This window comes from Ramlibacter sp. MAHUQ-53, from assembly GCF_052600055.1.
In genome coordinates this window covers 1-107875 of the sequence record NZ_JBQWTS010000011.1, presented here as the reverse complement: position 1 = coordinate 107875, position 107875 = coordinate 1, and the positions used below count along the sequence as shown (strand labels likewise).

112 protein-coding genes and 3 tRNA genes (1 of these 115 cut by a window edge) are annotated in these 107875 nt (G+C 70.9%); 51 read left to right on the top strand and 64 right to left on the bottom strand.

What is annotated here, in order from left to right; translation table 11 throughout:
* The 6 genes in view from ACT80S_RS16400 to ACT80S_RS16375 are tightly spaced (at most 52 nt apart) and all read left to right on the top strand, a layout consistent with a single transcriptional unit that may run on beyond the window.
* Window positions 1-479 carry the 3' portion of a ketopantoate reductase family protein gene (locus ACT80S_RS16400; protein WP_377417773.1) on the top strand. The gene continues 466 nt to the left of window position 1, outside the view, so the window shows 479 of its 945 coding nt (coding positions 467-945); its start codon lies off the left edge, out of view; it ends in the stop codon at window positions 477-479.
* Complete coding sequence (locus ACT80S_RS16395) at window positions 476-874, top strand: VOC family protein (protein WP_377417771.1); 399 nt, start codon at window positions 476-478, stop codon at window positions 872-874. The genes ACT80S_RS16400 and ACT80S_RS16395 overlap by 4 nt, the downstream gene beginning before the upstream one ends.
* Window positions 875-898: 24 nt before the next feature.
* Window positions 899-1381 (top strand): MaoC family dehydratase, encoded by a 483-nt coding sequence (locus ACT80S_RS16390; protein WP_377417769.1) that lies wholly within the window; start codon window positions 899-901, stop codon window positions 1379-1381.
* 8 nt (window positions 1382-1389) lie between these two features.
* Window positions 1390-2622 (top strand): CaiB/BaiF CoA transferase family protein, encoded by a 1233-nt coding sequence (locus ACT80S_RS16385; RefSeq protein ID WP_377417866.1) that lies wholly within the window; start codon window positions 1390-1392, stop codon window positions 2620-2622.
* A complete protein-coding gene (gene aroE, locus ACT80S_RS16380) occupies window positions 2619-3452 on the top strand; it encodes a shikimate dehydrogenase (protein WP_377417767.1) in 834 nt (277 codons plus the stop codon). Before ACT80S_RS16385 ends, aroE begins: the two co-directional genes overlap by 4 nt.
* Before the next feature lie 52 nt (window positions 3453-3504).
* Window positions 3505-4503, top strand: coding sequence for a TRAP transporter substrate-binding protein (locus ACT80S_RS16375; RefSeq protein WP_377417765.1), 999 nt, complete (start codon window positions 3505-3507; stop codon window positions 4501-4503).
* A 69-nt stretch (window positions 4504-4572) separates the two neighbouring features.
* On the opposite strand, the gene ACT80S_RS16370 is transcribed toward ACT80S_RS16375, so the two are convergent.
* From ACT80S_RS16370 to ACT80S_RS16335, 8 genes are all read right to left on the bottom strand, one after another.
* Complete coding sequence (locus ACT80S_RS16370; protein WP_377417763.1) at window positions 4573-5355, bottom strand: enoyl-CoA hydratase-related protein; 783 nt, start codon at window positions 5353-5355, stop codon at window positions 4573-4575.
* Window positions 5356-5357: 2 nt separating this feature from the next.
* Window positions 5358-6497 (bottom strand): ABC transporter substrate-binding protein, encoded by a 1140-nt coding sequence (locus ACT80S_RS16365; RefSeq protein ID WP_377417761.1) that lies wholly within the window; start codon window positions 6495-6497, stop codon window positions 5358-5360.
* Between the two features lie 145 nt (window positions 6498-6642).
* Window positions 6643-8076, bottom strand: a complete 1434-nt coding sequence (locus ACT80S_RS16360) for an aldehyde dehydrogenase (NADP(+)) (RefSeq protein WP_377417759.1) — start codon at window positions 8074-8076, stop codon at window positions 6643-6645.
* An 18-nt stretch (window positions 8077-8094) separates the two neighbouring features.
* Window positions 8095-9420: a glucarate dehydratase gene (gene gudD, locus ACT80S_RS16355; protein WP_377417757.1), complete on the bottom strand. Its 1326-nt coding sequence runs from the start codon at window positions 9418-9420 to the stop codon at window positions 8095-8097.
* Window positions 9421-9437: 17 nt separating this feature from the next.
* Window positions 9438-10403, bottom strand: a complete 966-nt coding sequence (locus ACT80S_RS16350) for a Bug family tripartite tricarboxylate transporter substrate binding protein (protein ID WP_377417755.1) — start codon at window positions 10401-10403, stop codon at window positions 9438-9440.
* Window positions 10404-10440: 37 nt separating this feature from the next.
* Window positions 10441-11352, bottom strand: a complete 912-nt coding sequence (gene kdgD / locus ACT80S_RS16345; RefSeq protein ID WP_377417753.1) for a 5-dehydro-4-deoxyglucarate dehydratase — start codon at window positions 11350-11352, stop codon at window positions 10441-10443.
* A gap of 88 nt (window positions 11353-11440) precedes the next feature.
* Window positions 11441-12169 (bottom strand): FadR/GntR family transcriptional regulator, encoded by a 729-nt coding sequence (locus tag ACT80S_RS16340; protein ID WP_377417751.1) that lies wholly within the window; start codon window positions 12167-12169, stop codon window positions 11441-11443.
* Window positions 12170-12234: 65 nt separating this feature from the next.
* Window positions 12235-13137 carry a helix-turn-helix domain-containing protein gene (locus ACT80S_RS16335; RefSeq protein ID WP_377417749.1) on the bottom strand — a complete coding sequence of 301 codons (903 nt, stop codon included), beginning with the start codon at window positions 13135-13137 and terminating at the stop codon, window positions 12235-12237.
* Between the two features lie 185 nt (window positions 13138-13322).
* Here ACT80S_RS16335 and ACT80S_RS16330 point away from each other — a divergent pair, with 185 nt between their 5' ends.
* The 9 genes from ACT80S_RS16330 to ACT80S_RS16290 all read left to right on the top strand — a co-directional run bounded on the left by ACT80S_RS16330 (window position 13323) and on the right by ACT80S_RS16290 (window position 21601).
* The gene (locus ACT80S_RS16330) at window positions 13323-14186 is read left to right on the top strand and encodes an SDR family NAD(P)-dependent oxidoreductase (RefSeq protein WP_377417747.1); all 864 of its coding nucleotides are present in this window, start codon (window positions 13323-13325) and stop codon (window positions 14184-14186) included.
* Window positions 14167-15888 (top strand): FAD-dependent oxidoreductase, encoded by a 1722-nt coding sequence (locus tag ACT80S_RS16325; protein WP_377417745.1) that lies wholly within the window; start codon window positions 14167-14169, stop codon window positions 15886-15888. The genes ACT80S_RS16330 and ACT80S_RS16325 overlap by 20 nt, the downstream gene beginning before the upstream one ends.
* A 67-nt stretch (window positions 15889-15955) precedes the next feature.
* On the top strand, window positions 15956-16237 hold the full coding sequence (locus ACT80S_RS16320; protein ID WP_377417864.1) for an NIPSNAP family protein: 282 nt from the start codon (window positions 15956-15958) through the stop codon (window positions 16235-16237).
* Window positions 16234-16992 (top strand): SDR family NAD(P)-dependent oxidoreductase, encoded by a 759-nt coding sequence (locus tag ACT80S_RS16315; protein ID WP_377417743.1) that lies wholly within the window; start codon window positions 16234-16236, stop codon window positions 16990-16992. Before ACT80S_RS16320 ends, ACT80S_RS16315 begins: the two co-directional genes overlap by 4 nt.
* A gap of 39 nt (window positions 16993-17031) precedes the next feature.
* Window positions 17032-17880 (top strand): branched-chain amino acid ABC transporter permease, encoded by an 849-nt coding sequence (locus ACT80S_RS16310; protein WP_377417741.1) that lies wholly within the window; start codon window positions 17032-17034, stop codon window positions 17878-17880.
* Window positions 17881-17913: 33 nt separating this feature from the next.
* Entirely contained in the window at window positions 17914-18909 is a 996-nt protein-coding gene (locus ACT80S_RS16305; RefSeq protein ID WP_377417739.1) for a branched-chain amino acid ABC transporter permease, read from the top strand.
* A gap of 20 nt (window positions 18910-18929) precedes the next feature.
* On the top strand, window positions 18930-19649 hold the full coding sequence (locus ACT80S_RS16300) for an ABC transporter ATP-binding protein (RefSeq protein ID WP_377417737.1): 720 nt from the start codon (window positions 18930-18932) through the stop codon (window positions 19647-19649).
* Window positions 19646-20344, top strand: a complete 699-nt coding sequence (locus ACT80S_RS16295) for an ABC transporter ATP-binding protein (RefSeq protein ID WP_377417735.1) — start codon at window positions 19646-19648, stop codon at window positions 20342-20344. Before ACT80S_RS16300 ends, ACT80S_RS16295 begins: the two co-directional genes overlap by 4 nt.
* A 66-nt stretch (window positions 20345-20410) precedes the next feature.
* A complete protein-coding gene (locus tag ACT80S_RS16290) occupies window positions 20411-21601 on the top strand; it encodes an ABC transporter substrate-binding protein (protein ID WP_377417733.1) in 1191 nt (396 codons plus the stop codon).
* A gap of 63 nt (window positions 21602-21664) precedes the next feature.
* Here the strand turns inward: ACT80S_RS16290 and infA are convergent, their stop codons facing one another.
* Window positions 21665-21934 carry a translation initiation factor IF-1 gene (infA, locus tag ACT80S_RS16285; RefSeq protein WP_377417731.1) on the bottom strand — a complete coding sequence of 90 codons (270 nt, stop codon included), beginning with the start codon at window positions 21932-21934 and terminating at the stop codon, window positions 21665-21667.
* A 249-nt stretch (window positions 21935-22183) separates the two neighbouring features.
* Between infA and ACT80S_RS16280 the strand changes: the two genes are divergently transcribed.
* Entirely contained in the window at window positions 22184-22501 is a 318-nt protein-coding gene (locus ACT80S_RS16280; protein WP_377417729.1) for an ATPase with chaperone activity, read from the top strand.
* A 32-nt stretch (window positions 22502-22533) separates the two neighbouring features.
* On the opposite strand, the gene ACT80S_RS16275 is transcribed toward ACT80S_RS16280, so the two are convergent.
* From ACT80S_RS16275 to ACT80S_RS16260, 4 genes are read right to left on the bottom strand one after another with little or no spacing between them, the layout of a single operon-like run.
* A complete protein-coding gene (locus ACT80S_RS16275; RefSeq protein ID WP_377417727.1) occupies window positions 22534-23562 on the bottom strand; it encodes a TRAP transporter substrate-binding protein in 1029 nt (342 codons plus the stop codon).
* Window positions 23563-23599: 37 nt separating this feature from the next.
* Entirely contained in the window at window positions 23600-24892 is a 1293-nt protein-coding gene (locus ACT80S_RS16270; RefSeq protein WP_377417725.1) for a TRAP transporter large permease, read from the bottom strand.
* A 4-nt stretch (window positions 24893-24896) separates the two neighbouring features.
* Window positions 24897-25403: a TRAP transporter small permease gene (locus ACT80S_RS16265; protein WP_377417723.1), complete on the bottom strand. Its 507-nt coding sequence runs from the start codon at window positions 25401-25403 to the stop codon at window positions 24897-24899.
* Window positions 25400-25903, bottom strand: coding sequence for a gluconokinase (locus tag ACT80S_RS16260; protein ID WP_377417721.1), 504 nt, complete (start codon window positions 25901-25903; stop codon window positions 25400-25402). Before ACT80S_RS16260 ends, ACT80S_RS16265 begins: the two co-directional genes overlap by 4 nt.
* 182 nt (window positions 25904-26085) lie before the next feature.
* Here ACT80S_RS16260 and ACT80S_RS16255 point away from each other — a divergent pair, with 182 nt between their 5' ends.
* Window positions 26086-27111: a LacI family DNA-binding transcriptional regulator gene (locus ACT80S_RS16255; RefSeq protein ID WP_377417719.1), complete on the top strand. Its 1026-nt coding sequence runs from the start codon at window positions 26086-26088 to the stop codon at window positions 27109-27111.
* A gap of 52 nt (window positions 27112-27163) precedes the next feature.
* Here the strand turns inward: ACT80S_RS16255 and ACT80S_RS16250 are convergent, their stop codons facing one another.
* The 5 genes from ACT80S_RS16250 to ACT80S_RS16230 form a co-directional block, all read right to left on the bottom strand.
* Window positions 27164-28081, bottom strand: a complete 918-nt coding sequence (locus tag ACT80S_RS16250; RefSeq protein ID WP_377417717.1) for an aldo/keto reductase — start codon at window positions 28079-28081, stop codon at window positions 27164-27166.
* A complete protein-coding gene (locus ACT80S_RS16245) occupies window positions 28078-29163 on the bottom strand; it encodes a tartrate dehydrogenase (RefSeq protein ID WP_377417715.1) in 1086 nt (361 codons plus the stop codon). Before ACT80S_RS16245 ends, ACT80S_RS16250 begins: the two co-directional genes overlap by 4 nt.
* A 46-nt stretch (window positions 29164-29209) precedes the next feature.
* Complete coding sequence (locus ACT80S_RS16240) at window positions 29210-30220, bottom strand: aldo/keto reductase (protein ID WP_377417713.1); 1011 nt, start codon at window positions 30218-30220, stop codon at window positions 29210-29212.
* A gap of 8 nt (window positions 30221-30228) precedes the next feature.
* Window positions 30229-31200 (bottom strand): tripartite tricarboxylate transporter substrate binding protein, encoded by a 972-nt coding sequence (locus ACT80S_RS16235; protein ID WP_377417711.1) that lies wholly within the window; start codon window positions 31198-31200, stop codon window positions 30229-30231.
* 112 nt (window positions 31201-31312) lie between these two features.
* Window positions 31313-32446 carry a mandelate racemase/muconate lactonizing enzyme family protein gene (locus ACT80S_RS16230; RefSeq protein WP_377417709.1) on the bottom strand — a complete coding sequence of 378 codons (1134 nt, stop codon included), beginning with the start codon at window positions 32444-32446 and terminating at the stop codon, window positions 31313-31315.
* A 167-nt stretch (window positions 32447-32613) separates the two neighbouring features.
* On the opposite strand from ACT80S_RS16230, the gene ACT80S_RS16225 reads away from it, so the two are divergent.
* Complete coding sequence (locus tag ACT80S_RS16225; protein ID WP_377417707.1) at window positions 32614-33681, top strand: tartrate dehydrogenase; 1068 nt, start codon at window positions 32614-32616, stop codon at window positions 33679-33681.
* Window positions 33682-33736: 55 nt separating this feature from the next.
* Here ACT80S_RS16225 and ACT80S_RS16220 read toward each other — a convergent pair whose 3' ends face one another.
* Window positions 33737-33952: a hypothetical protein gene (locus ACT80S_RS16220; RefSeq protein ID WP_377417705.1), complete on the bottom strand. Its 216-nt coding sequence runs from the start codon at window positions 33950-33952 to the stop codon at window positions 33737-33739.
* Window positions 33953-34399: 447 nt separating this feature from the next.
* Between ACT80S_RS16220 and ACT80S_RS16215 the strand changes: the two genes are divergently transcribed.
* The gene (locus tag ACT80S_RS16215; protein ID WP_377417703.1) at window positions 34400-35653 is read left to right on the top strand and encodes an FG-GAP repeat domain-containing protein; all 1254 of its coding nucleotides are present in this window, start codon (window positions 34400-34402) and stop codon (window positions 35651-35653) included.
* A 305-nt stretch (window positions 35654-35958) separates the two neighbouring features.
* Here the strand turns inward: ACT80S_RS16215 and ACT80S_RS16210 are convergent.
* The 3 genes from ACT80S_RS16210 to hrcA form a co-directional block, all read right to left on the bottom strand.
* Window positions 35959-36035 (bottom strand) — tRNA-Ile (locus ACT80S_RS16210).
* Between the two features lie 12 nt (window positions 36036-36047).
* Window positions 36048-37502 carry a diguanylate cyclase domain-containing protein gene (locus tag ACT80S_RS16205; protein ID WP_377417701.1) on the bottom strand — a complete coding sequence of 485 codons (1455 nt, stop codon included), beginning with the start codon at window positions 37500-37502 and terminating at the stop codon, window positions 36048-36050.
* Between the two features lie 41 nt (window positions 37503-37543).
* On the bottom strand, window positions 37544-38557 hold the full coding sequence (gene hrcA, locus ACT80S_RS16200; RefSeq protein WP_377417862.1) for a heat-inducible transcriptional repressor HrcA: 1014 nt from the start codon (window positions 38555-38557) through the stop codon (window positions 37544-37546).
* 41 nt (window positions 38558-38598) lie between these two features.
* On the opposite strand from hrcA, the gene ACT80S_RS16195 reads away from it, so the two are divergent.
* Genes ACT80S_RS16195 through rapZ form a run of 3 tightly spaced genes read left to right on the top strand, consistent with a single transcriptional unit; the run spans window position 38599 to window position 42033 of the window.
* Window positions 38599-39495, top strand: a complete 897-nt coding sequence (locus tag ACT80S_RS16195) for an NAD kinase (RefSeq protein WP_377417699.1) — start codon at window positions 38599-38601, stop codon at window positions 39493-39495.
* On the top strand, window positions 39492-41147 hold the full coding sequence (gene recN / locus ACT80S_RS16190) for a DNA repair protein RecN (RefSeq protein WP_377417697.1): 1656 nt from the start codon (window positions 39492-39494) through the stop codon (window positions 41145-41147). Before ACT80S_RS16195 ends, recN begins: the two co-directional genes overlap by 4 nt.
* Window positions 41148-41163: 16 nt before the next feature.
* The gene (rapZ, locus tag ACT80S_RS16185) at window positions 41164-42033 is read left to right on the top strand and encodes an RNase adapter RapZ (RefSeq protein WP_377417695.1); all 870 of its coding nucleotides are present in this window, start codon (window positions 41164-41166) and stop codon (window positions 42031-42033) included.
* A gap of 42 nt (window positions 42034-42075) precedes the next feature.
* Here the strand turns inward: rapZ and mutY are convergent, their stop codons facing one another.
* The 3 genes from mutY to mutM all read right to left on the bottom strand — a co-directional run bounded on the left by mutY (window position 42076) and on the right by mutM (window position 45967).
* The gene (gene mutY, locus ACT80S_RS16180) at window positions 42076-43110 is read right to left on the bottom strand and encodes an A/G-specific adenine glycosylase (protein WP_377417693.1); all 1035 of its coding nucleotides are present in this window, start codon (window positions 43108-43110) and stop codon (window positions 42076-42078) included.
* Window positions 43107-45062: a dynamin family protein gene (locus ACT80S_RS16175; protein ID WP_377417691.1), complete on the bottom strand. Its 1956-nt coding sequence runs from the start codon at window positions 45060-45062 to the stop codon at window positions 43107-43109. Before ACT80S_RS16175 ends, mutY begins: the two co-directional genes overlap by 4 nt.
* Window positions 45063-45154: 92 nt before the next feature.
* Window positions 45155-45967, bottom strand: a complete 813-nt coding sequence (gene mutM / locus ACT80S_RS16170) for a bifunctional DNA-formamidopyrimidine glycosylase/DNA-(apurinic or apyrimidinic site) lyase (RefSeq protein WP_377417860.1) — start codon at window positions 45965-45967, stop codon at window positions 45155-45157.
* Between the two features lie 34 nt (window positions 45968-46001).
* Here mutM and ACT80S_RS16165 point away from each other — a divergent pair, with 34 nt between their 5' ends.
* The 7 genes from ACT80S_RS16165 to pth all read left to right on the top strand — a co-directional run bounded on the left by ACT80S_RS16165 (window position 46002) and on the right by pth (window position 51752).
* Window positions 46002-47792, top strand: coding sequence for a tetratricopeptide repeat protein (locus tag ACT80S_RS16165; protein ID WP_445323091.1), 1791 nt, complete (start codon window positions 46002-46004; stop codon window positions 47790-47792).
* A complete protein-coding gene (locus ACT80S_RS16160) occupies window positions 47789-48292 on the top strand; it encodes a lipoprotein insertase outer membrane protein LolB (RefSeq protein ID WP_377417687.1) in 504 nt (167 codons plus the stop codon). Before ACT80S_RS16165 ends, ACT80S_RS16160 begins: the two co-directional genes overlap by 4 nt.
* A complete protein-coding gene (gene ispE, locus ACT80S_RS16155) occupies window positions 48289-49134 on the top strand; it encodes a 4-(cytidine 5'-diphospho)-2-C-methyl-D-erythritol kinase (RefSeq protein WP_377417685.1) in 846 nt (281 codons plus the stop codon). Before ACT80S_RS16160 ends, ispE begins: the two co-directional genes overlap by 4 nt.
* Window positions 49135-49167: 33 nt before the next feature.
* Window positions 49168-49244, top strand: a tRNA-Gln gene (locus ACT80S_RS16150).
* Between the two features lie 78 nt (window positions 49245-49322).
* Window positions 49323-50285, top strand: a complete 963-nt coding sequence (locus ACT80S_RS16145; RefSeq protein WP_377417683.1) for a ribose-phosphate pyrophosphokinase — start codon at window positions 49323-49325, stop codon at window positions 50283-50285.
* A gap of 94 nt (window positions 50286-50379) precedes the next feature.
* Window positions 50380-51006, top strand: a complete 627-nt coding sequence (locus tag ACT80S_RS16140) for a 50S ribosomal protein L25/general stress protein Ctc (RefSeq protein ID WP_377417681.1) — start codon at window positions 50380-50382, stop codon at window positions 51004-51006.
* A 98-nt stretch (window positions 51007-51104) separates the two neighbouring features.
* The gene (gene pth, locus ACT80S_RS16135; RefSeq protein ID WP_377417679.1) at window positions 51105-51752 is read left to right on the top strand and encodes an aminoacyl-tRNA hydrolase; all 648 of its coding nucleotides are present in this window, start codon (window positions 51105-51107) and stop codon (window positions 51750-51752) included.
* On the opposite strand, the gene ACT80S_RS16130 is transcribed toward pth, so the two are convergent.
* From ACT80S_RS16130 to ACT80S_RS16110, 5 genes are all read right to left on the bottom strand, one after another.
* Entirely contained in the window at window positions 51744-52028 is a 285-nt protein-coding gene (locus tag ACT80S_RS16130; RefSeq protein ID WP_377417677.1) for a YfhL family 4Fe-4S dicluster ferredoxin, read from the bottom strand. The genes pth and ACT80S_RS16130 overlap by 9 nt on opposite strands.
* A 100-nt stretch (window positions 52029-52128) precedes the next feature.
* Window positions 52129-52626 (bottom strand): pantetheine-phosphate adenylyltransferase, encoded by a 498-nt coding sequence (gene coaD, locus ACT80S_RS16125; RefSeq protein WP_377417675.1) that lies wholly within the window; start codon window positions 52624-52626, stop codon window positions 52129-52131.
* A gap of 26 nt (window positions 52627-52652) precedes the next feature.
* Entirely contained in the window at window positions 52653-53255 is a 603-nt protein-coding gene (rsmD, locus tag ACT80S_RS16120) for a 16S rRNA (guanine(966)-N(2))-methyltransferase RsmD (RefSeq protein ID WP_377417673.1), read from the bottom strand.
* Between the two features lie 211 nt (window positions 53256-53466).
* A complete protein-coding gene (locus tag ACT80S_RS16115) occupies window positions 53467-54861 on the bottom strand; it encodes a M16 family metallopeptidase (protein WP_377417858.1) in 1395 nt (464 codons plus the stop codon).
* A gap of 29 nt (window positions 54862-54890) precedes the next feature.
* Window positions 54891-56309, bottom strand: a complete 1419-nt coding sequence (locus ACT80S_RS16110) for a M16 family metallopeptidase (RefSeq protein WP_377417671.1) — start codon at window positions 56307-56309, stop codon at window positions 54891-54893.
* Between the two features lie 29 nt (window positions 56310-56338).
* On the opposite strand from ACT80S_RS16110, the gene ftsY reads away from it, so the two are divergent.
* On the top strand, window positions 56339-57631 hold the full coding sequence (gene ftsY, locus ACT80S_RS16105) for a signal recognition particle-docking protein FtsY (RefSeq protein WP_377417669.1): 1293 nt from the start codon (window positions 56339-56341) through the stop codon (window positions 57629-57631).
* Between the two features lie 94 nt (window positions 57632-57725).
* Here ftsY and phnE read toward each other — a convergent pair whose 3' ends face one another.
* Genes phnE through ACT80S_RS16085 form a run of 4 tightly spaced genes read right to left on the bottom strand, consistent with a single transcriptional unit; the run spans window position 57726 to window position 61158 of the window.
* Window positions 57726-58571, bottom strand: coding sequence for a phosphonate ABC transporter, permease protein PhnE (gene phnE, locus ACT80S_RS16100; RefSeq protein WP_377417667.1), 846 nt, complete (start codon window positions 58569-58571; stop codon window positions 57726-57728).
* Entirely contained in the window at window positions 58568-59446 is an 879-nt protein-coding gene (locus ACT80S_RS16095; RefSeq protein ID WP_377417665.1) for a PhnE/PtxC family ABC transporter permease, read from the bottom strand. Before ACT80S_RS16095 ends, phnE begins: the two co-directional genes overlap by 4 nt.
* Before the next feature lie 4 nt (window positions 59447-59450).
* Window positions 59451-60284 carry a phosphonate ABC transporter ATP-binding protein gene (locus ACT80S_RS16090; RefSeq protein WP_377417663.1) on the bottom strand — a complete coding sequence of 278 codons (834 nt, stop codon included), beginning with the start codon at window positions 60282-60284 and terminating at the stop codon, window positions 59451-59453.
* Window positions 60285-60291: 7 nt separating this feature from the next.
* Entirely contained in the window at window positions 60292-61158 is an 867-nt protein-coding gene (locus ACT80S_RS16085) for a putative selenate ABC transporter substrate-binding protein (protein WP_377417661.1), read from the bottom strand.
* Between the two features lie 186 nt (window positions 61159-61344).
* On the opposite strand from ACT80S_RS16085, the gene senB reads away from it, so the two are divergent.
* Together senB and selD are read left to right on the top strand one after the other, a co-directional pair.
* Window positions 61345-62334 carry a selenoneine biosynthesis selenosugar synthase SenB gene (gene senB / locus ACT80S_RS16080; RefSeq protein ID WP_377417659.1) on the top strand — a complete coding sequence of 330 codons (990 nt, stop codon included), beginning with the start codon at window positions 61345-61347 and terminating at the stop codon, window positions 62332-62334.
* Window positions 62331-63395 carry a selenide, water dikinase SelD gene (gene selD, locus ACT80S_RS16075; RefSeq protein ID WP_377417657.1) on the top strand — a complete coding sequence of 355 codons (1065 nt, stop codon included), beginning with the start codon at window positions 62331-62333 and terminating at the stop codon, window positions 63393-63395. The genes senB and selD overlap by 4 nt, the downstream gene beginning before the upstream one ends.
* On the opposite strand, the gene cutA is transcribed toward selD, so the two are convergent.
* Window positions 63355-63711, bottom strand: a complete 357-nt coding sequence (gene cutA / locus ACT80S_RS16070) for a divalent-cation tolerance protein CutA (RefSeq protein ID WP_377417655.1) — start codon at window positions 63709-63711, stop codon at window positions 63355-63357. The genes selD and cutA overlap by 41 nt on opposite strands.
* An 80-nt stretch (window positions 63712-63791) precedes the next feature.
* Here cutA and rpoH point away from each other — a divergent pair, with 80 nt between their 5' ends.
* From rpoH to ACT80S_RS16055, 3 genes are all read left to right on the top strand, one after another.
* Window positions 63792-64724, top strand: a complete 933-nt coding sequence (rpoH, locus tag ACT80S_RS16065) for an RNA polymerase sigma factor RpoH (RefSeq protein ID WP_377417653.1) — start codon at window positions 63792-63794, stop codon at window positions 64722-64724.
* Between the two features lie 85 nt (window positions 64725-64809).
* Window positions 64810-66063: a 7TM diverse intracellular signaling domain-containing protein gene (locus ACT80S_RS16060; protein WP_377417651.1), complete on the top strand. Its 1254-nt coding sequence runs from the start codon at window positions 64810-64812 to the stop codon at window positions 66061-66063.
* Window positions 66064-66104: 41 nt separating this feature from the next.
* Window positions 66105-67133 (top strand): Bug family tripartite tricarboxylate transporter substrate binding protein, encoded by a 1029-nt coding sequence (locus ACT80S_RS16055; protein ID WP_377417649.1) that lies wholly within the window; start codon window positions 66105-66107, stop codon window positions 67131-67133.
* Window positions 67134-67199: 66 nt separating this feature from the next.
* On the opposite strand, the gene ACT80S_RS16050 is transcribed toward ACT80S_RS16055, so the two are convergent.
* From ACT80S_RS16050 to ACT80S_RS16030, 5 genes are read right to left on the bottom strand one after another with little or no spacing between them, the layout of a single operon-like run.
* Window positions 67200-67784: an SCO family protein gene (locus tag ACT80S_RS16050; protein WP_377417647.1), complete on the bottom strand. Its 585-nt coding sequence runs from the start codon at window positions 67782-67784 to the stop codon at window positions 67200-67202.
* A gap of 13 nt (window positions 67785-67797) precedes the next feature.
* The gene (gene cyoE / locus ACT80S_RS16045; RefSeq protein ID WP_377417645.1) at window positions 67798-68667 is read right to left on the bottom strand and encodes a heme o synthase; all 870 of its coding nucleotides are present in this window, start codon (window positions 68665-68667) and stop codon (window positions 67798-67800) included.
* Window positions 68664-69767: a COX15/CtaA family protein gene (locus ACT80S_RS16040; RefSeq protein ID WP_377417856.1), complete on the bottom strand. Its 1104-nt coding sequence runs from the start codon at window positions 69765-69767 to the stop codon at window positions 68664-68666. The genes cyoE and ACT80S_RS16040 overlap by 4 nt, the downstream gene beginning before the upstream one ends.
* A 47-nt stretch (window positions 69768-69814) precedes the next feature.
* Complete coding sequence (locus ACT80S_RS16035) at window positions 69815-70558, bottom strand: SCO family protein (RefSeq protein ID WP_377417643.1); 744 nt, start codon at window positions 70556-70558, stop codon at window positions 69815-69817.
* Window positions 70512-71237 carry an SURF1 family protein gene (locus ACT80S_RS16030; protein WP_377417641.1) on the bottom strand — a complete coding sequence of 242 codons (726 nt, stop codon included), beginning with the start codon at window positions 71235-71237 and terminating at the stop codon, window positions 70512-70514. The genes ACT80S_RS16035 and ACT80S_RS16030 overlap by 47 nt, the downstream gene beginning before the upstream one ends.
* Before the next feature lie 15 nt (window positions 71238-71252).
* On the opposite strand from ACT80S_RS16030, the gene ACT80S_RS16025 reads away from it, so the two are divergent.
* Window positions 71253-71483 carry a twin transmembrane helix small protein gene (locus ACT80S_RS16025; protein WP_377417639.1) on the top strand — a complete coding sequence of 77 codons (231 nt, stop codon included), beginning with the start codon at window positions 71253-71255 and terminating at the stop codon, window positions 71481-71483.
* Between the two features lie 76 nt (window positions 71484-71559).
* Here the strand turns inward: ACT80S_RS16025 and ACT80S_RS16020 are convergent, their stop codons facing one another.
* The 8 genes from ACT80S_RS16020 to ACT80S_RS15985 form a co-directional block, all read right to left on the bottom strand.
* Entirely contained in the window at window positions 71560-72441 is an 882-nt protein-coding gene (locus ACT80S_RS16020; RefSeq protein WP_377417637.1) for a cytochrome c oxidase subunit 3, read from the bottom strand.
* A 50-nt stretch (window positions 72442-72491) separates the two neighbouring features.
* A complete protein-coding gene (locus ACT80S_RS16015; RefSeq protein ID WP_377417854.1) occupies window positions 72492-72698 on the bottom strand; it encodes a DUF2970 domain-containing protein in 207 nt (68 codons plus the stop codon).
* A gap of 14 nt (window positions 72699-72712) precedes the next feature.
* Window positions 72713-73300 (bottom strand): cytochrome c oxidase assembly protein, encoded by a 588-nt coding sequence (locus ACT80S_RS16010; protein WP_377417635.1) that lies wholly within the window; start codon window positions 73298-73300, stop codon window positions 72713-72715.
* 18 nt (window positions 73301-73318) lie between these two features.
* A complete protein-coding gene (locus ACT80S_RS16005; protein ID WP_377417633.1) occupies window positions 73319-73450 on the bottom strand; it encodes a cytochrome oxidase small assembly protein in 132 nt (43 codons plus the stop codon).
* Window positions 73451-73474: 24 nt separating this feature from the next.
* Window positions 73475-75109, bottom strand: coding sequence for a cytochrome c oxidase subunit I (gene ctaD / locus ACT80S_RS16000; protein ID WP_377417631.1), 1635 nt, complete (start codon window positions 75107-75109; stop codon window positions 73475-73477).
* A gap of 18 nt (window positions 75110-75127) precedes the next feature.
* Window positions 75128-76288 (bottom strand): cytochrome c oxidase subunit II, encoded by a 1161-nt coding sequence (gene coxB / locus ACT80S_RS15995; RefSeq protein ID WP_377417629.1) that lies wholly within the window; start codon window positions 76286-76288, stop codon window positions 75128-75130.
* 52 nt (window positions 76289-76340) lie between these two features.
* The gene (locus ACT80S_RS15990) at window positions 76341-76814 is read right to left on the bottom strand and encodes a DUF2244 domain-containing protein (protein ID WP_377417627.1); all 474 of its coding nucleotides are present in this window, start codon (window positions 76812-76814) and stop codon (window positions 76341-76343) included.
* Between the two features lie 162 nt (window positions 76815-76976).
* On the bottom strand, window positions 76977-77882 hold the full coding sequence (locus ACT80S_RS15985) for a biotin synthase (protein ID WP_377417625.1): 906 nt from the start codon (window positions 77880-77882) through the stop codon (window positions 76977-76979).
* A 27-nt stretch (window positions 77883-77909) separates the two neighbouring features.
* On the opposite strand from ACT80S_RS15985, the gene ACT80S_RS15980 reads away from it, so the two are divergent.
* The 3 genes from ACT80S_RS15980 (at window position 77910) to ACT80S_RS15970 (ending at window position 80059) form a co-directional block, all read left to right on the top strand.
* The gene (locus tag ACT80S_RS15980) at window positions 77910-78614 is read left to right on the top strand and encodes a ComF family protein (protein ID WP_377417623.1); all 705 of its coding nucleotides are present in this window, start codon (window positions 77910-77912) and stop codon (window positions 78612-78614) included.
* Window positions 78615-78670: 56 nt separating this feature from the next.
* On the top strand, window positions 78671-79180 hold the full coding sequence (locus ACT80S_RS15975) for a tRNA (cytidine(34)-2'-O)-methyltransferase (RefSeq protein WP_377417621.1): 510 nt from the start codon (window positions 78671-78673) through the stop codon (window positions 79178-79180).
* 78 nt (window positions 79181-79258) lie between these two features.
* A complete protein-coding gene (locus tag ACT80S_RS15970) occupies window positions 79259-80059 on the top strand; it encodes a response regulator (RefSeq protein ID WP_377417619.1) in 801 nt (266 codons plus the stop codon).
* A 64-nt stretch (window positions 80060-80123) separates the two neighbouring features.
* On the opposite strand, the gene ACT80S_RS15965 is transcribed toward ACT80S_RS15970, so the two are convergent.
* Complete coding sequence (locus ACT80S_RS15965; RefSeq protein ID WP_377417617.1) at window positions 80124-82805, bottom strand: bifunctional acetate--CoA ligase family protein/GNAT family N-acetyltransferase; 2682 nt, start codon at window positions 82803-82805, stop codon at window positions 80124-80126.
* Between the two features lie 123 nt (window positions 82806-82928).
* Here ACT80S_RS15965 and ACT80S_RS15960 point away from each other — a divergent pair, with 123 nt between their 5' ends.
* Window positions 82929-84449 carry a thymidine phosphorylase family protein gene (locus ACT80S_RS15960; protein WP_377417615.1) on the top strand — a complete coding sequence of 507 codons (1521 nt, stop codon included), beginning with the start codon at window positions 82929-82931 and terminating at the stop codon, window positions 84447-84449.
* Window positions 84442-85347 (top strand): ribose-phosphate pyrophosphokinase, encoded by a 906-nt coding sequence (locus ACT80S_RS15955; protein ID WP_377417613.1) that lies wholly within the window; start codon window positions 84442-84444, stop codon window positions 85345-85347. Before ACT80S_RS15960 ends, ACT80S_RS15955 begins: the two co-directional genes overlap by 8 nt.
* Before the next feature lie 46 nt (window positions 85348-85393).
* Here the strand turns inward: ACT80S_RS15955 and ACT80S_RS15950 are convergent, their stop codons facing one another.
* Window positions 85394-86140 (bottom strand): sulfite exporter TauE/SafE family protein, encoded by a 747-nt coding sequence (locus tag ACT80S_RS15950; RefSeq protein WP_377417611.1) that lies wholly within the window; start codon window positions 86138-86140, stop codon window positions 85394-85396.
* A 29-nt stretch (window positions 86141-86169) separates the two neighbouring features.
* On the opposite strand from ACT80S_RS15950, the gene ACT80S_RS15945 reads away from it, so the two are divergent.
* Window positions 86170-86604: a DUF1841 family protein gene (locus ACT80S_RS15945; RefSeq protein WP_377417609.1), complete on the top strand. Its 435-nt coding sequence runs from the start codon at window positions 86170-86172 to the stop codon at window positions 86602-86604.
* Between the two features lie 89 nt (window positions 86605-86693).
* Here ACT80S_RS15945 and ACT80S_RS15940 read toward each other — a convergent pair whose 3' ends face one another.
* The gene (locus ACT80S_RS15940; RefSeq protein WP_377417607.1) at window positions 86694-87365 is read right to left on the bottom strand and encodes a c-type cytochrome; all 672 of its coding nucleotides are present in this window, start codon (window positions 87363-87365) and stop codon (window positions 86694-86696) included.
* A 73-nt stretch (window positions 87366-87438) separates the two neighbouring features.
* Between ACT80S_RS15940 and ACT80S_RS15935 the strand changes: the two genes are divergently transcribed.
* The 4 genes from ACT80S_RS15935 to ACT80S_RS15920 are packed head-to-tail and all read left to right on the top strand — an operon-like array spanning window position 87439 to window position 90305.
* Window positions 87439-88281 (top strand): AAA family ATPase, encoded by an 843-nt coding sequence (locus ACT80S_RS15935; protein WP_377417605.1) that lies wholly within the window; start codon window positions 87439-87441, stop codon window positions 88279-88281.
* 13 nt (window positions 88282-88294) lie between these two features.
* Window positions 88295-88516: a hypothetical protein gene (locus ACT80S_RS15930; protein ID WP_377417603.1), complete on the top strand. Its 222-nt coding sequence runs from the start codon at window positions 88295-88297 to the stop codon at window positions 88514-88516.
* Window positions 88513-89121 (top strand): GNAT family N-acetyltransferase, encoded by a 609-nt coding sequence (locus ACT80S_RS15925; protein ID WP_377417601.1) that lies wholly within the window; start codon window positions 88513-88515, stop codon window positions 89119-89121. The genes ACT80S_RS15930 and ACT80S_RS15925 overlap by 4 nt, the downstream gene beginning before the upstream one ends.
* Entirely contained in the window at window positions 89115-90305 is a 1191-nt protein-coding gene (locus ACT80S_RS15920) for a vWA domain-containing protein (protein ID WP_377417599.1), read from the top strand. The genes ACT80S_RS15925 and ACT80S_RS15920 overlap by 7 nt, the downstream gene beginning before the upstream one ends.
* A 24-nt stretch (window positions 90306-90329) precedes the next feature.
* Here the strand turns inward: ACT80S_RS15920 and ACT80S_RS15915 are convergent, their stop codons facing one another.
* Together ACT80S_RS15915 and ACT80S_RS15910 are read right to left on the bottom strand one after the other, a co-directional pair.
* Window positions 90330-91505 carry a hypothetical protein gene (locus tag ACT80S_RS15915; protein WP_377417597.1) on the bottom strand — a complete coding sequence of 392 codons (1176 nt, stop codon included), beginning with the start codon at window positions 91503-91505 and terminating at the stop codon, window positions 90330-90332.
* An 11-nt stretch (window positions 91506-91516) separates the two neighbouring features.
* Entirely contained in the window at window positions 91517-92503 is a 987-nt protein-coding gene (locus tag ACT80S_RS15910) for a Bug family tripartite tricarboxylate transporter substrate binding protein (protein WP_377417595.1), read from the bottom strand.
* A gap of 110 nt (window positions 92504-92613) precedes the next feature.
* Here ACT80S_RS15910 and ACT80S_RS15905 point away from each other — a divergent pair, with 110 nt between their 5' ends.
* Together ACT80S_RS15905 and ACT80S_RS15900 are read left to right on the top strand one after the other, a co-directional pair.
* Window positions 92614-93375 (top strand): GntR family transcriptional regulator, encoded by a 762-nt coding sequence (locus ACT80S_RS15905; RefSeq protein WP_377417852.1) that lies wholly within the window; start codon window positions 92614-92616, stop codon window positions 93373-93375.
* Window positions 93338-93412 (top strand) — tRNA-Arg (locus ACT80S_RS15900). Before ACT80S_RS15905 ends, ACT80S_RS15900 begins: the two co-directional genes overlap by 38 nt.
* A 421-nt stretch (window positions 93413-93833) precedes the next feature.
* Here ACT80S_RS15900 and ACT80S_RS15895 read toward each other — a convergent pair.
* Together ACT80S_RS15895 and ACT80S_RS15890 are read right to left on the bottom strand one after the other, a co-directional pair.
* Window positions 93834-94808: a Bug family tripartite tricarboxylate transporter substrate binding protein gene (locus ACT80S_RS15895; protein ID WP_377417593.1), complete on the bottom strand. Its 975-nt coding sequence runs from the start codon at window positions 94806-94808 to the stop codon at window positions 93834-93836.
* 50 nt (window positions 94809-94858) lie between these two features.
* Window positions 94859-95638: a glutaredoxin domain-containing protein gene (locus tag ACT80S_RS15890; RefSeq protein ID WP_377417591.1), complete on the bottom strand. Its 780-nt coding sequence runs from the start codon at window positions 95636-95638 to the stop codon at window positions 94859-94861.
* A 129-nt stretch (window positions 95639-95767) separates the two neighbouring features.
* Here ACT80S_RS15890 and ACT80S_RS15885 point away from each other — a divergent pair, with 129 nt between their 5' ends.
* A complete protein-coding gene (locus tag ACT80S_RS15885; RefSeq protein ID WP_377417589.1) occupies window positions 95768-96682 on the top strand; it encodes a LysR family transcriptional regulator in 915 nt (304 codons plus the stop codon).
* Window positions 96683-96703: 21 nt separating this feature from the next.
* On the opposite strand, the gene ACT80S_RS15880 is transcribed toward ACT80S_RS15885, so the two are convergent.
* Genes ACT80S_RS15880 through ACT80S_RS15860 form a run of 5 tightly spaced genes read right to left on the bottom strand, consistent with a single transcriptional unit; the run spans window position 96704 to window position 100641 of the window.
* On the bottom strand, window positions 96704-97516 hold the full coding sequence (locus ACT80S_RS15880) for an IclR family transcriptional regulator (protein ID WP_377417587.1): 813 nt from the start codon (window positions 97514-97516) through the stop codon (window positions 96704-96706).
* A 50-nt stretch (window positions 97517-97566) separates the two neighbouring features.
* Window positions 97567-98496 (bottom strand): DUF6282 family protein, encoded by a 930-nt coding sequence (locus tag ACT80S_RS15875; protein WP_377417585.1) that lies wholly within the window; start codon window positions 98494-98496, stop codon window positions 97567-97569.
* Between the two features lie 24 nt (window positions 98497-98520).
* Window positions 98521-98889, bottom strand: a complete 369-nt coding sequence (locus ACT80S_RS15870; RefSeq protein ID WP_377417583.1) for a cupin domain-containing protein — start codon at window positions 98887-98889, stop codon at window positions 98521-98523.
* A gap of 14 nt (window positions 98890-98903) precedes the next feature.
* Window positions 98904-99671, bottom strand: coding sequence for an HpcH/HpaI aldolase family protein (locus ACT80S_RS15865; protein WP_377417581.1), 768 nt, complete (start codon window positions 99669-99671; stop codon window positions 98904-98906).
* Window positions 99664-100641 (bottom strand): Bug family tripartite tricarboxylate transporter substrate binding protein, encoded by a 978-nt coding sequence (locus tag ACT80S_RS15860; RefSeq protein WP_377417579.1) that lies wholly within the window; start codon window positions 100639-100641, stop codon window positions 99664-99666. Before ACT80S_RS15860 ends, ACT80S_RS15865 begins: the two co-directional genes overlap by 8 nt.
* Window positions 100642-100784: 143 nt before the next feature.
* Between ACT80S_RS15860 and ACT80S_RS15855 the strand changes: the two genes are divergently transcribed.
* Window positions 100785-101468: an HAD family hydrolase gene (locus ACT80S_RS15855; protein ID WP_377417577.1), complete on the top strand. Its 684-nt coding sequence runs from the start codon at window positions 100785-100787 to the stop codon at window positions 101466-101468.
* Window positions 101469-101644: 176 nt separating this feature from the next.
* Complete coding sequence (locus ACT80S_RS15850) at window positions 101645-102859, top strand: Fic family protein (RefSeq protein WP_377417575.1); 1215 nt, start codon at window positions 101645-101647, stop codon at window positions 102857-102859.
* 20 nt (window positions 102860-102879) lie between these two features.
* On the opposite strand, the gene zwf is transcribed toward ACT80S_RS15850, so the two are convergent.
* Genes zwf through ACT80S_RS15830 form a run of 4 tightly spaced genes read right to left on the bottom strand, consistent with a single transcriptional unit; the run spans window position 102880 to window position 107672 of the window.
* Window positions 102880-104355: a glucose-6-phosphate dehydrogenase gene (gene zwf, locus ACT80S_RS15845; protein ID WP_377417573.1), complete on the bottom strand. Its 1476-nt coding sequence runs from the start codon at window positions 104353-104355 to the stop codon at window positions 102880-102882.
* Window positions 104356-104378: 23 nt separating this feature from the next.
* Window positions 104379-105299 (bottom strand): PfkB family carbohydrate kinase, encoded by a 921-nt coding sequence (locus tag ACT80S_RS15840; RefSeq protein WP_377417571.1) that lies wholly within the window; start codon window positions 105297-105299, stop codon window positions 104379-104381.
* 49 nt (window positions 105300-105348) lie between these two features.
* The gene (locus ACT80S_RS15835; protein ID WP_377417569.1) at window positions 105349-106401 is read right to left on the bottom strand and encodes a LacI family DNA-binding transcriptional regulator; all 1053 of its coding nucleotides are present in this window, start codon (window positions 106399-106401) and stop codon (window positions 105349-105351) included.
* A gap of 41 nt (window positions 106402-106442) precedes the next feature.
* Window positions 106443-107672 carry a hypothetical protein gene (locus ACT80S_RS15830; protein WP_377417567.1) on the bottom strand — a complete coding sequence of 410 codons (1230 nt, stop codon included), beginning with the start codon at window positions 107670-107672 and terminating at the stop codon, window positions 106443-106445.
* Between the last annotated feature and the right edge of the window lie 203 nt (window positions 107673-107875).

Sequence of the window (107875 nt, the reverse complement as noted above, 5' to 3'; positions counted from 1 at the left end):
CGCCCCGCGTGCGGGCCATCGGCGAGGCCTTCAACGCTGCCGGCCTGGCCACCACGGTGAGCGACAACATCGTGGGCGTGATCTGGGACAAGCTGCTGGTCAACGTGGCCACCGGCGCGCTCTCGGGCATCACCCGCCTGACCTATGGCCCCCTCTACCAGCTGCCCGGCATCGAGGCCACCGCCATCGCCGCGGTGCAGGAGGCGATCGACGTCGCCCGCGCCTGCGGCGTGGGCCTGTCCACCGCCGACGCCCGGGCCCCGTGGATCCAGGCCGCCGAGGGCCTGCCCGCCGACTTCAAGACCTCGATGCTGCAAAGCCTCGAGAAGGGCTCGGTCACCGAGATCGACTTCATCAACGGCGCCGTCGTCCGCTGGGGCGAACGCTGCGGCGTCCCCACCCCCGTCAACCGCACGCTGGTGGCCTGCATCCAGGGCATCGAGCGCGCGATGGCACTGACCCAGGAGAACCGTCCATGACTTCCGTGAACCGCGCCTTCGTCGAGCATGTGGCGATCCGCGTGCGCGACATCCACTGGCACATCCGCTTCTTCCGCGAGGCGCTGGGCATGGAGATGCGCGAGGTCGACGGCCCCGCCGACAACCCCCGCCAGTACTGGACCCTGGGCGGGCTGCAGTTCATCGCGACGCCCGATTTCCAGGCGCCCCCCTGCAATGACGGCGGCTGGCTCGGCCACCTGGGCGTGATGGTGGACGACCTCGAAGCCGCCATCGCGGCGGTGAAGGCCGCCGGCGCCACCGAGATGCCCCAGGGTTTCAACTGGCTGCAGCTGCCCGACGGCCTCGCCCTGGAGTTGATCCAGGCCGTCCCCGGCAGCGTGGACCTGGCCCTGGCCGTGAAGATGCGCCCCTGATTTCCTGATCCCCGCGGAGCCCCCATGCTGAAGATCCCGAAGATCGAATTCCAGACCCCCGAACGCTACTGGGACGACGCCGCCGAAGGCGACGAGTGCACGAGCCCCACCTACACGGTGACCGAGGCGCGCATCAACGCCTATGCCGAACTCACCGGCGACTTCACCCCGGTCCACATCGACGAGGCCTACGCGAAGACCACGCCCTTCGGCACCCGCGTCGCCCACGGCCTGTTCGGCCTGTCGATCGCCGACGGCCTGAAGACGCAGAGCGAGTACCGCTTCCTGCCCGGCATGTCCCTGGGCTGGACCTGGGACTTCCTGCTGCCGATCAAGATCAATGACACGCTGCACGTGAAGTTCCGCGTGACCGGCCTGCGCGCCAGCAAGAGCCGCCCGGGCTGGGGCATCGTGATCCTGCCCTCGGAGTTGATCAACCAGCACGGCGAGGTGGTCCAGAAGGGCGAGCACCGCCTGATGATCCCGCGCCGCCCCGGAGCCTACTGATGCTGCCCCTGCAACAGCGCCCCCTGGAGGGCATCCGCGTCATCGACTACAGCCACTTCCTGGCCGGCCCCTACGTGGGCCGCTGCCTGGCCGCCCTGGGCGCCGAGGTGATCAAGGTGGAGCGCCCCGGCACCGGCGACGCCGGCCGCCAGCATGCCTGGTTCGTGGGCGACCACAGCGGCTACTTCCTGCAGTTGAACATGGGCAAGAAGGGCCTGTGCGTCAACACCAAGGACCCGCGCGGCCGGGACCTGATGCGCAAGTTGTGCGACAGCGCCGATGTCTTCGTCGAGAACTACCGCCCCGGCGCCCTGGACAAGCTGGGCCTGGGCTACGCCGAGCTGGCCGCGCGCAACCCCGGCCTGGTGTACTGCTCCATCTCGGCCTACGGCCACACCGGGCCCGACTCGCACCGCGCCGGCTTCGGCCTGATCGCCGAGGCCAAGAGCGGCATCATGCAGATGGTGGGCAACCCGGGCGAGACCCCGCCCCTGCTGCGGATCTCGCTGGGCGACATGTACACCGGCATCCATGCGGTGGCCGCGATCAACGCCGCCCTGCTCGGGCGCGTCAAGTCCGGCCGCGGCCAGCACATCGACATGGCGCTGTACGACACCCTGGTGTCCATGCACGAATACGCGATCCAGTGCTACACGCTCTCGGGCGGCAAGGAGGTGCCGGTGCAGACCGGGCACGACATGCCGACCTCCACCCTCTACGGCGTGTTCCGCGCCGCCGACGGCGACCTGGTGATCGCCGCCCAGGTGGACGACGCCTGGAAGCGCTTCGCGCAGCTGGTGGAGTCGCGCGGCGGCCCGGCCGGCTTCGCCGCCGACGCCCGCCTGCACACCACTGCCGGCCGCAACGCGAACCGGCTGGACATCCTGGCGGTGGTCAAGCCCTGGGTCGCTGCCCACCGGGTGGCCGACCTGCTCGCCTGGCTGGACGCGATCGACGTGCCCTGCGCCAAGGTGCAGCGCATCGACGAGGTGGTGGCCGACCCGCAGATCCGCGCGCGCGGCATGATCATCGAGCAGGACCACCCGGCCCTGGGCCGCATCGAGCTGCCGAACCTGCCGTTCCGCTTCTCCGGCTGCGACACCGGCATCGCCCAGGTCGCGCCCGACCTCGGCCAGCACAACGCCGAGATCGCCGCCAGCCTGGGCATCCCGGCCGAGGAGATCGAGGCCATGCAGCGCGATGGCGTGCTGTACTCGAAGGACCTGAAGGAAGCGGCATGACCGACCGCTACGCCGTGATCGGCAACCCGATCGACTTCAGCAAGTCCCCCTTCATCCACGGCGAGTTCGCCCGCTCGCTGGGGCATGACATCGAGTACACCAAGATCCTGGGCCCCCTGGGCGGCTTCAGGGAAACGGTGGACGCCTTCCGCGCCGCCGGCGGGCGCGGCATCAACATCACCGCGCCCTTCAAGCTCGACGCCTTCGCCTACGCCGACGAGCGCTCGCCCAGCGCCGAGCTGGCCGGCGCGGTCAACTGCCTCAAGCTCGACGGCCCGCGTATCCTGGGCGAGAACTTCGACGGCGTGGGCCTGGTGCGCGACGCGGTCCGCAACCTGGGCCAGCCCCTGGCCGGCCGCCGCGTGCTGCTGCTCGGGGCCGGCGGCGCCGCGCGCGGCGCGCTGCTGCCGTTCCTGGCCGAGGCGCCGGCCGCGCTCGTGATCGCCAACCGCGACACGGCCAAGGCCCAGGCCCTGGCCGCCATCGCCGCCCGGCACGCCCCGGCCGGCACCGAGGTGGCCGCCAGCGACTACCCCGGCCTGGAAGGCCAGCGTTTCGACCTGGTGTTCAACGCCACCTCCGCCAGCCTGCGCGCCGAGCTGCCGCCGGTGCCGGCCGGCGTGTTCGAGGGCTGCGCCCTCGCCTACGAGCTGGCCTATGCCAAGGGCCTGACCCCGTTCCTGCGCCTGGCGGCCAATGCCGGCGTGGCGCACTGCGCCGACGGCGTGGGCATGCTCGCCGAGCAGGCGGCCGAGGCCTTCGCCTGGTGGCGCGGCGTGCGGCCGGACACGGCCGCCGTCATCGAGCAACTGCGTGTACCCTTGGCGTGAGCGTCGCTGACGCCGCCGACCTGGCATCCCCACCAACAACCGGAGACATGACATGAAACGCATCTTCCTCAAGACCCTGGTCGCCGCCGCCGCACTAGCCGCCGCCGGCCTGGCCAGCGCCCAGGAGCGCACCCTCAAGATGGGCCTGAACGGCCCCGAGAACCACCCGGCCGCGGCGGGCATGAAGAAGTTCGCCGAGACCGTGGCGGCCAAGACCAACGGCCGCATCAAGGTGAACCTGTTCTTCAACGGCTCCCTGGGCAGCGACCAGGCGGTGGTCTCCTCCGTCAAGGGCGGCACCGTCGAACTGGCGGTGATGAACTCCGGCATCCTGGCCAGCGAGGCCAAGGAACTGGCGATCTTCGACTTCCCCTTCCTGTTCGCCAACGAGAAGGAATCCGACGCCATCGTCGACGGCCCGGTCGGCCGCAAGATGCACGCGCTGCTCGAGCCCAAGGGCATCGTCGGCCTGTCGTACTGGGAGCTGGGCTACCGCCAGATCACCAACAGTAAGCGGCCGATCAACAAGGTGGAGGACATCGAGGGCCTGAAGCTGCGCGTGATCCCCAACCCCATCAACCTCGACTGGGTCAAGGCCCTGGGCGCCAACCCCACGCCGCTGGCCTTCCCCGAGGTCTACGGCGCGCTGGAGCAGAGGGCCATCGACGGCCAGGAGAACCCGATCTCGGTGATCGCCGCCAACAAGTTCTGGGAGGTGCAGAAGCACGTGGCGCTGACCAACCACCAGTACAACCCGCAGTCGGTCATCATGAGCAAGAAGGTGTGGGACAGCCTGAGCCCCGCCGACCGCAAGATCATCGACGACGCGGCCGACGAGGCCACCAAGCTGCAGCGCGAGCAGGCCCGCGCCGCCGTCGCCGCCAACCTGGAGCTGCTGAAGAAAAACGGCATGACCGTGACCCAGCTGCCGCCGGCCGAAGTGGCCAAGCTGCGCGAGAAGCTCAAGCCCGTGATCGCCAAGTACAGCGCCAGCGTGGGCGAGGCCACGGTCAACGAGGTGCAGGCTGAACTGGCCAAGATGCGCCGTTGATCCAGGTGTGAAGCGCAGGCCGCCGAGGCGGCCGCTTCCAGAAGGCGTCCAGCGGGCTTCAGGCCCGCCTCAGCGCCCGCTCCATCGGGGCGGGCGTTTTTCCGCGAAGGCCCTCGGGCCTTCCACCGCATCCTCGCTCGCCAGCATGCGCTCGGCGGCCTCGTAGGTCGCCGCCATCGCGCTGGCCAGGTCCGGCTGGTCGAGGCTTTGCAGCATCACCTGCTTGGAGGCCTGCACCGCCAGCGGCGCGCAGGCCAGGATCTCGTCGGCCAGGGCGAAGGCCGCCTCCATCAGCTGCTCGTGCGGCACCACCTCGTTGACCAGGCTGATGCGCAGCGCCTCCTGGGCGGAGATGTTCGAACCGGTGAGGATCAGGCGCATCGCATCCTTCAGCGGCAGGTCGCGCGCCAGGCGCTGGAGCGCGCCGCCGCCCAGCGCCGCCAGGCCCACCCGCGGCTCGGGGAGGCCGAAGACCGCGCGGTCCGAGGCCACGGCCAGGTCACAGGCCGCGACGATCTCGGCGCCGCCGCCCAGGCACAGGCCGTTGACCGCGGCGATCACCGGCTTGTACAGGTCGGTGCGGGTGGTGATGCCGGCGAAGCCCCCGGGCGGCTTGCGGTGGTCGCCGGTGCGGGCGAGCTCCTTCAGGTCGGTGCCGACGCAGAAGGCGCGGTCGCCGCGCCCGGTGATGATGGCCACGTGCAGGCCGGGGTCGGCCGCATAGAGGTCGAACGCCCGCTGCAGCTCGAAGTGCGCCGCCGGGTGGAGCGCGTTGAGGACCTCGGGGCGGTCCAGCGTGACCGTGAGGACCGCCCCGCGCCGCGCCAGCGTGCAGTGCTCGAAGCCGTCCACGCTCAGCGCGCCGGCTTGAGGATCTCCACCACCTGCGGCTTGCCGTTCACCACCTTGACGATGAAGCTCTCGCGGTCCAGGTCGCCCTTCTGGTCGAACTTCACGTCGAACAGCACGCCGGGGTAGTCCTTCACCGAGATGCTGGCGCCGCGCAGGGCGGCGGCAAAGGCCTTCGGGTCGATCTTGCCGACCTTGTCGAAGACCGCCTTGGCCACGTGCATGCTGGTGTAGCCCTTCATCGCGTTGTGGTCGGCCTTGGCCTTGTACTCGGCGAGGTAGCGCTTGGCGAAGGCCTGCACCGGCGGGTTGGGCGCGTCGGGCGTGAGGCCGACGTGGGCCACCACGCCGTTGGCGGCGTCGCCGGCCAGCTCGATCACCTTGTCGTTGGCCAGTGTGGTCTCGCCAATCACCGGCTTGTTGTAGCCCTGCTTGCGCAGCTCCCGCAGGATGCGCGCCGACTCCTCCTCGTTGCTGTAGACGAACAGCGCATCGGCGTTGGACTGCTTGGCCCGGAGCACCGCCGCCGAGAAGTCGACCTGGGCCACCTCGGTGGAGATGTCGGCGACGACCTGGATGCCGGCGGCCTGCAGGCCCTTGAGGACCATGTCGCGGCCGCCCTTGCCGAAGTCGTTGTTCACGTAGATCACGGCGATGGTCTTGGCCTTCACGATCTCGTGGATGTAGCGCACCACCTTGGGCATGGCCGAGGCCTGGGTGAAGGAGGCGCGGAAGACGTAGGGGTTGCCCTGCTCGGTGATGGCGGCGGCCTCGCCCCCGATCATGTTGGGGATCTCGGCGCGGCGCGTCTCGGCCATGCTCACGAGGATGGAGCCGGAGTAGACCGGGCCCATCAGCAGCGGCACGCCTTCGTCGACGGCCTTGGCGGCGAGGGACTTGGCGACGCCGGGGTTGGTCTGCGTGTCCAGCGCGGTGTAGTTGACGCGCCGGCCCAGGATGCCGCCGGCCGCATTGATCTCGGCCACCGCCAGCTTGATGCCGTTGTTGTAGTTGGTGCCCGCCGTCGCGCCCGAGCCGGAAAGCTCCACGATGCCGGTGATGTTGAGGGCCTGCTGGGCGTGGGCCAGGCCCAGGGCGCCGGCCAGGGTGGCCGTGAGGGCGAACGTGCGCAGTGCGCTTTTCATGGGTTGTCTCCGTGGGATGTTCTCGTGGAGCCCCCCGCCTGGCAGGCGGAGGCGCAAGGAAGATGCTAGGAACACACAGCTACTCAGTAAATCAAGCCCTCGCAATAGCGGCTATTGCGAGGGCTGATAGTGGCCGGATCCGGCCTCAGCAGGGCCGGCCCTGGCGCGCCGCCAGCCAGGCCGGCGCGTCCTGCAGCGCCACGGGGCGCAGGAAGCGGTCCAGCGCGGCCCAGCCCACCGAGGTGGTGAAGGGCTCGGTGGACGAGGGGAAGGGACCGCCATGCTGCTGGCCCGCCGTGACCGCGACGCCGGTGGGGTAGCCCGCGAACAGCACCCGGCCGGCCACCTGCGCGGCGGCGCGCACCAGGGCCTGGTTGTCGGCGGTGGCCTCGTCGGCGCCCCAGATCGTCACGGTGAGCGAGCCGCCCACGGCCTCGAGCACCTCGATGGCCTGGGCCGTGCCGGACACGCGCACCACCAGGGCGGCGGGGCCGAAGACTTCCTCGTGCAGGTGCTCGTCGGCGATGAAGCCGGCGGCGTCGATTTGCGCCAGGAACGGGCGCGGCGGCTGGTCGGCGGCGTCCACTTCGGCCAGGAGCTTCTGCAGCTTGGCGTTGTTGGCCCAGGCGGCGCGGCCGGCCTCGAAGCCATCGCGCATCTGCGCGGTGAGCATGGCGTGGGTCTTGGCGGCCTTGAGCGATTCGACCAGGGCCTGAACGAAGGCGTCGCCGTCGGCGCCCGTGGGCACCACGATGACGCCCGGGCTGGTGCAGAACTGGCCGCAGCCCATGGTGATGGAGCCGGCGAGACCCGCGGCGAGCTCGGCGCCCTTGGCGGCCAGGGCCGAGGGCAGCGCGATCACCGGGTTGATCGAGCCCAGCTCGCCGTAGAACGGGATCGGGCGCTTGCGGGCGCGGGCCGCCTCCTGCAGCGCCAGGCCGCCGCGCACCGAGCCGGTGAAGGCGCCGGCGGCAATCGCCGGGTGCTGGATCAGGCTCACGCCGACTTCGGCGCCGCGGCCGTCGACCATGTCGAAGACGCCGGCGGGCAGGCCCTGGGCCTGGACCACCCCGCGGGCCAGGTCGGCCACGGCATGCGAGAGGCCGCGGTGGCCGCGGTGGGCCTTGACCACCACCGGGCAGCCGGCGGCCAGGGCCGCGGCGGTGTCACCACCCAGCACCGAGAAGGCGAAGGGGAAATTCGAGGCCGCGAACATGGCCACCGGGCCGACCGGCACGCGCACGCGGGCCAGGGCGGGGTGGCCCACCGGCGGGGCGCCGGCGACGGCGGGATCGTCAGTGAAGGCGAAGGCGGCGCCCTGCTCCACCTGCGTGGCGAAGCCGCGCAGCTGGAAGGCGGTGCGATCGAGCTCGCCGTTGAGGCGGCCGGGGCCCAGGTTCGTCTCGGCATCGGCGAGGGCGACGAGGCGCTCGCGGTTCGCTTCCAGCGCCTCGGCCAGGCCGCGCAGCAGCGCGGCGCGGGTGGCGGCGTCGGAGGCGCCGAAGGCGGCGAAGGCCGCTTGCGCGGCGCGGGCGGCGGCGTCGACGTCGGCCGCGGTGCTGTCAATGAAAGTGGTCATCTTGAATGGGGTGGGTGTTCAGCGCACGAGGCACGGGCGCTTGTTGTCGAATTTCCAGCCGGGGATCAGGTACTGCATGGCGATGGCGTCGTCGCGCGCGCCCAGGCCGTGCTGCAGGTAGAGGGCGTGGGCCTTCTCGACCTCGGCCAGGTCGATCTCGATGCCCAGGCCCGGCTTCTTCGGAACCTGCACGTAGCCGCCCTCGATCTTCAGCGGGTCCTTGGTGAGGCGCTGGCCGTCCTGCCAGATCCAGTGCGTGTCGATGGCAGTGACCTTGCCGGGGGCGGCGGCGCCCACGTGCGTGAACATGGCCAGCGAGATGTCGAAGTGGTTGTTGGAGTGCGAGCCCCAGGTCAGGCCCCAGTCGCGGCAGGTCTGGGCCACGCGCACCGAGCCGGCTAGGGTCCAGAAGTGCGGGTCGGCCAGCGGGATGTCGACCGACTGCAGCGCCAGCGAGTGCGCCAGCTGGCGCCAGTCGGTGGCGACCATGTTGGTCGCGGTGGGCAGGCCGGTGGCGCGGCGGAATTCGGCCATGACCTCGCGGCCGGAGAAGCCTTCTTCCGCGCCGCAGGGGTCCTCGGCGTAGGCGACGATGCCGCGCATCCTCTCGCCCAGGCGGATCGCGTCCTTCAGCAGCCAGCCGCCATTGGGATCGAGCGTCACGCGGGCCTGCGGGAATCGCTCGTGCAGCGCGGTCACCGCCTCGACTTCCTCGTCGCCGCGCAGCACGCCGCCCTTGAGCTTGAAGTCCTGGAAGCCGTAGCGGGCCTGGGCCGCCTCGGCCAGGCGCACCACCGCCTCGGGGGTCATGGCGGCCTCGTGGCGCAGGCGGAACCAGTCGTTGTCGGCGCCCGGCTCGCTGTGGTACGGCAGGTCGGTCCTGGTGCGGTCGCCGACGAAGAACAGGTAGCCGAGCATCTGCACGGCCTCGCGCTGCTGGCCCTCGCCGAGCAGCGCCGCCACCGGCACGCCCAGGTGCTGGCCCTGCAGGTCCAGCAGCGCCGATTCGACGGCGGTGACGGCATGGATGGTGGTGCGCAGGTCGAAGGTCTGCAGGCCGCGGCCGCCGGCGTCGCGGTCGGCGAAGCGGGCGCGCATCTCGTTCAGGATGGCCTGCAGGTCGCCGATGGGGCGGCCCTCGACGAGGGGACGCGCGTCCTCCAGCGTCTGGCGGATCTTCTCGCCGCCGGGCACCTCGCCCAGGCCGGTGTGGCCCGCGCTGTCGGTGACGATGACGATGTTGCGAGTGAAAAAGGGCGCATGCGCGCCCGAGAGGTTCAGCAGCATGCCGTCCCGTCCCGCGACGGGGACGACACGCATCTGCTTGACGATGGGAGAGGTCATGGGAATCTCGGCCGGGTTCAGTCGGCGGTGATCTTGCGGGCGGTGATCAGCTTCTGCCAGCGGGCGTATTCGGCGGCCTGGAAGGCGGCGAACTGCTCGGGCGTGTTCAGCACCATCTCGAAGCCCAGGTCCAGCAGGCGCTGGCGCAGGGCCGGCTCGCTGAAGGTAGCGACGATGGCGGCATGCACCCTGGCCTTGACGTCCGCAGGCAGGCCCCTGGGGCCGGCCACGGCCTGCCAGGACTGGACGTTGGCGTCCTTGACGCCCTGCTCCTCGAGCGTGGGCACGTTCGGCAGCAGGGGCGAGCGCTTGGCGCTGGTGATCACCAGCGGGCGCAGCTTGCCGGCCTGGATCTGCGGCATGGCGGTATTGATGTTCATGAACGAGGAATCGACCTGGTTGCCCAGGAGGTCGTTCATCACCGGCCCGCCGCCCTTGTACGGCACGTGGACGCCGGTGGTGCCGGTCTGCTGCCAGAACAGTTCGGCCGTGAGGTGGTCGCTGCTGCCGTTGCCGGAGGACGCGAACGTCATCTTGCCCGGGTTGGCCTTCAGGTGGGCCATCACGTCGGCCATGGACTTCAGCGGCGAGGCCGCGGGCACCACGAGCACGTTGGGCGCCTGGACGACGACCGAGATCGGGTCCAGGTCCTTCAGCGCGTCATAGGGCGCCTTGATCAGGTGCGGGGCGATCACGTAGGGCCCGAGCGAGGCGACCAGCAGGGTGTGGCCGTCGGCGGGCGAGCGGGCCACCTGCGCGGTGCCGATGGTGCCGGTGGCGCCGGCCTTGTTGTCCACGACGACGGTGCCGCCCAGGCGCTCCTGCAGCTTGGGCTGCAGGGTGCGGGCGATCATGTCGGTGGAGCCGCCGGGCGGGAACGGCACCACCAGGGTCACCGTCTTCGAGGGGAAGGCCTGCGCGAAGGCGCTGGCCGCCACACCCAGGCCGAGGGCCAGGGCGGTGAGGCGTTTCGTCAAGGTCATGGCATGTCTCCTGGGGGTGCTTGAGACGGCAGCCCGGTTACTGCGGGCCCAGCTTGGCGATCAGGGCGGCCAGCTGCTCGACTTCGGCGGGCTTGAGGTCCGACAGCGGCGCGCGCACCGGGCCGGCGCTCTTGCCGACGATGGTGGCGCCGGCCTTCACGATGGAGACGGCATAGCCCTCGCCCTTGTTGCGGATCTCCAGGTACGGCAGGAAAAAGTCGTCGATCAGGCGGCTCACGGTGGCCTGGTCGTTGTTCCAGTAGGCGTTGTAGAACGCCATCGCGGTCTTGGGGATGAAGTTGAAGACGGCCGAGGAGTAGGTGGGCACGCCCAGGGCCTTGTAGGCGTTGGCGTAGACCTCGTGCGTGGGCATGCCGCCGATGTAGACGAAGCGGTCGCCCAGGCGCTGGCGGATCTGGACGATGCGCTCGATGTCGCCCAGGCCGTCCTTGAAGCCGATCAGGTTGGGGCAGCGCTCGGCCAGCTTCTCCAGCGAGGAGGCGGTCAGCTTGCAGGCGGCGCGGTTGTAGACGATGACGCCAATGCTCACGCTCTTGCACACCGCTTCGATGTGGGCGACCAGGCCGTCCTGGGTGGCTTCGGTCAGGTAGTGCGGCAGCAGCAGGATGCCGGCCGCGCCATTGCGCTGGGCTTCCTGGGCGTACTTGATCGCCAGGGTGGTGCCGCCGCCGGCGCCGCCGACGATGGGGGTGTGCTGGCCGCAGGTCTCGGCCGCGACCTTGATCACCTGGGAGTACTCGCCCGGCTCCAGGGAGAAGAACTCGCCGGTGCCGCCGGCGGCGAACAGCACGGAGGCGCCATAGGGCATCAGCCACTCCAGGCGCTCCTGGTAGCCGCGGGGGTTGAACTGCAGCTGGGCGTCGAAGTCCGTCAGCGGGAAGGACAGCAGGCCGGAGGACAGGGCTTTCTTGAGTTCGATCGGGATCATGGTCGGGTTACACCGTTGGAAAGAGATAGGACATCGTATCTCTTGATCGCCAACAAGAAATGCGGGTAAACCCTTGATGAGGTTGGGATCAGCCGCCGGCGGCAGCGCGGCGACGGCGCTCGCGGCTGTTGGCCAGGTGCGTGCGCATGGCGGCGCGGGCGGCCTCGGCGTCCTGGCGGGCGATGGCCTCGTAGATGCTCTCGTGCTCGCCGTTGACGCGGCGCAGGTAGTCGCGGCGCTCGGGGGTGAGGGGCTGCTCGGACTCCAGCCGGGCGCGCGGGATCATGGTGCCGCCCAGGGTGGCCATGAGCTCCGCGAAGCGCGGGTTCTGGGTGGCGCGGGCGATCTCCAGGTGGAACTGGAAGTCGGGGCCGACGGCATCGCGCCCCTCCTCCACCGCGGCGGCGAAGGCATCCAGCGCGGAGCGCATGGCGGCCAGCTCGGCCTCGCTGCGGCGCTGCGCCGCCAGGCCGGCGCTCTCGCTCTCGACCGCGATGCGCAGCTCCAGCACCGCGATCACGTCATGCAGGGTGCCGACCTGCTCCGGCAAGATGCGGAAGGTGCTGGCGTCGCCCAGGCCCATGACGAAGGTGCCGATGCCGTGGCGGGTCTCCACCATGCCGGCGGCCTGCAGCCGGGACATGGCCTCGCGCACCACGGTGCGGCTCACGTTGAACTCGGCCATCAGGTCGGCCTCGCGCGGCAGCTTGGCGCCGGAGGCCAGGCGGCCATCGCGGATGCGGTCGCCGAGGGCCTGCACCAGGTCGGCGGTGAGGGAGCGGGGACGGCGGGCGGCGCTCGCGGCGGGGGCGGTCATGCGGCCATTATGTCGCAGGGGTCGTACGATGTCCGTCACGCTGGCGCCAGCCCGGGGCGCCCGCCTCAGTGCCCGGCCAGGTGCGCCCGCGCCATCTCGCGGAACTCGGTGGGCCGGCGCGCGGTGTGCTTCTTGAAGAAGCGGCCGAAGTAGGCCTCGTCGTCGAAGCCCAGTTCGGCGGCGACCTGCTTGATGCTCAGGGTGGAGTACACCAGCTCGCGCTCGGCCTCGTGCACCAGCCGCGCGTTGATCACGTCCAGCGGCGAGAGCCCCAGCGCGTCGCGGCACAGGCGGCCCAGGTGGCCTGCCGTCAACCCCATCTGCCGCGCGTAGTGGTCGACCGAGCGCTGCTGCCGGAACTGCTCGTTCACCAGCTGGCGGAACTGCTCGATCTGCGCCGCCTTGCGTGAGCGCGGGTCGCTGGGCGCGGCCGCCGCGCTCTCGCCGATGCGGGCCACCTGCACGAACAGCGCCGCGAGCAGCGACATGCTGGCCGCCACCTGCCCCGCCGCCGGGTAGCGCGCCTCGCGCTCCAGCGCGTCGAACAGCGGCATCAGCGCCTGCGTCCACGGGCTCTCCGGGTCCACCGGCAGCACGCGCGGCGCGCGCACATGCGCCAGCAACTGCGGCGCGATGGCGGTGGCCAGCGATTCCAGCGGGCGCTGCGGCGCGGTGATCACCGGGCCGTCGATGTCGTTGCGGAAGTGGAAGCCATGCACCGCCCCCGAGGGCACGACGATCAGGCACGGCGGCACGATGGGCCAGCGGCGCCCGTCGATCAGCGCCTCGCCGCCGGCGCTGCCGGTGACGATGTACAGCACCTGCAGCAGGCCCTCGTGCACATGCGGCTGGATCTCCCAGTTGTGCGCGCCGGAGCGCTCCGGGATGCGCTCCAGGTTGACCATCTCGGCCCAGGCCGGAGAGGCCTCGTCAGTGCCGTAGAGGGCGAATCGGGGGACTTTCGTCATGCACGAATTGTCCGGTCCTTCGCCGCGTTTGTCGATTGGCGCGCGGCGGCCCAGCGACGAACATTCGCCCCCACCACAGAGGAGACAGCAGGCATGCAAGCAGGCATCCGCCCCGGGAGCCCCGTCCCCGGCCTGGCCACCAACCACCCGGGTAAACCCGAAGCATCCGGTTCCTGGAGGCCGCAGTGAGCGCCGCCCACTCGCACTGGCTGGGCCTGGCCGGCCGCGCCATCGCGGTGACCGGTGCGGCCTCGGGCATCGGCCTGGCCGTGGCCGGCTCGCTGGCCGATGCCGGCGCCCGGGTGGCCCTGCTCGATCGCGACGCCGAGGGTGCGGAGCGCGCCGCGGCGGCCCTGCGGGCCCGCGGCGCCCAGGCCATCGCGGCGGCCTGCGACGTCGCCAGCGAAGCCGCGGTGGCCGCGGCCGCCGCCCGCGTGCGCCGCGAGTTCGGGCCGGTCACCGGCCTCGTGAACAACGCCGGCATGCTGCTGCCCGGCCCGCTGGAGTCGGTCTCGCTGGAAGACTGGAACCAGGTGCTGGCCGTCAACCTCACCGGCTACCTCCTGTGCAGCCGCGCGTTCGGCCAGGACATGCTGGCCGCCGGCCGCGGCAGCATCGTCCACATCGCCTCCATCTCGGCGCTGCACCCGCAGGCGCGCAGCGGCGCCTACAGCGCCAGCAAGGCCGGCGTGCTCCTGATGAACAAGCAGCTGGCTGCCGAGTGGGGCCCGCGCGGCGTGCGCAGCAACGCGCTCTGCCCCGGAATGATCCGCACCGCACTGTCGGCCGCCTTCTACGAGGTGCCGGGCTTCGAGGCGGCCCGCGCCGCCGTCACCGCCAGCCGCCGCGTGGGCGAGCCGGTGGACATCGCCGAACCCGCCGCCTTCCTCCTCAGCGACCGCGCCGCCTATGTGAACGGCACCGAGCTGGTGGTCGATGGCGGCCTCGACTGCATGTTGATGGACATGGTGCCGCGCCCGGGCTTCAACCAGACCACCCGCGCCGGCCAGCAACCCCAGGAGAAGACGAATGAAGCGACTCGAGTGTGATGTGCTGGTCGCCGGCTCCGGCGCCGGCGGCCTGTCGACGGCCGTGACCGCGCGCAAGGGCGGGCTGGACGTGATCGTGGTGGAGAAGGAGCCGGTCTTCGGCGGCTCCACCGCCTTCAGCGGCGGCGTGCTGTGGATCCCCGGCAACCCGCATTGCGAGGGCGCGAAGAAGGACTCCACCGCCGCCGCGCGCGAGTACCTGCTGAACGAGACCGGCGCCGGCTTCGACGCCCCCGCGGTCGACGCCTTCCTGGCGGCCGCGCCGAAGATGGTGGAATGGTTCGAGCGCGAGACCAGCGTGCAGTTCGTCCCCACCCTCTACCCCGACTACCACCCGAAGGTGCCGGGCGGCGTGGACGTGGGCCGCTCGATCCTGGCCAAGCCCTTCGACATCCGCGCGCTGGGCGAGGACATGAAGCGCCTGCGCCCGCCGCTCAAGACCATCACCTTCATCGGGATGATGTTCAACTCCTCGAACGCGGACCTGAAGCACTTCTTCAACGCCACCAAGTCGCTGACCTCGTTCGTCTACGTGGCCAAGCGCCTGGCGACCCACCTCAAGGAGCTGGCGCTCTATCGGCGCGGCGTCAACGTCACCAGCGGCAACGCGCTGGCAGCGCGCCTGGCCAAGTCGGCCCTGGAGCTGGGCGTCCCGATCTGGACCGACTCGCCGGTCCGCCGCCTCATCGTCGAGCAGGGCGTGGTGCGCGGCGCCGTGGTGCACAGGGACGGCGAGGATGTCCAGGTCTTCGCCCGCCAGGGCGTGGTGCTGGCCTGCGGCGGCTTCCCGCACGACGTGGCGCGCATCGGCCAGGCCTACCCGCACCTGCGGCGCGGCGGCGAGCACCTCTCGCCCGTGCCCACCGGCAACACCGGCGACGGCATCCGCATCGCCGAGGACGCCGGCGCGAAGTTCGAGCTGAAGTACCCCTCCACCTCGGCCTGGATGCCGGTTTCGCGCGTGCCCTACGGCGACGGAAAGTACGGCGTGTTCCCGCACCTGCTGGATCGCTACAAGCCCGGCATCATCGGCGTGACCCGCAAGGGCGTGCGCTTCTGCAACGAGTCCGAGTCGTACCACGACGTGGGCGCGGCCATGATCCAGGCCTGCGCCGCCGAGCGCGAGACCGCGATGTGGCTGGTGTGCGACGCGAAGGCGCTGGCCAAGTACGGGCTGGGCTTCGTCAAGCCCGCGCCGATGCCGGTGGGCCGGTTCCTGCGCAACGGCTACCTGGCCAAGGGCCGCACCCTCGGCGAGCTGGCGAGGAACTGCGGCATCGATGCCGCGGCGCTGGAGCGCACGGTGGCCGAGTACAACGAGGGCGCGGCGCAGGGCGAGGACCGCCAGTTCGGTCGCGGCACCACCGCCTTCAACCGCTACCTGGCCGACCCGGCCAACCAGCCCAATCCCTGCGTGGCGCCGATCACCCAGGGCCCGTTCTACGCGGTCAAGGTGATCATGGGCGACCTGGGCACCTTCGACGGGCTGCGCACCACGCCGCAGGGCGAGGTGCTGTCCACCCGCGGCACGGTGATCGACGGCCTCTACGCGGTGGGCAACGACCGCGCCAGCGTGATGGGGGGCAACTACCCCGCCGCCGGCATCACGCTGGGCCCCAACATGACCTTCGGCTGGATCACCGGCAACCACCTGGTGGCCCGGGCCCGGGGTGAACAGGGGGAGCAACGCCGTGCGGCCTGAACTCCTCCTGGCTGCCGGCGCCAAGCCGCTGGTGGACCACCGCGTCTACACCATCAAGCTGCGCAAGATGGGCGAGTTCATCGAGGTCTTCGACCGGCTCGCCATGCCGATCCTGCTGGAGACCCTGGGCACGCCCCTGGGCTTCTGGACCAGCCTGGTCGGTCCGCAGAATCAGTTCACCCACCTGTGGGGCTATGACAGCCTGGCCGACTACGAGGAGCGCTCGCGGCGCCGTGACGCGCACCCCGACTTCCCGAAATACCTCGCCGCCTCGGCCGACCTGATCCTCGCGCAGGAGACCCGCCTGATCCGCCGCGCCAGCCTGCCCAGCGTGGAGGCGCCGCGATGAGCGTCGCCCTGGTCACCGGCGCCGCCGACGGCATCGGCTGGGCCACCGCGCGCCGGCTGGCGCAGGACTTCGAGCGCGTGGCGCTGCTGGACCTGCGCGCCGACGCCGCGCAGGCCCGCGCCGCCGAGCTCGGCGCCCGGCACCTGGGCCTGGGCTGCGACGTGGCCGACGCCGCCAGCGTGCGGCAGGCCGTCGAGGCCGTGCTCGCGCAGTGCGGGCGCATCGACGCGGTCGTGAACAACGCCGGCATCGGCGAGCAGTCGGCCCCGACCGTGGACCAGGACGTGGCCGCGTTCGACCGCGTGCTCGACGTGCACCTGCGCGGCGCCTTCCTCGTGAGCCAGGCCGCCGCCCGCGTGATGCTGGCGCAGGGCCGCGGCGCCATCGTCAACATCGCCTCCATCGCCGGGCTGGCCGGCATCCCCGGGCGCAACGCCTACGGCGCGGCCAAGGCCGGCGTGGCCGCGATGACGCGCGCCATGGCCTGCGAATGGGCCCGCCGCGGCATCCGCGTCAACGCGGTCGCCCCGGGCTACGTGCGCACCGCGCTGGTGGACCGGCTGGTGAGCGAGGGCCTGCTCGACGCGGCGCGCATCGAGGCGCGCACGCCCCTGGGCCGCATGGCCCGGCCCGAGGAGATCGCCGAGGTGATCGGCTTCCTGGCCTCGGACAAGGCCAGCTTCGTCACCGGCGCCACCTTCACCGCCGACGGCGGCTGGCTGGCACTGGGCGCGGCCGAGGCGGGACCGGGCTGACCGGCCCGGCGACATGAGACAACGAAGGAGACAACCCCCATGTTCATCCACATCTTCAACGGCGTCGTCTACGGCGCGCTGCTGATCATCATGTGCTCGGGCCTGGCCCTGATCTACGGCCTGCGCCGCGTGGTGAATTTCGCCCACGGCTCGCTGTACATGATGGGTGCCTACATCGGCTACTCGGTGGCGATGAAGACCAACTTCTGGGGCGCCCTGGTCATCGCCCCGCTCGTGATGGCCGCCTTCGGCGTGGCCCTGGACCGCTGGGGCTTCCGCCTGCTGCAGGACCGCGACCCGCTGACCGTGGTCCTCGTGACCTTCGGCCTGCTCCTGATCCTGGAGGACTTCGTCCAGAGCTTCTGGGGCAAGGCCAACCTCTCGCTGCCCGCGCCGGCCGCCCTGTCCTCCTCGATCGAGCTGTTCGGCCACCCGGTGCCGGCCTACCGCGTCGCGGTGATCGTGGTGGGCGCGGCGGTGGCCCTGGGCCTGACGCTGTGGCTGCGCCACTCCCGCGCCGGCCTGTTCGTGCGGGCCGCGTCCACCGACCCCACCACCACCGCCATGCAGGGGGTGAACACCGACGCCCTCAGCGCCTTCGTGGTCGGCCTGGGCACCGCGCTGGCGGGCCTGGCCGGCGTGGTGGCCGCGCCCTTCCTGTCGCTGTCGCCCTCGATGAGCGCGGACGTGATCATCGACTCCTTCGTGGTGGTGGTGATCGGCGGCCTGGGCTCGCTGGCCGGCGCGTTCATCGCCGCCATGGTGCTGGGCCTGGTGCAGGCCCTGGGCGCGGTGTGGCTGCCCGACACCTCGGTGCTGCTGCCCTTCGTGCTGATGGTGGCCATCCTGCTGTGGAAGCCCAACGGCTTCGCCGGCAGCCGCACCTGACGACACGCAACGCCTTTCCCGGAGACATTTCCCATGACGACCCGCAACCTGCTCGCCTGCACGGTGGGCGCGCTGGCCATCGGCGCGGCCGCCGCCTTCGGCATCGGCTCCAACACGGTGCTGTCGCTGCTCACGCAGGCGACGATCTTCGCCATCTTCGCCCTCGGCGTCGGCCTGCTGCTCAAACAGAACGGCATGGTCAGCTTCGGCCATGCGCTGTACTACGGCTCGTCCGGCTACATCGTCTCGATCCTGCTGCAGGCCAAGGCGGTGCCCGCCGAGGCCGCCGTGCCGCTGGCCATCCTCGGGCTGACGGCGCTGGCCTTCGTGATCGGCCTGGTGATCGTGCGCGTGCCGGGCGTGGCCTTCGGCATGCTCACCCTCGCGGTGGGCCAGATGGCCTACCTCACCGCCTCGCGCGCCCGGGGCGTGACCGGCGGCGCCGACGGCATGAACGTGGAGTGGCCCGCCACGCTGTTCGGCCTGTCCCTGAACACGCTCACCCAACCCGGCCCGATGCTGATGGTCTGCTGGACGACCCTGGTGCTGCTGACGCTGGGCCTGGCGGTGCTGCTGCGCGCGCGCTTCGGCAGCATCACCGAGGCCGTGCGTGACAACGAGGAGCGCGCCCGCTTCATCAACATCAAGACCCTGGTGCCGCGCGCCGCGGTGTACGCGCTGTCCGCCGGCGTGACCTCGGTGGCCGGCGTGCTCGCCGCCCTGAACACCAGCTTCGTCTCGCCGGAGGCCCTGCACTGGAGCCTGTCGGGCGTGGCGCTGATGATGGTCGTGGTCGGCGGCACGAAGGTGCTGTGGGGCCCGGCCCTCGGCGCCGCCGTCTACTTCCTGGCCAAGGACGTCCTGGGCGACCACGCCCAGCACTGGATGGCCATCTTCGGCACCGCGCTGATCGTGGTGATCGTGTTCGCGCCGCACGGCCTGTCGGGGATCCTGGTGCGCCTGGTCTCCGGCCGCGGCAGCGCCGCCACCCGCCCCGCCGGCCCGCCCAAGGCCCGCGCCGCCCACTGACGCCCCAGGGAGACATCCGCATGACCGACTACGTGTTGCAGACCGAGGACGTGGCCATCCACTACGGTGGCGTGAAGGCCGTCGACGGCGTCGCCCTCACCCTCGCCAAGGGCCAGATCCGCGGCCTCATCGGCCCCAACGGCGCGGGCAAGTCCACCGTCATCGACGCCATCACCGGCCGGCGTCCGCTCACCCGAGGCAAGGTCACCCTGATGGGGGAGGACGTCAGCGCCCTGGGCGTGGTGGACCGCCGCCGCCGCGGGCTCTCGCGCTCCTTCCAGCGCACCTCGATCTTCGGCCAGATGAAGGTGCGCCAGCAGGTCGAGCTCGCCTCCTGGAAGATGGGGACGAAGGACTCCGGCGCCGACGCCGACGACGTGCTCCGGGAGCTCGCGCTCGACACCCTCGGCGACGTGGTCGCCGACGACCTGGGCTACGGCGAGCAGCGCCGCCTGGACCTGGCCCTGGCCCTGGTCGGGCGCCCCGGCGTGCTGCTGCTGGACGAGCCCATGGCCGGCCTCTCGGTCAAGGAGTCGCTGGACCTGGCCCAGCACCTGAAGGCCCTGACCACCCGGCGCAACGTCTCGGTGCTGCTGGTGGAACACGACATGGACGTGGTCTTCGGCATCTCCGACGCCGTCACCGTCTTCGAGCTCGGGCGCGTGATCGCCCAGGGCTCGCCCGCCGAGGTGCGCGCCGACCCGCGCGTGCGCGAGGCCTACCTGGGGAGCGCCGCATGAACACCCTGCTGGAACTGACGAAGGTCGATGCCTTCTATGGCAACGCCCACATCCTCCACGGCCTGGACCTGCGGGTCGACGAGGGCGAGAAGGTGGCCCTGATCGGCCGCAACGGCGTGGGCAAGACCACCGTGGTCAACACCATCCTGGGCATCGCCAGCCTGCGCGGCGGCTCGGTGCGCCTGGGCGGCGACCTGCTGCCCCGCCCGCGCCCCTACATGGCCGCCCAGCACGGCATCGCGGTGGTGCCGCAGGGCCGGCGCATCGTGGCCAACCTGAGCGTGGAGGAGAACCTGCTCCTGGGCGCCGCCGTCGGCCGCAAGGGACCATGGACCGTGCCCGCCATCTACAAGCTGTTCCCGATCCTGCAGGAGCGCGCCCACACCCCGGGCACCGCCCTGTCCGGCGGGCAGCAGCAGATGCTGGCGGTGGGCCGCGCCCTCATGGCCAACCCCGCCCTGATCCTGCTGGACGAACCCACCGAGGGCCTGGCCCCGGTGATCGTCGACCAGCTGGGCGTGATCTTCAACGAGGTGGCGGCGCAGGGCACGGCGCTGCTGCTGATCGAACAGAACATGACCCTGGTCGCGCGCGTCGCGCAGCGCTATTGCGCGATGGCCAAGGGCAGCGTGGTGGCCGAAGGCCGCGTCGCCGAGGACAGCCTCGACGAGCTGCACCAGCACGTGATGGTTTGACCCGGCCGGGTCGCATGCAGTGCCCGGCGCCGCCGGGCTTCCATTGACTGGAGAAGGAGACTGAAGATGTTGAAAGCCAAACTGACCCGCCGCGCCGTGGCCCTCGCCGCCGTGGTCGCCGCCGTTCCCGCCATCGCCCTCGCGCAGGCCCGCGAGCCCGTGCGCGTCGGCCTCATGAGCTCGAAGTCGGGCGTGTTCGCCCAGCAGGGCGAGGAGGTCATTCGCGGCATCCAGTTCGCGATCGACGAGGCGAACGCCAAGGGCGGCGTGGACGGCCGCAGGGTCGAGGTGCAGGTGGCCGACGACGAGGGCACGCCCGAGGCCGGCCGCCGCGTCGCCGAGAAGCTCGCCCGCGACGGCTACAACCTCCTGATCGGGGGCATCCCGTCGACCATCGCCCTGGCCCTGGGCCCGAACCTGGAGCGCTGGGACGCCGCCTATTTCGTGGTGGCCTCCAAGAGCGACAAGATCACCGGGGACAGCTGCCGCGCCCGCATGATCCGCACCAACCACTCCGATGCGATGGACATCGCCATGATCGGCGAGTGGGCCAAGGGCTTCAAGGAGAAGAGCTTCGCCACCCTGGCCGCCGACTATGTCTGGGGCCGCGACTCCGCCGAGTCCTTCGCCAAGGCGGTGAAGGCCCAGGGCAAGGACGTGAAGCTGCAGCTGTACGCGCCGTTGGGCACCAAGGACTTCTCGCCCTACATCGCCCAGCTCAAGGACGCCAAGGTCGAGGCGATCTGGGTGGCCGAGACCGGCCGCGACGCCATCGCCTTCGTCAAGCAGGCCCAGGAATTCGGCCTGATCCCGCAGACCAAGCTGATCGGCCACTCGCTGCTGCAGAACTTCATGATGGACGCCACCGGCCGCTCCCTCGAGGGCACGCCCGGCAACGTGACCTACTCGCCGGACATCGACAACGCCCGCAACAAGGCCTTCGTCGCCGCCTTCCGCGCGAAATTCAACCGCCTGCCCACCGACAACGAAGGCCTGGGCTACAACGGCACGCAGGTGATCTTCGAGGGCGTGAAGCTGGCCAAGAGCGCCAAGCCCGGCGACGTGACCAAGGCCCTCTCGGGCAAGACGGTGGAGACCGTGTTCGGCCCCAGCCAGGTGCGCGCAGCCGACAACCAGATGGTGCTGGCCAACTACGTGGGCCGCGCGAAGATGGTCGACGGCCAGCTGCGCGCGCCGGTGGAGCAGGTCTTCCCGGCCTCGCTGACGCCGGCCGCCTCGCCCGCCTGCAAGCTCTGAGCGGGCCACGCCATGAGAAAGGGCCGCTCGCGCGGCCCTTTGTCTTTGGGGAGGTCGCCTGCCTCAGCGGCGCACCGGCGGCCGGGCGCCACCGGCCGGACCCGGCCCGCGGGGGGGCAGGTGGCGGAACATGATGCGACCCTTGTTCAGGTCGTAGGGGGAGAGTTCGAGCGTCACGTCGTCGCCCGCGATGATGCGGATGCGGTGCTTGCGCATCTTGCCGCCGCTGTAGGCGACGAGCTCGTGCCCGTTCTCGAGGGTCACGCGGTAGCGGGAGTCGGGCAGGACTTCGGCCACGCGGCCGCGCATTTCAATGAGTTCTTCTTTGGCCAAGGGAGCCTTTCTAGCGCGGCGACCAGGCCGCAATGGCGATCCGCCCGCGCGGACCGGCGCAAGCGTGGATCAGGGATGGAAGCGGGGCCGACGCTGCCGGCCGGAGGGTGGCAACCTGCGGGAGTGCCTTGCGAGAAGGCGGCGGGTTGCGGGGAGGTTGCGCTTCGGGTGAAGCTGGCAGTGCTCTCGATTGTACGTGACGGGCCGTCCTCACGGGCGCGTGGGGGCTTGCGGGTATGCTGCGGCCCCATGGACGACTCGCACCAGATCGAGGTACCGCCCTCGTTCACCCAGCTCTACGCCGCGCCCGGCGGCTACAAGCTCACCGAACCCATGGCCGCGGTGCGCGAACGCTACGAACTGTGCGAGGACCTCACCCAGATGCTCACCGAGCAGGCCTCGAACACGCTGCATGCGCTGGGCATCACCGAAATCGACGTGCTGGAGAAGATGGGCCAGGCGCTGGCCGCGCCCGGCTCACCGGTGCAGCCGGCCGAGGCGCGCTGGGTGGTGCGCCGCCTGGCCGAACTCCTGCACTGGGAAGACCCGGGGCCCGGCGCGGCCTGAGCCGCAGGACCGGGACCGGGGCCGCGGGCCGCTTACTTCTTCGCCGCGCGGATCTTGGCCAGTTCGGCCTGGGTCTCGTTCCACAGGTCCATGCCCACGCTGGCGCCGATGGAGGCGTAGACGCGGGTCAGGCCGTTGCGCATGCGGGCCGACTCGGCGGGCGACAGCTCGTTGACCTGCATGCCCTTGGCCTTGAGTTGCGCGGTGGCGGCGGCGGCCTCTTCACGGGTGTCCTTGCGCTCGAAGTCGCGGCTGGCGACGGCGGCGTCCATCAGCACCTTCTTCTCGGCGGCGGAGAGCTGGTCCCACCACTTCTTGGAGACCAGCACGATCCACGGGCTGTAGACGTGGTTGGTCATGGTCAGGTACTTCTGCACCTCGTAGAACTTGGACGACAGGATGGTGTTGACCGGGTTCTCCTGGCCGTCCACCGTGCCCGTCTCCAGCGCGGAGAACAGCTCGGAGAAGGCCATCGGCACGGCGTTCGTGCCCAGGCTCTTGAACGACTCCAGGAACACGTTGTTCTGCATCACGCGCAGCTTGATGCCGTTGAGGTCTTCCAGCTTGTTGATCGGGCGCTTGCTGTTGGTCAGGTTGCGGAAGCCGTTCTCCCAGTACACGAGGCCCACGAGGCCCTTTTCCTGGAGCTTGTCGATCACCTTCTTGCCGATGGGGCCGTCCAGCAGGATGTCGGCTTCCTTGGCGTTGTTCACGAGGAACGGGGTGTCCCACAGGGCCATTTCCTTGGTGATACCCACCAGGGTGGCGGTGGAGCCCACCATCATTTCCTGCGCGCCGCCGATGAGGGCCTGCTGCATCTGGTTGTCGGAGCCGAGGGCGGCGGCGCCGATGGCGCGCACCTTCATCTTGCCGCCCGAGGCCTTCTCGACCTGCTCGGCGAACAGCTTGACGGCGCGGCCCTGGTTGGACTGCTCGTTCAGGCCGTAGCCGAAGCGGATCAGGCGGGGCTTGATGTCCTGGGCCTGGGCCAGGGCGGCGAAGGGAGTGGCCAGCGCCAGGGCGGCGGCCGAGGCGACGAGGGCGCGGCGGAACAGGTTCATGGAAGTCTCCAGGGAGGGAAGTTGACGGGGGAAAGGGTCACCGCATCCACGCCACCGGCGCGGTCACGATCTGGGGGAACAGCACGAAAAGCAGGAGGATCAGCGTGTAGGTGACCAGGAAGGGGTTCACCCCCTTGATCACCTGGTGCATGGACAGCCGGCCGACGCCGGCCACCACGTTCAGCACCGTGCCCACCGGCGGCGTGATCAGGCCGATGGCGCCATTGAGCACGAACATCAGGCCGAAGTAGACCGGGTCGATGCCGGCCTTCACCGCGATGGGCAGCATCACGGGCGCGAAGATCAGGATGGTGGGGGTCAGGTCCAGCGCGGTGCCAATCAGCACCAGCGCCAGCATCATCACCAGCATCAGCAGGCGCGGGCTCTCGATCAGCGGGCCGAGCCAGGCGGTGAGAACGCCGGGCAGGTCGGCCAGCGTGATCATGTAGCTGGCCACCTGTGCGCCGGCGCACAGGAACATGACGATGGCGGTGGTCTTGGCCGCGCGCACCAGCACGTGGCCCAGTTCGGCGACCTTCATCTCGCGGTGGATGAACAGGGCCACGACCAGGGCGTAGAACGCGGCGACCACGGCGGCCTCGGTGGGCGTGAACACGCCGGTCTTCATGCCGCCGATGATGATCAGGGGCATCACCAGGGCCCAGAAGGCCTTGGCCGTCACGCGCAGGCGCTGGGCCATGGGCACCGGCACGCCCTCGGGCAGGTCGATGCGGCGCAGCGTGAGCTTCCAGGCCACGATCAGGCCCGCGCCCATGATCAGCCCCGGCACCACGCCCGAGAGGAACAGCGAGGAGATCGAGGTGTTGGTGGTCACGCCGTAGATCACGAAGGGCATGGACGGCGGGATGATGGGCGCGATGATGCCGCCCGAGGCCACCAGGCCCGCGGAGGTGGCCATGGGATACCCCTGCTGGCGCATCATGGGCAGCAGGATGGTGGCCAGCGCCGCGGTGTCGGCCAGCGCCGAGCCGCTCATGGAGGCCATGAGCACCGCCGCGCCGATGGCGACGAAGCCCAGGCCGCCCTTGATGTGGCCGACCCAGGCCTGGGCCATGTCGATGATGCGGCGGCTGATGCCGCCGGCGTTCATCAGTTCGCCCGCGAGGATGAAGAAGGGCACGGCCAGCAGCGGAAAGCTGTCGACGCCGGCCACCAGGTTCTGGGCGAGCAGCTGGGTGTCCCAGAAGTCCAGTACCCAGGCCATGCCGGCGCCGGTGAGCACCAGCGCCAGGGCCATGTTCAGGCCGATGCCCATGAGGCCGAGCATGCCGGCCACGAAGACGATGAAAGCGAGTCCTTCTGCGCTCATCACGTCACTCCACGTCCATGCCGTGGCCCAGGTCCAGCGGCTCATTCCTGATCAATTCGACCAGCGCCATGACGCCGATGGCGGCGGCGCTGAGGAAGGCCGGCAGCGGCAGCAGCGCCGCGGGGTACTGCAGCACGACCGAGCGGCTGTCCAGGCCCACCACCACCTGCTGCCAGGCGCCCCAGGCGACCAGGCCGGCCGCCAGGATCACCAGCAGGCGGATCACCACGGTGATGCCGGCCATGGCGACGCGGCGCCGACGCAGCAGGCCCACCAGGCTGGTGAAGGCCATGTGCTCGCCGGCCGGGTAGGCGGCGGTCGCGCCGATGAACACCATCCACACGAACAGCAGGCGCGAGAGCTCCTCGCTGGCGGCCACGCCGCTGCCGAAGCCGTAGCGCAGCACCACGTTGACGAAGACGGCCAGGGCCATCACGCCCAGGCAGGCGCCCATGGCGAGGTTCGCCACGCGCTGGACCGGGTGGGCCGGCTTGTTGCCCGCATCGCTCATTGCGTCTCTCCTTGCAGCCAGGCCTTCACGCCGGCCTTGAGTTCGGGCAGCGGCAGCCGCGCGTCCACGCGCAGCACGCCGGGCTCGCCCACGGGGGATTCCAGCGTGGCGAACTGGCTGTCGACCAGGCTGCTGGAGAAGAAGTGCGAACCGGCGCGGGCAGCCACCCGGCGGGCGGCCTCCTCGCGGTCGATGTCGAGGAAGACGAAGCGCAGGCCCGGCGAGGCGAAACGCAGCAGGTCGCGGTACGAGCGCTTGAGGGCGGAACAGGTCAGCACCGTGCCGCCCTCGCCCACCTGCAGCTCGCGGCCCAGGCGCTCCAGCCAGCCGGCGCGGTCGGCGTCGGTCAGGGGGACGCCGCGGGCCATCTTGTCCCGGCTGTCGGCGCTGTGGTGGTCGTCGCCCTCCACCAGGCGCAGGCCCAGGTCGGCCGCCACCGCGGCGCCCAGGCTGGACTTGCCGCAGCCGGCCACGCCCATGAACACGATCGAGGAATCCATCTGGTTATCTTGGATAGCGCTATCCCATCAGGGAAAAAAAGCAGCGAACGCCTTGGCGGTGGACTGTCCACTCCGTCTCCAGGTTCGCTGCCTGCGGTGAAACCCTGTACCCGAGCTTCACGGATAGCGCTATCCTATGCGGTGACGCGCCACCACCAATAAGTAGAAACCCGGATTTCCCCATGCCTCCTGCGCCTTCCCGTTCCCGCGCCACCGGCCGCGTCACCCTGGCCGATGTGGCGACGCTGGCCGGGGTGAGCCCGATGACGGTGTCGCGCGCCCTGAGCGGGGCGCGGGCGGTGGACCCGGCCCTGGTGCAGCGGGTGCGGGAGGCGGCGGCCAAGCTCGGCTACGTGCCGGACCCGGCGGCGCGCGCCCTGGCCTCGCGCCGCAGCAGCCACGTGGCGGTGCTGATCCCGCTGCTGACGAACGCGCTGTTCGTGGACCTGCTGGAGGCGGTGCAGCGCACGCTGCGCCCGGCGGGCTTCCAGACCCTGATCGGCATCACCCACTACGACCCAGCGGAAGAGGAGCAGTTGCTGCGCGAGCAGCTGCTGCACCGGCCGGCGGGCATCCTGGTCACCGGCACGGAACAGGGCGAGGCCTCGCGTGCGCTGCTGGCGAGCAGCGGCGTGCCCTGCGTGCACGTGATGGAGGCGGTGGCGGGGCCCGGCGAGTACACGGTGGGCCTGTCGCAGGAGGCGGCGGGCGCGGCGATGACGCGGCACCTGATCGACCGCGGGCGCCGGCGCATCGCCTTCGGCGGCGCCCAGCTGGACGCGCGGGTGATGCAGCGCATGGCCGGCTGGCGCCGCGAGCTGCAGGCCGCCGGGCTCTACGACCCGACGCTGGAGTGGATGCGGCCGGACCCCTCGTCCATCGACCTGGGCGGGCGCATGTTCGAGCAGATCGTGGCGCAGCGGCCGGCGGTGGACGCGGTCTTCTTCTGCAACGACGACCTGGCCCAGGGCGCGCTGCTGGCGGCGGTGCGCCTGGGGATCGAGGTGCCGCGGCAGGTGGCGGTGGCCGGCTTCAACGACCTCACCGGCAGCGACCAGATGCCGCCGCCGCTGACCACCGTGCGCACGCCCCGCGCCGAGATCGGCGAGGTGGCGGCGAAGATGCTGCTGGCGCTGATGGCGGGGCGGCCGGTGGAGACGCCCTGCGTGGACCTGGGGTTCGAGCTGGTGGTGCGGGCCAGCACCTGAGGCCGGCGCCGGCGTCCTTCCGCCCTTTTTCGCGTCGCCCCTTTCCGGGGCCTCAGGCCACCTCGTGGCCGTTGGCGAGCTCGTACAGCTCGAACCAGGTCTGGCGGTCCATCGGCACCCGCAGCGCCTGCGAGAGGGCGGCGATGCGATGCGGCTGGTTCGACCCCAGGACCGGCAGCACCTGCGCCGGGTGGTGCAGCAGCCAGGCGACGGCCACCGCGGTGGCGTCGGTGCCGGCGGCGCGGGCCAGCGCCTCCAGGCGCGGCGCGAGGCGGGCCGCCGCGGTGCCCGGCGTGGCGGCCTCGGCATGCAGGCGGCCGCCGCCCAGGGGCGACCAGGCCATCACCGGCATGCGGTGCTGCTGCGCGTGCGCCACCTGGCCGTTGGTGAAGGGGGCGGTGTGCAGCAGGCCCAGCTCGATCTGGTTCACCTGCAGGCGGTGCTTCATGCGCGATTGCAGCAGGTCGATGTCCCAGGGCATGAAGTTGGACACGCCCGCGCCGCGCAGCTTGCCCGCGTCGATCAGGCCGTCCAGGCAGGCGCCCAGCTCGGTGGCGTCCATCAGCGGGTCGGGGCGGTGGATCAGGAGCAGGTCGATCACGTCCACGCCGAGGCGGGACAGCGAGCGGTCCACGCTGGCGCGCACGTGCGCCGCGCTGGTGTCGTAGTGCTTCACCCGCGTGCCGGGGCACTGGGCGCTGCGCAGCATGATGTCCGTCTTGGTGACCACCTCGATGCGGTCCTTCAGCGAAGGCCGCAGGCGCAGGGCATCACCGAACAGGCCTTCGCAGGCGTAGTCGCCATAGATGTCGGCATGGTCGAAGGTGGTGATGCCCTGCTCCAGGCAGGCCTCGATGACGCCGGCGACGGCACGCGCCGAGGTGTCGGGTGCCTCGGACAGCCGCCACAGGCCGTAGGCGAGGCGGGAGAGGGACTTGCCGTTGGGGAGGGTGATGCGGCTGGACCTCACAGGGCTTCGGCGATCGCCTTGCCCAGGTCGCTGGTGGTGTCCTTGCCGCCGATGTCCGGCGTGCGCGGCGCGCCGCTCTTGGGATCGAGCACGGTCTCGATGGCCTTGAGCACGGCGTCGTGGGCGTCCTTGTGGCCCAGGAACTCCAGCATCATCGCGCCGCACCAGATCTGGCCGATCGGGTTGGCAATGCCCTTGCCCGCGATGTCGGGCGCGGAGCCGTGCACCGGCTCGAACAGCGACGGGTACTTGCGGTCCGGGTTCAGGTTGGCGCTGGGCGCGATGCCGATGGTGCCGGTGCAGGCCGGGCCCAGGTCGCTCAGGATGTCGCCGAACAGGTTGCTGGCCACCACCACGTCGAAGAAGTCCGGGCGCTGCACGAAGTGCGCGGTGAGGATGTCGATGTGGAACTTGTCGAGGGTGAGGCCGGGGTACGCCTTGGCCATCTCGGCGACGCGCTCGTCCCAGTACGGCATGGTGATGGCAATGCCGTTGCTCTTGGTGGCGCTGGTCAGGTGCTTCTTGGGACGCGACTGCGCCAGCTCGAAGGCGAACTTGAGCACGCGGTCCACGCCGATGCGGGACATCACGGTCTCCTGCATCACGATCTCGCGCTCGGTGCCCTGGAACATGCGCCCGCCGATGGACGAATACTCGCCCTCGGTGTTCTCGCGCACGATGTACATGTCGATCTCGCCGGGCTCGCGGCGGCTGCCGTCCTTGCGCACCACCGGGGCGACGATGCCGGGCATCAGGCGCGCCGGGCGCAGGTTCACGTACTGGTCGAACTCGCGGCGGAACAGCAGCAGCGAGCCCCACAGCGAGACGTGGTCGGCAATCTTCTCGGGCCAGCCCACCGCGCCGAAGTAGATGGCGTCATGGCCGCCGATCTGGTCCTTCCAGTCGTCGGGCAGCATCTTGCCGTGCTTCTCGCAGTAGTCCCAGCTGGAAAAGCCGAAGTGGTCGAACTGCAGGTCGATGCCGAACTTGCTCGCGGCCGCCTCCATCACGCGCACGCCCTCGGGCATCACTTCCTTGCCGATGCCGTCTCCGGCGATCACGGCGATGCGTTTCTTGCTCATCTCCCTAGCTCCTTGAAAATCAGTCGGGGTTGTCAATCGGTTCGAATCACGACCGGGCGATGCGCCCGGTCAGCGGGTATTGCGGGTCGTTGTAGCCGTAGGTCGAGGCATAGCCGGGCGGCACCAGGGCATCGACCACGGCCTCGTCCTCGGCGGTCAGGCGCACGTCGAGCGCCTGCAGGTAGTCGGTCCACTGCGCCAGGGTGCGCGGACCGCCGATCACGCCGTTGATGCGGCGGTTGTTCAACACCCAGGCGATGGCGAAGTGGGTCGGGCTCAGCCCGCGCGCGCTGGCGTGGTCCTTGAGCTTCTGGGCGACCACCATCGACTCGGGGCGGAACTCGGTCTGCAGGATGCGGCGGTCGCCGCGCGCGGCGCGCGAGCCCTCGGGCGGCGGCGCGTCGGGCAGGTACTTGCCGGAAAGCACGCCGCGCGCCAGCGGGCTGTAGGCCACCACGCCCAGGCCGTAGTGGTCGCACGCGGGCAGCAGCTCGGCCTCGATGCCGCGGGTGACCGCGCTGTACGGCGGCTGGCACACGATCGGCTGCGGGATGCCCATGCGCCGCGCGGTCTCCACCACGCGGGCGATGCGCCAGCCGCGGAAGTTGGACAGGCCGTAGTAGCGGATCTTGCCCAGCTCGATCAGGCGCGCGAAGGCCGAGAGGGTCTCCTCCAGCGGCGTCTCCTCGTCGTCGCGGTGCATGTAGTAGACATCGATCCAGTCGGTGCCCAGGCGGCGCAGGCTGTTGTCCGCCTCCTGCATCAGCCAGCGCCGCGACAGGCCGCGGTCGTTCGGTTCGGCGCTCATGGGGTTGGCGACCTTGGTGGCCAGCACCCAGCGGTGGCGGTCCTGCGCGATCAGCCGGCCCGTGATGCGCTCGGACTCGCCGCCGGCGTAGTTGTCGGAGGTGTCGATGGCGTTCAGGCCGGCGGCGCGCGTGGCCGCGACGATCTCGCGGGCCTGCGCCTCGTCGGTCTGGTCGCCGAACATCATCGCCCCCAGCCAGAGCCGGGGCACGCGCAGGCCGCTGTGGCCCAGGGTGTGGAAATCAGGCATCCGGTCGATCACTCCACGGTGAGCTTGATCTGCTTGACCAGGGACTCGAAGGCGTCGAGCTCGGACTTGATCTGGGCCGCCATCTGGGCCGGCGTGTTGCCCACCGGCTCGGAGCCCATGTCCAGCAGCTGCTTGCGCACTTCGGGGTTGTTGATGATCTTCACGATCTCGGCATTGAGCTTGTCGACGATGGGTTGCGGCGTTCCCGCGGGCGCGAGGATACCGAACCAGGTGCCCACGTCGAAGCCGGGCAGCACGGTCTCGGACAGCGCGGGCACGTCGGGCAGGGCCGAGGAGCGCTTGGCGGTGGTCACGGCCAGGGCGCGGGTCTTGCCGCCCTTGACCTGGGGCAGCGCCGAGGTGACGGTGTCGAACATGACCTGCACCTGGCCGCCGACGAGGTCGGCCACCGCGGGGCCGCTGCCCTTGTACGGCACGTGGACGATGTCGGTGCCCGAGCGCAGCTTGAACATCTCGCCAATCAGGTGGTGCGCGGTGCCGGCGCCGGCGGAGCCGTAATTGAGCTTGCCGGGCTGGGCCTTGGCCAGGGCCACCAGCTCCTGGATGGTCTTGGCCGGCACGTTGGCGTTGACCACCACCGCGTTGGGCACCATGGCCACCACGGTGACCGGCGCGAAGTCGCGGCCGAAGTGGTAACTGAGCTTGGAATAGACGTTCTGCGCGATGGTGTGGTGGGCCGCGCCCATGAGGAGCGTGTAGCCGTCGGCCGGGGCCTTGGCCACCATCTCGGCGCCCAGCGTGGCGCCGGCGCCGGCGCGGTTCTCCACCACCACGGGCTGGCCCCAGGCGGTGGTCAGGCGCTGGCCCACCAGGCGGGCGAGCACGTCGGTGGTGCCGCCGGGGGCGAAGGGCACGATCAGGCGGATCGGCTTGCTCGGGTAGGCCTGCGCCTGCGCGAAGGCCGGCACGCTGGCGAGGGCCGCGAGGCCCAGGGCGAAGGAACGTACGAAAGCTTTCATCTCGGTCTCCTCGTGTCGTGCGGGTGCGGCCCGCCTGCTGGTTGCGTATTGTGGGTGCGTTCGATCCGGGCGAAGCCCCTGCCCGTGTCGCCTGCGCGATCCGCGCCGGGCCTCAGAGGATGCGCTCGCCGTACTTGCGGATCGCCGCCTCGGACAGCGTGAGCCCCAGGCCCGGCTGCTCCTTGAGCTTCATCTTGCCGTTGGCGATCTTCGGCGCGTCCTCGAACAGCTCGGCCTGCAGCGGGTCGCGCTCGGGGTCGGTGAAGGCCTCGACGATCAGCCCCGCGGGGCTGGAGGCCACCAGGTGGGCGTGGATGAAGCAGTCGTGGTGCGGCGCCACCTGCACGTGATTGAGCTCGCACAGGCCGGTGAGCTTGCGGCCCTCGGTGAAGCCGCCCATCATCGTGCAGTCGAACTGCAGGATCTGGATCGCCTGCTCCTCCAGCATGGCGCGGCAGCCGTAGCTGGTGATCTCGCTCTCGCCGCCCGACAGGGGGATGCGGGTCTTCTGCGCCAGCAGCTTGAGGCCTCGGCGGTCGTCCTCCCAGCGAATCGGCTCCTCCAGCCAGCGCGGGTTCAGCGCCTCCAGGCGCTGCGCCGCGTCGATCGCGGTGCGCAGGTCCCAGGCGCGGTTGGGGTCCACCATGAAGTCGGCGTCGGGCCCGATCACCTCGCGCATGACGGCCATGCGCTCCACGTCCTGCGGCACGGGGATGCCGCCGGCCTTGGCCTTGAAGCCGGTGTGGCCCTGTTCCACCAGCATCTGCATCTCGTCGCGCAGCTCGGCGTTGTCCTTGCCCTCGCGGTAGTAGCCGCAGGTGACATAGGCCGGCACCTCGTCGCGGTAGCCGCCGAACAGGCGGAACAGCGGCAGGCCGGCGGCCTTGCCCACGATGTCCCAGCAGGCGATGTCGACCGCGGCGCTGATGCGGACCAGGGCCTCGCGGGACCAGCCCTTCTCATTGGCCACCTTGCTCGTGGTCAGGCCGAACAGCTTCTGGTACAGGCGCTCGGGCGCGAGCGCGTCCTCGCCCACGATCTGCTCGGCGAGGCCGCCCTTCCAGGCCTTGATCGCGAAATCGATCGGGGTGTAGCTGGTGGCCAGGCCGAAGCCCTCGATCCCCTCGTCGGTGTGGAGGCGCACCAGGATCTCGTTGGCCGTGGGCACGATGAAATGGCTGGTCCAGTGGGGGCGGGCCTGCGGCGGGGCGCGCAGGGCGAACACTTCGAGGCGGGTGATCTTCATGGGAATGCCTGTCTCCTGTCTCCTTCGGCGGCGACCACTGTAGGCAGTGCCGCGCCCCGGCACCATTCGCCTGTGGCGAAGGCTGCATTCGCGCGGGACGAACCCCCGGGCCGGTTAGAGTCTGCGGCTTCGACATACGGCAATCGAACCGACCGGAGACAACCCCCATGAAGACCTATCGCATCGCCACCATCCCCGGAGACGGCATCGGCAAGGAAGTGATCCCCGCAGGCGTGGAGGTCATGCGCGCGCTGGCCACGGCCTCGGGCAGCTTCGCCTTCGAGTTCGAGGATTTCGACTGGGGCGGCGACTACTACCGCGCGCACGGCCGCATGATGCCGGACGACGGCCTGGAGGCCCTCAAGGGCAAGGACGCCATCCTGTTCGGCTCCGCCGGCGACCCGCACATTCCGGACCACATCACGCTGTGGGGCCTGCGCCTGAAGATCTGCCAGGGCTTCGACCAGTACGCCAACGTGCGGCCCACCCGCATCCTCCCCGGCATCGACGCGCCCCTCAAGCGCTGCGGCCCGAAGGACCTGGACTGGGTCATCGTGCGCGAGAACTCCGAGGGCGAGTACGCCGGCGTCGGCGGCCGCGTGCACCAGGGCCACCCGATCGAGGCGGCGACCGATGTCTCCATCATGACCCGCGCCGGCGTGGAACGGATCATGCGCTTCGCCTTCAGGCTGGCGCAGTCGCGCCCGCGCAAGCTGCTGACGGTGGTCACCAAGAGCAACGCCCAGCGCCACGCCATGGTGATGTGGGACGAGATCGCGGTGCAGGTGGCGAAGGAGTTCCCCGACGTCAAGTGGGACAAGGAGCTGGTCGACGCCGCCACCGCGCGCATGGTGAACCGCCCCGCCACGCTGGACACCATCGTCGCCACCAACCTGCACGCCGACATCCTGAGCGACCTGGCCGCGGCGCTGGCGGGCAGCCTGGGCATCGCGCCCACCGGCAACATCGACCCCGAGCGCCGCTACCCCTCGATGTTCGAGCCGATCCACGGCTCGGCCTTCGACATCATGGGCCAGGGCCTGGCCAACCCGGTGGGCACCTTCTGGTCGGTGGTGATGCTGCTGGAGCACCTGGGCGAGAACGCCGCGGCCCGGCGCCTGATGCAGGCCATCGAGGCCATCACCGCCAACCCGGCGCTGCACACAGGCGACCTGGGCGGCAAGGCGAAGACGGTGGATGTGACCCGCGCGGTGTGCGCGGCGCTGGCGGGCTGAAGGGCCTGGCCTGCCCTGGCCGCCACGCCTTGGCGTGGCGCCCGGGCCGCATCGCTCAGGCCGGCTGCGCGCAGACGTCGCGCAGGGTCTTCACCACCAGGTCCTGCACCTCGATCACGCCGGCGACGAGGCGGCGCTCGCGCTCGCCGGCGAACTCGCTGACCTTCGCGCGGAACTTGCCGACATCGCCGAACAGTCCCGGATCCAGCACCCGCATGAGATAGCCGCGAACCTCCAGCGGCACGCGCGAGTCGACCTGGCCCGCCAGCATGCCAGGCAGCTGGATCGACGACCCCGAGCCCCGGTGGCCGCCTACAAGGTGCCGCGCCGGGTGAAGTTCGTGCGCATGGACGACGTGCCGCAGACCGCCACGCGCAAGGTGCACCGGCTGAAGCTGCACACCCTGTTCGAGGCGTGACCGCCGCCCCTCACTCCAGCGCCTGGTCGAACAGCGCCTTCTGCCGCGCCTCGATCGCGCGGACCTGGTCCTCGGTGCGCTGGAGGCGGTGTCGCGCGAACAGCGGCGCGCGATAAAACCAGGACCAGAACCATGGCTACCTAAATCGCCAGACAGTGCGATTGATAAACCGAAAGATCCAACCCCCAAGGCAATGCCGCGCCAAGGAAAGCCCAAGCCAATTTACATTTCGATACAAATCTCGCAGCGTACGCTTGACTTTCCCTGTTTGACATCATTCCGCGTTCGAGGAGACCGTTTGTGCGCAGCACAAGTTTGATTTCGATAGTCCTTTCGTTGATGCTGTCGGCTTGCGGGGGCGGCGGTGGCGGCAGCACCACCAACGTCACTGCGTCGACCGCGGCTGGCAGCACGAGCGGAAGCGGTGATACGCCTGCCGCACCGGCACCGGCACCGGCACCGACACCGACACCGACAGTTCAACCGACCAAAGCTGCGAGCCTCAGTCTGAGTTCATACGAGAACAAGATGGCGGCGATTAATTCAATCGGCCCCCTATCGCTCACCGACACATTCGGATCCGCCCTTGGGAATAGTTTTCTCCATTCAAATTCACTGGCCTACGGGGATTTTTTTGGCGACGGAAACTATGCACTGGTCGCCCACTCGTTCGAGTACGACTGGACAGCCGCAACCGCCGACAAAAAAGGTCATATCTATTTCTACAGGCAGGCAAATGGAAAATGGATTGACAACACCAGCGCCTTGATCGACGACACGTCAGGCTGTCTGCATCCGAGAAAGGCAGTGGTCGCCGACTTCAACCAGGACGGGCGCCCCGACGTATTTTTCGCATGTACCGGGATTGATCAACCGCCCTTCAGTGGCGAGCCCAGCCTGCTGCTCCTGAGCAACAAGGCGGGGAAATTCACCAAACACTTTTATCAATCGAAGAGCCCGAATTACACCCATGGAGCGTCTGCCGCCGACATCAACGGCGATGGCTACCCTGACCTCGTCATCACGGACCATGGCACTTACGACGGGCGGGGCGGCATTGGCTTCTACATCAACAACCGGGATGGCACATTCACCTTCACCAATTCGCTGATTCCGGGCATCGACCTCAGGAAAACAGCCTACACCGCGGAACTCATCAAATTCCCCGGGAGGAATGCCTACGATCTTTTCCTATCTGGCCACAGCAGCGATCCTCAATACAATCAAAACCCCCAGATCGTCATCAATGATGGAACGGGCAAATTTTCCAGTTCCGTATCCTTCCCGAGTGTTCCGGGCTACGGCCTTGCCCTGGACGTGATTCATCACAACGGCCATGCCTATTTGCTCAGGACGATTGACACGAATCCCGACTTCTACAGGGCAGTCGTGATACAGAAGGTCAAGTATCCGGAAATGACCAGCAGCGAAGTCATCTACACGCATACGGGCTCCTTCCCCAAGGCAAACTCGACCTGGGTCAACTGGATTGGCGTGTGGAACGGGAAGATCGTGGCACCTGATGCGGACTACGGACTGAGCATCAGCCCGTGAATATCGCTTCGAGGATGCTGCGGGCCAATGACTTCGCCACTCAAACACGAAGTCATTTGCCCGATTTCCGATGGCGGGCATTGAAAGCAACGGCAGTCAGCGCGGGATCGAGCTCTGATGCTTTTGTCGCCGTGTTCGGCAACTCCAGCACCCTCGCCCCGTAACGGGCAGACAGGTTGAACTTCCCGTCACTTTGGGTCGACCGCCACGGCTTGACCCGGCTCGGGACCTCCACGCTGCGGCGTTGCCCGGATTCGTCAGTGACAGCCTGGCATCAAGCAAGCTGTTGATTTGCGAGATTTTCCTGGTAGGGCGTACAGGACTTGAACCTGTGACCAAGGGATTATGAGTCCCCTGCTCTGACCAACTGAGCTAACGCCCCCCGCCCGCGATTCTAGGTGGCCGGCGTGCCCGTGATGACCTTCGCCAGCGATGCCGCCTTCACCCTGGCCTTGTGCGCGTACATCTCGTGGTCGGCATGCACCAGCAGGGCGTCGGCGTCGGCGCCGTGGTCGGGGTAGACCGCCAGCCCGATGCTGGCACCGATGCGGATGGACAGCTCGCCCACCGCCATCGGCGCCTCGAGCGCCTGGTGGATGCGCCCGGCCAGGTGCGCCAGCGACGCATCGTCGGCGAGGTCCTCCATCACCACGACGAACTCGTCGCCGCCGATGCGCGCCGGGAAGTCGCTGCCACGCACGCAGCCCTTGAGCCGGCCGGCCACGGCCTGCAGCACCTGGTCGCCGACGGCATGGCCGTGGCGGTCGTTCACCGGCTTGAAGCCGTCCAGGTCCATGTACAGGATGCCCACCCGCCCGCCCCGCGCCGCCGCGGCAGCCAGCACGGTGGCCATGTGCGCCATCAGCGCGTGGCGGCTGTGGAGCCCGGTGAGCGAGTCGTGCATGGCGATGAATTCGGCCTCCTCCCGCCGGCGCGCCTGCGTCCGCATGCGGCGCACCAGCCCGACGACAGCGAGCGTGACCAGCCACAGCAGCCCCGTACTGACCAGCGCGTTGAAACGCGTTTCCTCGACGACCCGGTCCACCGGCCCGATCACCGCCGCGCGGCTCAGGCCCACCTGCACCACGATCGGGTAGGCCGCCAGCCGCTGCCAGTGGAAGATCCGCTCCGCGCCATCGATCCGCGACACCCCGTTGAAGGAGCCTTGGGCCGCCGCCCCCGGCCGCAGGCTGGGCCACGACGGGTCGGCCTTCTGGCCCAGCGCGGCCTCCTGGGCGACGTTGCGCGCCAGGTACTCGCCGGATGTGCGAAGCACCGTCAGCGTGTCGGCCGACTCCAGCGTCACCCGCGCCAGGGCGTCGTGCACGTAGGCCGGGGAGATCGACAGGACCAGCACTCCCTCGAACCGGCCGTTGCGCCGGATCGCGCGGCTGAACTGGACGCTCCACTGGCGGGACACCCGCCCCAGCACCGGCCGGCTGATGAACAGGGCATCGCCTTCGCCCTCGGCATGCACGCGGAAATGCTCTCGGTCACCAAGGAAGGTGCGCTCGCCCGACCCGAGGTTCGAATAGGCGAGGTAGCCGTCGGCGCCGATCACCGCCACCTGCAGCACGGACGACGGCGGCAGGTGCTCGATCGCCTGGCGCATGCAGGCCTCCATGTCCTTGAGAGGGCGCGGCAGGCAGAGGTCCACCACCTCGCGGGATGTCGCGTCGGCCCCGAGCAGCAGGATGTTGACCATCTCCGCGACGGCGCTGGCCACCTGCGCCGCCCGCCGCTGCGCCTGCGAGAGCGTTTCCTCGCGCAGCCGCGAGGTGGCGCTGGAGGCCTGCCACCACAGCAGGCCGGTCACCATGATCAGAATGACCAGGATGGCCAGGATCACGGTCCTGGACTCGCTCCAATGCGTTCCTGGTCGGGCGCGGTTCACTTGTTGTGGCTCAGTGCATTGCTCACGAGCTTGGAGGTGATGTCCACGATCTGGATCATGCGGTCGTAGGGCATGCGCGTGGGGCCGATGACGCCCAGCGTGCCCACCACCTGGCCGTCCACCTCGTAGGGCGCGCTCACCACCGAGAGTTCCTCGAACGGCACCACCTGGCTCTCGCCGCCGATGAAGATGCGCACGCCCTCGGCCTGGCTGGAGATGTCCAGCAGGCGCATCAGCTGCGTCTTCTGCTCGAACAGCTCGAAGGCGCGGCGCAGGTGCGTCATGTCGCTGGAGAAGTCGCTCACGGACAGCAGGTTGCGCTCGCCCGAGATCACCACCTCCTCGCGCGCCTCGTTCAGCGCCTCGGAGCTGGCCTCCACCGCAGTCTGCATCAGCTGCGCGATCTCGCCGCGCAGGGTGTCGACCTCGCCCTTGAGGCGCTCGCGCACCTGCTCGATGGCCAGGCCGGCGTAGTTGGCGTTGAGGAAGTTGGCCGCCTCCACCAGCTGCTGCTGGGTGTAGTCGGACTCGGTGAAGACCACCCGGTTCTGCACGTCGCCGTCGGGCGAGACGATGATGACCAGGTAGCGGCGCTCGGACAGGCGCAGGAATTCGATGTGGCGGAACACCGAGGTGCGCCGCGGCGCCATGACCACGCCCACGAAGTGCGAGAGGTTGGACAGCAGGTGCGCCGCGTTGGCGATCACGCGTTGCGGCTGGTCCGGCGCCAGGCTCGGAGTGGCCGCGGGCGACAGCTGGTCACGCTGCACCGTGAGCATGGTGTCGACGAAGAGGCGGTAGCCGCGCGCGGTGGGGATGCGGCCCGCCGAGGTGTGCGGGCTGGCAATGAGCCCGAGCCCCTCGAGGTCGGACATCACGTTGCGGATGGTGGCGGGAGACAGCTCCAGCCCCGAGGCCCGCGACAGGGTGCGCGAGCCCACGGGTTGCCCGTCGGCGATGTATCGCTCGACCAGGGCTTTCAACAACAACTTGGCGCGGTCATCGAGCATCATCGGCGTATGGGCACAGATTTTAATGATGTAATTTGTGAATGAGTTCCCAATTCCGCCATGTCGGACTGATCGGTAAATACCCTGCTGCGGTCACCGGCAGCGGGGCCGGCCCCATCCGCGCCGCCCTGGAGGATATCGCCCACTACCTGGCGGCCCAGGGCTGCGAGGTGGCGATCGAGCGGGACACCGCGTTGCACGCCGGCATCACCAGCTACCCGTCGCTCGACGTGGACGCCATCGGCCGCCAGTGCGACCTGGCCCTGGTGGTGGGCGGCGACGGCACGATGCTGGGCATCGGCCGGCAGCTCGCCGAGTACAACCTGCCCCTGATCGGCATCAACCAGGGCCGTCTGGGCTTCATCACCGACATCGCCCTCGACGGCTACCGCAAGGTGCTCGCGCCGATGCTGCGCGGCGAGTACGAGGAGGACCGCCGCAGCCTGATGCACGCGCGCGTGATCCGGGAGGGCAGCTGCGTGTTCGACGCGCGCGCGCTGAACGACGTGGTGGTCAATCGCGGCGGCACCTCCGGCATGGTGGAACTGCGCGTGGAGGTGGATGGCCATTTCGTGGCCAACCAGCGCGCCGACGGCCTGATCGTGGCCTCGCCCACCGGCTCCACCGCCTACGCGCTGTCCGCCGGCGGGCCGCTGCTGCACCCGGCCAACCCAGGCTGGGTGCTGGTGCCGATCGCCCCGCACACGCTGTCGAACCGGCCGATCGTGCTGGCCGACGCCGGCGAGATCGCCATCGAGGTGGTCGCCGGCCGCGACGCCAGCGCCAATTTCGACATGCAGTCACTCGCCACCCTGATGCACGGCGACCGCATCACCGTGCGCCGCTCGCAGTACCAGGCCCGCTTCCTGCACCCGCGCGGCTGGAGCTACTTCGACACGCTGCGCCGGAAACTGCACTGGAACGAAGGCGGTTCATGAGCCTGAGACGCATCGCGCTGCGCGACTTCGTCATCGTCCGGGAGCTGGAGCTCGACCTGTCGTCGGGCTTCTCGGTGCTCACGGGCGAGACCGGCGCCGGCAAGTCCATCCTGGTCGACGCCCTCCAGCTGGCGCTGGGCGCCCGCGCCGACGCCGGCGTGGTGCGCGAGGGCGCAGCCCGCGCCGACATCAGCGCCGAGTTCGACTCGCCCGCGGCCCTCGCCGCCTGGCTGGAAGAAGCCGGCTTCGAGAACGGCGAGGCCCTGCTGCTTCGCCGCAGCATCGACGCCCAGGGCAAGAGCCGCGCCTGGATCAACGGCAGCCCCGCCACCGCCACGCAGCTGCGCGAGGCCGGCGAGCGCCTGGTCGACATCCATGGCCAGCATGCCTGGCAAAGCCTGACCCGGCCCGAGGCCGTGCGCGGCCTGCTCGATGGCTATGCCGGCCTCGACACCGGCCGCATGGCCGCCCTGTGGCAGGCCTGGCGCGCCGCGCAGAAGACGCTGGCCGAGGCCCGCGCCGCGCAGGAGTCGCTGCAGCGTGAGCGCGAGCGCCTGTCCTGGCAGATCGCCGAGGTGGACAAGCTCGCTCCCGGCGCCCACGAGTGGGACGAACTCAACGCCTCGCACACCCGCCTGGCCCACGCCCAGGCCCTGCTGGACGCCGCGCAGTCCGCGCTCGACGCGCTCGAGGGGGACGACGGCGGCGCCACCGGCCCGCTCGCCCGCGCCCAGTCCGCGCTGGCCCACCAGGAGCACCTGGAGCCCGAGTTCCAGGGCATCGCCGAGGTCATCGCCTCCGGCCTCGCCCAGGTGGAGGACGCCGCCCACTCGCTGCACGCCTACCTGCGCAAGACCGAGCTCGACCCCGATCGCCTCGCCGAACTCGACGAGCGCCTGTCGCTGTGGATGTCGCTGGCGCGCCGCTACAAGCGCACGCCCGAGGAACTGCCCGCCGCGCTCGCTGCGTGGAAGGAGGAGCTCGCCCGGCTCGATGCCGCCGCCGACCTGCAGTCTCTGGAAGCCGCCGAGGCCCGCGCGCAGCAGGCCTGGCAGGCCGAGGCCAAGGCGATCTCCAAGGCCCGCGCCAAGGCGGCGCCGCAGCTGGCCCTGGCCATCACCCAGGCCATGCAGGGCCTGGGCATGCAGGGCGGCCGCTTCGAGGTGGCCCTGGAGAAGCTCGCGCAGCCCGCCCAGCACGGGCTGGAGGACGTGGCCTTCCTGGTCGCCGGCCATGCCGGCAGCACGCCGCGCCCGGTGGGCAAGGTGGCCTCGGGCGGCGAGCTCTCGCGCATCGCGCTGGCCATCGCCGTCACCACCAGCCAGCTGGGGGATGCGCAGACCCTGATCTTCGACGAGGTCGACTCCGGCGTCGGCGGCGCGGTCGCCGAGACCGTGGGCCGCCTGATGAAGCAGCTCGGTCGGGACCGCCAGGTGCTGGCCGTGACGCACCTGCCCCAGGTCGCCGCCTGCGCCGACCACCACCTGGTCGTGGCCAAGCGCGCCGACGCCGCAGGCACCGCCAGCAGCGTCGCACCCGTCACCGGCGAGCAGCGCGTCGCCGAGGTGGCCCGCATGCTGGGCGGCGAGCGCCTGTCCGGCACCACCCTCGCCCATGCCAAGGAGATGCTGGGCGCCTCCGCGTCCCGCTGAACGACGAGCGATCGCCATGAAGCTGGACCTGGTCCTCATCACCGGCATGTCCGGCTCCGGCAAGTCGGTGGCCCTGCGCGCCCTGGAGGATGCGGGCTACTACTGCGTCGACAATCTGCCGCCGGAGCTGCTGCTGTCCTTCGTCGACCTGGAGCAGCGGATCCAGGCGCGGCGCGTGGCCATCGCGATGGACGTGCGCAGCGCGCAGTCCCTGCCCCTGGTGCCGGCCGACCTGCGCGAGCTGCGCCAGCGCGGCGTGCACGTGCGCTCGCTGTTCCTGGACTCCACCACCGACACCCTGGTGCGGCGCTTCTCCGAAACGCGCCGCCGCCATCCGCTGTCGGCGCTGAGCGACGAGCAGGCCGACCTGCAGCGCGCCCTCGTGGAAGCCATCGAGCTGGAGCGCGAGCTGCTCGCCGACCTGCGCGAGCAGGCCCATGTGATCGACACCAGCGTGATCCGGCCCGCGCAGCTGCAGGCCCAGGTCAAGTCGCTGCTGTCGGCGCCGAGCAGCCAGCTCACACTGGTCTTCGAATCGTTCGCGTTCAAGCGCGGCATCCCGGTGGACGCCGACTACGTCTTCGACGTGCGCATGCTGCCCAACCCCCACTACGAGCCCGAACTGCGGGACCTCACCGGCCGCGACCAGCCGGTGGCCGATTTCCTCGTGGCGCAGGAGGAAGTGGCGCACATGCTCGCCCACATCGAGGGCTTCCTGGACACCTGGCTGCCGCCGCTGGCACGCGACCACCGCAGCTACGTCACCGTGGCGATCGGCTGCACCGGCGGACAGCACCGCTCGGTGTACCTGGTGGAGCGCCTGGCGGCCTCCTTCGCACGCCGCTGGACCACGGTGCGCCGGCACCGCGAGCTCGAAGCGCGCTGAGGGCGCGCCGGCCGGCGCGGCGCGCGCTGTCGCCGCCGGCCGCTACGCCTGTTCCAGCAGCTTTCGGATCGGCGCCGGCAGCCCCAGCCCCGGCCACTCCCCCGCCCCGAACCAGCCGCCCTCGACCGCCGGCGCGTCGGCGTCGAGCTGCGCCACCACCGGGTGCAGGTGCAGGTCCTTGTGCGTGAGGACGTGGACGAAGGGCTCCAGCGGCTCGAGCCGCTCCAGGGGAACCTGCGGCAGGACGCTTTCCAGGGCCTGCGCCGAGTCGAACACGGGCAGGCAGTACAGCCCGGCCCACACGCCGGTCTGCGGCCGCTTCTCCAGCCACACCGCGCCGTCGCCGCGCCGCGCCTGCAGCAGCCACAGCGACTGCGCCGTGCGTTTGAGCTTGCGCTTGCGCACCGGGTAGCGCTCGGGCTCGCCCGCGCGCTGCGCGGCGCAGGTCCCGTGCACCGGGCACAGCAGGCAACTGGGCGAGCGCGCCTGGCAGACCGTGGCGCCCAGGTCCATCAGGCCCTGGGTGTAGGCCGGCATGTCCTCGCCGCGCTCGGGCACCAGGCCCTGCGCCAGGTCCCACAGCCGCCGCTCGCTCGCGGCCGAGGCCAGGTCCTCGCCGAAGGCCAGCACCCGCGTGAGCACGCGCTTGACGTTGCCGTCGAGGATGGCGACGCGCTCGCCGAAGCAGAAGGAGGCGATGGCCGCGGCCGTCGACCGGCCGATGCCGGGCAGCGTCTGCAGCACCTGCGCGCTGCGCGGGAATTCACCGCCATGCGCGTCGACCACCTGCTGCGCGCAGCGGTGCAGGTTGCGGGCACGGCTGTAGTAGCCCAGGCCGCTCCAGAGGGCGAGCACCTCGTCCTGCGGCGCGGCGGCCAGCGCGGCGACGTCGGGGAAGCGCTCGAGGAATCGCTGGTAGTAGCCCAGCACCGTGGCCACCTGCGTCTGCTGCAGCATGATCTCCGACAGCCAGACGCGGTACGGGTCGCGCGTGGCCTGCCAGGGCAGGCCGCTGCGGCCATGGCCCGCCTGCCAGCGGACGATGCGGCCGGCGAAATCCTCGGGCCGCGGGGTCATGCGATCTTCTGGAGCGCCTCGCCGGGCACCGGCGCGCACAGGTCGCCCAGCTCCTCGCCGAAGGCCTCGAGCCGCTGTGTCAGCGCCTGCGCCACCGCCTCCTGCGCCTCGAGCTGCGCGATGCGCTCGTCGAGCGTGGCGGCGGCCTGCTGGACCCGCTCCACGCCCTCGATGCGCCGGCTGAAGTTGCGTCGCCGCTCGCGCAGCTGCGCGTCGAGCTGCGAGGCGGCGGACTTGTTCCACAACTCCACCTCGCCGAGCGCCGACTCGTAGAGTTCGCGCAGCCGGCTGGTGAGCGCGCGCACCAGCCGCTCGACGAAGTCCGGCCGCGCCAGCTTGAGGATGTGGCCCAGGCCCAGGTACTGCTGGTGGCTGCGTTCCACCGCGTCCAGGCTCTCGAGGAAGGGGCGGAAGTCCGGCATCGGCGGCGGCTGCAGGCTGAAGCCGTGCTCCGCGTTCAGCTGCCGGAACGAGACGGCGAGCATCGACTGGATCTCCGCCGCCGCCGACTGCGCGCGGCCCAGGCCGGCGCGCAGGTGGCCGAAGGTGCGGTCGTAGGCCTTGCGCACGCCCAGCTTGATCCCGGGCTGGCGCAGCGTGGCCGTGAGTTCGGCCATCTCGCTGCGCAGGGCGTCGGAGCCGAGCATGTCCATCAGCTCGCGCAGCAGCTTCATGTGCACCGAGCGCACCGCCTGGATGCGCGAGCCGCTGTCGTCGAAGTCGGACTGTTCCTGGGTGATGCGGGCGCGCAGGTGGCGGATCACCGCGAGGTTCTTGCCCCGCAGCCCGCGCAGCTCCATCAGCTGCTCGGCGAGCTCGCGCCGGCGCTGCGACAGCGCGCGCGCCGCCTCGGCCCGCAGCTCGCCGATGCCGGCATGCACCGCCTCGCGCAGGATCTGCTGGCGCTTGCCGAGCAGGCCATGGGCCAGCGCCAGCTCCAGCTCGGGCAGGTGGCTGTCCACGAGCAGGCCGGTGTCGTTCTGGATCTTGGCGACCAGGCCCTTCTGCGCGGAAACCGGCAGCACCTGGTCCAGCGGCAGGTCCAGCACCTCGGCGCAGGTCTGGCGCTGGCGGTCGATCTGGTCCTGCACCTCCTGCGGCGTGCGCAGCGGGTCCCAGAGCGTGTCGATCTTGTTCAGGACCACGAGGCGGGCATGCGATTGCTCGGGCGCCACGCCCAGGTGCTCGCGCCAGATGGCGAGGTCGGAGCGGGTGACGCCGGTGTCGGCCGCGAGGATGAAGACCACCGCCTGCGCCTGCGGCAGCAGGCTCACGGTGAGTTCGGGCTCGGCGCCAATAGCGTTCAGGCCCGGCGTGTCCAGGATCACCAGCCCCTGCTTGAGGAGGGGATGCGGCAGGTTCACCAGCGCATGGCGCCAGCGCGGGATCTCGACCTCGCCGCCCTCGAGCAGGCGGGGGTTGTCCTCGGGAGAGTCGTCATGCCACAGGCCCAGGGCCCGGGCCTCGTCGACGCTGGCGCGGCGCACCTCGGCGACGCGCTCCATGGCGTGCGCGAGGCGGGCCGGGTCGCGGATGTCCAGGTCGGCCGTCTCCCAGGCGCCCGCATGCTGACGCCACTCGGCCAGCGAGGTCGGCTCCAGCCGGGTCTCGATCGGCAGCAGGCGCAGGCCGGGGGCCTGCTCGCCGTCCCAGCCCAGCTCGGTGGGGCACATGGTGGTGCGCCCCGCGCTGGCGGGCATGATGCGGCGGCCGTGGCCGGGGAAGAAGATCGCGTTGATCAACTCCGACTTGCCGCGCGAGAACTCGGCGACGAAGGCCACCATGACCTTGTCCTCGCGCACCTGGGCCTGCAGCCGGCGCAGGCGCTCGTCCAGCGCCGGGTCGAGCAGTTCGTGGTCGCGCAGCCACCCACCCAACTGCTCCAGGCGCTGGGTGATGTCGCGGCGCCAGGCGGCGTGCAGGTCGAAGTGGTCGGAAAACAAAGGTGTCACTTGGGCGGCACTATAAAGTCGGCCGCAGCCCGGCTCAAGCCGGAAAGAGGCGCCACCGCAACGCTTGCGGCGATGGATTTAATCCCAAAGCACTATTTCTGACATCCCGGGCACCAGTAGGTCGCCCGCTGCCCCTGCACCAGCCGGCGCACCGGCGCGCCGCAGACGCGGCAGGGCTCGCCGGCCCGGTCGTAGACCATGGCCTCCAGCTGGAAGTAGCCGGACTCGCCATAGGCATTGGAGAAGTCGCGCAACGTGCTGCCGCCCTTGGCGACCGCCCGCGCCAGCACGTCGCGCACCGCGGCATGCAGCCGGGTGGCACGCTCGAGGCTGATGCGCGAGGCCTTCGTGGTCGGCCGGATGCCCGCCAGGAACAGCGCCTCCGACGCATAGATGTTGCCCACGCCCACCACCAGGTCGCCCGCCAGCAGCACCTGCTTGACCGGCGCGTTGCGCAGGCGCAGGCCGGTGTGGAAGACGCGGGGGTCGAAGTCGTCCCCCAGGGGCTCGACGCCGAGCCGGCCCAGGAGCTTGGTGGCCTCGGGCGAGGCCTCGCCGGGGGCATAGACCACCGCGCCGAAACGGCGCGGGTCGTTGAGGCGCAGCACCCCGTGCGTGGTCACCAGGTCGAAGTGGTCGTGGGGACCGGGCGCGGGCTGGGTGGGCGCGAAGCCCAGGCTGCCGGACATGCCCAGATGCAGCAGCAGCAGGCCCTCGTCGAGGTCCAGCAGCAGGTACTTGCCGCGCCGGCGCACGCCGAGCACGCTGCGGCCCGCCAGCGCCGCGGGGTCGAGGCCCAGGGGCCAGCGCAGGGGCTTGCCCAGGCGCGCCGAGACGATGCGGGCGCCGGCGATGCGGTCCGCGAAACTGCGGCGGGTGACTTCGACTTCGGGCAGCTCGGGCATGGGAATGAACGCGCGCATTATGATGGCCCGCATGATGTCGTTCCCCCGCGCCGGCCGCCACGCGCCCCGTGTGCTGGCACTCGCGCTGGCCTGGGCCCAGGCCGCCCTGGCCCAGGCGCCCGCGCCCGCTGCGGCGCCCCCGGCCGCTTCATCCGCCTCCGCGCCGAAGCCCGCCCCGCAGCCCTCCGCCCTCACCGCCGAACTGTTCTACCAGCTGCTGGTCGGCGAGCTGAACGCGCGCGGCGACGACCCGGGCGCCGGCTTCTCGCTGCTGCTCGACGCGGCCCGCAAGACCCAGGACCCCACCCTGTACCAGCGCGCGGTGGAGATCGCGCTGCAGGCCCGCGCGGGCGAGTCCGCGCTGCAGGCCGCCCGCGCCTGGAAGCAGGCCCACCCCGCCTCGCGCGATGCCAACCGCTTCGTCCTGCAGATCCTGCTGGCGCTCAATCGCGTGGGCGACACGCTGGAGCCCCTGCGCACCGAGGTCGCGCTGGCGCCGGTGATCGAGCGCAGCGTGGCCATTTCCATGCTGCCGCGCCTGTATGCCCGCGCCGGCGACAAGCGCCAGGCCGCCGCCGTGGTCGAACAGGCCCTGGCCGATGCCCTCGCGCGCCCCGACACCGCCACCGCCGCCTGGACGGCCGTGGGCCGCATGCGCCTGGCCGCCGGCGACGGCGCCGGCGCGCTCGAGGCGGCCCGCCGCGGACAGGCCGCCGGGCCCACCGCGGAAGGGCCGGTGCTGCTGGCCCTGGAGCTGATGGAGTCGCGCCAGGCCCAGGCCGAGACCCTGGTGCGCCGCTACCTCGACGGCGCCGCGCCGTTGCCGGAAGTGCGCATGGCCTATGCCCGCGCGCTGCTGGACCTGCAGCGCCAGGCCGATGCCCGCGAGCAGCTGCGCACCGTGACCACCCAGCGCCCCGAGGTCGCCGAGGCCTGGCTGATGCAGGGCGTGCTGCAGGCCCAGGGGCAGCAGCACGAGGCCGCCGAGGCCTCCCTCAAGCGCTACCTGGAGCTGTCCCGCGCGCAGGCCGAGGCCGGCACCCGGGAGGAACGCAATCGCGGGCTGGCCCAGGCCTACCTGAATCTCGCGCAGATCGCCGAGAAGCGCGGCGACCTGGCCCAGGCGAACGCCTGGCTGGACCGCATCCAGAGCCCGCAGGACCTGGTGGCCACGCAGAACCGGCGCGCCTCGATCCTGGCCCGCCAGGGGCGCATGGACGAAGCCCGCCGCCTCCTGCGCGAGCTGCCCGAACGCAGCCCCGAGGACGCCCGCACCAAGCTGATGGCGGAGGCCCAGCTGCTGCGCGACCACCGGCAGTTCCAGGCCGCGTACGACCTGCTCGGCGAGGCCGCCGCGCGTGGCCCCGCCGACGTCGACCTGCTGTACGAACAGGCCCTGGTCGCCGAGAAGCTGGGGCGCTTCGCCGACATGGAGCGCCTGCTGCGGCAGGCCATCGCGCGCAAGCCCGACTTCCACCATGCCCTCAACGCCCTGGGCTACTCCTTCGCGGAGCGCGGCATCCGGCTTCAGGAAGCCCGTGAGCTGATACGCAAGGCGCTGGACCTGTCGCCCGGCGACCCCTTCATCATCGACAGCCTGGCCTGGGTCGAATTCCGTATGGGCAACAAGGCCGAGGCCCAGCGCCTGCTCGAGCAGGCCTACAGGGAACGGCCCGACGCCGAGATCGCGGCCCACCTCGGCGAGGTGCTCTGGAGCCTGGGCCTGCGCGAACGCGCGCAGGCGATCTGGCGCGAGGGCCTGCTGCTCAATCGCGAGAACGAGACGCTGCAGGAAACCCTCAAGCGCCTGCGCGTGCGCCCGTGACCTCGCGCCGCGCCCTCCTGATCGCCGCCCTCGGCGGACCGGCCGGCGCGCTGCTGGCCGGCTGCGCGGCGCCGCCGCGCGCGGCCGCCGGCGGCCCGCGCTGGAGCGGCCGCCTCGCCCTGCAGGTCGAGGGCGACGCGGCACGCTCCTTCACCGCCGGCTTCGACCTGCGCGGCTCGCCCGCCGCGGGCGCGCTGTCCCTGTTCACCCCCGTGGGCGGCACGGCGGCCCTGATCGAGTGGTCGGCCGCGGGGGCGCGCCTGCAGGCCCCGGGCCAGCCTGACCGGCAGGCCGCCTCGCTCGACGACCTGGTGGCCCAGGCCACCGGCTCCCCGCTGCCGGTGGCCGCCCTGTTCGACTGGCTCGCCGGCCGCCCCGCCGCCGCCTCGGGCTGGCAGGCCGACCTGTCGCAACGCGCCCAGGGCCGGCTGCGCGCGCGGCGGCTCACGCCCCCGGCGGCCGACCTGCGCCTGGTCCTCGAAGAAGAACAACAGCCATGAAGACCCTGTACGACGTGCCGGCCCCGGCCAAGCTGAACCTGTTCCTGCACGTGACCGGGCGGCGCGCCGACGGCTACCACCTGCTGCAGTCGGTGTTCATGCTGGTGGACTGGCACGACACCCTGCACTTCGAGCGCCGCGAGGGCGGCGCCCTTTCGCGCGAGGACCTCGGCCCGGCCCTGCCCGACGACGACCTGTGCCTGCGCGCGGCGCGCGCGCTGCAGCAGGCCACCGGCTGCAGCCAGGGCGCGCACATCGCGATCGACAAGCGCCTGCCCGCGCAGGCCGGCATGGGCGGCGGCTCCTCGGACGCCGCCACCTGCCTGCTCGCCCTGAACCGGCTGTGGGGCCTGGGGCTGCGCGGGCGCGAGCTCGAGGCCATCGGACTGAAACTGGGCGCGGACGTGCCGTTCTTCCTGCGCGGGCGCAACGCCTGGGTCGAGGGCATCGGCGAGCAGATCACCCCGATCGAGCTCCCGCCGGCCCGCTTCCTGGTGGTCAAGCCGGACCAGGGATTGGACACCTCCAAAATCTTTTTGCATCCGCAGCTGAACAGATCAACAAAGCCTGCTATACTTGCGGGCTTCGCTGCTGACCCTTATGACTTCGGTCATAACGACCTGCAGCCGGTTGCCCAGGGGCTGTGCCCCGGCGTCACGCAAGCCCTGGAGTGGCTGCGGTCGCAAGGCCTCGAGGCCAGGATGACCGGTTCGGGTAGCGCGGTGTTTGCACGATTGCCGGAGGGCCAGACGCCTTCCAATCCTCCGGCGGCGTGGCAGGTTCGGGTCTGCGCGAATTTGGATGTCCATCCCTTGCTGGGGTGGGCAGCCAGCGACGATTGATCGGTGGGTGGCTATCTAGCCATCAACCTGTGTAGGGGAGTCGCCAAGTTGGTTAAGGCACCGGATTTTGATTCCGGCATGCGAGGGTTCGAGTCCTTCCTCCCCTGCCAAATACTCTGAGTATGGCGCGGCCGCCGGCCGCGACGCTCAACGTACAGGCACTCAAAACTCCATTCGCTGGCTCCGACATGCAGGCTGCTCCCACCCCCGATTTCATGGTTTTCACGGGCAATGCCAACCCGGGTCTGGCGTCCGAGATCGCCAGCCACCTCGGCATCACCCTGGGCGCCGCCTCCGTCGGCCGCTTCTCCGACGGTGAAGTGACCGTCGAGGTCAACACCAACGTCCGCGCCCGCGACGTCTTCGTGGTCCAGTCCACCTGCGCCCCCACGAACGAGAACCTGATGGAGCTGCTGATCATGGTCGACGCGCTCAAGCGCGCCTCGGCCGAACGCATCAGCGCCGTGATCCCCTACTTCGGCTACGCCCGCCAGGACCGCCGCCCGCGCTCGTCGCGCGTGCCGATCTCGGCCAAGGTCGTCGCCAACCTGCTGCAGACCGTGGGCGTCTCGCGCGTGCTGACGATGGATCTGCACGCCGACCAGATCCAGGGCTTCTTCGACATCCCGGTGGACAACATCTACGCGTCCCCCGTGCTGCTGTCGGACCTGCGCCAGAAGAACTACCCCGACCTGATCGTGGTCAGCCCGGACGTTGGCGGCGTGGTGCGCGCCCGCGCCCTGGCCAAGCAGCTGGGCACCGACCTGGCCATCATCGACAAGCGCCGCCCCAAGGCCAACGTCTCCGAGGTGATGCACGTGATCGGCGACATCGAGGGCCGCAACTGCGTGATCATGGACGACATGATCGACACCGCCGGCACCCTGGTGAAGGCGGCCGAGGTGCTCAAGGAGCGCGGCGCCAAGAGCGTGTACGCCTACTGCACGCACCCGATCTTCTCGGGCCCGGCCATCGAGCGCATCTCCAAGGGCGAGGCCCTGGACGAAGTCGTCGTGACCAACACCATCCCGCTGTCCGACGCCGCCAAGGCGTGCAGCAAGATCCGCCAGCTCTCCGTGGCACCGCTGATCGCGCAGACGATCTCGCGCATTGCCCGAGGCGAGTCGGTCATGAGCCTGTTCTCGGAGTAAGTCCCTTACTTCGAGGCTTTCCCGGCCTCCCGTGAGGGAGGCCTTTTGCAACCCGGGTCACACTGGTCGCGGTGGACCCAAGATGGAGTCAACTATGAAATTCGTCGCTTTCGAGCGCGCCAAGCAGGGTACGGGTGCGAGCCGCCGTCTGCGCATCGCCGGCAAGACGCCCGGCATCGTCTACGGTGGCGAGGGCCAGCCGCAACTGGTCGAGATCGACCACAACGCCCTGTGGCACGCCCTGAAGAAGGAAGCCTTCCACTCCTCCATCCTCGAGATGGAACTGGGCGGCGCCACCACCAAGGTCCTGCTGCGTGACGTGCAGTACCACCCCTTCAAGCAGCTGGTGCTGCACGTGGACTTCCAGAAGGTCGACGCCAAGACCAAGCTGCACATGAAGGTGCCGGTCCACTACGTGAAGGCCGAGGAGTCCCAGGCCGTCAAGTTCGAGCACTGCGTGGTGAACCACGTCATCTCCGAGCTGGAAATCGCCTGCCTGCCCGCCGACCTGCCCGAGTTCATCGAGGTCGACCTGTCCGGCCTGAAGAAGGGCATGTCCCTGCACCTGGACGACATCCAGCTGCCCAAGGGCGTGACCGCCGTCACCCACGGCAAGAAGAACCCGGCGCTGATCTCGCTGGTGTCCACCGTCGTCGAGGAAGCCCCGGCCGCCGAAGCCGCTCCCGCAGCCGACGCCAAGCCGGCCAAGGGCAAGAAGTAATCCTTCGCCCCCGGCATGCACAAGGGCCCGCTCGCGCGGGCCCTTGTCGTTTGGGGCCGCCGCCGGCGCGGCCCGCATCTCGTTTCTAATACCGCACCATGATCAAGCTGTTCGTCGGCCTGGGCAACCCGGGCACCGAGTACGAGGCCACGCGCCACAACGCCGGCTTCTGGTGGATCGACGCCATGGCGCGCGACCTCAAGCTGAACCTCGTGCCCGAGCGCAGCTACCACGGCCTGGTGGCGCGCGCCAGCGTGCACGGCCACACCCTGTGGCTGCTGGAGCCGCAGACCTACATGAACCTCTCGGGCAAGTCGGTGGCGGCGCTGGCGCGCTTCTACAAGATCACGCCGCAGGAGATCCTGGTGGTGCACGACGAGCTCGACGTGCCGCCCGGCCAGGCCAAGCTGAAGTTCGGCGGCGGCCACGGCGGCCACAACGGCCTGCGGGACATCCACGCGCAGCTGGGCACCCCGGACTACTGGCGCCTGCGCCTGGGCATCGGCCATCCGGGCGTGAAGGCCGAGGTGGTGAACTGGGTGCTGAAGAAGCCCGCGCCGGACCAGCGCGAGGCGATCGAGGCCTGCGTCGACCGCACGCTCAAGGCCGTGCCGGCGCTGATCGCGGGCGAGATGGAGAAGGCCACGCTGCTGGTGCACACGCACAAGGCGCCGCGGCCGAAGCCGCCGCGGCCCGAAACGCCCGCGCCCTCCCCGGCCGGCACGCCGGGCGCCGCCTCAGGCTGACGGAGATCCCTTGCCCGGGACCGCCGCCGCGGCGGCGGTCAGGCGCTGGTACTTGCGCCAGAGGGTGTCGCGGTCCTCGACATGCTCGGGATTGACCGGGATGCACTCCACCGGGCAGACCTGCACGCACTGCGGCTCGTCGAAGTGGCCCACGCACTCGGTGCACTTGGCCGGGTCGATCTGGTAGATCTCGGGCCCGAGGAAGATCGCCTCGTTGGGGCACTCGGGCTCGCACACGTCGCAGTTGATGCACTCGTCGGTGATCATCAGGGCCATGTGCAGTTCCTCCGGTTCATGAGCCCGTGATTATCCCCCGCCGGCATGCCCCCGCCGGCGTGAGGCACATGAGCCGCAGGGCCGGCGGCAGGCCCCGCGGTCACCCCTTGAGGGCGCGCACCTTCTCCATCAGCCGCGCCTGGATCGCGGGCGAAACGAACTTGTCGACCTCACCGCCGAGCGTGGCGATCTCGCGCACCAGGGTGCTGGAGATGAACTGGTACTTGTCGCCGGGCGTGAGGAAGACGGTCTCCACGTCGGGCATGAGGTGGCGGTTCATGCCGGCGAGCTGGAATTCGTAATCGAAGTCGGTGACCGCGCGCAGGCCGCGCACCATGGCCTTGCCGTTGTGGGCGACGACGAAGTCGCGCACCAGGCCGCTGAAGCTCTCCACCGAGACCTGCGGCCAGGGACTGACGGCCTCGCGCGCCATCGCCAGCCGCTCCTCGAGCGTGAACAGGGTCTTCTTGTGGTGGCCCGCGGCGACGGCGACGATGACCTTGTCGAACAGTTGCGCCGTGCGGCGGATCACGTCCTCATGGCCCAGGGTCATGGGGTCGAACGTGCCGGGGTAGACGGCGATCACGGGTTTGGCCATGGGGGTGTCTCCTGCGTGAAGCGAAATCAGGGGGCCGGTGCCTCGTCGGCCCGCCGCACCAGGTGGGCGTGGACCGCGCCGGCCTTGAGGTGGCGCTCGACCCGCAGGCCGAAGGGCGCCAGGGCCGCGTCGTCCCAGGCCGAGGGCGACTCCAGGTACAGCCAGCCGCCGGCGCGCAGGGCGGGAGCGGCGGCGGCCAGGGCCTTGTCGTAGAGGCCGGCATCGAAGGGGGGGTCGAGCAGCACCAGGTCGCAGCGGCCGGCGCCCAGGCGCTGCAGCACGCTGATGGCGTTGCCCCGCTCCACGGTGACGACGCCGGCGGCGCCCTCGAGCCGCTGGACCAGGGCCCGCAGGGCATCGACCTGGGCCGCCTCCTGCTCCACGAGCAGCACCTTGGCCGCGCCGCGCGAGGCGGCCTCCAGGCCGAGCGCGCCGGTGCCGGCGAAGGCATCGACCACCTCCCAGCCGCCGAGGTCCTGGCCGAGCCAGTTGAACAGGGTCTCGCGCACGCGGTCGGGCGTGGGCCGCAGGCCGGGGCGGTCGGCCACGGGCAGCTTGGTGCGTTTCCACTGGCCGCCGATGATGCGCACCTCGTGCGGCGCCCGGCGGGAAGGAGAGGGAGCAGGCATGGGCCGAGAGCTTAAGCGCAAACCAGGGGGCCCAAAAAAAACGCGGCCGAAGCCGCGTGTGGAGTCTGCCTCTTCTCTCTTTCTCTCTTCTGCTCCCTTACTCTCTTTCGGTGCGTGACAGCACAGGCCCGGATTGTGTCGGGCCGCGCGGATCGAACAACAACAGAAGCTGTCGGCCCCGACCGGCGGAACGGGCCGGCCCCCTGGAGGCTCAGCGTGTGGAGGATTGCACGACGGGCGCGCCGCCGACGATCACGGTGACCATGCGGTCAGGCTGCAGCTTGCGCTGGAAGGCGGCGCGCACGTCGGCCACGGTGACGGCCTCGACACGGCGGGTCCAGGTCTGCAGGTAGTCCAGCGGCAGGTCGTACCAGGCCATCGCCGAGACGTTGTCCAGCAGCTTGCGGTTGCTGTCGATGCGCAGGGCGAAGCCGCCGACCAGGTTGTCCTTGGCCGCCTGCAGCTCGGCGGCCGTGGGGCCGTCGGCGACGAAGCGGGCCACCACGTCGCGCGCCACCTGCACCGCCTGCTGGGCCTGGTCCGGCCGGGTCTGCAGGCCGACGAAGAAGGCGCCCGCGTGCAGGCCCGGCGAGAAGCTGCTGTAGACGCTGTAGGACAGCCCGCGCTTCTCGCGCACCTCGGTCGACAGGCGCGAGACGAAGCCGCCGCCGCCGAGGATGTAGTTGCCCACCAGCATGGGGAAGGCGTCGGGGTCGCTGCGCTTGTAGCCCGGCTGGCCCATGAAGACATGGGCCTGGGCCGAGTCGAAGGGGATGTCGCGCCGCACCGGCGCGGCCAGGGGCGCGACCTCGGGCACGGCGGGCAGCGCCTGGCAGGCGCCGGCCTCCGAGGGCGCGGGCAGGCGCGCCAGCAGCGCGCCGGCCAGGCGGTCGGCCTGCTCGCGCGAGACCGCGCCGACGATGGTGATGCGAGCCTGGCAGGCCTGCACGTGGCGCGCGTGGAAGGCGCGCATGTCGTCGACCGAGACCGTGGCGAGGGACTCCTCCGTCGTCTCGCCGCCATAGGGATGGCTGCCGAACACCGCGGGCATGAAGGCCCGGCCCGCCACGGTGGCCGGCCGCGTGAGCGACTCGCGCAGCGAGGCGACGGTGCGTGCGCGGTCACGCTCCCACACCGCGGCCGGGAACGAAGGCTCGCCGATCTGGCGCGCGGCCAGCGCCACGGCCCGCGCGAGCAGGTCGGGGTCGGTCAGCGAACGGATGAAGAAACTCATGCGGTCGCCGCCGGCCTCGGCGTCGAAGCTGGCGCCGAGGTCGGCCCAGGCCTCGCCGAGGCGGTTCTCGTCCATCGCGGCGTCGAAGGGCGACGGCGGCTGCTCCGCGCCGCGGCGCGGGTCGCGCGCGGCCAGCCCCTTCTCAAGCAGGTTGGCGGTGAAGTTGGCCAGGGCGGGCTTGCCCGCGGGGTCGCGGCGGGTGCCGGCGTCGAAATCGAGCTGGATGTCGACCATCGGCAGGACGCGGCTCTCCACGAGGTAGATGCGCGCGCCGCCGGGCTGGGTCCAGTGCTGGATCGGCAGCATCGCGAAGGCGAGCGCGGGTCCGCACAGGGCCGTGGCGGCGAGCAGGAGGCGCAGGGCGCGGGTCATTGCGGTCACGGGGCGGTTTCCTCGGGCGTTCAATGGCGCAGGCCGGACGGCGCCGTGCGGGGGCGGCTGGCCGCGCCCTCGCGCGGCATCGGGCGCAGGTAGCCCACGGTGAGCTGGTCGTCGCCGAAGTAGCGCGCGGCCACCGACTGCACCTGGGCCGCCGTGACCTCACGCAGGCGGCGGATCAACTGCTCGTTGGCATCCAGGGGCAGGCCCAGCGTCCAGTAGATGCCCAGCTCGCGGGCCTGGCCGAAGATGGAGTCGAGCTTGTAGACCTCGGCCGAGATCCAGCGGGTCTTGACCCGCTGCAGCTCGGCCTCGGTCACGCCGTCGCGGGCGATGCGCGCGACCTGCTCGCGCAGCGCCGCCTCGACCTGCTCCGGGGTCTTGCCGGTGGCCGGCACGCCGGTGAGCGCGAAGACCTGCGGGCCGCGGCCCCACAGGCCGTTGCTCGCGCCGACGCTGTCGGCGACGCGATCCGGGCCCTGCGTGAGGGCGCGGTCCAGGCGCGCGCCGGGGTAGCCGTCGAGGATGCCGGCCAGCACCGTCAGGGCGATGGCGTCGTCATGCGCCGCGCCCGCTTCCAGCGAGGCCAGCTTCGGCACCTTGTACTGCATGGCCACGAAGGCCTGGTCCGCCGGCACCCGGACCTCGACGCGGCGCAGGCCGGCCTGCGGCGGCTCCGCCAGCGGCTTGCGCGCGGGCACCGGGCCAGCGGGGATGCGGCCGTAATGCCGTTCAGCCATGCGCAGCACCTGCGCCGGGTCGACGTCACCGACCACCACCACCGCGGCGTTGGCCGGCACGTACCAGCGGTGGTAGAACGCGCGCACCTCCTCGGGCGTGAGCGCCTCGAGGTCCGTCATCCAGCCGATGATGGGACGGCGGTAAGGCGACACCGTCCACACCGCGGCATTCATCACCTCGAAGAAGCGGCTGCGGGGTTGGTCCTCCACGCGCAAGCGGCGCTCCTCCTTGACGACCTCGAGCTCGCGGCGGAATTCGTCGTCGGGCCACTGGTTGTTGGCGAAGCGGTCGGCCTCCAGGCGCATCACCTCCTCGAGCTTTGCCACCGGGATCTGCTCGTGGTAGCCGGTCACGTCACGCGTGGTGAAGGCGTTGTCGCGGCCGCCCAGGGCGGCGATGCGGCGCGAGTACTCGCCGGGCTTGAGCGAGCGCGTGCCCTTGAACAGCATGTGCTCCAGCACGTGGGCGATGCCGCTGGCGCCGTCCACCTCGTCGATGGAGCCCACGCGCACCCACAGCATGTGGATCGCGGTGGGTGCGCGCCGGTCGGGCTTGACCACCAGGGTCATGCCGTTGGACAGCGTGAAGCGGGAGATGGGGACAGGAGCCTCGGCAGGCGGCGCGGTGGACGCAGGGGCCGGGCCGATGAAACCCAGCGAGAGGCTACAGGCGAGGAGCAGGCGCTTGAGGAGCGGTTTCATAGAATCCTGAGAGTTCTCCAAGCTTATCGATGTTCAGTTTCTTCCGGAAAAAACCCCCGGCGCCGGTACCCGCGCCAGAAGCCTCGGCTGTCGCATCCGCGACGCCCGCGCCCGCGGCCGTGCCTTCCGCGCCGGCCCCCGGGGCCGCGCCCGCACCTGCAGCTGCCGCCGCGCCTGGGCCCGCGCCGTCCGGGGTCGCCCCCGCACCCGGGCCCGGCCCGACACCTGGCCTGGAGGCCACCCCGGCGGCGGCAGCCCCGGCGCCCGCCGCGACTGATGCACCGGCGGCCCCCGTCGTCCCTGCCGGCGGCAGCCTGATCGGCAGCGCGCTGGTGCGCGCCATGGACCTGCCCGCCCCGGCGGCGGCGCCCGCGGCGCCCGCGGCGCCGGTAGCCGCGGCGCGCCAGGGCTGGTTCAGCCGCCTGAGCGCCGGCCTGCGCAAGACCGGCTCCAGCCTGACCCAGGTCTTCACCGGCGGCCAGATCGACGACACCCTGTACGAGGAGCTCGAGACCGCCCTGCTGCTGGCGGACACCGGCGTGCAGGCCACCGAGTGGCTGCTCGCCGAGGTCAAGCGCAAGGTCGCCTCGACCGGCGCGACGCGCCCGGTGCAGGTCAAGAACATCCTGGCCGACGTGCTCGCGCAGCTGCTCACGCCGCTGCAGAAACCGCTGGTGATCGGCGAGCAGCAGCCCACCGTGATCATGGTCGCCGGCGTCAACGGCGCGGGCAAGACCACCTCCATCGGCAAGCTCACCAAGCACCTCGCCGACGAGGGCGCCTCGGTGCTGCTGGCGGCGGCCGACACCTTCCGCGCCGCGGCGCGCGAGCAGCTGGCGATCTGGGCCGACCGCAACACGGTGGAGATCGTGAGCCAGGCCGGCGGCGACCCGGCGGCGGTGAGCTTCGACGCGGTGAGCGCGGGCCGGGCGCGCGGCAAGGACGTGGTCCTGGTCGACACCGCCGGGCGCCTGCCGACGCAGCTGCACCTCATGGAGGAACTGAAGAAGATCAAGCGCGTCGTGCAGAAGGCGGATGCCACCGCCCCCCACGAGGTGCTGCTGGTCATCGACGGCAACACCGGCCAGAACGCGCTCGCCCAGGTCAAGGCCTTCGACGCCGCGCTGGGCCTCACCGGCCTGGTGGTGACCAAGCTCGACGGCACTGCCAAGGGCGGCGTGCTCGCCGCCATCGCACAGTGGGGCGCGGGCCGCGCCGGCGGCCCGGTGCCGGTGTACTTCATCGGCGTGGGCGAGAAGCTCGAGGACCTCGAGACCTTCAGCGCCCGCGAGTTCGCCTCCGCCCTCCTCGGGCAGGACTGAGCGCCGCGCGGCGCCGGCCCGCACCGGGCTGGCGCGCGCCCCTTGGGGCGCAGCGACGCACACGCAGCGACGCACGCTGCGGGCCGGGAGGTCCTCAGCGCGAGAGCGCCTGGCGCGCCAGGTAGCTGAGGGCGTCGACCAGCAGGACCTGCACCAGCATGGCCGCCAGCACCGAGGCGGTCTCGGCCATCTGGAACAGGCCCAGGTGGAAGGCCAGCATCTGGCCCAGGCCGCCCGCGCCGACCACGCCCAGGACGGCGGCGGCGCGGATGTTGTTCTCCCAGCGATACAGCGTGTAGCTCAGAAGCTGCGGCAGCACCTGCGGCAGGGTGGCGTACAGCAGCACCCGGCCCTCGGGCACGCCGCGCACGCGCAGCGCGAAGGCCGGCCCCCCGGGCGCGTTCTCGATGGCCTCGGCGAACAGGCGCCCCAGCACGCCGGCGGTGTGCAGCGCCAGGGCCAGCGTGCCCGCCATCGGGCCGAGGCCGGCGGCCACCAGCAGCAGCGCCGCCCACATCAGCTCGGGCACGCTGCGCAGCGCATTCAGCAGCAGGCGGCTGGCGCCGCGCCAGCGCGCCGGGTCGTCAGCATGGGTGCGGCTGGCGGGCAGGGCCAGCAACAGGCCGCCCGCGACGGCGAGCAGCGTGCCGACGATGGACATCGCCAGCGTCTCCAGCGTGGCCGGCAGCAGCCTGGCGAGGAAGCGCGGCTCGAGGCTGGGCGTGAGCAGCTCGCCGAGGAAGCGGCCCATGCGCCGCATCGCGTCGGCGGAGAGGAACTTCGCCCACTGCAGGTCCAGCGACCAGAAGCTGGCGACGACCAGCGCCACGAGGCCCAGCATGAACCAGCAGGCCTTGCAGCGCGCGTCGAACAGCGGCGGCGGCAGCCGCCAGGTCTCGTTGGCGGCGCGCGGCAGCGGGGGCCTGACCGGGTCCGTCATCCCAGCACCCGCCGCAGGAAGGACGAGAGGCGGTCGGTCAGCGCCACCAGGGCGACGAAGACCCCCAGCAGCGTGGCCACCTCGGAGCCGTTGAACATCTTCATCGAGTTGTCCATCTGCTGCCCCAGCCCGCCCGCGCCGACGAAGCCGAGGACCGCGGAGGAGCGGATCGCGCACTCCCACCGGTAGACCGTGTAGCTCGTGAGCTCCGCGGCGTTCTGCGGCAGCAGGCCGTAAAAGAAAGCCTGCAGGCGGCCGGCGCCGTTGCGAAGCAGGGCGGTGGCCGCCTGCGCCTCGCCGCTCTCCAGGATCTCGCCATAGACCTTGCCCAGCATGCCGCCGTAGGTCAGCGCGATGGCGAACACGCCGGCGGTGGGCCCCAGGCCCACCACGCGCACGAACACCAGGGCCCAGATCAGTTCGGGAACGCTGCGCAGGATGACCAGCACCGCGCGCACGCACCAGCGCGCCAGCGCCGGCCCGGCGGCCATGCGGCCGGCCAGCGCGGAGACTGACAGCGTGCGCACCGACAGCAGCGACAGCGGGATCGCCAGCGCCAGCCCCAGCACCAGGCCGGCGGTGGCGATGGCCACGGTGCGCCAGGTCTCGCGCACCACCAGGGCGAGGAACTCGCCGTCCACGCGCGGCGGGAAGAAGTCGGCGAGGAAGCGCAGCGCGGGGCGCAGGCTGTCCTCGGACAGCAGGGTCCAGGGCTTGAACTCGGCCAGCACCAGCAGCGGCCACAAGACCACCCCGGCCGCGAGCAGCAGGGCCAGGCGCCCGCGCCAGGCGGGGTCGCGGCGCGCGGGCGAGAGGGCCAGGCGGGTCGCGGCCCCGGGGGGGCGCGAGCCGGCGCGGGACGGTCCGGCGCTCATGGCCTCACCGGCACTGCATCACCACCGGCGCGGGACCGGCCGGGGGCGGCGGCTCGTGCGGCGGCGCGGGGTGCTCGAGCTCGTCGAGGTGGTGGGCGTACAGCGCCCGCAGGCGCGCGGGCGTGACCTCGGCGCTGGGCAGGTCGAACTGCAGGCGGCCGTCGGCCAGGCCCAGGATGCGCGGGAAGCTGCGCAGCGCCATCGGCACGTCGTGCAGGGTGCACACCAGGGTGGCGCCCTGCTCGCGCGCCGCGCCGGTGAGCGTGGCCATGGCCTGCGCGGCGCGCGCCGGGTCCAGCGCCGACAGCGGCTCGTCCACCAGCAGCAGCCGCGGGTGCGCCACCAGGGCGCGGGCCAGGCCCACGCGCTGGCGCTCGCCGCCGGAGAGGCGGTCGACCCGCGCGAACAGCTTGTCGTCGAGGTCGAAGGCCGCGAGCGCGGCCTCGGCTTCGGGAATGGCCGTGGGGTAGAACAGGCTGCGCAGGCTGTGCCACAGCCCGATGCGGGGCAGGCGGCCGGCCAGCACCGCGGTCACCACGCGCTGGCGCGGCGGCAGCGGCGGCACCTGGGGCGCGAGGAACAGCGCGCCGCGCAGCCGGCGCAGGTCGCCCGCGGGCAGCGACCAGGGGTCGCGCCCGTCCAGGCGCAGCGTGCCCGAGGCCGGCCGCAGCGCGCAGGCCAGGGCGTGAAGCAACGAGGTCTTGCCCGCGCCCGAGGGGCCGATCACGGCCAGCTGCTCGCCCGGCTCGACGCGCAGCGCCAGCGGGTGCAGCGCGGGCGCCGCGCCGCGCGCGGCGCCGGGGTGGCGCACCGACAGGGCGTCGAGCTCGAGGCGCACGCGCGGCTTACTTCAGCAGGCCGGCGTTGCGGGCCGCGGCCTCGATGCCCTTGTAGTTCTCGGCCCTGGTGGCCACGAACTTCGTCGCGCGCTGCAGCTCGAGGATGTCCCTGCCCTCGGGCGTGGCACGGGACAGGTCGAGGAAGGCCCGGGCCAGCTTCTCGCGCTGGGCGGCGGGCATGTCGGCGTGGACCGTCCAGTTGTAGTCGTAGTACGGCGGCGTGGTGTGGAACACGCGCACCTTGGCCGGGGCGACCTTCTTGTCGGCGACCAGCTTCTCCCAGACCGAGATGTTCAGCGCGCCGGCGTCGACCTTGCCCGAGGCCACGGCGGCCACGGTGGCGTCGTGCGCGCCGGAATAGGCGACGCGCTTGAGGTCCTTCTCCGGGTCCACGCCGCCGGCCAGCAGGAAGCTGCGCGGCATCAGGTGGCCGGAGGTGGACGACTGCGAGCCGAAGCTCAGGGTCTTGCCCTTGAGGTCGGCCAGCGCCTTGATCCTGTCGTCGGTGGTGATGAAGACCGAGCGGAACTTCTCGTCCTCCTCGCGCTGCACCAGCGGGACGACCTTGCCGCCCGAGCGGTGCAGGGCCTGCACGAAAGTGAAGCCGCCGTACCAGGCCATGTCGACCTGCTGGTTGGCCAGCGCCTCGACCGCGGCGGCGTAGTCGGTGACGGGGGTGTATTCGACCTTCATGCCCAGTCGCTGCTCGAGGTACTTGACCAGGGGCGCGGCCTTGCGGGCCAGCTCGGTGGGCGACTCGTCGGGGATGGCGGTGATGCGGAAGGTGCGGGCCTGCGCGAAGGCCGGCGAGGACAGGCCGGCTGCGGCCAGGCATGCGGCGGCCAGGACGGCGCGCCGTTGGATCGTGGACATGGGTTTCTCCGTGGATACCGGGTGTGTGAAGGCGCCCGGAAGCCGCTATTAGAACCGATGCCGGGAACACGGCATCGCGCGGTCCGGCGCGGTCCGGCGCGGTCCGGCGCGGTCCGGCGCGGTCCGGCGAGGGCGGCGCGCGGGCGCATGCCGGGAGCGCCTGGCGCGAGCGCGTATAAACGCCCGGTGCCACGCCCCTCCATCGCCCTCGTCAGCCCCGCCCTCGAAGATGCCAACAACGGCAACTGGCGCACCGCCAAGCGCTGGCGCCAGCTGCTCGCGCGCACGCACAACGTGCGCATCCTCACCCACTGGCCCGACGAACACGCCGAGCGCGACGTCGCCCTGCTGGCCCTGCACGCGCGGCGCTCGTCCGCGGCGATCCGCGCCTGGGACAAGGCCCGCGGCCCGCAGGGCCTGGCCGTCGTCCTCACCGGCACGGACCTGTACCACGACATCTTCAGCGACCGCCGCGCCAAGCAGTCGCTGGAGTCCGCGCAGCGCCTGGTGGTGCTGCAGGAGCAGGGCCTGCAGGCCCTGCCGCCGCCGGTGCGCGCCAAGGCCCGCGTGATCTACCAGTCCGCCCCGGCCAGCGCGCCCAAGGCGAAATCGCCGCGCCTGCTGCGGGCGGTGATGGTGGGCCACATGCGCTCGGTCAAGAGCCCGCAGACGCTGATGCAGGCAGCGCGCCAGCTCGAGGGCCGCAACGACATCCGCATCGACCACATCGGCGAGGCGCTCGATCCGGAGTGGGCCGAAGCCGCCATCCGCACCGAGGTGGACGTGCCCACCTACCGCTGGCTCGGCGGGCTCTCGCACGCGCGCGCCCGCCTGGCGATCGCCCGCGCCCATGTGCTGGTGATCACCAGCGCCATGGAGGGCGGCGCCCATGTGGTGCTCGAGGCGGTGCGCAGCGGCACGCCGGTGCTGGCCTCGCGGGTGGGCGGCAACGTCGGCATGCTCGGCGCCGACTACGCCGGCTACTTCCCGCATGACGATGCGGCCCGCCTGGCCGCCCTGCTGCGCGAATGCCGCGACACCCAGGCGGACCCGGCCGGCCTGCTGGCCCGCCTGCGCGGACAATGTGCACTTCGCGCGCCGCTGTTCGAGCCCGAGGCCGAGCGCGCCGCCCTGCTCCAACTCCTCCAGGACCTCCAGGATCCCGCCACACCATGAACGCCACGACCCCGCCCACCGAACCGCGCCTGACCTCCCTCTCGCATGGCGGCGGCTGCGGCTGCAAGATCGCCCCGGGCGTGCTCTCCGAGATCCTCAAGGGCACCGGCGGCATGCCGCTGCCCCCCGAACTGCTGGTGGGCATCGAGACCGCAGACGACGCCGCCGTCTACCAGCTCAATGACGACCAGGCGCTGATCGCCACCACCGACTTCTTCATGCCCATCGTCGACGACCCGTTCGACTTCGGGCGCATCGCCGCGACCAACGCCATCTCCGACGTCTACGCCATGGGCGGCCGCCCGATCATGGCGCTGGCCCTGGTGGGCATGCCGGTGAGCGTGCTGTCCACCGCCACCATCGGCCGCATCCTGGAGGGCGGCCAGTCGGTGTGCCGCGCCGCCGGCATCCCGATCGCGGGCGGCCACACCATCGACTCGGTCGAGCCGATCTACGGCCTGGTGGCCCTGGGCCTGGTGCACCCCAAGCAGGTCAAGCGCAACGCCGACGCCCGCGCCGGCGACCGGCTGGTCCTGGGCAAGCCCCTGGGCGTGGGCGTGCTGTCCGCCGCCCTGAAGAAGGAGCAGCTCGACGCCGCCGGCTACGCCCGCATGATCGAGACCACCACCCGCCTGAACACCCCCGGCCCCGAGCTGGCGGCCCTGCCCGGCGTGCATGCGCTCACCGACGTCACCGGCTTCGGCCTGGCCGGCCACGCGCTGGAGCTGGCGCGCGGCGCCGGCGTCGGCATCACGCTGGACTGGGCGAAGGTGCCGGTGCTGCCCGGGGTGGAGGCGCTGGCGCGCGCCGGCTTCGTCACCGGGGCGTCGGGCCGCAACTGGGCGGGCTATGGCACCGAGGTCGGCCTGCCGGCCGGCTTCGATCCCGCCCACCAGGCCCTGCTGTCCGACCCGCAGACCAGCGGCGGCCTGCTGGTCTCGTGCGAGCCGGGCGCGGTGGACGCCGTGCTGGCCACCTTCCGACGCCACGGCTTCGACGCCGCCGCGGTGGTGGGCGAGGTCACGCCGGCGGGTTCGGAACCGCGCCTGCAGGTGCGCTGACCTCCCCGCGCACCCATTCGGCATAGGCCGCGCCGGCCTCCATCGCCTGCCACAGGACCTGGGGCAGGTCGTACGGGTGGTGGTCGGCCAGGAAGGCCTCCACCGCCAGCCGCAGCCCCGGCAGGGTCTTGGCCGTGAGCCGCCACTCCGGGTCGGCCTGGACCGTCCCCTGCCAGCGGTAATGGGAGACCAGCCCCGCCTCCACCTGCACGCAGGCGGCCAGGCGGGCGGCCAGCAGGCCCTGGGCGAGGCGGCCGGCGTCGGCCTCGCTGGCGACGGTGGTGGTCAGGCTCAGGATGCAGGTGTCGGGCGTCATGGCGTAGGGAACTCGGCTGTTAGCACTCTATCGAATCGAGTGCTAACATTCCAGAAGCTTACGAGAAAGGACCTTCCCGAATGTCCACCGCCCTCACCCTGCCCCGCACCGGCCTGGCCACGGCCAACGCCTGGTCCATGGTCCCGTCGCTGGGCAACCTCGACGCCTACATCTCCGCGGTCAACCGCCTGCCCATGCTCACCCCGGAAGAGGAGCAGGACTACGCCCGCAAGCTGCGCGACCAGAACGACCTGGAAGCCGCCGGGAAGCTGGTGCTGTCGCACCTGCGGCTGGTGGTGTCGGTCTCGCGCAAGTACCTGGGCTACGGCCTGCCCCATGGCGACCTGATCCAGGAAGGCAACATCGGCCTGATGAAGGCCGTCAAGCGCTTCGACCCGGACCAGGGCGTGCGCCTGGTCTCCTACGCCCTGCACTGGATCAAGGCCGAGATCCACGAGTACATCCTAAAGAACTGGCGCATGGTCAAGGTGGCGACCACCAAGGCCCAGCGCAAGCTGTTCTTCAACCTGCGCTCCATGAAGCAGGGCTTCAAGGACGAGGCCGACGCCCCGACCCACCGCGAGACGCTGACCGACGCGCAGATCGACGTCATGGCCCGCGAGCTGAACGTCAAGCGTGAAGAGGTCATGGAGATGGAAACCCGCATGGCCGGCGGCGACGTGATGCTCGACCCTGCGCCCGGCGACGACGGCGAGGACGCCTTCGGCCCCATCGCCTACCTGACCGACGCCAGCCACGAGCCCACCGCGGTGATCGAGTCGCGCCAGCGTGACCAGCTGGCCAGCGACGGCATCGCCGCCGCGCTCGAGGAACTGGACCCGCGCAGCCGCCGGATCGTCGAGGAGCGCTGGCTCAAGGTGAATGACGACGGCTCCGGCGGCATGACCCTGCACGAGCTGGCCGCCGAGTACGGCGTGTCCGCCGAGCGGATCCGCCAGATCGAGGCCGCCGCGATGAAGAAGATGAAGAAGGCGCTGGCCGCCTACGCCTGACCCGGCGTCGCGTCGGCCCCACAAGCCCCCGAAGCCCGGCATGCCGGGCTTTTTCATGCGCGTCCGTTGGGAAACAATCGGCCGGGTGAAAACCATCCGACGCATTCCGTACACCTTGGTACTCGGCGTGGCGCCCGCGGCCACCGCCTGGGCCCAGGCCGCGGCCGTCGCGCCCACCTCGGGAGACCTCGCCGCCGGGGCCTACTTCGGCATGATCGGCCTGCTGGTCGCGGCCTCGGCCGGCCATGCGGTCGCCGAGCGTGACCGCAACTTCGCCGCCTTCGCCGCCTACCTGCTGCTGCTGGGGCTGGCCCAGGCGGTGTCGCTGGGCGTCGCCAGCCGCCACCTCTGGCCTGGCGAGCCCGACTGGGACGCGCTGGCCCACCGCATCAGCCCCGGGACGGCCGCCGCCGCCGGCCTCTGGCTGGTGAAGGTGGTCACCGAGCCGGCGCGCTTCTCGCGGGCCCTGAACCTGGCCTGCTGGAGCTTCCTGGCGGCGCTGCTCTCCGCCGTGGCGATGCACGCCTTCGTCGATACGGCGGCCAGCCAGGCGCTGGTGAACCACCTGGTCGCCGGCGCCCTGCTGGTGGGCGCCGGGCTGATCGTGCTGGCCTGGCGCAAGGGACGCGACGCCGCCACCGGCTGGATCGCCGTGGGCTTCCTGCCCGGGGCCGGGATGGCCGCCCTCTCGCTCGCGCAGGAAATGGGCTGGGTGGGGCGGGACGTCGGCCCGGGCCACTGGGGCCTGGGCGTCGGCACGGCGATGCAGATGCCGGTGCTGTACTACGCCCTGAGCCGCCGCGCCGCGCGCCGCCGCCACACCGGGCAGCGCGCCGCCGAGCTGCACCACACCGACGCCCTGACCGGCCTGCAGGACCGCGGTACCCTGGTCAGCCGCCTGGACGACGCCCTCGCGCGCGCCCGCAACCTGCACCATGCCTGCGCGGTGCTGGGCGTGCGGCTGTCCAACCACGAGGCGCTGGTCGAGGAGCTCGGCCGCGAGGCCGCCAACCGCGCGCTGGTGGTGGCCGCCTCCATCCTGCGGCGCGCCGCAGCCGACATCGACGTGGCGGCCCGCACCGGCGAGCGCGACTTCGCCCTGCTGATCGAAGGCCCCACCACCGGCCCTGCGGCCCTGGCCCGGGCGCAGCAGGTGGTGGCCCAGGGCCTGCAGGAGGCGCGGGCCCTGCCGCGCGCCACCACGCTGAAGTTCCACGTCGCCGTGGCGCTGCTGCCCGACCACGAGCTCGACGCGCGCCGCTGCCTGAAGTGGATGGACGAGGCCTGCGACGCCATGCGCGCCGACCCGCGCCGCGCCATCCGCGCCATCAATTTCTGACGCGCCTTCGCGCGTTAGCATCTTCCCAAGGAGATCTGCCCATGAACCGCCCCGACCTGTCCCGCCGCCAGTGGCTGGCGCTGTCCCTCGCCGCCGCCGGCGGCCCCGTGCTCGCACAGCCGGCCGCGCCCCGCAGCGCCCGCCCGGCAGCGTCCGCGGCGGCGACCCCGTCCTGGCCGAGCCGCCCGGTGCACCTGATCGTGGGCTTCCCCGCCGGGTCCTCGCCCGACCTCACCGCGCGCACCCTGGCCGAGCCGCTGTCCAAGGCCCTGGGCCAGCCGGTGGTGGTGGAGAACCGCGTCGGCGCCGGCGGCAACATCGCCGCGGACGCGGTGGCCAAGGCCACCGACGGCCACACGCTGGGCCTGATGATCAACGGCAACATGACCATCGCCAAGCTGCTCAACCCGGCGGTGCCCTACGACCCGCTCAAGGATTTCGCGCCGATCAGCCTGATCGGTACCGCCCCCCTGCTGCTCACCGCGCCGGCCGGCGCGCCGGGCGCCAGCGGCACCGAGTTCTTCCTGGCCGCGCGCAACGCCGGCAACAAGTGGAGCTACGGCTCGCCGGGCGTGGGCACGGTGTCCCACATCGGCATGGAGCTGCTGAAGTCGCGCACCGGCATCGCGCCGGTGCATGTGCCCTACCCCGGCAACCCGCAGGTCATCACCGCGATGATCAGCGGCCAGCTCCAGCTCGCGCTGCTGCCGCCGGGCCTGGCCCTGCCGCACATCCGCTCGGGCCGGCTGCGCGCCATCGGGGTGACCTCCACCGGCCGCAGCTCGCTGGTGCCCGAATTCCCCAGCCTCGACGAGCAGGGCATCACGCGCGGCCTGCAGCTCGAGGTGTGGAACGGCGTGGCCGCGCCGTCCTCGATGCCGCGCCCGGTCATCGCGCGACTGTCGGCCCTGATCAGCGAGATCACCCGATCGGCCGACGTGCGCCAGAAGCTGTTCCAGCAGGGCTGGCAGGTGGCCGGCACCTCGTCCGAGGGCCTGGCCAACCGCATCAAGACCGACACCGCGCTGCTCGGCGGCGTGATCGCGATGCGGGGCATCAAGGCGGAGTGAGCCGGCCCGGGGCCCGGCGCAGGGCCAGGCTCCGGCTCCGGCTCCGGCTCCGGCTTCGGCTTCGGCTCAGGACTTGAGCAGCAGCTTCAGGTCCTCGGCCAGCACCTTGGGCCCGGTGCCCGGGCGCACGTACAGCCGCAGGCGCCCCTGGGTGTCGTACACCAGGTGGGCCGCCGAGTGGTCCATGGTGTAGGCGCCCGGCGCCTTGCCCTCGACCTTCTTGTAGTAGACCTTGAAGTCCTTGGCCACTTCCTCGAGCTGGGCCGGCGTGCCGCGCAGGGCGAGGAAGGCGGGGTCGAAGTTGGCCATGTAGGCCTTGAGCACCTCGGGGGTGTCGCGCTCGGGGTCCACGGTGACGAACAGGCCCTGCAGCTTGTCGCCGTCCGGGCCGAGCTGGCGCTTGACCTCGGCCAGGTCGGTCAGCGTCGTGGGGCAGACGTCCGGGCACTGCGTGTAGCCGAAGAACAGCACCACCAGCTTGCCGCGGAAGTCCTGCAGGGTGCGCGGCTGGCCGTCGTGGTCGGTGAGGGCGAAGTCCTTGGCGTAGTCGGCGCCGGTGACGTCCACCGAGTGGAAGGGCGGCTTCGACTGGCCGCAGGCGGACAGGAAGGCGGCGGCGGCCAGCGAGGCCAGGGCGAAGCGGCGGTTCATGGCTTCAGGCGGGTCAGGCGATGTAGTGGTCGACGAGCAGCGCCGCGAACAGCGCGCTCAGGTGGATCAGGGAAAAGCGGAAGGTCTTGCGGGCCAGCGCGTCGGAGTAGGCGCGCCACAGGCGCCAGCCGTACCAGCAGAAACCGGCGCTCAGCACGACGGCGGCCACCAGGTACAGCCAGCCGCTCATGCCCGCCGCGAAGGGCAGCAGGCAGGCCGCGAACAGCACGAAGGTGTAGAGCAGGATCTGCAGCCGGGTGAATTCGTTCCCGTGCGTGACCGGCAGCATCGGCAGGCCGGACTTGCGGTAGTCCTCCACGCGGTACAGGGCCAGGGCCCAGAAGTGCGGGGGCGTCCACAGGAAGATGATCAGGAACAGGATCAGCGCCTGCGGGCTGACCTCGCCCGTCATCGCGGCCCAGCCCAGCACCGGCGGCATCGCGCCCGAGGCGCCGCCGATCACGATGTTCTGCGGGGTCAGGGGCTTGAGGATCACCGTGTAGACGATGGCGTAGCCGACGAAGGTGGCGAAGGTCAGCCACATGGTCAGCGGGTTCACCGCGACCCACAGCAGCCAGGAGCCCAGCGCGCACAGCACGGTGGCGAACACCAGGGTCTGCGTGTCGGACAGCTCGCCCTTGGCGGTCGGGCGCCAGGCGGTGCGCTTCATCTTGGCATCGATGCTCTTCTCGACCAGGCAGTTGAAGGCCGCGGCGGCGCCGGCGACCAGCCAGATGCCCACCGAGGCGATGGCGCCGCGCTCCACCGCCTCCCAGGTCGGCACGCCGGGCACGGCCAGCACCATGCCGATGACGGCGCAGAAGACGATCAGCTGGACGACGCGGGGCTTGGTGAGCGCGTAGAACTGGGACAGACGATTCATGGGCGCGCTCCCTGCGCGGCGAGCGCGGAAGGCGCGCGTTGGTTGTCTCGGGCCCGGCACGAGGCCAGGGTCCAGGTGAAGGCCACCACCAGGGCGGCGGCGCCCCCGGTGTGGCTGACGGCGGCCACGAGCGGCCAGTCCATCACGACGTTGCTCAGGCCGGTGAGGAATTGCCAGCCGGCCAGCGCCAGCAGCACGCGGCCCTGCCGGGCGAGCCCCACGCGCATGAGCCGCAGGCCCAGCACCACGAGGACCGCGAGCAGCGCATAGGCCATGAGCCGGTGGGCGTAGTGGATGGCGGTGAGCGCTGCGAAGGTGATGTGCTCGCCGGCGGCGGTCAGGCCCAGCGGGCGCCACAGCTCGAAGCCCTGGGCGAAGTCCATCGGCGGCCACCAGCTGCCCTGGCAGCGGGGGAACTCGGCGCAGGCGAGCACCGCGTAGTTGGTGCTGACCCAGCCGCCCAGGGCGACCTGCAGCCACAGCAGGACCAGGCCGGCGACCAGCCCGCCGCGCAGGCCCGGCGTGACCGGGCGCGGCGCGAGGCTGCCATGGGCCTGTGCATAGCCCATGGCCTGCCGGCACAGCAGCGCCAGCAGCAGCAGGCCCCCGAGCAGGTGCAGGGTGACGATGGCCGGCTGCAGCTTCAGGGTCACCGTGAGCGCGCCGAAGGCGCCCTGCACGCAGACCCAGGCCAGCGTGAGCAGCGGCCAGCCCGGATGGACCGGCAGCTCGCGCCGGCGCAGCCAGCTGGCGACGGCCAGCGTGAGGATCAGGACACCCACGCCGGTGGCCAGGTAGCGGTGGATCATCTCGATCCAGGCCTTGGTGTGCGTGACCGGGCCGGTGGGCATGGCCGCCTGGGCCTGGCTGATCTCCTTGTGCGCGCCCAGCGGGGTGAACTCGCCGTAGCAGCCGGGCCAGTCGGGACAGCCCAGGCCGGAGTCGGTCAGGCGGGTGAAGGCGCCGAACAGCACCAGGTCGAAGGTGAGGAAGAGGGTCAGCGCCGTGAGCGCCGCGAGGCGCCGCGCCAGCGGCTTCTTGCGGTTTCGCAGCCACACCCAGGCCAGCGGCCCGAGGGCGATCGCGATGCCCAGGAGCATCACGCGCACGACCGGGGTGAGGTCGTACAGGGGAACGCCGGCCTCGCTCACTTGCGCCCCGCCTCGTCCCAGCCCGCGGAGGCGCGCATCAGGCGCTCCAGGTCCCGCTTGGCCTTGGCGGCCGCCTCGCGGTCCATGCCCGCGGGGAAGCGCATCATCCAGTTGCCCATGGGGTCGACCACGTAGAGGTGGTCGGCCAGCGCCTGGCCCGGCGCGGGCGCCAGCCACTGGCGCAGCTGCTGGCCGTCCACGCGCAGCACCGTGGACTCGCGCAGCCCGGGCTTGAGCGCCTCGGGCACGGGCGCCATGTCGTCGATGAGCCAGACGCGGTCCAGGCGGTCCTTGTCCTTGCCCAGGATCTCGCGCAGCTGGCGCTGCAGGTACAGGTGGTTCTCGCAGGCCGGGCCGCACTGGCCGCTGGAGACGCTGACCAGCAGCCACTGGCCCTTCAGCGACGGCAGCGGCACCGGCGCGCCGTCCAGCGTGATCGCGGTGAGCGCGGGCAGCGGGCGCTGCGGCTCGACCAGCTCGCCGAAGTTGCGGCGGCCCTCCGGGCGGATCACGTAGTAGGTGAAGTACGAGGCGATGACGGGCGCGGCGCACACCGCCAGCACCGCCAGCATCTTCCAGCGGCCCGAGCGGGTGCGGCGCGCGTCGTCCTGCGCGGCCTCGCCCGGAACGGGCAGGGAGTGCACGGACATCTGCAGCGGCTCGTCGAGGAGGCCTTGGCGGGCGTGGCCGGCGTCAGTGCCGGCGTCGGCGTCGGGGAGCGATGAATTGGAACCAGACATAGAGGACGAGGATGAGGCTGCACAGCCCCCACCACTGGAAGGCGTAGCCGTAGTTCTTGTCGGCGCCGCTGGCCGGCACCGGCCAGTCACGCAGCAGGCCCTCGGAAGGAGCGCCGGTCTGCTGCACGGACCCGCCCACCAGGGGCAGGCCGGTTTCTGCGCGGAACGCGGCCAGGTCGAGATTTTGCCGGATGGGGCCGGCGGCCGCGCCGTCGAACTCGTACAGCCTCGCCGGCGCCGGGGCGATGCGGCCGGTGAGCGTGACCTCGCCGCCCGGCGTGTCCACCGGCGGCAGCCGGGCGCGGTCGACGAAGTTGCGCGGGGCCCAGCCCCGCTGGACCAGCACCACCGCCTCGCTGCCGGCCAGGCGCAGCGGGGTGACCACGTAGAAGCCGGGCCGGCCCTGCATCTGGCGGTTGTCCAGGTAGACGGTGTGCTGCGCGAGCCACTGTCCGCGCAGCGTCACGGCGCGATGCAGCAGGTCGGCCGAGCCGTCCTGCGACAGCAGCACGCCGGGCTCCAGCGGCGGCAGCGCCTGCCGCGATTCGGTGGCGGCCTGCAGCGCCAGCTTCTGCTGCGCGCGGCCCCACTGCCACAGGCCGAGCGAGAAGGTGGCGGCCAGGCCGGCGGCCGCGGCCAGGGCCACCAGCCAGAAGCGCAGGGTCTTCAGATCGGGCACCGGATAATCGCCTCCATGAAAGTCTTCCTCGTCATCGCGGCCTTCGTGGCCATCCTCGGCAGCCTGGGCAGCGCCCTGTACTTCATGATGCGCGGTCGCGAGGGCGAGGAAGGCCAGGCCAAGGGCCGGCACATGGCCCGCGCCCTGGCGTTCCGTGTGGGCTTTTCCATCCTGCTGTTCGTCTGCATCCTGCTGGCCTGGAAATTCGGCTACATCCGACCCACGGGCATCCCCGCCGGCGCCTGAGCCGCCGCTCCCGCCAATGCACAAGGGCCGCGAATGCGGCCCTTGGCATGGTTGGCGTTGGCGGAACCGTCGCCGATTACATCCAGTAGACGAGGATGTACAGGCCCAGCCACACCACGTCCACGAAGTGCCAGTACCAGGCGGCGCCTTCGAAGCCGAAGTGGCGCTCGGCGGTGAAGTGGCCCTTCTGCAGGCGCAGGGTGATGAACAGCAGCATCAGCATGCCGACGAACACGTGGAAGCCGTGGAAACCGGTCAGCAGGAAGAAGGTGGAGCCGTAGGCACCGGACGTGAGCTTGAGGTTCAGGTCGGCGTAGGCATGGGCGTACTCGTAGCCCTGCACGAACAGGAAGACGATGCCCAGGATGACGGTGGCCCACATCCAGGTGATGGTCTTGGAGCGGTTGCCCACCTGCAGCGCGTGGTGCGCGATGGTCAGGGTGACGCCGGAGGACAGCAGCAGCGCGGTGTTGATCGTCGGCAGCCAGAACGGGGTCATGGTCTGGAACGGCTCGACGATGCCGGCCGGCGAGGCGGTCACGCCGGGGGCGACGCTGGGCCAGACGGCCTTGAAGTCGGGCCACACCAGGCTGTTCTCGAGGCCGCCCAGGGCGGGCACCGAGTGCGAGCGCATCCACCACAGGGCGGTGAAGAAGGCGCCGAAGAACATCACCTCGGAGAAGATGAACCAGCTCATGCTCCAGCGGTAGGAGATGTCGATCTTGCGGCTGTACTGGCCGTGCTCGCTCTCGCCGATGGCGTCGCGGAACCACTGGAACAGGATCACGGCGAACCAGGCCAGGCCGAAGAACAGGGACCACTTGCCCCACTCGACGCCGTTGATCCACTGGCCCGCGCCCAGGATGACGAAGAACAGGCCGAAGGCGGCGAACGCCGGATGGCGCGACGGCTGGGGCACGTAGTAGTACGGCGTCGTGCCGGGTGCGCTGGAACTCATGTCTTCTACTCCTGGTTTCCGAAACTCTTGTATCTGTCGAATCTGTCGAATCACTTCACGACCCAGTGGACCAGGCCGATCAGGCCGCCCACGAACACGGCGACGGCCACCAGGGCCACCGCGATGACGTGGAACGGGTTGAGCCTGCCCATGTCCTGCTGGTAATCGCTGTTCTTGCGGATGCCCAGGAACGCCCAGGCGACGGCCTTGGCGGACTGGAGCATCGAGCCTTTGCGTTGGTGCGCGGGCGTGTTCATGGCCTCGGCGTCGCTCACGAGCGCGGCTCCTGCGAGCCCAGGGCGGCCGTCGGGGCGGCGGGCGTCTTGGCGCCGACCTCGAAGAAGGTGTACGAGAGCGTGATGGTGGTCACGTCCTTCGACAGCTTGGGGTCGATGACGAAGGCCACCGGCCACTGCTTCTTCTCGCCCGGCTCCAGCGTGTACTGGTTGAAGCAGAAGCACTCCAGCTTGTTGAAGTGCGCTGCCGCCTGCTTGGGCGCATAGCTCGGGATCGCCTGGGCCGCCATGCGGCGGTCCTGGACATTCTGGAACTCGTACATCACGGTGGTCAGCTCGCCCGGGTGCACCTGCACCGAGCGCTGGGCCGGCTTGAACTGCCAGGGGCCGCGCACGTTGGCGTCGAACTCGACGGTGATGGTGCGGCTGGTGTCGACCTGGGTGTTCGCCGGCGCCTTGGACACGCCGGGCACCTGGCGCTCGCCGATGGCGAGGATGTTGATGCCCAGCGCCTCGCACACGTGCTTGTAGATCGGCACGAGCGCGTAGCCGAAGGCGAACATGCCGACCGCCACGACGGCCAGCTTGCCCACCATGCGGACGTTTTCGCGCGCGCTGCTCACGGTGCTTCCAGCGTTCTCTCAGCGTCCCAGCAGGAACATCTTGACCATGAAGCCGACGAAGAACGCCGCGGCGATCGAGGCCAGGATCAGCGCCATGCGCAGGTTGGCTTTCTTGCTGTCGTCGCGGTTGGCGGACACGGTCGTCTCCATGGCGTTCAGGTCAGGCCCCGGCGATCAGCCGATCACCTTGGTGGCGGTGGCGTCCAGCTTGGGCGGGTTCTCGAAGGTGTGGAAGGGAGCCGGCGACGGCACTTCCCACTCCAGGCCCTCGGCGCCCTTGCCGTCGGCGTCGTTCCACGGACGCTGCGGGGCGGGCTTGCCCTTGCCCTGCATCACCGGCAGGACCACGAAGAAGAAGAAGTACACCTGGGCGAAGCCGAAGAAGAAGGCACCCACGGAGGCCACGGCGTTGAAGTCCGCGAACTGCATCGGGTAGTCGGCGTAGCGGCGGGGCATGCCGGCCAGGCCCAGGAAGTGCATCGGGAAGAAGGTGACGTTGAAGGAGATCAGCGACCACCAGAAGTGGATCTTGCCGCGGGTCTCGTTGTACATCACGCCGGTCCACTTGGGGGCCCAGTAGTAGAAGCCGGCGAACAGGGCGTACAGCGAGCCGGCCACCAGCACGTAGTGGAAGTGGGCCACGACGTAGTAGGTGTCCTGCAGCAGCAGGTCGATCGGGGCCATGGCCAGGATCAGGCCGGTGAAACCGCCCATCGTGAACACGAAGATGAAGCCCACAGCGAACAGCATCGGGGTCTCGAAGGTCATCGAGCCCTGCCACATGGTGGCGATCCAGTTGAAGATCTTCACGGCGGTCGGCACGGCGATCAGCATCGTGGCGTACATGAAGAACAGCTGGCCGGTCACGGGCATGCCGGTCGTGAACATGTGGTGGGCCCACACGATGAACGACAGGATGGCGATCGACGAGGTGGCGTACACCATGGAGGCGTAGCCGAACAGCTTCTTGCGCGCGAAGGCGGGCACGACCTGGCTGATGATGCCGAAGGCCGGCAGGATCATGATGTACACCTCGGGGTGACCGAAGAACCAGAAGATGTGCTGGTACATGACCGGGTCACCGCCGGCGGCGGGGTTGAAGAAGCTGGTGCCCAGGTGGCGGTCGGTCAGCGTCATGGTGATCGCGCCGGCCAGCACGGGCATCACGGCGATCAGCAGGTAGGCGGTGATCAGCCAGGTCCAGCAGAACATCGGCATCTTGAACAGCGTCATGCCGGGGGCGCGCATGTTCAGGATGGTCACGATGATGTTGATCGAGCCCATGATCGACGAGGCGCCCAGGATGTGCATCGCGAAGATGCCCATGTCCATGGAGGGGCCCATCTGCAGGGTCAGCGGCGCGTACAGCGTCCAGCCGGCGGCGGGGGCGCCACCGGGCACGAAGAACGAGGCGGCCAGCAGGATACCCGCGGGAATCATCAGCCAGAAGCTGAAGTTGTTCATGCGGGCGAACGCCATGTCGGAGGCGCCGATCTGCAGCGGGATCATCCAGTTCGCGAAGCCCACGAAGGCCGGCATGATCGCGCCGAACACCATGATCAGGCCGTGCATGGTGGTGAGCTGGTTGAACAGCTCGGGGTTCACGACCTGCAGGCCGGGCTGGAACAGCTCGGCACGGATGCCCAGGGCGAGCACGCCGCCGAACATCAGCATGAAGAACGAGAACAGCAGGTACAGGGTACCGATGTCCTTGTGGTTGGTCGCGTAGACCCAGCGACGCCAGCCGTGCGGGTGGTCGTGCGCGTGGTCGTCATGACCGTGCGCGTGGTGGTCGAGTACAGCACTCATCTTGGATACCTCTATGAATTACTTGCTGCGCTGGGCCAGCACGTCGGCGGGCTGCACCACTTGGCCGGTCTTGTTGGACCAGCTGTTCTTGGTGTAGGTGATGACGGCGGCGATGTCGGTGTCCGACAGCTGCTTCCAGGCCGGCATGCCCTGGCCGATACCCTTGAGCAGCGCGGTGATCTGCTTGTTCTTGTCGGCGTCCAGCACGATGGTCGAGCCGTCGAGGGCCTTGATCGGGCCGGCGCCCTTGCCGTTGGCCTGGTGGCAGGCGGCACAGTTGGCGGCGTAGACCTTCTCGCCACGGGCGGACAGGGCCGGCAGTTCCCAGACCTTGTTCGGGTCATCGGCCTTGGCGGCCATCTTCTTCTGCTCGGCGACGACCCAGGCGGCGTAGTCCTTGTCGGACAGCACCTTCACGTGGATCGGCATGTAGGCGTGCTCCTTGCCGCACAGCTCGTAGCAGTGGCCGTAGAAGTCGCCGGTCTTCTCGGCGCGGAACCAGGTGTCGCGCACGAAGCCCGGGATGGCATCCTGCTTGACGCCGAAGGCCGGCACGCCCCAGGCGTGGATCACGTCATTGGCGGTGGTGATGATGCGGACCTTCTTGCCCACGGGGACGACCAGGGGGTTGTCGACCTTGAGCAGGTAGTCGTTCGGCGCGCCGGCGACCTTGCCGGAGTCGGACAGTTCGCGCTGGGCGGTGTCCAGGGCCGAGAGGAAGGAGATGCCGGCGCCTTCGCCGTTGAGGTAGTCGTAGCCCCACTTCCACTGGTAGCCGGTGGCCTTGATGGTCAGGTCGGCGTTGGAGGTGTCCTTGGCGGCCACCAGGACCTTGGTCGCCGGCAGGGCCATCAGGATCACGATGACGAAGGGGATGATGGTCCAGATCACTTCCACGGTCACGGACTCGTGGAAGCTGGCGGGCTTGGCGCCCTGCGAGCGGCGGTGCTTGAACACCGAATAGAACATGACCGCGAAGACGGCGATGAAGATCACCACGCAGGTGATCAGCATGAACCAGTGGAGCCAGGCCTGCTCCGAGGCGATGCGCGTGGCAGCGGTGTGGAGATTCAGTTGGCGGACGGCCGGACCGCCCGGCAGGTCGTCGACCGCCAGGGCGCCGGAAGCGGCGCCCGCGGCGATCAGCATCGCTGCCGCCTTCTGGGTAATGCTCTTCATCGTTTTCACTTCGTATCTACCTCAATGACAATCCGGCCGGCCTCGCGCGCCCTCAGGCAGGCGCGCGCAAGGCCATTCTGATCTCCTGGGCCAGCGCCGGGCGCAACTCGGGGCGCACGAAGCGCCCCACCTGCACCGACCGGCCCCGGCCCGAAACCTCGATCAGCGAGCGCTGGTCCGACTGCGGCTCCACGCGAACCCAGTCGCGATGGAATTCGGCGCGCTCGAGGCGGCCCGCAGTCTCCAGCTCGACCACCAGGTTCGGCCCCTGCAGTCGGATGCGCTCGCCATCGGTGGCGTGACGCGCATAGACCAGCAGTGCCACCCCCACGGCCGCCAGCTCCAACCAGGCCAGCGGCAGGATCAGGGTGGCGCCTTGCAGCCAGAACATGAACGCGATGCCCAGGGACAGGACGCACAGCGAGGCGTAGACCCAGCCCAGTTGGGCGGGTGTCACCGAGCAGTTGCGTCGCAGGGCCCACTCGATGCAGGGACCCCGGACCGTGGCAAAACGAAACACCGGCATGAACGATGGTCGCTCACAAGATCAGCGCGGGATTGTAGCGCGCACGCACATCCCTCCAGAGCGCACCGGATGCGCACATCCTGCCCGCAAGCAGGGACACCCCGGTTGACCTACAGCAATTCGTCCTCATGCGGGAGCACCCGTACAACAAATCAGGGAAAGTCAGGAGCCCTTCCTGTCGACTCCGAGCAACATCCGCATGTCCTTCAGGGACACGGCGCTCTGCGCGTCCAGCCGCACGCGGGGCGCCGGCTTCACCGCGTGGCCATAAATGACCTCGAAGGTCAGGGCCAGGCGGCCGTCGGGGCCGGCCAGGCCCTCGGCCAGGGCCGCCTCCAGGCGCTGGCGCCAGGCCCGCCCCCGCAGGCCGGGGAAGCGCCCGGGGTGCAGGTTGGCGCCGAGCTCGCGCAGTTCGGCCAGCAGGGCCGCGGGCGAGGCCCAGGTCAGGGTGATGCGCTCCATGTCCATCACCGGCTCGGCGAAGCCGGCATGCACCAGCATGTCGCCCCAGTCGTGCATGTCGGTGAACTCGGGGCCGGCCGGCGGCCAGCCCAGGCGGGCGTACAGGGCGCGCAGCTCGCGCAGGGTGTCGGGCCCGAAGGCCGAGAACATCAGGAAGCCGTCCACCGCCAGGGCACGGTGCCAGCGGCCGATCAGGCCCATCGGGTCGGCCGACAGGTGCAGGGCCATGTTGGCCCACAGCATCTGCGCCTCGCCGTCGGCGGGGCGGTCGGCCACCTGCAGGCGCGAGCCGCCCAGGCGCTTCCACCACGGCGGAGCCAGCGCGCGCGCGGCCGCCGAGGCCTGCGCCGGACCGGGCTCGACCGCGACGCAGCGGGCCTGCGGATACCGCCTGGCCAGCAGGGCGTGGGCCTGCAGCCCGCCGCGCACCGGCCCCCAGTGCACCCAGGCGGACGGCTGCAGCCGGATCCACTCGAGCCGCTCCTCCATGCGCCGGGCCACCTCTTCGTGCAGCCAGGGCGATTGCGCCGGGGCGCGACGTTCCCAGCGCGCGGCGGCGACGGGGTCGAGGGTGGGCGGGCGTTCGGACACGTCAGGGGCGGGCATGCAGGGCGCGCCAGTATATTGAGCGCCATGTTCCGAGCCTGGATCCAGGGATTGGCGCAGGCCGTGCCGGCGCGCTGCGAGGTGTGCCGAAGCTGGCCCGCGCAGCCGGTGTGCGGCGCCTGCGCGCTGCGCTTCGCCGCGCCCGTGCCGCGTTGCGGGCGCTGCGCGCTGCCCGTGGCGGCCGGCGTGGCCGCGTGCGGCGCCTGCCTGGGCGCGCCCGCCGCCCTCGATGGCTGCGTCGCGGCCCTGCCCTATGCCTACCCCTGGGACGGGCTGGTCGCGCGCTTCAAGTTCCGCGGCGAGCCGGGCTGGGCCGCGGCCTTCGCCGCGATGCTGCGCGAAGCCCCCGGCGCCCGCGCCCTGCTGCGCGCGGCCGACCGCCTGCTGCCGATGCCACTGGCGCCGGCGCGCCTGGCCGAGCGCGGCTACAACCAGGCCCTGGAACTGGCCCGCCGGCTGGCCCCGCCGGGCCGCCTCGACGCGCGCAGCCTGCTGCGCGTGCGCGAGACCCCGCCGCAGGCCACCCTGGACCGCGAGGCGCGCCGGCGCAACATGGCCCGGGCCTTCGCGGTCGAGCCGGGGCGCGCCGCGTCGCTCGCCGGCCGCCACCTGCTGCTGGTGGACGACGTGATGACCTCCGGCGCCTCGCTGGCCGCGGCCGCCGCGGCCCTGCGCCAGGCCGGCGCTGGCCGCGTGAGCGCCCTGGTGCTGGCCCGCACCGACGACCTCTGACCCCCACGGCCTTCCGCCTTCCGCCTCCCGCCTTTCCGCTTTCCTGCCTTCCCGCCATGTTCAACATCGTCCTCGTCGAGCCCGAGATCCCGCCCAACACGGGCAACGTGATCCGGCTGTCCGCCAACACCGGCTGCGCCCTGCACCTGGTGGAGCCCCTGGGCTTCTCCATGGACGACAAGCTCCTGCTGCGGGCCGGCCTCGACTACCACGAGTGGGCCGACGTGCGCCGCCATGCCGACTGGGCCGCCTTCCTGGCGGCCATGCAGCCCGACCCGCAGCGGATGTTCGCCCTCACCACCCGCGGCACCCGGCAGGTGCACGACGTGGCCTTCCAGCCCGGCGACTGGCTGGTGTTCGGCTCCGAATCGCGCGGGCTGGCGCCGGCGCTGCGCGAGTCGTTCGCGCCGGCGCAGCGGCTGAAGCTGCCGATGCGCGAGGGCCAGCGCAGCCTGAACCTGTCGAACGCGGTGGCGGTGACGGTGTTCGAGGCCTGGCGACAGCACGGCTTCGCCGGCGGCGTGCCGGCCGCGGACGCCCCGCCGCCCGCCCCGGGAATCCGATGACAAACGCTAGGCAAATGCCCTAAAGGGGCGGCCCGGCGGCATGGTGTCATGCAGACTGCCATGACACCCGCCACCGCCATGACCGCTCCCCGACCCCTGAACGTGCTGCTCGTCGAGGACGACCCGATCCACCAGGTGGTGAGCCGCCGGCTGCTCGAGCAGCTCGGCGCGCACGTGGACCTCGCGCCCGACGGCCTGCAGGCGCTGGCCGCCGCCACCCGCACGGCCTACGACCTCGTGTTCATGGACATCCAGATGCCGGTCATGGACGGCGTCAGGGCCACCCGCGCGCTGCGCCACGCGGGCCTGGACAAGCTGCCCGTGATCGCCATGACCTCCCAGGCCTCGGCCGCCGACCAGCGCGTGTACGCGCAGGCCGGCCTCAACGACCTGGTGCCCAAGCCGGTCGACGCGCGCCGCCTCGCCGACACCCTGGAGCGCTGGCGCCCCGCGCGCCAGGCCCAGGCGGCCGAGGAGCCGCTGCCGCCGCTGACGCCCCACCTCGACGCCCTGCCCCAGGGCATTCCCGGCCTCGACGTGGCCGGCGCAGTGCAGCGCCTGCTGGGGAACACCGCCCTGTACCGGGAGATGCTGCAACGCTATGCGGACAGCCAGGAGCGCGTGCCCGGCCTGGTGCGCGCGGCGCTCGACGCCGGCGACCGGGAGCTCGCCTGCCGCGAGGTCCACACCGCCCGCAGCCTGGCCGCCACGGTCGGCGCCCTGCGGGTGTGGGCCGAGGCCCAGTCACTGGAGCGCTGCCTGCGCGACGACGCGCCGGAGACGGAGTGGAAGCCGGTGCTCACGCGGCTGGAAAAGCAGCTGCACCTGCTGCTGGGGGCGCTGCGCGCGCAACTCGAGATGCAGCCGCAGGCGGCCTGAAGCCGGCCGCCTCGCCCCCTCGGCAGCAGGCCGGCGGCGCCCGTCGCCGCGACCGGGTCGCTCCCTATCCGCGGACCGCGCGCAGGTCCAGCCGCAGGTCGGTGAGCCCGTCGGCCGGGCCGTTGCCCACCTCGAACCCCAGCGCCATCGCCAGCCGCGCCATGCGCGCGTTGTCGCCCTGGCACTGCCCCACCAGCTCGCCGGTGCCCCGCGCCCGCAGGTAGTCCACCATCCGCGCGAGCAGCGCCCGGCCCAGGCCCCGGCCCTGCCAGTCGCCCGCGACCTGGATCGCGAACTCGGCCTGCCGGTTGTCCGGGTCGCACACCGCGCGCACCTCGGCCACCATGCGCCCGCCCTGCGGGCCCTCGGCCAGGGCGATGAAGGTCATCTCGCGGTCGTAGTCGATCTGCGAGAAGCGCGCCAGCTCGGAGGCCGGCACCTCGCGCCGCGCGGTGAAGAAGCGCAGGCGCATGTCGCCCGGCGAGGCCTCGGCGTAGAAATCGCGCAGGCGTTCGCCGTCCTCGGGGCGGATCGGCCGCACCCGCAGCGCGGCGCCGTCGAGCCGCAGCGTGTCCTCGAGATGCTGCGGGTAGGGGGTGATCGCCAGGGGCGCCACCGGCTCGCCGGGAAGGTGCACGCGGATGCGGGCGTCCACCGCCAGCACGCCCTGGGCGTCCACCAGCAGCGGATTGATGTCGAGTTCGGCCAGCGCCGGATGGTCGCAGGCCAGCTGCGAGACCTGGAGCAGCGTGCGCAGCACGCCCTCGCGGTCGCTGGCGGCGCGGCCCCGGTGCGCCGCCAGCAGCGGCTCCAGGCCGGTGCGCGCCAGCAGCTCCTGCGCCAGGTTCGCGTTCAGCGGCGGCAGGGCCACTGCATGCTGCGCGCGCAGCTCCACCTCCACCCCGCCGGCGCCGCACAGGAGCACCGGCCCGAACACCGCGTCGGCGGCGACGCCCACGATCAGCTCGCGCGCCAGCGGGCGTTCCACCATCGCCTGCACCGTGAAGCCGTCGATGCGCGCCTGCGGCAGCAGCGCCAGCACACGCTGGCGCATCGCGCGCGCCGCCTCGAACACCTCCTGCGGGCTGCGCAGCCCCAGCACCACGCCGCCCACGTCCGACTTGTGCAGCACCTGCGGCGAGCGGATCTTCAGCGCCACCGGGAAGCCGACCTGCCCGGCCAGCGCGGCGGCCTCGTCCTCGTCACGCGCGGCGCGGGTGGGCGTGACCGGGATGCCGTAGGCCGCCAGCACCTCGCTGGCCTCCACCGCGTCGAGCCAGCGCCGCCCCTCGGCGCGGGCGGCCTCGAGCAGGGCTGCGGCGCGCTCGCGGTCGGGGCACGCCGCGGAGGATTGCGCGGGGCACAGCTGCGTGAGCAGCCGCTGGCTGCGCGCGTGCCGCACCTGCTGCAGCCAGGCGGCGGTGGCGCGCTCGGGCGTGCCGTAGCAGGGGATGCCGCCGGCCGCATACAGCGCCCGGGCCGGCTCGACCACCTGCCCGCCGATCCAGCCCGCCAGCACCGGCTTGCGCGCCTCGCGCAGCAGGGGCAGCGTGGCCACCGCGATGTCGGGCGCCGGCACCAGGGCGGTGGGCGCGTGCATGAACAGCACGCCGTCGGCCTCGGGCGCGTTGAGCAGGATGCGCAGGGCGTCCTCGTAACGCTGCGTCGGCGCGTCGCCGATGATGTCCACCGGGTTGCCGCGCGACCAGGTGCCGGGCAGGCAGGCGTCGAGCGCGGCGACGGTGGCGTCGGACAGCGTTGCCAGCGCGCCGCCGCCCAGCACCAGGGCGTCGGTGGCGAGCACGCCGCAGCCGCCGCCGTTGGTGACGATGGCCAGGCGCTCGCCGCGCAGCGGGCGCCGGTGCGCCAGCGTCTCGGCGGCGTCGAACAGCGCCTCCAGCGTGTCCACCCGCAGCATGCCGGCGCGGTGCACCGCGGCCTCGAACACCGCGTCGCTGCCGGCCAGGGCGCCGGTGTGCGAGGCGGCGGCCTTGGCGCCGTCGGGCACGCGGCCGGACTTGACCACCAGCACCGGCTTGTTGCGCGCCGCCGCGCGCGCGGCGGACATGAACTTGCGCGCGTGCTTGACCGACTCCACGTACATCAGGATCGACTGGGTGTGCGGGTCGGTGGCCAGGTAGTCGAGCACGTCGCCGAAGTCGACGTCGGCGCTGTCGCCCAGCGAGATGAAGTGCGAGAAGCCGATGCCGCGCGGCGAGGCCCAGTCCAGCATGGCCGTGGCCAGCGCGCCGGACTGCGTGACGAAGGCGATCGATCCGGCCTGCGCCTGCGAGGGCGCGAAGCTGGCGTTCAGCCCCGCGCCGGGCACCAGCAGGCCGATGCAGTTGGGGCCGAGGATGCGAAGCAGGTGGGGGCGCGCCGCGTCGAGCATGGCCTGCTCCAGGGTCGGCCCGCCGGCCTCGGCCGCATGCTTGAGGCCGGCGCTCAGGACCACCGCGGCGCGCGTGCCGCGCCGCCCCAGCTGCGCGATGAGGCCCGGCACGGTGGGCGCGGGCGTGCAGATCACGGCGAGGTCGGGCACGCCGGGCAGGTCGTCGACATCGCGCCAGGCGCGCACGCCGCCCACGCGGTCGTGCCGCGCATTGACCGGCCACACCGGTCCGGCGAAGCCGCCCTGCAGCACATTGCGAAGCACGACGGCGCCGACGCTGCCGGGTCGGTCGGAGGCGCCGATCACGGCGACGGCGCGGGGCTGGAACAGGGCCTCGAGGTGGCGGATGCTCATGCAACTTTCCTTGGTGGGCGCCGGGGCAGTCTAGCGGGCCGCGCCCGGGGCCCGTTGCGGTGCGTCAAGCGTCCGCCTCCCCGATCTGGCCTACAGTCAGGCATCGAACGCGCTCCATCCCGCATGACCGAGACCTCACCCGCCCCCCACCGGCTGCGCCTGCGCCGCATGGGCATCGACACCTACCAGGAGCCGGTGCTGTACACGCACCGCGACTGCCCCGTCTGCCTGTCGGAGGGCTTCGAGGCGCAGTCCCGCGTGGAGCTGCGCCTGAACGGCCACGCCATCGTGGCGACCCTCAACGTGGTCGAGAGCGACCTGGTCTCGCCCGGCGAGGCCGGCCTGTCCGAGGCGGCCTGGCGGCTGCTCGGGGCGCGCGAGGGCGACGAGGTCGCGGTGCGCCACCCGCCGCCGCTGGAGTCGCTGGGCCATGTGCGCGCCAAGGTCTACGGCCGGCGCCTGACCGACTCGGCGATCGAGTCCGTGATCCGCGACGTCGCCGCCGGCCGCTACTCCGACCTGCAGCTGGCCGCCTTCGTCACCGCCTGCGCCGGCGAGCGCCTGGACATGGGCGAGACGGTGGCCCTCACCCGCGCCATGATCAACGTGGGCGACCGGCTCGACTGGGGCGAGGGCCTGGTGATGGACAAGCACTGCGTGGGCGGCCTGCCGGGCAACCGGACCACCATGCTCATCGTGCCCATCGTCACCGCCTGCGGCCTGCGCATGCCCAAGACGTCGTCACGCGCGATCACCTCGCCCGCCGGCACCGCCGACACCATGGAGATGCTCGCGCCGGTGGACCTGGACGTGCCGGCCATGCGCCGCGTCGTCGAGCGCACCGGCGGCTGCGTGGTCTGGGGCGGGTCGGTGCGGCTGTCGCCCGCGGACGACGTGCTGATTCGCGTCGAGCGACCGCTGGACCTGGACAGCCAGGGCCAGCTGGTGGCCTCGGTGCTGTCCAAGAAGGCCGCGGCCGGCTCCACCCACGTGCTGATCGACATTCCGGTGGGCCCGACCGCCAAGGTGCGCAGCGCCGAGGCGGCGCGCATCCTGGGCGACCAGCTGCGGCAGGTCGGCGAGGAGGTCGGCCTGCATGTGCGCGTGGTCGAGACCGACGGCCTCGCCCCGGTGGGCCGCGGCATCGGCCCGGCGCTGGAGGCGCGCGACGTGCTGGCCGTGCTGCAGCGGCAGCCCGAGGCGCCGTCGGACCTGGCGCACCGCGCGCTGTTCCTGGCCGGCCAGGTGCTGGAGTTCGGCGGCGCCGCCGCGCCGGGCCACGGCCCCGCGCTGGCGCGGCAGGTGCTGGCCGACGGCCGCGCCTGGAGCAAGTTCCAGGAGATCTGCGAGGCCCAGGGCGGCCTGCGCGAGCCCGTGCTGGCGCCGCTGCGCAAGGACATCGTGGCCCTGCGCAGCGGGCGCGTGGTGGGCATCGACAACCGCCGCCTGGCCCGCATCGCCAAGCTGGCCGGCGCGCCCAAGGTGCCCTGCGCCGGCATCGACCTGCTGGTCCACGTGGGCGACTTCGTCGAGCGCGGCGAGCCGCTGTTCACGCTGCACGCCGGCTCGCCCGGCGCCCTGGCCTATGCGGCGGACTACGCCGAGTCCCAGCCCACCACCGTGCATGTGACCGAGGATGCCTGAGTCCGTCCCCCCGCCCCTGATCCTGAGCCTGCCGGGCAACGAGGCCCTGGCCGCCGGCCTGGCGCAGGCGCTGGCCTGCGAGCACGCGCCGCTGCATGTGCACCGCTTCCCCGACGGCGAGACCCTGGTGCGCCTCGAGCCGCCGGTGGCGGGCCGCGCGGTGGTGCTGGCCTGCACGCTGGACCATCCCGACGACAAGGCCCTGGGCCTGCTGTTCGCGGCCGACGCCGCGCGCGAGCTGGGCGCCACCCGTGTGGGCCTGGTCGCGCCCTACCTGGCCTACATGCGCCAGGACCACCGCTTCCATCCGGGCGACGCCATCACCTCGCGCAGCTTCGCGCGGATGCTGTCGGCCTCGCTGGACTTCCTCGTCACGGTGGACCCGCACCTGCACCGATGGCACAGCCTGGACCAGATCTACACCCTGCGCTCGCAGGTGGTGCCGGCTGCCCCCGCGATCGCAGCCTGGCTGCGCGAGCAGGTGGCGCGGCCGCTGCTGGTCGGCCCCGACGAGGAAAGCGCGCAGTGGGTGGCCGAGGTCGCGCGCCTGGCCGGCGCCCCGCACCTGGTGATGACGAAGACCCGCCGAGGCGACCGTGACGTCAGCGTGGTGCTGCAGCCGCCCGCCGGCGCCGCCGGCCGCACGCCGGTGCTGGTGGACGACATCATCTCCACCGGCCACACCCTGATGGCCGCGGCGCAGGCGCTGCGCGAGGCGGGCCTGGCGGCGCCGGTGTGCGTGGGCGTGCATGCGCTGTTCGACGAGGCGGCCCACGCGCGCATGCTGGCGTCGGGCATCGCCCGCGTGGCCACCTGCGACAGCATCGCCCACGCCACCAACGCGATCGCGCTGGCGCCGGGGCTCGCCGACGCCCTGCGCGCGTTCACCGCGGCCTGAGGCCTGCGGACGAGGGCCGGGCGCTGCGCGCGCCGGGCCGGGCCGGTCAGGCCAGGAACCCGTCCCACACCAGCTTGGCGCCGGTCAGCGCCATGCCGAGGTAGATCAGGCGGTAGAACAGCACCGGGTCGATGCGGTGCGCGATGCGCACGCCGATCCACACGCCCAGGGGCGCCAGCGGCAGCAGCGCCAGCGAGGTGAGCATGTTGCGGGTGTCCAGCAGCCCGAGCCAAGCATAGGGCACCCACTTGCTCAGGTTCATCACGAAGAAGAAGACGGCCATGGTCGCGGTGAACACCACCGGCTGCAGGCGCATCGGGATCACGTAGGCGTTGATCGGGGGGCCGCCGGCATGGGCCACGAAGCTGGTGAAGCCCGAGGTGGCCGTGAGGAGGATGCCGGCCCAGCGCGGCGGCGCCACGCTGTCCGCGCGCGGCGGGAACAGCAGGCGCTGGGCGAGGAAGGCCAGCGTGCACACGCCCACGATGCCGGAGACCAGGTGCGAGTCCAGGTACTTGAACAGGACCGCGCCGACCGTGATGCCTCCCAGCCCCCAGGGCAGCATGAAGCGCAGCAGGCGCCAGTCGTAGTGGCCCCGGTAGGCGTGCAGGCCGAGGAGGTCCATCACCAGCAGCAGCGGCATGAAGATGGCGGCGGCCTGGGGCACCGGCACGGCCAGCGCCATCATCGGCACGGCCAGCGAGCCGAAGCCGGCGCCGAAGCCGCTCTTGCTGATGCCCAGGAGGAGGGTCGCGGGGATCGCGACGAGGAAGAAGAAGGGGTCGGTGATCATGGGCCAGGGCGCATGCTACCCTCCCGCGCATGTTCAATCCCTCCCAGGAAGACGTGCGCCGCTTCTTCTGCGGCGTGCACGCCAAGGCCCGGGCCGGCCAGCCCATGGACGCCCTCGAGACCCTGGCCAGCCAGTGGCTCGCCGAGCACCCCGAGTACGCCAACGACCTCGCCGATGCCGACGCCGCGGTCCAGCGCACCTACGACGGCGGCGACGGCCGCACCAATCCCTTCCTGCACCTGTCCATGCACCTGTCGATCAGCGAGCAGTGCTCGATCGACCAGCCCCGCGGCATCCGCCAGGCCGTGGAGCTGCTCGCCGCGCGCCGAGACTCGCTGCACGACGCCCACCACGAGGCCATGGACTGCCTGGGCCAGATGCTCTGGGAAAGCCAGCGCGCCGGCCGGCCGCCGGACGGGCAGGCCTACATCGACTGCGTGCAGCGGCGAGCGACCCAGCGCTAGGGTGTGTCATCGGACTCCCCCCTCCCCCCAGCCCCACGGAAACAAAAAAGCCCCGCACTGCGGGGCTTTTTCCTGGGAGCCGGGGCGCTTCAGCGGAAGCGGCTCTGCGGCTGGACCTGCATCTCGCCCTCGAGCGAGCCGATGTAGGAGGACAGGGCCTTGAGTTCGGCGTTGGTGAACTGCTTGGCGATGCCGGCCATGACGCCGTTGGTGCGGCCCACGACGTTGTTCGGCTCGCCCTTGTAGGACTTCAGGGCGACGAACAGGTAGTCGCTGTGCTGGCCGGCGATCTTCGGGTAGCTGGGATCGATCGGCTTGGAGAAGTTGGCGCCGTGGCAGGAGGCGCAGGCGGCCTTCTGCAGCAGGGCGGCGACCTGGGCGTTCGGCTCCTTGGAGGGCTTCTCGGCCACCGCGGGCTTGGCCTGCTTCTCGTAGTAGGCACCGATCTCGGCCATGTCCTGCTCGGACAGGCCGGCGGCGATGCCGCGCATGGTGGGGTGCTTGCGCTCGCCGTTCTTGTAGGCGTTGAGCGCGGCGACGATGTACTTGGCGTTCTGGCCCGAGATCATCGGCACGCGGTGCACTTCAGGGAAGCTGGACTGGTAGCCAGGGATCGCATGGCAGCCGATGCACATGGCCACCTTGGATTCGATGGTCTTCGCGCCACCGGCCGCGGGGGCGGAAGCGGGCGCCTGGGCGGACGCGATGCTGGTCACGGAAGCGACAGCCAGGGCGAGCAACGAGCGGAGCAACTTGGTCATTTTGCGAAGACAATCGTCGAAACAACCCGCGATTATATGGCGCGGCCCAGGCCGCCCGTTCCGTACTTACGCCATGAAGTTCCAAGGCTCCCAGAACTACGTCGCCACCCAGGACCTGATGCTCGCGGTCAACGCCGCGATCACCCTCAAGCGCCCGCTGCTGGTCAAGGGCGAGCCTGGCACCGGCAAGACGATGCTGGCCGAGGAGGTCGCCCAGGCCCTGGACATGCCGCTGCTGCAGTGGCACATCAAGTCCACCACCAAGGCCCAGCAGGGACTCTACGAGTACGACGCGGTGAGTCGCCTGCGCGACTCCCAGCTCGGCGAGGCGCGCGTCAAGGACATCCAGAACTACATCGTCAAGGGCGTGCTCTGGCAGGCCTTCACCTCGGACCAGCCGGTCGCCCTCCTGATCGACGAGATCGACAAGGCCGACATCGAATTCCCCAACGACCTGCTGCGCGAGCTCGATCGCATGGAGTTCTGGTGCTACGAGACCCGCGAGCTGGTCAAGGCCAAGCACCGGCCGCTGGTGTTCATCACCTCCAACAACGAGAAGGAGCTGCCTGACGCCTTCCTGCGCCGCTGCTTCTTCCACTACATCAAGTTCCCCGACGCCGACACCATGCGGCAGATCGTCGGCGTGCACTTCCCCGGGCTGAAGCAGGAGCTGCTGTCCTCCGCGATGAAGACCTTCTACGAGGTGCGCAACCTCCCCGGCCTCAAGAAGAAGCCCAGCACCTCCGAGCTGCTGGACTGGCTCAAGCTGCTGGTCGCCGAGGACATCCCGCTGGAGGCCCTGCAAAGCCAGGACGACAAGGTGGCCGTGCCGCCGCTGGTGGGCGCGCTGCTGAAGAACGAGCAGGATGTGACCCTGTTCGAGAAGCTGGTGTTCATGCAGCGCAACAACCGCTGAAAGGAGCTGCGCCATGCATCCCCTGCTGGTCGAAGGCCTGTCCGACGCGGTCGGATTCGTGGGTGGCGCCCTGGCGGGCTACTGGGTCGCGATGCTGCTCGGCGTCGACCCGCTGGCCCAGGGCTATGACGCGGTGTCCGTGACCGGCATCGCCCTGGTGGGCCTGGGCGGCGGCATCGGCCTGCACCTGGCGCGTCGCTGGCGCCGGGCACGCGGGAGGAAAGACCCGTCATGAAGGCCCCGGCGCCGCTCGTGCTCGAGGCGCCGCGCCTGCGGCTGGAGCCGCTGCAGCCCGCCCACGCGGCGGACCTCGAGGCCGCGGCGCGCGACGGCGAGCTGTGGAAGATCCGCGTCACCTCGGTGCCCGGGCCCGGCGAGGCCCCGGCCTACGTGGCCACCGCGCTGGCCGGCCAGGCCGCCGGCCACATGCTGCCCTTCGTGGTGCGCGAGGCCGCAGGCGGGCGCATCGTCGGCACCACCCGCTACCACGACATCGTGCCCGCCATCGGGCGGCTGGAGATCGGCTACACCTGGTACGCCCGCAGCGTGCAGCGCACCCATGTGAACACCACCGCCAAGCTGCTGCTGCTCACGCACGCCTTCGAGGCGCTGGGCGCGAAGCTGGTGGGCTGGCGCACCGACAACTACAACTTCGCCAGCCAGCGCGCCATCGAGCGCCTGGGCGCGAGGAAGGACGGCGTGCTGCGCCACCACGCGCCGCGCCGCGACGGCACGGTGCGCGACACCGTGATGTACAGCCTCAGCGCCGGCGAGTGGCCCGAGGTGAAGGCCCACCTGCACCACCTGCTGGCGCGCCACGGGGAGGCCGCCCCATGCTGATCGACTTCTTCTACACCCTGCGCAGCGTGAAGCTCCCGGTCTCGGTGAAGGAATTCCTCACCCTGCTGGAGGCGCTGCAGGCCGGCGTGGTCGGCCCCGCCAGCCAGGACCGCTGGTCCATCGACGACTTCTACCACCTGGCCCGCACCACGCTGGTGAAGGACGAGAAGCACTACGACAAGTTCGACCGCGCCTTCAGCGCCTACTTCAAGGGCGTGGAGCTGATCGCCGACTTCACCCAGGACGTGCCGCTGGAGTGGCTGCGCAAGAACCTGGAGCTGGACCTCTCCCCCGAGGAGAAGGCGAAGATCGAGAAGATGGGGTGGGACGAGCTCATGGAGACGCTGAAGAAGCGTTTCGAGGAGCAGAAGCACCGGCACGAGGGCGGCAACCGCATGATCGGCACTGGCGGCACCTCGCCCTTCGGCGCCTTCGGCTACAACCCGCAGGGCATCCGCATCGGCCAGGACAAGGGGCGCAACCGCAGCGCGGTGAAGGTCTGGGACCAGCGCGCCTACAAGGACTACGACGACTCCCAGGAGCTGGGCACGCGCAACATCAAGGTGGCCCTGCGCCGCCTGCGCAAGTTCGCCCGCGAGGGCGCGGCCGAGGAACTGGACCTGGACGACACGATCCGCTCCACCGCCGCCAACGCCGGCTGGCTCGACATCAAGCTGGTGCCGGAGCGGCACAACAACGTGAAGGTGCTGCTGCTGATGGACGTGGGCGGCACGATGGACGAACACATCCACCGTGTCGAGGAGATGTTCTCGGCGGCGAAGGCCGAGTTCAAGCACCTGGAGTTCTACTACTTCCACAACTGCGTCTACGACTTCATGTGGAAGAACAACAAGCGCCGCTTCGCGGAGAAGTTCCCGACGCGGGACATCATCCGCAAGTACAACCGCGACTACAAGCTCGTCTTCGTGGGCGATGCGACCATGAGCCCCTACGAGATCCTGCAGCCGGGCGGCAGCGTCGAATACAACAACGAGGAGCCGGGCGCGGCCTGGATCCAGCGCCTGACCGAGGCCTTCCCCAAGTTCGCCTGGATCAACCCCGAGCCGCAGGGCGTGTGGCAGTACCGCCAGAGCATTTCCATCATCCAGCAGCTGATGAACCAGCGGATGTTCCCGCTGACCGTCAAGGGGCTGGAGGAGGCGATGCGGCTGCTGTCCAAGTAGGCCGGCCGCCGCACCGCCCGCGGGTCACAGCACCTGCGTCTCCAGCAGTTCCACCGGGTCGCCGTAGCGCGCGGCCATCTCCACCACCTGCGGATCACGCAGCGCGCACAGGAAGCCCTGGTCGATCAGGAGGTTGTCGCCGGCCTTCACGGTGGCGTCCAGCGTGACCAGGTCCACGTGGACCGGCGGCTCCTCCCAGTCGGGCATGGTGCGGCGGATGTAGTCGGCCGGCTTGACCAGGTCGATGCCGAAATGCAGCGCGCCCGGCGCGTTGGAGCCGGCGGGGTAGATGGTGTGGCGCGGCGCCTTGGGGTTGAAGCCGCAGCCGCCGCCCTCGATCATGCGGCCGCCCACCAGCATCTCGCGCAGGATGCGCGCCTCCTCGGACTCGCCCGTGACATGCGAGACGTACTCGCCCTCGAAGTGCACGCCGATGCGCTCGGCGAAGGGCCTGGCGAAGCCCACCGCCCACTGCGGGTACAGCACGCCCGACATCTTCGTGGGCACGGACAGGTCGTTCTTCACCGCGTTGTGGTCCCACAGGTTGGGGCCGTGCGAGGCGAGGTAGTGCACGTAGCAGCCGTCCTCGTCGGCGCCCATGCGGCCGCGCCAGCGGTTGGTCGAGAGCATGTTCTCGCGCATCTCGGGCGTGAAGTGGATGCGGAAGTCGCTGCCGCGCGCATCGGTGAAGTGCAGGTCGAAGGGCACGCCCTTCGGGTAGCGCGACGCGGTGGCGCGGGTGATCTCGCCCACCAGGTCGATCGGGAAGCGCGCCTGCGGCGTGTGCAGCAGGTCCAGGTTGCGGAAGTAGGTGATCTTGACCCAGCGCTGGCCCTGCCTGCGCAGGCCGATGAAGAACGGGTCGATGATGGAGCAGAACCAGGTCGACACCACGAAGGTGGCCTTGGCCACCAGGGCCTTGGCCTCCTCGGGCACCTGCTCCACCCGCGAGCTCGGCTCCATGTAGACGCGCACCGTGGCGCCGCGCGCCTTGGCCAGGCCGGTCACGGCGTCGATCACGCGCGGGTCCAGCAGCGGGTCGGCCAGCACCAGCACGCGGTCGCCCGGGCGGAAGGCGAAGGTGCGGGTGAAGTTGTCCATCGCCGCGAAGAAATGCTTGGTCTCGGTGATGGCCGGGGCCAGGGGCAGCGGCAGGCCGGCGTAGCGGGCGTCGTGGGCGTCGTGGGAAGAAACGGTCATGGCGTCGGTCCTCAATCGAGTTGCGCGCCGGCGCGCTTGACGGCGCCGCCCCAGCGCTCCATCTCGCTGGCGACGAAGCGGGCCAGCTCCTCGGGCGAGGTGGGCGCCGGCTCGCTCGCACGGCTCATGAGCGCGGCCCGCAGCTCGGGGTCGGCCAGCGACTTGCGCACGGCGGCGTTGAGCTTGTCGATGACGGGGCGCGGCGTGCGCGCGGGCACGAACAGCGCGTCCCAGGCGCTCACGTCGAAGCCCGGCACGCCGGACTCGGCCACGGTGGGCAGCTCGGGAAAGCTCTCCAGCCGCTGCCCCGTGCTCACCGCCAGGCCCTTGATGCGGCCGCTGCGCACCTGCGGGCCGGTGTTGGGGACCACGTCGATCATGAAGTCCACCCGGCCGCCGAGCAGGTCGGTCATGGCCGGCGCGCCGCCCTTGTACGGCACGTGCTGCACGTCGATGTTGGCCTGCGCCTTCAGCATCTCCCCGGCGAGGTGCGAGGTGGTGCCGTTGCCGGCGGAGGCGAAGTTCAGCTTGCCCGGTTCCTTGCGCGCCAGCTGCAGCAGCTCGCCCATCGAGTTCACCGGCAGCCCCGGGCGGATCGCCACGATGGCGCCGATGCGGCTGAAGCGGCTCACCGGCTCGAAGTCCTTGCGCGGGTCGAAGCCGGGGTTCTTGTACAGCGCGTGGTTGATCGCGTGCGTGCCGTTGGTGCCGTAGAACAGCGTGTAGCCGTCGGGCGTGGCGCGGGCCGCGGCCACTGCACCCACGTTGCCGCCGGCCCCGGCCACGTTCTCGACCACCAGGGGCTGGCCCAGTTCGCGGGCCACGCGTGTCATGACCAGCCGCGCCAGGGTGTCGCCGCCCCCCCCGGGCGGGAAGGGAACGACCAGCCGGATCGGCTTGTTCGGGTAGTCGGCGGCCGGGGCCTGGGCCCAGGCCCCGGTCATGGCCAGCGAGGCCAGGGCGAGCGCCGCGACACGGCGCCGTCGGGAAAAGGTCATTTGTCTCTCTCCTTGGCTTTCTGCATGCAATCTTTGATGGATTTCGCCATAAATCCTTCGAAGACTAATTATTGCATGCATAAAAGGACCCCCGACTAGAATCCCCGCCCATGGCCAAGCAAATCCACTCCGTCGCCAGCGAGCTGAGGCGGCGCATCGTGTCCGGGCACTACGCCGCGGGCGAGCGCCTGCTGGAGCTGGCCTTGTCCGCCGAGCTCGGCGCCTCGCGCACGCCGATCCGGCTGGCCTTCGAGGAGCTGGAGAAGGAGGGCCTGCTGGAGCGTCTGCCGACGCGGGGCTTCCGGGTGCGGGCCTTCGACCCGCGCGACATCGCCGACGCGATCGACGTGCGCGGCGCACTCGAAGGCATGGCCGCCCGGCTGGTGGCCGAGCGCCCCGAGCGCGGCGCGGTGCTGGCCTCGCTGCGCGAATGCGTGGCCGAGGGGCGCGCCCTGCTCGAGGCCGCCCGGGCCCGGGGCCTGGCGCTCGATGGCCCGGCCTGGATCGCGATGAATGCCCGCTTCCACGCCGTGCTGGTCGAGGCGGCGGACAACCGCGCGCTGGTGTCGGCCCTGGAGCATGTGGCGCGGCGGCCGCTGGCGGGGGCGGCGGCCCTGAGCCTGCACGGCATTGCGCCGCAGCTGGAGTTCCGCTTCATCGAGCGCGCGCAGCGGGACCACGAGGACCTCCTCGCCGCGCTCGAGGCCGGCCAGGGCGCGCGGGCCGAGTCGCTGATGCGCGAGCACGCCTTCCGCAGCCGCGAGAACAAGCGGGCCCTGCTCACGGGCGAGGCGTCGGCGAGCGCCCCGGCGGCCCCTACAATCGGCTCCAGCCGCCGCCGTAGTTCAATGGATAGAACGAGCGCCTCCTAAGCGCTAGATACAGGTTCGATTCCTGTCGGGGGCGCCAGGCTGCCGGCTCCGGCGACCTCTGCTTCCCCTCCCCCCCTCTCCCCCCCTCTCCCCCTCTCTCTCCCCCCTCGCCTCGAAGCCCATTCCCAGGCGGGCGCAAGCCATCGTGAATGGCGCCGGAATTGGCCGGCCATCCAAACGCAAGTCCTTGTCCTCCAAGGATTTTCGGCATGAACCTCAAATTCTCGAAAACATGCCGAAAGACACGGCATGCTTGAACGCTCGGCTGACGCGACGCGGCAATACATCGATGCGGTCGCTGCGTTCGAAGCCTTCGAGGAGGCGCTGAAGGAGGCGGAGCAGGTTCGCGGCAGCACGTACTGGCACAAGGGGCCGGCCACAGGGCCTGGCACCGACTACCGGGTTCGCACCAGTCCCTCGGGCACAGGAGCGGCTCGATGCGCCGGAGGGAGCGGCCTTCAATCCATCTTCAGGTTCGCGTCCTTCACCACCTTCTGCCAGCGGGCGAAGTCGGCGCGGATCTGCGCCGCGAACTCGTCGGGCTTGTTGCCCACCGGCTCGAAGCCGCCGCGCACGTACTTCTCGCGGATCTCGGGCAGCTGCAGCACCGCGTTCACCTCGCGCTGGATGCGGTCGATGATGGGGCGCGGCGTCTTCGCCGGGGCCAGCAGGCCGTACCAGGAGCTGACCTCGAAGCCGGCCAGGCCGGACTCGGCGAAAGTCGGCACGTCGGGCAGCACCGTCGAACGCTTCGCGCTGGAGACACCGATCGCCTTGAGGCGGCCGTCCTTGAGGAAGCCCGCGATGGTGGGCACGACGGTGTAGATCAGGGGGATCTGGCCGCCCGCCACGTCGGTCACCGCCTGGCCGCCGCCCTTGTACGGCACATGCCGCAGCTGCGCGCCCGAGCGGATCGCCAGCAGCTCGCCGGCCAGGTGAGTGGTGGTGGCCGCGCCGGAGGAGCCGAAGCCCAGGCCGCCCTGCTTCTTCGAGTACTCGACCAGCTCCGCGAGGTTCTTCGCCGGCACCGACTGGTGGGCCGCGAGGATCAGCGTCGCGTCGTTCAGCTTGGTGATCGGCGCGAAGTCCACCTGGGCGTCGAAGGGCGCCTTGATCAGGTGCGGGGCGACGACCAGGGACCCGTCGAACCCCATGAGCAGGGTGTAGCCATCGGGCGCGGCGGCGGCCACGGCCTGCGCGCCGATGTAGCCGGAGGCGCCCGGGCGGTTCTCGATCACCACCGCCTGGCCCAGGCGCTCGCCGAGCTTCTCGCTGATGTTGCGGACCACCGCATCGCCGCCGCCGCCCGGGGCGAAGGGCACGATGATCTTCACCGGCCGCTGCGGCCAGTTGTCCTGGGCCAGGGCCACCGCGGCGGCGCCGGCCAGCGCCAGGCCGGCCACCAGTTTCGCGAGCAGGAAGGGAATCCTCATGACGATGTCTCCGTTGTCTTTGTCGTTGTCGTTGGCGCCGCGGGGACGGGTCAGCGGTCCCAGACCTCGTCGGGCACCGGCAGGCCGGCGAGGTCGGCCATCGTGACCGGGCCGTCGGGGGCCGCGCCATGGCTCTCGAGCATCAACATCACCTGCCGCGTGTGCTGCGCGGCGTGCCAGGCGGTGCGCTCCAGCACGTCGTGCATGGGGCGCTGGCCGTAGTAGGTCGGCACGGTGAAATCCAGCGCCGGGTCTTTCGCCTGCTGCTGCGCCCACCAGGCCAGCACGCGATCGCGCACCTGCTCGCCCCAGGCGGCGATGTCTTCGGCGGTCCAGTCGTCCGGCGGCACGTCGTTGAAGCCCTCGAATTTCAGCTCGATGCCTTGGGCCGCCTGCAGGCCCATCTCGGCGACGCGGAAGATGTGGAAGGTGGTGCCTGCCGGCGTGCGGTTGCGGTCGCGGAACACCACGTGCAACTGCGCGGGCGTGAACTGGCGGGTGTAGCGGATGGTCGCATTGAGCACCATCTCCAGCTTGGCGACCAGCTGCGCCGGCGGCAGCGGGTCCATCAGCTTGGTCTTGAGGTCCAGGAACTTGATGACGTCGTTGAAGGACTGGCACAGGGTGTACTTGCCGCCCAGCGCCACGACCGGCACGCTGCGCGCGCCCAGCGCCGCCAGTTCCGCCATGCCGGCGGGGTTGTTGTGGACGTTGATCGACTCGAACTCGATCCCCTGCTTGGCCAGGAATTCCTTGGTGCGCAGGCACGAGGAACACCCCGGCTGCCAGAACACCTTGATGCGGGCCGACGACGTGACGGCTGGGTCCATGCCTTGTCTCTCCTCTGTTTTCTGGATGCCACGATTCTGTGAAGGTGCGCACCCGCGGGAAAGCAGTGGTTGGCGATGCCGCCATCGCCAACCGCGAGGGCGGTCGCAGGGGCGGCACAATCGACGCCCATGCAGCGGCTGGATCCGGTTTCCCTGAAGCTTTTCGTGCGCGTGATCGAGGCGGGCACCATCGCCGCGGCCGCCGACAGCGAGCACATCGCCGCGGCCGCGGTCAGCAAGCGCCTGGCGGAGATCGAGGCCCACCTCGGCACGCAGCTGCTGGTGCGCACCAACAAGGGCGTGGAGCCCACCGCCGCCGGCCTCGCCCTGCAGGCGCTGGCGCGGCGCGCGCTGCACGAGCTGGACCAGATCCCGGTGCAGATGCAGGGCTACGCCAGCGGCGTGCGCGGGCTGGTGCGGGTGTGCGCCAGCATGTCCGCCATCACCCAGTTCCTGCCCGCCGACATCCGCAGCTTCCGCGACCAGTACCCCGGGGTACAGGTGCAGCTGGAGGAGCGCACCAGCACGCGGGTGACGCGGCTGGTGGCCGACAACGCCGCCGACCTCGGCATCTACAACAGCGCCCCGCACGACCCCGCGCTGGCCACCCTGCCCTACCACCGCGACCGGCTGGTCGTGTGCGCGCCGCGCCCCCACCCGCTGGCGGCCCGGGCCTCGGTGCGCTTCGAGGACATCGCCGCCGAGGAGATCATCGGCATGCACACCGGCAGCGCCATCGGCGGCCTGCTGTCGCGGGCCGCGGGGGCGATCGAGCGGCCGCTGCGCATGCGCATGCAGGTCACCAGCTTCGACGCGCTGTGCATGATGGTCCACAACCGGCTGGGGGTGGGGGTGCTGCCCGATACGGTGGCTCGCCGCAATGCCGTCACCCTGGACATCGCCGTCGTGCCGCTGGAGGACGCCTGGGCCCGCCGCGAGTTCACCATCGCCATGCGGCAGGACGAATCCACCCTGCTGGCCGCGCGCCTGCTCGCCAGCCACTTGCAGGCCCGGGCGGCCGCGACCGGCCCGGCCGCGGGCTGACGCAGCGGGACGCGCCGGCGTTCAGGCCGGCGGCTCGGACGAGATCGCCAGGGCGGGAATGCCCCGCGCCTCGTACACCGTGCTGCCCATGAAGCGCGAGAGCGCCGCGGCCACGCCGAGCACGGCGTCGCGCACCGCGGGACCCGGCGGGTCCGCGAGGTGCTGGATGGAGCCCACCACGCTCACGATGGCCACGAGTTCGTCGGGCCCGCGCAGCACGGGGGCCGACAGCACGTTGATGCCGATCAGGGTCTCGTTGGGCGCGGTCTCGTAGAGGTTTTCGCGGATGGCGGCCAGGCGCTTGTCCAGGCGGGTGTGCCAGGCGGCGTCGACCTTCTCACCGGCCAGCCCCGGCAGGTGCAGGCGCAGGATCTCATCGAACTGCGCGCGCGAGGCATAGGCCAGCGCCACCCGCCCCTGCGCCGACTTGAGCGGCAGCGGCTTGTTCCCGGGCTTGACCGAGATGCTCACGAAGCCCTCGTTGGCCACCGAGTCCACCACCAGCGGCGTGCCGTTGATGGGGACGGCCAGCATCGCGCCCAGGTGGGTGCGGCTGCTCAGGTACTTGAGGTAGGGCGCCGCGACCTGGCGGATGTTCGATTCCAGGCTGGCCTTCTCACCCAGCTGGAACAGCTTCCAGCCCAGGGCGTACTTGTCGCTCACCTGGTTCTGCGTGACATAGCCGAAGTGCTTGAGGGAGACCAGGTTGCGGTGGATGCGGGACTTGCCCTCGCCCAGCGCCTGGGCCACCTCGGTCACGCCCAGGGGCACCGAGGAGGCGGCGAGCAGGTCGAGGATGCGGGTGACGAGTTCGACGGATTCGAGCACCGACACGGAGGCCGCTCCCGAATCCTGCTGTTCTGCCTCTCCACCCTTGTCCTGCATCAAAGTCCCACCAGAGTCGCCGCGTTGGTCGAGGTCATTTTACGGACCTCCGCCTCGGTGTAGCCCAGGTCCAGGCAGGTCTCGATCACGTTCTTGAAGCCGTCCACCAGGCCGGGGTTGCCGACCTGGCCGAGGTCCGAGCCGAGGATGGTCTTGTCCACCGTGCCGGCCTGGATCATCGCGTCCAGGTCCTGCGGGTCGTAGAACTTGAACTTCGAGCCCGGGATGAACATGCACATGGAGTGCTCCACGTACACGCCCATGCCGACCAGGCGCTGGATGTCTTCCAGCGTGGCGTCGATCACGTAGGTGGGGTGGTTGCACAGGAGGCGCTGGATGCCGCGCTTCTTGGCCTCCTCGAACAGCGGCCAGATCTCGTCGATGTGCAGGTGGCCCGACGACAGCACCGCGTCGGCCTCGGCGACCAGATCCAGGATCGGCAGCACCTCGGGCAGCAGCTTGCCCTTGCCGTCGGTGACCACCAGCGGCGTGGGCTCGATCATCACCTTCTTGGTCTGCGGAAACTTGTCCTTGAACTGCTCGTCCTTCTTGTGGTGGTCGAGGTGGTTCTTCGACGAGAAGGTGGGCATCCACACCACCTTGGCGCCGAGCTTGAGGCCGTGTTCCACCGCGTACAGGTTGAGGCCGCCGGTGGTGTTGTTCAGGGGCACGCCCGAGAGCAGCGTGACCTTCAGGTGGGAGAACTGCTTGTTCAACATCTCCGTCACCGGGGTGGCGGAGTAGTAGTGGTCCTTGATCAGGAGCGCGCGCACGCCGGCTTTGGAGGCCTCCTGCATGGCCTCGTAGTGGTCGAAGTAGCGCGGCATGACCGAGGGGCCGCTGTGGCAATGCAGGTCGACGGCGCCCTGCACGAGGCGGGCGGACAGGCCCGGGTCGGTCTGGCGCCAGAGGGATTCGGGGCGGTTCATGGGGCGGCTCACTCTCTCGGCGTTTCAGCGGAATTCGTTCTTCTGGTACTCGACCAGGTGCTTGTAGTCGTCGCGGATGGGGGAGAAGATGTCCAGGTTCAGGGCCACCTCGTCGCCCACCGGCTCCACGTAGTGCATCGTGTGCGGCGGCACGCGGACCATGCAGCCCGGCGTCATGCGGAACACCTCGTCGCCCACGTGGTAGTCCATCACGCCCTGCACGCAGATGGCGACCTGCTCGAAGTCGTGCTTGTGCGGGCGCACCTCGATGCGCGGCTGGATCCAGTTCATCACCATGATGAAGTTCTCGCCGCGGTAGCCGCAGCGCTCGATGCCCTCGCGCACGAACTCGCGCGGCAGGGTGTTCCAGTCAAACATTTGCGTGATGCTCATTGCTATCCACTCCTTTATTGGCGGTGCAGCTGCGTGAACTGCGCCATCACCTGCGACGCCTGGCGGGCCAGGAAGGCCTGGTCCGAGGCGACGATGAAAAAGCTCAGGCCCTGGTCGACCCAGCGCGCGGTCTCGGCCACGTCGGTCACGAAGATGCCCAGCGGCTTGCCATGGCGTCGGCAGGCCTCGGCCACTTTGTCCACGGCCTGCACCACCGGCTCGGCGTGGATGTCGGTGCACCCCAGCGAGACCGCCAGGTCGGCGCGCCCGATCAGGTAGCCGGCCACGCCTTCCAGGGCCGCCAGCGCCTCGATGTGTTCGATCGCCTCGGCGTCCTCGATCTGGAAGACGCAGGCCACCTCGGCGTCGGCGCGGCGGATGTGGTCGGCCATGCCGACCTGGCCGTAGCCGCCGGCGCGCGGCGAGTTGGAGAAGCCGCGGCTGCCGCCCACGTAGCGGGCCTTCTTCAGGTCCTCGGCCACGCCCTCGGGGGTGCGGGCATGGGGCACCAGCAGGCCGGTGGCGCCCATGTCCAGGCACTGCAGGAAGGTGCCGGCCTGGGTGTCGGGCACGCGCACCAGGGCGGGCACGCCCTGGGCGCGGGCGGCGAGCAGGCACAGGTCCAGCGCGTCGGGGCTGAAGGGCGCGTGTTCGGCGTCGATCACCACGAAGTCCATGCCCGCGCCGCACAGCACCTCCATGCTCTGGTGGCTGGCGGTCTTCACGAAGGTGCCGGCGAGCCGGTCACCCCGTGCGATCCGCGACTTCAGGGAGTCAGTCAAGCTTCACACCCAGCTGCTTGATGCGGTTGCCCGCGGCGACCTTGTCCTGCTTCAGGAAGGCCTCGAACTGCTTGGGCGTGTCGGCGATCACGGCATAGCCGTACGGGTCCACGTTCTTCTCGGCGAACTTCCTGTCGTTCAGCACCTTGGTCAGGTCGCGGTGCAGCTTGTCGACCACGTCGGCCGGCGTGCCGGCGGGGGCGGCGATGGCCAGGTACAGGTTGGAGACCACGTTCGGGTAGCCCTGCTCGGCGTAGGTGGGCACGTCGGGCAGCGCCTTGGCGCGCTGCTTGCCGGCGATGGCCAGCACCTTCACCTTGCCCGAGGGCAGCTGGGCCATCGCGGCGCTGGCACCGGCGATCAGGGCGTCGATGTTGCCGCCCAGCAGGTCCTGCATGGCGGGGGCGATGCCCTTGTACGGCACGTGGTTCATCTTGAAGCCGGCTTCCTGCTTCAGGCTTTCCATGGCCAGGTGGGTGGTGCCGCCGGCGCCTGCGGAGCCGTAGTTGTGCTTCTCGCCCTCGCGCTTCATCAGGGCCACGAAGTCCTTCAGCGTCTTGACCGGCAGGTCGGCGCGCACGATCAGGACCATGTTGAACTCCACCGCGCGGGTGACCGGCACCAGGTCCTTGTCGGCGTTGTAGGGGAGCTTGGAATACAGGAAGGCGTTCTGCGTGAACAGCGCGTCGCTGCCCAGGATCAGGGTGTAGCCGTCGGCGGGCGACTGCACCAGCGCGCTGGCGGCCACGATCTCGTTGGCGCCGGCGCGGTTGTCGATCACCAGGTTCTGGCCCCAGAGCTTGCCCAGTTCCTCGGACAGGCCGCGCGCGAAGTTGTCGACCGGCGCGCCCGCCGGGTAGGGCACCAGCAGCTTCACGGGCTTGGTGGGGAAGGCCTGCGCCTGGGCCACGGCCATGCAGGCCGACAGTGCGACGCCCATCAGCGCGCGGATCCAGTGGGTCAATTTCATCTCCTGCTCCTTCGGGTGATCTGTTCCGATTAATGGAACGGATTCTCGATGAAAGGAACAGAAAAAGGACAAGGGTTAACCCTTAGTCATCCGCTGGCGAGGCGCGCCGTGGTCGAATACCGGGCTCGCCCGCCCCCGACCCCATGACCCTGCCGCTGCCCCCCACGCTCCCTTCCGTCGACGCCGTGATCTTCGATGCCGACGGCACCCTGGTCGACAGCGAGACGCCCGGCCTGGAGGTGCTGCATGCGCATGCCTTGGCGCTGGGCGTGCGCTTCGAACCCGGCGAAGGGGTGGAGACCTGGCGCGGCCGGCCCATGCCCGACGCGCTGGCGGAGCTGGCCCGCCGCCTCGGCCGGCCGCTACCCGCCGACTTCGAAGCCGTGATGCGCGCCGCCATGGCCGACCGCTTCCGCGAGGGCCTGCTGGCCATGCCGGGCGCGCAGGCGCTGCTGGAGGCGCTGCAGGCGCAGCACACGCCCTTTTGCGTGGCCACCAACGGGCCGCGACCCAAGGTCGAATTGACGCTGTCGCTGACCGGCCTGCGTGGCTACTTCGGCGAGCACGTGTACTGCGCCTACGAGGTGGGCCTGTTCAAGCCGGACCCGGGCCTGTTCCTGGCCGCGGCGCAGGCGCTGGGGGCGCAGCCCGCGCGCTGCGTGGTGGTGGAGGACAGCCCGCCCGGCATCGCCGCCGGCCTGGCCGCGGGCATGCGGGTGTACGCGCTGCGCTCGCCGATGGTGGAGGCGCTGCAGGCGCACCCGCGGCTGCGGGTGGTGGAGGGGCTGGAGGACCTGCGGCGCGAGCCGTGGATGGCCACGCGCTGACACGCTAGGGTGTGTCATCGGATCGACGGGCAGGGAGATGGCCGTGTCGGGACGGGCGCGAAATGCACTCTGGCGACCTCGAGGCTGCCTACAACATGGGGGCTTGTCGCCCATCATATTAAAGGCTGCATATCATATGGAGCCTGATTCACCCCCTGTTAAAGGCACCGTCCAACATGGCGACCGAAGAAGAGGCCATCACGCCGCAGGCACGAGCGGGCCGCTACATCCGCCAGCCGACCGGCTACCGTGCGTTCATGCCGGCCCCCTTGCCGCCGCAGCCGCCGCTGAACCTGGGGGGCGAGATCGCGGCCTTGTTGTCCACGGCCGACCGGGCACTCGGTCGCCTCGATGGATCGGTCCTGACGCTTCCGAATCCCGATCAGTTCGTCTTCATGTACGTGCGCAAGGAAGCCGTGCTTTCAAGCCAGATTGAGGGCACGCAGAGCTCCTTGCAGGACCTGCTTTCTGCCGAAGCACAGTTGTTCGATCTCGGGTTGCCTCGTGACGTGGACGAGGTCCTGAACTATGTCCGGGCGATGAACCATGGCCTGGCTCGCTTGGCCGAGCTGCCGGTGTCGGTGCGCCTGATTCGCGAGATTCATGCCCAGCTGATGCAAGGCGTGCGAGGAGGCCAGCTGCAACCGGGCGAACTGCGCACCAGCCAGAACTGGATCGGCCCGGCGGGCTGCACCCTGGCCACAGCGTCCTTTGTCCCGCCGCCGCATCACGAAGTGCCGCAAGCCCTGGGCGACCTCGAGCGGTTTCTCCACACCACCGACACCCTGCCGCCGCTGATCAAGATCGCGCTGGCCCATGTGCAGTTCGAGACGATCCACCCCTTCCTGGATGGCAACGGCCGTGTGGGACGACTGCTCATCACCTTCTTGTTGACCGAGTGCGGCGTGCTGCACAAGCCCGTGCTGTACCTGTCGCACTATTTCAAGCAGCATCGCCAAGCCTATTACGACCACCTGCAGGCCGTGCGTGAACGCGGCGACTGGGAGGGGTGGCTGGCGTTCTTCCTGCGCGGTGTCATCGCGGTGGCCGGGGAAGCCGCAGGCACCGCGCGGCACATCCTTCAGCTACGTGAACAGCACCGCGCGACGATCACCGAGCACCTGGGCCGCGTGGCAGGCAATGGCCACCGGGTGCTGGAGTCCCTGTTCGATCGGCCCATCGTGTCGGTGGCCGACGTGCAGCAGCAGACGACGACCACCTTCGCTGCGGCCAACACCTTGGTGGCGCGCCTGGTGGAACAGGGCATCTTGCAGGAGATGACGGGCTACGCCCGCAACCGGCGATTCCGGTACGCGCCCTACATCGCCCTGTTCAATGACACGCATCCGGCCTCTCCTGCCGCAGGATCATCGACTGATCGCGCGCCCTGAATGGTCGGTACGCATCTCGATCAATGCGCCTCGGCCCACTCCCCGCCGTCGCGCGCCACCAGCGCCGAGGCGGCGGCCGGGCCCCAGCTGCCCGCGGCGTAGGGCTTGGGCGCCTCGCCGGCCTGCTGCCAGCCCTCGAGGATCGGGTCGGCCCAGCGCCACGCGGCCTCCAGTTCGTCGCGGCGCATGAAGTGGGTCAGGCGGCCCTTGATCACGTCGATCAGGAGGCGCTCGTAGGCCTCGGCGCGCCGCTGCGTGAAGGCCGACTGCAGGTCCAGGTTCAGGTACACCGGGCGCATCTTCATGCCCGAGCCCGGCTCCTTGGCCATCATTTGCAGCTTGATCGACTCCTCCGGCTGCAGCGTGATCACCAGCCGGTTCGGGTGAGCCGCGGCCGGCTGGTCGGCGAAGACCGAGAAGGCCGGCGGCGCGAACTCGATGATGATCTCCGAGTGCCGCCGCGCCATGCGCTTGCCGGTGCGCAGGTAGAAGGGCACGCCGGCCCAGCGCGGGTTGTCCACGTAGGCGCGCAGGGCCACGAAGGTCTCGGTCTGGCTGTCGGCCGGCACGCCCGCCTCCTGCAGGTAGCCGGGCACGTCCTGCCCCGCCACGGAACCCGCCACGTACTGGCCCCGCACCGTCTCGCGCTGCAGGTCGGCCGGGCCGATGCGGCGCAGCGAGCGCAGCACCTTGAGCTTCTCGTCGCGCACGTCGTCCGGGTCCAGCGAGATCGACTGCTCCATCGCCACGATGCAAAGCAGCTGCAGCAGGTGGTTCTGCACCATGTCCCGCATGGCGCCGGTGTGGTCGTAGAAGCCGGCGCGCGTGCCCACGCCCACCGTCTCGGCCACCGTGATCTGCACGCTCCTGATGAAGGGCGCGCGCCACAGCGGCTCGAACATCGCGTTGCCGAAACGCAGCACCATCAGGTTCTGCACCGTCTCCTTGCCCAGGTAGTGGTCGATGCGGTAGATCTGGCGCTCGTCGAAGTGGCGCGCCACCGACTCGTTGATCGCCTGCGCCGAGGGCAGGTCGTGGCCCAGCGGCTTTTCCAGCACCACCCGGGCGGCGGCGTCGACCAGGCCGGCCGCGTCCAGGTGGCCGGCGATGGCGGTGAACAGGCTGGGCGCGGTGGCCAGGTAGAAGATGCGGGTGGCGCCCTCGCGGCAGGCGGCCTTCAGGCGCGCATAGCCCTCGGGCTGGCTGGCATCCAGCGGGACGAAGTCCAGCCGCTGGAGGAACTGGGCCCAGGCCTGCGGCTGCAGCGCCCCGGCCTCGACGCAGGCGCGCGCCTTCTCGTCGACGAAGGCCTGGTACTGCTCGCGGGTCCAGGCGTGGCGGCCCACGCCGAGGATGCGGCAGGCGCCGTCGAGGCGGCCATGCAGGTCGGCCATGTACAGCGCGGGCAGCAGCTTGCGCCAGGACAGGTCGCCGGCGCCGCCGAAGATGACGATGTCGTGGGCGGACATGGGCGTGGGGGTGGGGATGGCAGTCATGGAGGCAAAGGGGTCGGGGCGGGTCAGTCGAGGGCGGCGCGCAGTTCGGCCCGCGTGGGCGGCTGGCAGCCCTTGCGGGTGCAGTTGAGGGCGGCGGCGGTCATGGCGCGGCGCAGGGTGGCGTCCACGCGGGCGGCGGCGTCGCCGCCTTCGGCCCAGTCGGCCAGGCAGCTGCCCCAGAAGGTGTCGCCGGCGCCCACGGTGTCGACCACGGCCACGGCGGGCGCGGGGGCGGCGGCCTCGCGGCCCTCCACCCACAGGCTCGCGCCCTGGCCGCCGAAGGTCAGCGCCACGCGGCGGTTGGCGGGCGCGGCGAAGCGCTCGCGCACGGCGGCGGCCGTGGCCGGCGATGCATCGGAGAAGCCCAGGAAATGCAGGTCCTCGTCGCTGGCCTTGACCCAGTCGGCCAGGGCCACGGCCTGCATCACCGCGGCGCGGTAGGCGGCGGCATCGCCGGCCAGGCGCGGGCGCAGGTTCACGTCCAGGCTCACCGTCCAGCCCAGGTCGCGCGCGCCGCGCATCACGGCCAGCGCCTTGTCGCTTTCGGGCGGCACCAGCATCAGCGAGCCGGTGTGCAGCACGCCCACCGGCAGCGCGCGCAGCTGCGCCAGCAGGGCGCCGGGCTGCCAGTCGCGGTCGGCCACGCCCTCGCGGTAGAAGCCGTAGGCGGGCTGGCCGCCGGCGCCGAGGGTCACCACGGCCAGCGCCGTGGGGCAGGCGCTGGGCGCCCGCAGCACCTGCACGCCGTCGGCTTCGGCCTGCGCGCGCAGGCGCTGGCCGAAGCTGTCGCTGGAGAAGGGCGAGAGGTAGCCGGCCGGCGCGCCCTGGCGCGCCACCGCGCGGGCAAGGTTGAAGGGGCTGCCCCCCATCAGGGGCAGCAGGGTGCCATCGGGCTGGGTGAGGCAGTCCATCAGGGCTTCACCGAGCACCAGGGTGGAGAGCATGCGAGGGTCCTTGGAGGCAGGGCGCGCCGCGGCGGGCGCGCGGGATTTGTCAGGAGGCAGCGATCACCGGCGCGGTCGAGCCGCGCAGCACCAGCGAGGTGGGCAGCACGCGCGACTCCACCGGCTCGCCCGCCAGCAGGGCGAGCATGCACTCCACCATCGCGATGCCGGCCTGGTCGATCGGCTGCTTGATGGTGGTCAGCGGCGGGTCGCCGTGCGAGGCGGCCTCGACGTCGTCGTAGCCGACCACGCTCACGCCCTGGGGCACGCTGAAGCCCTGGCCGCGCAGCAGGCCGATGGCCGTCATCGCGATCAGGTCGGAGGTGGCGAATACCGCGTCGAACGGCACGCCGCGCGCGAGCCAGGCCTGCATCTCGGCGCGGGCCTGTTCGGCGGTGAAGGGCGCGGGAATGTGCAGCGCCGGGTCGGGCTCCAGGCCGGCGGCGCGCAGCGCCTCGGCGTAACCCTGGTGGCGCAGCGCCACCTCGGGCAGCTGGGTGTCGCCCATGAAGGCGATGCGCCGGCGGCCCCGCGAGAGCAGGTGCTGGGTGGCGAGGCGGCCGCCCGAGATGTTGTCGCCGCCGACGGAGCAATAGAACTGCCGGGGCAGCTGCGCGCCCCAGACCACCAGCGGCACCTGGCGCATGGCCAGGGCGTTGAGCTGGTCGTGGTGGCCCCACTGGCCGATCACCATCACGCCGGCGGCGCGGCCGCTGTCGTAGAGGGCGGCCATGCCGTCGAGGTGCTCGGCATCGACGCGCGAGACCAGCATGTCGTAGCCGCGGTCGGTGAGCGCGTCGGCCAGCGAACCCAGCATGCCCAGGAAGAAGGGGTCGGAGATGTGCTGGCGGGTGCGGCTGTCGAACGGGATCACCATGCCGATGGTGCGGTTCTCGCCCAGGCGCAGGTTCTTCGCGCCGAGGTTGACCGTGTAGTTCAGCGCCTTGGCCAGCTCGCCCACGCGCTGGCGCGTCTCCTCGTTGATCAGGGGACTGCCGTTGAGGGCGCGCGAGACGGTGGACGTCGACACCCCCGCCAGGCGGGCGATGTCGGCCATCTGGACGCGGCGGCTGCCGCGCGGGGAGGGTCGACTGGCTGTCATCGGGTCGGGGCGATCTGCCATGGGCTTCGCCGATTCTGGCATCAACGCTCCTGGACCCGCAGCAGCCAGAGGCTGGCGAGTTCGACGGCCGAGGGATCGCCCTGGACCGCCTGGAAGGCGGCGCGGGCCTGCGGCACCTGGCCGGCCTTGAACAGGCTGATGGCGTGGTGCAGCCGCAGCTCGGCCTCGCGGCGGTTGCCGCCCGCGGCCAGCGCGCGCGCGTAGGCCGCGTTCGCGCGGGCCCACTGCTGCCGGGAAGCCAGCACCTCGGCCAGTTCGGCCTGCGCCGTCGGGTCCGCCTCGGCTTTCTCCAGGGCGGGCAGGCCCTTGTCGTCCTCGGCGGCGCGGCGCGCGGCTTCGGCACGCAGGCGCTGGTGGCTGGCGGCCTCGGCGCCGGTGCCCAGCACCTTGCTGGCAAAACCGGCGTCGAGCACGCGCAGGGCCTGCGCGGGCAGGCCGGCCTTCAGGGCCAGGCCGGCCATGTAGGCGATGTCGTCGGCCTCGTCGAGGCCGCCCACCTCCTCGAGCAGGCGGTAGACGTCCAGCTCCAGGCGCGGGTTGAAGTCCGGCAGGTTGCGCACGCGCGAGAGCAGGTCGCCCCAGTAGTCCGGGGTCGGGAAGCGGGCCACCAGCTGCTTGAGGGCGCGGTAGTAGCCGGCGTCGTCCTTCAGCTGGCGGTAGCTCGCGGCCATCACGCGCAGCTCGCGCTCCGAGGGCGCGGGCACCGCACCGCCCGCGGCGACCAGGTCCTCCACCGCCTTGGCGGCGGCGGCATGCTGGCCCTGCAGGGACAGGGCCTGGAGCATGGCCAGGCGCACGCTGGGGTGGGTGCCGCCGGCGGCCAGGTAGCCCTGGGCAGCACGCACCAGGCGCGGGTAGTCCTTCAGGCGCGTGGCCACGTCCACCTGCGCCTGCAGGAAGCTGGCGCGCTCGGCGGCGGGCAGCGAGGCGTTCGAACCGAGGAATTCCAGCGCCGGCAAGGCCACGTCGTCCTGCCTGGCGGTGAGGGCCGCGACCGCGACCATCCGCTCGACCCACACGCGCTCGGCGGGCGTCAGGCCCGCGACGTCGCGCGCCTGGCGCGCCAGCGCCAGCGCCTCGGCGGGCTGGTTGTTCTTCAGGGCCTCCTGGGCTGCGGCCAGCGGCCTGGCCAGCTCGGCGCGCAGCGCGGCCTGCGGGGCCGGCTGCGCCTGCGCACCGCACCAGAAGGACGCGAGCACCACGCCCAGGGCCAGGGGGCGCAGCAGCCAGCGTCGGTGTCGAATCGTCATGGGGCAACCCTCAAAAAAAACCGACTCGGGCGAGTCGGCAAATACGGACCTTGGAGAGAAAACCTGTCAATCGTGTTCAGTTGACGAACTGCTCGGTGCCCACGATGCCCAGCTTGTTGAGGCCATTGCGCTGGGCCGAGGCGAGCACGCCGGCGGTGGCCTCGTACTTCGCCTTGGGGTGCGAGCGAATGTGCAGCTCGGGC

Excerpts from the sequence above, each read along its gene's own strand:
- ACT80S_RS16305 (WP_377417739.1), top strand. The coding sequence starts at position 17,914 with ATGACGACCCGCAACCTGCTCGCCTGCACGGTGGGCGCGCTGGCCATC.
- ACT80S_RS16320 (WP_377417864.1), top strand. The coding sequence starts at position 15,956 with ATGGGCGAGTTCATCGAGGTCTTCGACCGGCTCGCCATGCCGATCCTG.
- ftsY (WP_377417669.1), top strand. The coding sequence starts at position 56,339 with ATGTTCAGTTTCTTCCGGAAAAAACCCCCGGCGCCGGTACCCGCGCCA.
- ACT80S_RS15905 (WP_377417852.1), top strand. The coding sequence starts at position 92,614 with ATGGCCAAGCAAATCCACTCCGTCGCCAGCGAGCTGAGGCGGCGCATC.
- ACT80S_RS16270 (WP_377417725.1), bottom strand. The coding sequence starts at position 24,892 with ATGAGCGCAGAAGGACTCGCTTTCATCGTCTTCGTGGCCGGCATGCTC.
- ACT80S_RS15975 (WP_377417621.1), top strand. The coding sequence starts at position 78,671 with ATGTTCAACATCGTCCTCGTCGAGCCCGAGATCCCGCCCAACACGGGC.
- ACT80S_RS15855 (WP_377417577.1), top strand. The coding sequence starts at position 100,785 with ATGACCCTGCCGCTGCCCCCCACGCTCCCTTCCGTCGACGCCGTGATC.
- ACT80S_RS15930 (WP_377417603.1), top strand. The coding sequence starts at position 88,295 with ATGCATCCCCTGCTGGTCGAAGGCCTGTCCGACGCGGTCGGATTCGTG.
- mutY (WP_377417693.1), bottom strand. The coding sequence starts at position 43,110 with ATGACCCCGCGGCCCGAGGATTTCGCCGGCCGCATCGTCCGCTGGCAG.
- selD (WP_377417657.1), top strand. The coding sequence starts at position 62,331 with ATGAACGCCACGACCCCGCCCACCGAACCGCGCCTGACCTCCCTCTCG.
- coxB (WP_377417629.1), bottom strand. The coding sequence starts at position 76,288 with ATGAAGAGCATTACCCAGAAGGCGGCAGCGATGCTGATCGCCGCGGGC.
- recN (WP_377417697.1), top strand. The coding sequence starts at position 39,492 with ATGAGCCTGAGACGCATCGCGCTGCGCGACTTCGTCATCGTCCGGGAG.
- ACT80S_RS16365 (WP_377417761.1), bottom strand. The coding sequence starts at position 6,497 with ATGAAAAGCGCACTGCGCACGTTCGCCCTCACGGCCACCCTGGCCGGC.
- ACT80S_RS15920 (WP_377417599.1), top strand. The coding sequence starts at position 89,115 with ATGCTGATCGACTTCTTCTACACCCTGCGCAGCGTGAAGCTCCCGGTC.
- ACT80S_RS15970 (WP_377417619.1), top strand. The coding sequence starts at position 79,259 with ATGACCGCTCCCCGACCCCTGAACGTGCTGCTCGTCGAGGACGACCCG.
- ACT80S_RS15965 (WP_377417617.1), bottom strand. The coding sequence starts at position 82,805 with ATGAGCATCCGCCACCTCGAGGCCCTGTTCCAGCCCCGCGCCGTCGCC.
- ACT80S_RS16360 (WP_377417759.1), bottom strand. The coding sequence starts at position 8,076 with ATGACCACTTTCATTGACAGCACCGCGGCCGACGTCGACGCCGCCGCC.
- ispE (WP_377417685.1), top strand. The coding sequence starts at position 48,289 with ATGAAGACCCTGTACGACGTGCCGGCCCCGGCCAAGCTGAACCTGTTC.
- ACT80S_RS16375 (WP_377417765.1), top strand. The coding sequence starts at position 3,505 with ATGAAACGCATCTTCCTCAAGACCCTGGTCGCCGCCGCCGCACTAGCC.
- ACT80S_RS15875 (WP_377417585.1), bottom strand. The coding sequence starts at position 98,496 with ATGAACCGCCCCGAATCCCTCTGGCGCCAGACCGACCCGGGCCTGTCC.
- ACT80S_RS15985 (WP_377417625.1), bottom strand. The coding sequence starts at position 77,882 with ATGCCCGCCCCTGACGTGTCCGAACGCCCGCCCACCCTCGACCCCGTC.
- ACT80S_RS16195 (WP_377417699.1), top strand. The coding sequence starts at position 38,599 with ATGAGTTCCCAATTCCGCCATGTCGGACTGATCGGTAAATACCCTGCT.
- ACT80S_RS15990 (WP_377417627.1), bottom strand. The coding sequence starts at position 76,814 with ATGCCGGTGTTTCGTTTTGCCACGGTCCGGGGTCCCTGCATCGAGTGG.
- ACT80S_RS16230 (WP_377417709.1), bottom strand. The coding sequence starts at position 32,446 with ATGAAGATCACCCGCCTCGAAGTGTTCGCCCTGCGCGCCCCGCCGCAG.
- ACT80S_RS16220 (WP_377417705.1), bottom strand. The coding sequence starts at position 33,952 with ATGCTGGCGGGCCAGGTCGACTCGCGCGTGCCGCTGGAGGTTCGCGGC.
- ACT80S_RS16020 (WP_377417637.1), bottom strand. The coding sequence starts at position 72,441 with ATGAGTTCCAGCGCACCCGGCACGACGCCGTACTACTACGTGCCCCAG.
- ACT80S_RS16015 (WP_377417854.1), bottom strand. The coding sequence starts at position 72,698 with ATGAACACGCCCGCGCACCAACGCAAAGGCTCGATGCTCCAGTCCGCC.
- ACT80S_RS16145 (WP_377417683.1), top strand. The coding sequence starts at position 49,323 with ATGCAGGCTGCTCCCACCCCCGATTTCATGGTTTTCACGGGCAATGCC.
- ACT80S_RS16280 (WP_377417729.1), top strand. The coding sequence starts at position 22,184 with ATGGACGACTCGCACCAGATCGAGGTACCGCCCTCGTTCACCCAGCTC.
- ACT80S_RS15860 (WP_377417579.1), bottom strand. The coding sequence starts at position 100,641 with ATGAAATTGACCCACTGGATCCGCGCGCTGATGGGCGTCGCACTGTCG.
- ACT80S_RS15885 (WP_377417589.1), top strand. The coding sequence starts at position 95,768 with ATGCAGCGGCTGGATCCGGTTTCCCTGAAGCTTTTCGTGCGCGTGATC.
- rapZ (WP_377417695.1), top strand. The coding sequence starts at position 41,164 with ATGAAGCTGGACCTGGTCCTCATCACCGGCATGTCCGGCTCCGGCAAG.
- ACT80S_RS16110 (WP_377417671.1), bottom strand. The coding sequence starts at position 56,309 with ATGAAACCGCTCCTCAAGCGCCTGCTCCTCGCCTGTAGCCTCTCGCTG.
- ACT80S_RS15980 (WP_377417623.1), top strand. The coding sequence starts at position 77,910 with ATGTTCCGAGCCTGGATCCAGGGATTGGCGCAGGCCGTGCCGGCGCGC.
- ACT80S_RS16085 (WP_377417661.1), bottom strand. The coding sequence starts at position 61,158 with ATGTCCACGATCCAACGGCGCGCCGTCCTGGCCGCCGCATGCCTGGCC.
- coaD (WP_377417675.1), bottom strand. The coding sequence starts at position 52,626 with ATGGCCAAACCCGTGATCGCCGTCTACCCCGGCACGTTCGACCCCATG.
- ACT80S_RS16255 (WP_377417719.1), top strand. The coding sequence starts at position 26,086 with ATGCCTCCTGCGCCTTCCCGTTCCCGCGCCACCGGCCGCGTCACCCTG.
- ACT80S_RS15840 (WP_377417571.1), bottom strand. The coding sequence starts at position 105,299 with ATGCTCTCCACCCTGGTGCTCGGTGAAGCCCTGATGGACTGCCTCACC.
- ACT80S_RS16395 (WP_377417771.1), top strand. The coding sequence starts at position 476 with ATGACTTCCGTGAACCGCGCCTTCGTCGAGCATGTGGCGATCCGCGTG.
- ACT80S_RS16095 (WP_377417665.1), bottom strand. The coding sequence starts at position 59,446 with ATGAGCGCCGGACCGTCCCGCGCCGGCTCGCGCCCCCCCGGGGCCGCG.
- ACT80S_RS16130 (WP_377417677.1), bottom strand. The coding sequence starts at position 52,028 with ATGGCCCTGATGATCACCGACGAGTGCATCAACTGCGACGTGTGCGAG.
- ACT80S_RS16290 (WP_377417733.1), top strand. The coding sequence starts at position 20,411 with ATGTTGAAAGCCAAACTGACCCGCCGCGCCGTGGCCCTCGCCGCCGTG.
- ACT80S_RS16115 (WP_377417858.1), bottom strand. The coding sequence starts at position 54,861 with ATGACCCGCGCCCTGCGCCTCCTGCTCGCCGCCACGGCCCTGTGCGGA.
- ACT80S_RS16260 (WP_377417721.1), bottom strand. The coding sequence starts at position 25,903 with ATGGATTCCTCGATCGTGTTCATGGGCGTGGCCGGCTGCGGCAAGTCC.
- ACT80S_RS16300 (WP_377417737.1), top strand. The coding sequence starts at position 18,930 with ATGACCGACTACGTGTTGCAGACCGAGGACGTGGCCATCCACTACGGT.
- ACT80S_RS15945 (WP_377417609.1), top strand. The coding sequence starts at position 86,170 with ATGTTCAATCCCTCCCAGGAAGACGTGCGCCGCTTCTTCTGCGGCGTG.
- ctaD (WP_377417631.1), bottom strand. The coding sequence starts at position 75,109 with ATGAGTGCTGTACTCGACCACCACGCGCACGGTCATGACGACCACGCG.
- ACT80S_RS15870 (WP_377417583.1), bottom strand. The coding sequence starts at position 98,889 with ATGAGCATCACGCAAATGTTTGACTGGAACACCCTGCCGCGCGAGTTC.
- ACT80S_RS16025 (WP_377417639.1), top strand. The coding sequence starts at position 71,253 with ATGAAAGTCTTCCTCGTCATCGCGGCCTTCGTGGCCATCCTCGGCAGC.
- ACT80S_RS16245 (WP_377417715.1), bottom strand. The coding sequence starts at position 29,163 with ATGAGCAAGAAACGCATCGCCGTGATCGCCGGAGACGGCATCGGCAAG.
- ACT80S_RS16295 (WP_377417735.1), top strand. The coding sequence starts at position 19,646 with ATGAACACCCTGCTGGAACTGACGAAGGTCGATGCCTTCTATGGCAAC.
- ACT80S_RS15830 (WP_377417567.1), bottom strand. The coding sequence starts at position 107,672 with ATGACGATTCGACACCGACGCTGGCTGCTGCGCCCCCTGGCCCTGGGC.
- ACT80S_RS16275 (WP_377417727.1), bottom strand. The coding sequence starts at position 23,562 with ATGAACCTGTTCCGCCGCGCCCTCGTCGCCTCGGCCGCCGCCCTGGCG.
- ACT80S_RS16315 (WP_377417743.1), top strand. The coding sequence starts at position 16,234 with ATGAGCGTCGCCCTGGTCACCGGCGCCGCCGACGGCATCGGCTGGGCC.
- ACT80S_RS16340 (WP_377417751.1), bottom strand. The coding sequence starts at position 12,169 with ATGACCGCCCCCGCCGCGAGCGCCGCCCGCCGTCCCCGCTCCCTCACC.
- ACT80S_RS16225 (WP_377417707.1), top strand. The coding sequence starts at position 32,614 with ATGAAGACCTATCGCATCGCCACCATCCCCGGAGACGGCATCGGCAAG.
- ACT80S_RS16005 (WP_377417633.1), bottom strand. The coding sequence starts at position 73,450 with ATGGAGACGACCGTGTCCGCCAACCGCGACGACAGCAAGAAAGCCAAC.
- ACT80S_RS16040 (WP_377417856.1), bottom strand. The coding sequence starts at position 69,767 with ATGCTCCTGGGCATCGCGATCGCCCTCGGGCCGCTGGCCTGGGTGTGG.
- ACT80S_RS15950 (WP_377417611.1), bottom strand. The coding sequence starts at position 86,140 with ATGATCACCGACCCCTTCTTCTTCCTCGTCGCGATCCCCGCGACCCTC.
- ACT80S_RS16165 (WP_445323091.1), top strand. The coding sequence starts at position 46,002 with ATGTCGTTCCCCCGCGCCGGCCGCCACGCGCCCCGTGTGCTGGCACTC.
- ACT80S_RS16240 (WP_377417713.1), bottom strand. The coding sequence starts at position 30,220 with ATGCCTGATTTCCACACCCTGGGCCACAGCGGCCTGCGCGTGCCCCGG.
- ACT80S_RS15940 (WP_377417607.1), bottom strand. The coding sequence starts at position 87,365 with ATGACCAAGTTGCTCCGCTCGTTGCTCGCCCTGGCTGTCGCTTCCGTG.
- cyoE (WP_377417645.1), bottom strand. The coding sequence starts at position 68,667 with ATGAATCGTCTGTCCCAGTTCTACGCGCTCACCAAGCCCCGCGTCGTC.
- hrcA (WP_377417862.1), bottom strand. The coding sequence starts at position 38,557 with ATGCTCGATGACCGCGCCAAGTTGTTGTTGAAAGCCCTGGTCGAGCGA.
- ACT80S_RS15955 (WP_377417613.1), top strand. The coding sequence starts at position 84,442 with ATGCCTGAGTCCGTCCCCCCGCCCCTGATCCTGAGCCTGCCGGGCAAC.
- ACT80S_RS15895 (WP_377417593.1), bottom strand. The coding sequence starts at position 94,808 with ATGAGGATTCCCTTCCTGCTCGCGAAACTGGTGGCCGGCCTGGCGCTG.
- pth (WP_377417679.1), top strand. The coding sequence starts at position 51,105 with ATGATCAAGCTGTTCGTCGGCCTGGGCAACCCGGGCACCGAGTACGAG.
- rpoH (WP_377417653.1), top strand. The coding sequence starts at position 63,792 with ATGTCCACCGCCCTCACCCTGCCCCGCACCGGCCTGGCCACGGCCAAC.
- aroE (WP_377417767.1), top strand. The coding sequence starts at position 2,619 with ATGACCGACCGCTACGCCGTGATCGGCAACCCGATCGACTTCAGCAAG.
- ACT80S_RS16035 (WP_377417643.1), bottom strand. The coding sequence starts at position 70,558 with ATGTCTGGTTCCAATTCATCGCTCCCCGACGCCGACGCCGGCACTGAC.
- ACT80S_RS15890 (WP_377417591.1), bottom strand. The coding sequence starts at position 95,638 with ATGGACCCAGCCGTCACGTCGTCGGCCCGCATCAAGGTGTTCTGGCAG.
- ACT80S_RS15925 (WP_377417601.1), top strand. The coding sequence starts at position 88,513 with ATGAAGGCCCCGGCGCCGCTCGTGCTCGAGGCGCCGCGCCTGCGGCTG.
- gudD (WP_377417757.1), bottom strand. The coding sequence starts at position 9,420 with ATGACCTCTCCCATCGTCAAGCAGATGCGTGTCGTCCCCGTCGCGGGA.
- ACT80S_RS16390 (WP_377417769.1), top strand. The coding sequence starts at position 899 with ATGCTGAAGATCCCGAAGATCGAATTCCAGACCCCCGAACGCTACTGG.
- ACT80S_RS15935 (WP_377417605.1), top strand. The coding sequence starts at position 87,439 with ATGAAGTTCCAAGGCTCCCAGAACTACGTCGCCACCCAGGACCTGATG.
- ACT80S_RS16265 (WP_377417723.1), bottom strand. The coding sequence starts at position 25,403 with ATGAGCGATGCGGGCAACAAGCCGGCCCACCCGGTCCAGCGCGTGGCG.
- ACT80S_RS15915 (WP_377417597.1), bottom strand. The coding sequence starts at position 91,505 with ATGACCGTTTCTTCCCACGACGCCCACGACGCCCGCTACGCCGGCCTG.
- mutM (WP_377417860.1), bottom strand. The coding sequence starts at position 45,967 with ATGCCCGAGCTGCCCGAAGTCGAAGTCACCCGCCGCAGTTTCGCGGAC.
- kdgD (WP_377417753.1), bottom strand. The coding sequence starts at position 11,352 with ATGATCCCGATCGAACTCAAGAAAGCCCTGTCCTCCGGCCTGCTGTCC.
- ACT80S_RS16335 (WP_377417749.1), bottom strand. The coding sequence starts at position 13,137 with ATGACGAAAGTCCCCCGATTCGCCCTCTACGGCACTGACGAGGCCTCT.
- ACT80S_RS16350 (WP_377417755.1), bottom strand. The coding sequence starts at position 10,403 with ATGACCTTGACGAAACGCCTCACCGCCCTGGCCCTCGGCCTGGGTGTG.
- ACT80S_RS15960 (WP_377417615.1), top strand. The coding sequence starts at position 82,929 with ATGACCGAGACCTCACCCGCCCCCCACCGGCTGCGCCTGCGCCGCATG.
- ACT80S_RS16050 (WP_377417647.1), bottom strand. The coding sequence starts at position 67,784 with ATGAACCGCCGCTTCGCCCTGGCCTCGCTGGCCGCCGCCGCCTTCCTG.
- ACT80S_RS15835 (WP_377417569.1), bottom strand. The coding sequence starts at position 106,401 with ATGACAGCCAGTCGACCCTCCCCGCGCGGCAGCCGCCGCGTCCAGATG.
- ACT80S_RS16325 (WP_377417745.1), top strand. The coding sequence starts at position 14,167 with ATGAAGCGACTCGAGTGTGATGTGCTGGTCGCCGGCTCCGGCGCCGGC.
- phnE (WP_377417667.1), bottom strand. The coding sequence starts at position 58,571 with ATGACGGACCCGGTCAGGCCCCCGCTGCCGCGCGCCGCCAACGAGACC.
- ACT80S_RS16140 (WP_377417681.1), top strand. The coding sequence starts at position 50,380 with ATGAAATTCGTCGCTTTCGAGCGCGCCAAGCAGGGTACGGGTGCGAGC.
- ACT80S_RS15850 (WP_377417575.1), top strand. The coding sequence starts at position 101,645 with ATGGCGACCGAAGAAGAGGCCATCACGCCGCAGGCACGAGCGGGCCGC.
- ACT80S_RS16055 (WP_377417649.1), top strand. The coding sequence starts at position 66,105 with ATGAACCGCCCCGACCTGTCCCGCCGCCAGTGGCTGGCGCTGTCCCTC.
- zwf (WP_377417573.1), bottom strand. The coding sequence starts at position 104,355 with ATGACTGCCATCCCCACCCCCACGCCCATGTCCGCCCACGACATCGTC.
- ACT80S_RS15910 (WP_377417595.1), bottom strand. The coding sequence starts at position 92,503 with ATGACCTTTTCCCGACGGCGCCGTGTCGCGGCGCTCGCCCTGGCCTCG.
- rsmD (WP_377417673.1), bottom strand. The coding sequence starts at position 53,255 with ATGCCTGCTCCCTCTCCTTCCCGCCGGGCGCCGCACGAGGTGCGCATC.
- cutA (WP_377417655.1), bottom strand. The coding sequence starts at position 63,711 with ATGACGCCCGACACCTGCATCCTGAGCCTGACCACCACCGTCGCCAGC.
- ACT80S_RS16235 (WP_377417711.1), bottom strand. The coding sequence starts at position 31,200 with ATGAAAGCTTTCGTACGTTCCTTCGCCCTGGGCCTCGCGGCCCTCGCC.
- ACT80S_RS16310 (WP_377417741.1), top strand. The coding sequence starts at position 17,032 with ATGTTCATCCACATCTTCAACGGCGTCGTCTACGGCGCGCTGCTGATC.